108 protein-coding genes, 10 tRNA genes, 3 rRNA genes, 2 riboswitches and 1 other annotated feature (2 of these 124 running past the window's edge) are annotated in these 115343 nt (G+C 46.7%); of the genes, 27 read left to right on the top strand and 94 right to left on the bottom strand.

Annotated features, from left to right (window positions below; genetic code table 11):
* Positions 1-471, bottom strand: partial view of an EamA family transporter RarD gene (gene rarD, locus AMICO_RS01665; protein ID WP_013047736.1) — the 5' portion only. Its footprint begins 435 nt before the window's first position; the window shows 471 of its 906 coding nt (coding positions 1-471); the start codon lies at positions 469-471; its stop codon lies beyond the left edge, outside the window.
* A gap of 66 nt (positions 472-537) precedes the next feature.
* On the opposite strand from rarD, the gene AMICO_RS01660 reads away from it, so the two are divergent.
* The 3 genes from AMICO_RS01660 to AMICO_RS01650 are packed head-to-tail and all read left to right on the top strand — an operon-like array spanning position 538 to position 3462.
* Positions 538-1848 (top strand): B12-binding domain-containing radical SAM protein, encoded by a 1311-nt coding sequence (locus tag AMICO_RS01660; protein WP_013047735.1) that lies wholly within the window; start codon positions 538-540, stop codon positions 1846-1848.
* Positions 1841-3115, top strand: coding sequence for a DUF1576 domain-containing protein (locus AMICO_RS01655; RefSeq protein WP_013047734.1), 1275 nt, complete (start codon positions 1841-1843; stop codon positions 3113-3115). Before AMICO_RS01660 ends, AMICO_RS01655 begins: the two co-directional genes overlap by 8 nt.
* Positions 3112-3462 (top strand): hypothetical protein, encoded by a 351-nt coding sequence (locus tag AMICO_RS01650; RefSeq protein WP_013047733.1) that lies wholly within the window; start codon positions 3112-3114, stop codon positions 3460-3462. Before AMICO_RS01655 ends, AMICO_RS01650 begins: the two co-directional genes overlap by 4 nt.
* A 15-nt stretch (positions 3463-3477) precedes the next feature.
* On the opposite strand, the gene mprF is transcribed toward AMICO_RS01650, so the two are convergent.
* The 3 genes from mprF to AMICO_RS09765 are packed head-to-tail and all read right to left on the bottom strand — an operon-like array spanning position 3478 to position 6663.
* Positions 3478-6066, bottom strand: a complete 2589-nt coding sequence (mprF, locus tag AMICO_RS01645) for a bifunctional lysylphosphatidylglycerol flippase/synthetase MprF (RefSeq protein WP_013047732.1) — start codon at positions 6064-6066, stop codon at positions 3478-3480.
* Positions 6063-6353, bottom strand: a complete 291-nt coding sequence (locus AMICO_RS09770; RefSeq protein WP_052292782.1) for a class I SAM-dependent methyltransferase — start codon at positions 6351-6353, stop codon at positions 6063-6065. The genes mprF and AMICO_RS09770 overlap by 4 nt, the downstream gene beginning before the upstream one ends.
* Complete coding sequence (locus AMICO_RS09765; RefSeq protein WP_052292781.1) at positions 6316-6663, bottom strand: methyltransferase domain-containing protein; 348 nt, start codon at positions 6661-6663, stop codon at positions 6316-6318. Before AMICO_RS09765 ends, AMICO_RS09770 begins: the two co-directional genes overlap by 38 nt.
* Positions 6664-6829: 166 nt before the next feature.
* Between AMICO_RS09765 and AMICO_RS01635 the strand changes: the two genes are divergently transcribed.
* Positions 6830-7024, top strand: a complete 195-nt coding sequence (locus tag AMICO_RS01635) for a YwbE family protein (RefSeq protein ID WP_013047731.1) — start codon at positions 6830-6832, stop codon at positions 7022-7024.
* A 323-nt stretch (positions 7025-7347) separates the two neighbouring features.
* Here AMICO_RS01635 and AMICO_RS01630 read toward each other — a convergent pair.
* The 19 genes from AMICO_RS01630 to AMICO_RS01540 form a co-directional block, all read right to left on the bottom strand.
* Positions 7348-7423: transfer RNA gene (locus tag AMICO_RS01630), tRNA-Asn, on the bottom strand.
* Between the two features lie 22 nt (positions 7424-7445).
* Positions 7446-7519: transfer RNA gene (locus AMICO_RS01625), tRNA-Cys, on the bottom strand.
* A gap of 16 nt (positions 7520-7535) precedes the next feature.
* Positions 7536-7610 (bottom strand) — tRNA-Gly (locus tag AMICO_RS01620).
* A gap of 15 nt (positions 7611-7625) precedes the next feature.
* Positions 7626-7701 (bottom strand) — tRNA-Phe (locus tag AMICO_RS01615).
* Positions 7702-7716: 15 nt separating this feature from the next.
* A tRNA-Asp gene (locus AMICO_RS01610) sits at positions 7717-7793 on the bottom strand.
* A 41-nt stretch (positions 7794-7834) separates the two neighbouring features.
* Positions 7835-7909: transfer RNA gene (locus tag AMICO_RS01605), tRNA-Val, on the bottom strand.
* Between the two features lie 53 nt (positions 7910-7962).
* Positions 7963-8805 (bottom strand): amidohydrolase family protein, encoded by an 843-nt coding sequence (locus AMICO_RS01600; RefSeq protein WP_013047730.1) that lies wholly within the window; start codon positions 8803-8805, stop codon positions 7963-7965.
* Positions 8802-9491 (bottom strand): deoxyribonuclease V, encoded by a 690-nt coding sequence (gene nfi, locus AMICO_RS01595; RefSeq protein ID WP_013047729.1) that lies wholly within the window; start codon positions 9489-9491, stop codon positions 8802-8804. The genes AMICO_RS01600 and nfi overlap by 4 nt, the downstream gene beginning before the upstream one ends.
* 75 nt (positions 9492-9566) lie before the next feature.
* A complete protein-coding gene (gene rplL, locus AMICO_RS01590; protein WP_013047728.1) occupies positions 9567-9947 on the bottom strand; it encodes a 50S ribosomal protein L7/L12 in 381 nt (126 codons plus the stop codon).
* A gap of 73 nt (positions 9948-10020) precedes the next feature.
* A complete protein-coding gene (gene rplJ / locus AMICO_RS01585; RefSeq protein ID WP_013047727.1) occupies positions 10021-10551 on the bottom strand; it encodes a 50S ribosomal protein L10 in 531 nt (176 codons plus the stop codon).
* A gap of 9 nt (positions 10552-10560) precedes the next feature.
* Positions 10561-10724: a sequence feature (ribosomal protein L10 leader region), on the bottom strand.
* A gap of 17 nt (positions 10725-10741) precedes the next feature.
* Complete coding sequence (rplA, locus tag AMICO_RS01580; protein ID WP_013047726.1) at positions 10742-11452, bottom strand: 50S ribosomal protein L1; 711 nt, start codon at positions 11450-11452, stop codon at positions 10742-10744.
* Positions 11453-11526: 74 nt separating this feature from the next.
* The gene (gene rplK / locus AMICO_RS01575) at positions 11527-11952 is read right to left on the bottom strand and encodes a 50S ribosomal protein L11 (RefSeq protein WP_013047725.1); all 426 of its coding nucleotides are present in this window, start codon (positions 11950-11952) and stop codon (positions 11527-11529) included.
* A gap of 86 nt (positions 11953-12038) precedes the next feature.
* On the bottom strand, positions 12039-12581 hold the full coding sequence (gene nusG, locus AMICO_RS01570) for a transcription termination/antitermination protein NusG (protein ID WP_041459305.1): 543 nt from the start codon (positions 12579-12581) through the stop codon (positions 12039-12041).
* 83 nt (positions 12582-12664) lie between these two features.
* Positions 12665-12847, bottom strand: coding sequence for a preprotein translocase subunit SecE (gene secE / locus AMICO_RS01565; RefSeq protein ID WP_013047723.1), 183 nt, complete (start codon positions 12845-12847; stop codon positions 12665-12667).
* Between the two features lie 32 nt (positions 12848-12879).
* A tRNA-Trp gene (locus AMICO_RS01560) sits at positions 12880-12955 on the bottom strand.
* A gap of 21 nt (positions 12956-12976) precedes the next feature.
* Positions 12977-13126, bottom strand: a complete 150-nt coding sequence (gene rpmG, locus AMICO_RS01555; RefSeq protein ID WP_013047722.1) for a 50S ribosomal protein L33 — start codon at positions 13124-13126, stop codon at positions 12977-12979.
* 20 nt (positions 13127-13146) lie between these two features.
* Positions 13147-14349, bottom strand: coding sequence for an elongation factor Tu (gene tuf / locus AMICO_RS01550; protein WP_013047721.1), 1203 nt, complete (start codon positions 14347-14349; stop codon positions 13147-13149).
* Between the two features lie 280 nt (positions 14350-14629).
* Positions 14630-15895 carry a hypothetical protein gene (locus tag AMICO_RS01545; RefSeq protein WP_013047720.1) on the bottom strand — a complete coding sequence of 422 codons (1266 nt, stop codon included), beginning with the start codon at positions 15893-15895 and terminating at the stop codon, positions 14630-14632.
* A gap of 16 nt (positions 15896-15911) precedes the next feature.
* Entirely contained in the window at positions 15912-16346 is a 435-nt protein-coding gene (locus AMICO_RS01540) for a hypothetical protein (protein ID WP_013047719.1), read from the bottom strand.
* 144 nt (positions 16347-16490) lie between these two features.
* On the opposite strand from AMICO_RS01540, the gene AMICO_RS01535 reads away from it, so the two are divergent.
* Positions 16491-17924, top strand: a complete 1434-nt coding sequence (locus AMICO_RS01535; RefSeq protein WP_013047718.1) for a response regulator transcription factor — start codon at positions 16491-16493, stop codon at positions 17922-17924.
* Positions 17925-17957: 33 nt separating this feature from the next.
* Here the strand turns inward: AMICO_RS01535 and AMICO_RS01530 are convergent, their stop codons facing one another.
* Positions 17958-18347 (bottom strand): nucleotidyl transferase AbiEii/AbiGii toxin family protein, encoded by a 390-nt coding sequence (locus AMICO_RS01530; protein WP_013047717.1) that lies wholly within the window; start codon positions 18345-18347, stop codon positions 17958-17960.
* Between the two features lie 151 nt (positions 18348-18498).
* Here AMICO_RS01530 and AMICO_RS01525 point away from each other — a divergent pair, with 151 nt between their 5' ends.
* Positions 18499-18693: a hypothetical protein gene (locus AMICO_RS01525; RefSeq protein WP_148211307.1), complete on the top strand. Its 195-nt coding sequence runs from the start codon at positions 18499-18501 to the stop codon at positions 18691-18693.
* Positions 18694-19340: 647 nt separating this feature from the next.
* Here AMICO_RS01525 and AMICO_RS01520 read toward each other — a convergent pair.
* The 22 genes from AMICO_RS01520 to AMICO_RS01415 form a co-directional block, all read right to left on the bottom strand.
* Positions 19341-19416, bottom strand: a tRNA-Thr gene (locus AMICO_RS01520).
* Between the two features lie 16 nt (positions 19417-19432).
* A tRNA-Tyr gene (locus AMICO_RS01515) sits at positions 19433-19518 on the bottom strand.
* Positions 19519-19533: 15 nt separating this feature from the next.
* Positions 19534-19609, bottom strand: a tRNA-Thr gene (locus AMICO_RS01510).
* A gap of 66 nt (positions 19610-19675) precedes the next feature.
* Positions 19676-19975 (bottom strand): PG0541 family transporter-associated protein, encoded by a 300-nt coding sequence (locus AMICO_RS01505; RefSeq protein WP_013047716.1) that lies wholly within the window; start codon positions 19973-19975, stop codon positions 19676-19678.
* Positions 19976-19980: 5 nt separating this feature from the next.
* Positions 19981-23085: an efflux RND transporter permease subunit gene (locus AMICO_RS01500; protein ID WP_013047715.1), complete on the bottom strand. Its 3105-nt coding sequence runs from the start codon at positions 23083-23085 to the stop codon at positions 19981-19983.
* The gene (locus AMICO_RS01495; RefSeq protein WP_013047714.1) at positions 23082-24173 is read right to left on the bottom strand and encodes an efflux RND transporter periplasmic adaptor subunit; all 1092 of its coding nucleotides are present in this window, start codon (positions 24171-24173) and stop codon (positions 23082-23084) included. The genes AMICO_RS01500 and AMICO_RS01495 overlap by 4 nt, the downstream gene beginning before the upstream one ends.
* An 18-nt stretch (positions 24174-24191) precedes the next feature.
* Positions 24192-25523 (bottom strand): TolC family protein, encoded by a 1332-nt coding sequence (locus tag AMICO_RS01490; protein WP_013047713.1) that lies wholly within the window; start codon positions 25521-25523, stop codon positions 24192-24194.
* Positions 25513-26121, bottom strand: a complete 609-nt coding sequence (locus AMICO_RS09760) for a TetR/AcrR family transcriptional regulator (protein ID WP_013047712.1) — start codon at positions 26119-26121, stop codon at positions 25513-25515. The genes AMICO_RS01490 and AMICO_RS09760 overlap by 11 nt, the downstream gene beginning before the upstream one ends.
* Before the next feature lie 118 nt (positions 26122-26239).
* Positions 26240-27592, bottom strand: coding sequence for a magnesium transporter (mgtE, locus tag AMICO_RS01480; protein WP_013047711.1), 1353 nt, complete (start codon positions 27590-27592; stop codon positions 26240-26242).
* A 268-nt stretch (positions 27593-27860) separates the two neighbouring features.
* On the bottom strand, positions 27861-28256 hold the full coding sequence (rpsI, locus tag AMICO_RS01475) for a 30S ribosomal protein S9 (RefSeq protein ID WP_013047710.1): 396 nt from the start codon (positions 28254-28256) through the stop codon (positions 27861-27863).
* A 21-nt stretch (positions 28257-28277) separates the two neighbouring features.
* Positions 28278-28709, bottom strand: a complete 432-nt coding sequence (rplM, locus tag AMICO_RS01470; RefSeq protein ID WP_013047709.1) for a 50S ribosomal protein L13 — start codon at positions 28707-28709, stop codon at positions 28278-28280.
* 159 nt (positions 28710-28868) lie between these two features.
* Positions 28869-29912 (bottom strand): nicotinate phosphoribosyltransferase, encoded by a 1044-nt coding sequence (locus AMICO_RS01465; RefSeq protein ID WP_013047708.1) that lies wholly within the window; start codon positions 29910-29912, stop codon positions 28869-28871.
* A gap of 12 nt (positions 29913-29924) precedes the next feature.
* Entirely contained in the window at positions 29925-30149 is a 225-nt protein-coding gene (gene secG, locus AMICO_RS01460) for a preprotein translocase subunit SecG (RefSeq protein ID WP_013047707.1), read from the bottom strand.
* A 63-nt stretch (positions 30150-30212) separates the two neighbouring features.
* Positions 30213-30803, bottom strand: coding sequence for an RdgB/HAM1 family non-canonical purine NTP pyrophosphatase (gene rdgB / locus AMICO_RS01455; RefSeq protein ID WP_013047706.1), 591 nt, complete (start codon positions 30801-30803; stop codon positions 30213-30215).
* Complete coding sequence (gene rph / locus AMICO_RS01450) at positions 30766-31548, bottom strand: ribonuclease PH (RefSeq protein ID WP_013047705.1); 783 nt, start codon at positions 31546-31548, stop codon at positions 30766-30768. The genes rdgB and rph overlap by 38 nt, the downstream gene beginning before the upstream one ends.
* An 18-nt stretch (positions 31549-31566) precedes the next feature.
* A complete protein-coding gene (locus AMICO_RS01445) occupies positions 31567-32292 on the bottom strand; it encodes a GerMN domain-containing protein (protein ID WP_041459301.1) in 726 nt (241 codons plus the stop codon).
* Between the two features lie 47 nt (positions 32293-32339).
* Complete coding sequence (locus AMICO_RS01440) at positions 32340-34022, bottom strand: N-acetylmuramoyl-L-alanine amidase family protein (protein ID WP_013047703.1); 1683 nt, start codon at positions 34020-34022, stop codon at positions 32340-32342.
* On the bottom strand, positions 34000-35358 hold the full coding sequence (locus tag AMICO_RS01435; RefSeq protein WP_013047702.1) for a TldD/PmbA family protein: 1359 nt from the start codon (positions 35356-35358) through the stop codon (positions 34000-34002). The genes AMICO_RS01440 and AMICO_RS01435 overlap by 23 nt, the downstream gene beginning before the upstream one ends.
* Entirely contained in the window at positions 35355-36395 is a 1041-nt protein-coding gene (gene ltaE / locus AMICO_RS01430) for a low-specificity L-threonine aldolase (protein ID WP_013047701.1), read from the bottom strand. The genes AMICO_RS01435 and ltaE overlap by 4 nt, the downstream gene beginning before the upstream one ends.
* 63 nt (positions 36396-36458) lie before the next feature.
* Positions 36459-37286 carry a PHP domain-containing protein gene (locus tag AMICO_RS01425; protein ID WP_013047700.1) on the bottom strand — a complete coding sequence of 276 codons (828 nt, stop codon included), beginning with the start codon at positions 37284-37286 and terminating at the stop codon, positions 36459-36461.
* A gap of 25 nt (positions 37287-37311) precedes the next feature.
* Positions 37312-37830: a YfcE family phosphodiesterase gene (locus AMICO_RS01420; protein ID WP_013047699.1), complete on the bottom strand. Its 519-nt coding sequence runs from the start codon at positions 37828-37830 to the stop codon at positions 37312-37314.
* A 6-nt stretch (positions 37831-37836) separates the two neighbouring features.
* On the bottom strand, positions 37837-38880 hold the full coding sequence (locus AMICO_RS01415) for a homoserine dehydrogenase (RefSeq protein WP_013047698.1): 1044 nt from the start codon (positions 38878-38880) through the stop codon (positions 37837-37839).
* 155 nt (positions 38881-39035) lie between these two features.
* Here AMICO_RS01415 and AMICO_RS01410 point away from each other — a divergent pair, with 155 nt between their 5' ends.
* Both AMICO_RS01410 and AMICO_RS01405 read left to right on the top strand, forming a co-directional pair.
* Complete coding sequence (locus AMICO_RS01410; protein WP_013047697.1) at positions 39036-39404, top strand: hypothetical protein; 369 nt, start codon at positions 39036-39038, stop codon at positions 39402-39404.
* A 21-nt stretch (positions 39405-39425) separates the two neighbouring features.
* Positions 39426-40187, top strand: a complete 762-nt coding sequence (locus tag AMICO_RS01405) for a beta/alpha barrel domain-containing protein (protein WP_013047696.1) — start codon at positions 39426-39428, stop codon at positions 40185-40187.
* A gap of 94 nt (positions 40188-40281) precedes the next feature.
* Here the strand turns inward: AMICO_RS01405 and rrf are convergent.
* The 3 genes from rrf to AMICO_RS01390 all read right to left on the bottom strand — a co-directional run bounded on the left by rrf (position 40282) and on the right by AMICO_RS01390 (position 45091).
* Positions 40282-40397: ribosomal RNA gene (gene rrf, locus AMICO_RS01400) — 5S ribosomal RNA — on the bottom strand.
* 62 nt (positions 40398-40459) lie between these two features.
* Positions 40460-43438, bottom strand: a 23S ribosomal RNA gene (locus AMICO_RS01395).
* Between the two features lie 121 nt (positions 43439-43559).
* Positions 43560-45091 (bottom strand): 16S ribosomal RNA (locus AMICO_RS01390).
* Together the 16S, 23S and 5S rRNA genes form the textbook arrangement of a ribosomal RNA operon.
* A gap of 359 nt (positions 45092-45450) precedes the next feature.
* Between AMICO_RS01390 and AMICO_RS01385 the strand changes: the two genes are divergently transcribed.
* Positions 45451-45990 (top strand): nitroreductase family protein, encoded by a 540-nt coding sequence (locus AMICO_RS01385; protein WP_013047695.1) that lies wholly within the window; start codon positions 45451-45453, stop codon positions 45988-45990.
* Between the two features lie 133 nt (positions 45991-46123).
* Here AMICO_RS01385 and AMICO_RS01380 read toward each other — a convergent pair whose 3' ends face one another.
* From AMICO_RS01380 to AMICO_RS01355, 6 genes are all read right to left on the bottom strand, one after another.
* Entirely contained in the window at positions 46124-46519 is a 396-nt protein-coding gene (locus AMICO_RS01380) for a rhodanese-like domain-containing protein (RefSeq protein ID WP_013047694.1), read from the bottom strand.
* Positions 46520-46672: 153 nt separating this feature from the next.
* Entirely contained in the window at positions 46673-47422 is a 750-nt protein-coding gene (gene phoU / locus AMICO_RS01375) for a phosphate signaling complex protein PhoU (protein ID WP_041459300.1), read from the bottom strand.
* Positions 47355-49022, bottom strand: coding sequence for a Na/Pi cotransporter family protein (locus AMICO_RS01370; RefSeq protein WP_013047692.1), 1668 nt, complete (start codon positions 49020-49022; stop codon positions 47355-47357). The genes phoU and AMICO_RS01370 overlap by 68 nt, the downstream gene beginning before the upstream one ends.
* 26 nt (positions 49023-49048) lie before the next feature.
* Positions 49049-50008 carry a Ppx/GppA phosphatase family protein gene (locus AMICO_RS01365; RefSeq protein WP_013047691.1) on the bottom strand — a complete coding sequence of 320 codons (960 nt, stop codon included), beginning with the start codon at positions 50006-50008 and terminating at the stop codon, positions 49049-49051.
* Positions 50009-50105: 97 nt separating this feature from the next.
* Positions 50106-51545 carry a proline--tRNA ligase gene (gene proS / locus AMICO_RS01360; RefSeq protein WP_013047690.1) on the bottom strand — a complete coding sequence of 480 codons (1440 nt, stop codon included), beginning with the start codon at positions 51543-51545 and terminating at the stop codon, positions 50106-50108.
* Between the two features lie 43 nt (positions 51546-51588).
* Positions 51589-53679 carry a patatin-like phospholipase family protein gene (locus tag AMICO_RS01355; RefSeq protein ID WP_013047689.1) on the bottom strand — a complete coding sequence of 697 codons (2091 nt, stop codon included), beginning with the start codon at positions 53677-53679 and terminating at the stop codon, positions 51589-51591.
* A gap of 197 nt (positions 53680-53876) precedes the next feature.
* On the opposite strand from AMICO_RS01355, the gene AMICO_RS01350 reads away from it, so the two are divergent.
* Positions 53877-55163, top strand: a complete 1287-nt coding sequence (locus AMICO_RS01350) for a dicarboxylate/amino acid:cation symporter (RefSeq protein ID WP_013047688.1) — start codon at positions 53877-53879, stop codon at positions 55161-55163.
* Positions 55164-55216: 53 nt separating this feature from the next.
* Here AMICO_RS01350 and AMICO_RS01345 read toward each other — a convergent pair whose 3' ends face one another.
* Genes AMICO_RS01345 through AMICO_RS01335 form a run of 3 tightly spaced genes read right to left on the bottom strand, consistent with a single transcriptional unit; the run spans position 55217 to position 57956 of the window.
* A complete protein-coding gene (locus AMICO_RS01345; RefSeq protein WP_148211305.1) occupies positions 55217-56611 on the bottom strand; it encodes a chloride channel protein in 1395 nt (464 codons plus the stop codon).
* Complete coding sequence (locus AMICO_RS01340; protein WP_013047686.1) at positions 56608-57072, bottom strand: RuvC family protein; 465 nt, start codon at positions 57070-57072, stop codon at positions 56608-56610. The genes AMICO_RS01345 and AMICO_RS01340 overlap by 4 nt, the downstream gene beginning before the upstream one ends.
* Positions 57069-57956 (bottom strand): lysophospholipid acyltransferase family protein, encoded by an 888-nt coding sequence (locus AMICO_RS01335; protein WP_013047685.1) that lies wholly within the window; start codon positions 57954-57956, stop codon positions 57069-57071. Before AMICO_RS01335 ends, AMICO_RS01340 begins: the two co-directional genes overlap by 4 nt.
* 111 nt (positions 57957-58067) lie before the next feature.
* Here AMICO_RS01335 and AMICO_RS01330 point away from each other — a divergent pair, with 111 nt between their 5' ends.
* The gene (locus AMICO_RS01330) at positions 58068-58874 is read left to right on the top strand and encodes a universal stress protein (protein ID WP_013047684.1); all 807 of its coding nucleotides are present in this window, start codon (positions 58068-58070) and stop codon (positions 58872-58874) included.
* Here AMICO_RS01330 and sfsA read toward each other — a convergent pair.
* The 8 genes from sfsA to AMICO_RS01290 form a co-directional block, all read right to left on the bottom strand.
* The gene (gene sfsA, locus AMICO_RS01325) at positions 58864-59967 is read right to left on the bottom strand and encodes a DNA/RNA nuclease SfsA (RefSeq protein ID WP_013047683.1); all 1104 of its coding nucleotides are present in this window, start codon (positions 59965-59967) and stop codon (positions 58864-58866) included. The two genes, AMICO_RS01330 and sfsA, sit on opposite strands and share 11 nt — an antisense overlap.
* Before the next feature lie 24 nt (positions 59968-59991).
* The gene (locus AMICO_RS01320) at positions 59992-60483 is read right to left on the bottom strand and encodes an AbrB family transcriptional regulator (RefSeq protein WP_013047682.1); all 492 of its coding nucleotides are present in this window, start codon (positions 60481-60483) and stop codon (positions 59992-59994) included.
* A gap of 71 nt (positions 60484-60554) precedes the next feature.
* Complete coding sequence (locus tag AMICO_RS01315) at positions 60555-61676, bottom strand: sodium ion-translocating decarboxylase subunit beta (RefSeq protein WP_013047681.1); 1122 nt, start codon at positions 61674-61676, stop codon at positions 60555-60557.
* A 22-nt stretch (positions 61677-61698) separates the two neighbouring features.
* Positions 61699-62103, bottom strand: a complete 405-nt coding sequence (locus AMICO_RS10410) for a biotin/lipoyl-containing protein (protein WP_013047680.1) — start codon at positions 62101-62103, stop codon at positions 61699-61701.
* 77 nt (positions 62104-62180) lie between these two features.
* Positions 62181-62588, bottom strand: a complete 408-nt coding sequence (locus AMICO_RS01305) for an OadG family transporter subunit (RefSeq protein WP_013047679.1) — start codon at positions 62586-62588, stop codon at positions 62181-62183.
* Between the two features lie 18 nt (positions 62589-62606).
* On the bottom strand, positions 62607-64166 hold the full coding sequence (locus AMICO_RS01300) for an acyl-CoA carboxylase subunit beta (protein WP_013047678.1): 1560 nt from the start codon (positions 64164-64166) through the stop codon (positions 62607-62609).
* Between the two features lie 15 nt (positions 64167-64181).
* Positions 64182-64583, bottom strand: a complete 402-nt coding sequence (gene mce, locus AMICO_RS01295) for a methylmalonyl-CoA epimerase (protein ID WP_013047677.1) — start codon at positions 64581-64583, stop codon at positions 64182-64184.
* Between the two features lie 266 nt (positions 64584-64849).
* Positions 64850-65308: a universal stress protein gene (locus AMICO_RS01290; protein ID WP_013047676.1), complete on the bottom strand. Its 459-nt coding sequence runs from the start codon at positions 65306-65308 to the stop codon at positions 64850-64852.
* Between the two features lie 89 nt (positions 65309-65397).
* Between AMICO_RS01290 and AMICO_RS09755 the strand changes: the two genes are divergently transcribed.
* The gene (locus AMICO_RS09755; protein WP_013047675.1) at positions 65398-66078 is read left to right on the top strand and encodes a prepilin peptidase; all 681 of its coding nucleotides are present in this window, start codon (positions 65398-65400) and stop codon (positions 66076-66078) included.
* Here AMICO_RS09755 and AMICO_RS01280 read toward each other — a convergent pair.
* Positions 66075-66890 carry an alpha/beta hydrolase gene (locus AMICO_RS01280; protein WP_013047674.1) on the bottom strand — a complete coding sequence of 272 codons (816 nt, stop codon included), beginning with the start codon at positions 66888-66890 and terminating at the stop codon, positions 66075-66077. The two genes, AMICO_RS09755 and AMICO_RS01280, sit on opposite strands and share 4 nt — an antisense overlap.
* A 113-nt stretch (positions 66891-67003) precedes the next feature.
* Positions 67004-67112: riboswitch (TPP riboswitch) on the top strand.
* Between the two features lie 54 nt (positions 67113-67166).
* On the opposite strand from AMICO_RS01280, the gene thiT reads away from it, so the two are divergent.
* The 5 genes from thiT to thiW are packed head-to-tail and all read left to right on the top strand — an operon-like array spanning position 67167 to position 70655.
* Entirely contained in the window at positions 67167-67670 is a 504-nt protein-coding gene (thiT, locus tag AMICO_RS01275) for an energy-coupled thiamine transporter ThiT (protein ID WP_013047673.1), read from the top strand.
* 26 nt (positions 67671-67696) lie between these two features.
* The gene (locus AMICO_RS01270) at positions 67697-68434 is read left to right on the top strand and encodes an ABC transporter ATP-binding protein (RefSeq protein ID WP_013047672.1); all 738 of its coding nucleotides are present in this window, start codon (positions 67697-67699) and stop codon (positions 68432-68434) included.
* Positions 68431-69177 carry an ABC transporter permease gene (locus AMICO_RS01265; RefSeq protein ID WP_013047671.1) on the top strand — a complete coding sequence of 249 codons (747 nt, stop codon included), beginning with the start codon at positions 68431-68433 and terminating at the stop codon, positions 69175-69177. Before AMICO_RS01270 ends, AMICO_RS01265 begins: the two co-directional genes overlap by 4 nt.
* A 28-nt stretch (positions 69178-69205) precedes the next feature.
* Entirely contained in the window at positions 69206-70150 is a 945-nt protein-coding gene (locus AMICO_RS01260) for an ABC transporter substrate-binding protein (protein WP_013047670.1), read from the top strand.
* The gene (thiW, locus tag AMICO_RS01255; protein WP_013047669.1) at positions 70125-70655 is read left to right on the top strand and encodes an energy coupling factor transporter S component ThiW; all 531 of its coding nucleotides are present in this window, start codon (positions 70125-70127) and stop codon (positions 70653-70655) included. The genes AMICO_RS01260 and thiW overlap by 26 nt, the downstream gene beginning before the upstream one ends.
* 62 nt (positions 70656-70717) lie before the next feature.
* Here the strand turns inward: thiW and thiE are convergent, their stop codons facing one another.
* The 10 genes from thiE to AMICO_RS10280 form a co-directional block, all read right to left on the bottom strand.
* The gene (gene thiE / locus AMICO_RS01250) at positions 70718-71341 is read right to left on the bottom strand and encodes a thiamine phosphate synthase (RefSeq protein ID WP_013047668.1); all 624 of its coding nucleotides are present in this window, start codon (positions 71339-71341) and stop codon (positions 70718-70720) included.
* The gene (thiM, locus tag AMICO_RS01245; RefSeq protein WP_013047667.1) at positions 71338-72192 is read right to left on the bottom strand and encodes a hydroxyethylthiazole kinase; all 855 of its coding nucleotides are present in this window, start codon (positions 72190-72192) and stop codon (positions 71338-71340) included. Before thiM ends, thiE begins: the two co-directional genes overlap by 4 nt.
* The gene (gene thiD / locus AMICO_RS01240; RefSeq protein WP_013047666.1) at positions 72167-73012 is read right to left on the bottom strand and encodes a bifunctional hydroxymethylpyrimidine kinase/phosphomethylpyrimidine kinase; all 846 of its coding nucleotides are present in this window, start codon (positions 73010-73012) and stop codon (positions 72167-72169) included. Before thiD ends, thiM begins: the two co-directional genes overlap by 26 nt.
* Before the next feature lie 52 nt (positions 73013-73064).
* Positions 73065-73171: riboswitch (TPP riboswitch) on the bottom strand.
* A gap of 21 nt (positions 73172-73192) precedes the next feature.
* Positions 73193-73927, bottom strand: coding sequence for a CDP-diacylglycerol--serine O-phosphatidyltransferase (pssA, locus tag AMICO_RS01235; protein WP_013047665.1), 735 nt, complete (start codon positions 73925-73927; stop codon positions 73193-73195).
* Positions 73908-74543 (bottom strand): phosphatidylserine decarboxylase family protein, encoded by a 636-nt coding sequence (locus AMICO_RS01230; RefSeq protein ID WP_013047664.1) that lies wholly within the window; start codon positions 74541-74543, stop codon positions 73908-73910. Before AMICO_RS01230 ends, pssA begins: the two co-directional genes overlap by 20 nt.
* Positions 74543-76996: a DNA gyrase subunit A gene (gyrA, locus tag AMICO_RS01225; protein WP_013047663.1), complete on the bottom strand. Its 2454-nt coding sequence runs from the start codon at positions 76994-76996 to the stop codon at positions 74543-74545. The genes AMICO_RS01230 and gyrA overlap by 1 nt, the downstream gene beginning before the upstream one ends.
* A gap of 150 nt (positions 76997-77146) precedes the next feature.
* Positions 77147-77674, bottom strand: a complete 528-nt coding sequence (locus tag AMICO_RS01220) for a nitroreductase family protein (RefSeq protein WP_013047662.1) — start codon at positions 77672-77674, stop codon at positions 77147-77149.
* Between the two features lie 56 nt (positions 77675-77730).
* On the bottom strand, positions 77731-78258 hold the full coding sequence (locus AMICO_RS01215; RefSeq protein ID WP_013047661.1) for a nitroreductase family protein: 528 nt from the start codon (positions 78256-78258) through the stop codon (positions 77731-77733).
* Entirely contained in the window at positions 78239-79780 is a 1542-nt protein-coding gene (locus tag AMICO_RS01210; protein WP_013047660.1) for an alpha,alpha-trehalose-phosphate synthase (UDP-forming), read from the bottom strand. The genes AMICO_RS01215 and AMICO_RS01210 overlap by 20 nt, the downstream gene beginning before the upstream one ends.
* A gap of 54 nt (positions 79781-79834) precedes the next feature.
* A complete protein-coding gene (locus AMICO_RS10280; protein WP_013047659.1) occupies positions 79835-81772 on the bottom strand; it encodes a DUF5752 family protein in 1938 nt (645 codons plus the stop codon).
* A gap of 111 nt (positions 81773-81883) precedes the next feature.
* Between AMICO_RS10280 and AMICO_RS01200 the strand changes: the two genes are divergently transcribed.
* Complete coding sequence (locus AMICO_RS01200; protein ID WP_013047658.1) at positions 81884-82402, top strand: type 1 glutamine amidotransferase domain-containing protein; 519 nt, start codon at positions 81884-81886, stop codon at positions 82400-82402.
* Between the two features lie 75 nt (positions 82403-82477).
* On the opposite strand, the gene AMICO_RS01195 is transcribed toward AMICO_RS01200, so the two are convergent.
* Both AMICO_RS01195 and gpt read right to left on the bottom strand, forming a co-directional pair.
* Positions 82478-82954 carry a hypothetical protein gene (locus AMICO_RS01195; protein WP_013047657.1) on the bottom strand — a complete coding sequence of 159 codons (477 nt, stop codon included), beginning with the start codon at positions 82952-82954 and terminating at the stop codon, positions 82478-82480.
* Between the two features lie 50 nt (positions 82955-83004).
* Positions 83005-83484 carry a xanthine phosphoribosyltransferase gene (gpt, locus tag AMICO_RS01190; protein WP_013047656.1) on the bottom strand — a complete coding sequence of 160 codons (480 nt, stop codon included), beginning with the start codon at positions 83482-83484 and terminating at the stop codon, positions 83005-83007.
* A gap of 198 nt (positions 83485-83682) precedes the next feature.
* Here gpt and AMICO_RS01185 point away from each other — a divergent pair, with 198 nt between their 5' ends.
* From AMICO_RS01185 to AMICO_RS01165, 5 genes are read left to right on the top strand one after another with little or no spacing between them, the layout of a single operon-like run.
* Positions 83683-84765 carry a BMP family ABC transporter substrate-binding protein gene (locus AMICO_RS01185; RefSeq protein ID WP_013047655.1) on the top strand — a complete coding sequence of 361 codons (1083 nt, stop codon included), beginning with the start codon at positions 83683-83685 and terminating at the stop codon, positions 84763-84765.
* Positions 84766-84825: 60 nt separating this feature from the next.
* Positions 84826-86400: an ABC transporter ATP-binding protein gene (locus AMICO_RS01180; protein ID WP_244392417.1), complete on the top strand. Its 1575-nt coding sequence runs from the start codon at positions 84826-84828 to the stop codon at positions 86398-86400.
* The gene (locus tag AMICO_RS01175) at positions 86397-87467 is read left to right on the top strand and encodes an ABC transporter permease (RefSeq protein ID WP_013047653.1); all 1071 of its coding nucleotides are present in this window, start codon (positions 86397-86399) and stop codon (positions 87465-87467) included. The genes AMICO_RS01180 and AMICO_RS01175 overlap by 4 nt, the downstream gene beginning before the upstream one ends.
* 1 nt (position 87468) lies before the next feature.
* Positions 87469-88398, top strand: a complete 930-nt coding sequence (locus AMICO_RS01170; RefSeq protein WP_013047652.1) for an ABC transporter permease — start codon at positions 87469-87471, stop codon at positions 88396-88398.
* A 48-nt stretch (positions 88399-88446) separates the two neighbouring features.
* Positions 88447-89154, top strand: a complete 708-nt coding sequence (locus AMICO_RS01165) for a DUF554 domain-containing protein (protein WP_013047651.1) — start codon at positions 88447-88449, stop codon at positions 89152-89154.
* A gap of 118 nt (positions 89155-89272) precedes the next feature.
* On the opposite strand, the gene AMICO_RS01160 is transcribed toward AMICO_RS01165, so the two are convergent.
* From AMICO_RS01160 to glgB, 4 genes are read right to left on the bottom strand one after another with little or no spacing between them, the layout of a single operon-like run.
* Positions 89273-90529 carry a glutamate-5-semialdehyde dehydrogenase gene (locus AMICO_RS01160; protein WP_013047650.1) on the bottom strand — a complete coding sequence of 419 codons (1257 nt, stop codon included), beginning with the start codon at positions 90527-90529 and terminating at the stop codon, positions 89273-89275.
* 16 nt (positions 90530-90545) lie between these two features.
* Entirely contained in the window at positions 90546-91673 is a 1128-nt protein-coding gene (gene proB / locus AMICO_RS01155) for a glutamate 5-kinase (RefSeq protein ID WP_244392415.1), read from the bottom strand.
* A gap of 31 nt (positions 91674-91704) precedes the next feature.
* The gene (locus AMICO_RS01150) at positions 91705-94098 is read right to left on the bottom strand and encodes a DUF3536 domain-containing protein (protein WP_013047648.1); all 2394 of its coding nucleotides are present in this window, start codon (positions 94096-94098) and stop codon (positions 91705-91707) included.
* Between the two features lie 4 nt (positions 94099-94102).
* Positions 94103-96004, bottom strand: a complete 1902-nt coding sequence (glgB, locus tag AMICO_RS01145) for a 1,4-alpha-glucan branching protein GlgB (RefSeq protein WP_013047647.1) — start codon at positions 96002-96004, stop codon at positions 94103-94105.
* Positions 96005-96113: 109 nt separating this feature from the next.
* On the opposite strand from glgB, the gene malQ reads away from it, so the two are divergent.
* Genes malQ through AMICO_RS01130 form a run of 3 tightly spaced genes read left to right on the top strand, consistent with a single transcriptional unit; the run spans position 96114 to position 100846 of the window.
* Positions 96114-97607, top strand: a complete 1494-nt coding sequence (gene malQ, locus AMICO_RS01140; protein WP_013047646.1) for a 4-alpha-glucanotransferase — start codon at positions 96114-96116, stop codon at positions 97605-97607.
* A gap of 19 nt (positions 97608-97626) precedes the next feature.
* Positions 97627-99360, top strand: a complete 1734-nt coding sequence (gene glgP, locus AMICO_RS01135; protein ID WP_013047645.1) for an alpha-glucan family phosphorylase — start codon at positions 97627-97629, stop codon at positions 99358-99360.
* A 34-nt stretch (positions 99361-99394) separates the two neighbouring features.
* Positions 99395-100846: a glycogen synthase gene (locus AMICO_RS01130; RefSeq protein ID WP_013047644.1), complete on the top strand. Its 1452-nt coding sequence runs from the start codon at positions 99395-99397 to the stop codon at positions 100844-100846.
* 45 nt (positions 100847-100891) lie between these two features.
* On the opposite strand, the gene AMICO_RS01125 is transcribed toward AMICO_RS01130, so the two are convergent.
* The 5 genes from AMICO_RS01125 to AMICO_RS01105 form a co-directional block, all read right to left on the bottom strand.
* Positions 100892-104266 carry an AsmA family protein gene (locus tag AMICO_RS01125; RefSeq protein WP_013047643.1) on the bottom strand — a complete coding sequence of 1125 codons (3375 nt, stop codon included), beginning with the start codon at positions 104264-104266 and terminating at the stop codon, positions 100892-100894.
* 33 nt (positions 104267-104299) lie between these two features.
* Entirely contained in the window at positions 104300-105145 is an 846-nt protein-coding gene (gene dapF, locus AMICO_RS01120; RefSeq protein WP_013047642.1) for a diaminopimelate epimerase, read from the bottom strand.
* A 94-nt stretch (positions 105146-105239) separates the two neighbouring features.
* Complete coding sequence (locus AMICO_RS01115; RefSeq protein WP_013047641.1) at positions 105240-106898, bottom strand: Na+/H+ antiporter NhaC family protein; 1659 nt, start codon at positions 106896-106898, stop codon at positions 105240-105242.
* Between the two features lie 41 nt (positions 106899-106939).
* Complete coding sequence (lysA, locus tag AMICO_RS01110) at positions 106940-108232, bottom strand: diaminopimelate decarboxylase (RefSeq protein ID WP_013047640.1); 1293 nt, start codon at positions 108230-108232, stop codon at positions 106940-106942.
* A 338-nt stretch (positions 108233-108570) separates the two neighbouring features.
* Positions 108571-109701 carry an aminotransferase-like domain-containing protein gene (locus tag AMICO_RS01105; protein ID WP_169302786.1) on the bottom strand — a complete coding sequence of 377 codons (1131 nt, stop codon included), beginning with the start codon at positions 109699-109701 and terminating at the stop codon, positions 108571-108573.
* A 186-nt stretch (positions 109702-109887) separates the two neighbouring features.
* Between AMICO_RS01105 and AMICO_RS01100 the strand changes: the two genes are divergently transcribed.
* Positions 109888-110640 carry a transporter substrate-binding domain-containing protein gene (locus tag AMICO_RS01100; protein ID WP_013047638.1) on the top strand — a complete coding sequence of 251 codons (753 nt, stop codon included), beginning with the start codon at positions 109888-109890 and terminating at the stop codon, positions 110638-110640.
* Between the two features lie 51 nt (positions 110641-110691).
* On the opposite strand, the gene AMICO_RS01095 is transcribed toward AMICO_RS01100, so the two are convergent.
* The 6 genes in view from AMICO_RS01095 to AMICO_RS01070 are tightly spaced (at most 7 nt apart) and all read right to left on the bottom strand, a layout consistent with a single transcriptional unit that may run on beyond the window.
* Entirely contained in the window at positions 110692-111960 is a 1269-nt protein-coding gene (locus tag AMICO_RS01095; protein WP_013047637.1) for a nickel-dependent lactate racemase family protein, read from the bottom strand.
* The gene (locus AMICO_RS01090; RefSeq protein WP_013047636.1) at positions 111957-112592 is read right to left on the bottom strand and encodes a response regulator; all 636 of its coding nucleotides are present in this window, start codon (positions 112590-112592) and stop codon (positions 111957-111959) included. Before AMICO_RS01090 ends, AMICO_RS01095 begins: the two co-directional genes overlap by 4 nt.
* Positions 112589-113677, bottom strand: a complete 1089-nt coding sequence (pgsW, locus tag AMICO_RS01085; RefSeq protein ID WP_013047635.1) for a poly-gamma-glutamate system protein — start codon at positions 113675-113677, stop codon at positions 112589-112591. The genes AMICO_RS01090 and pgsW overlap by 4 nt, the downstream gene beginning before the upstream one ends.
* Positions 113678-113684: 7 nt before the next feature.
* Positions 113685-114128 (bottom strand): poly-gamma-glutamate biosynthesis protein PgsC/CapC, encoded by a 444-nt coding sequence (locus AMICO_RS01080; protein ID WP_013047634.1) that lies wholly within the window; start codon positions 114126-114128, stop codon positions 113685-113687.
* A complete protein-coding gene (locus AMICO_RS01075; protein ID WP_013047633.1) occupies positions 114121-115158 on the bottom strand; it encodes a Mur ligase family protein in 1038 nt (345 codons plus the stop codon). The genes AMICO_RS01080 and AMICO_RS01075 overlap by 8 nt, the downstream gene beginning before the upstream one ends.
* Positions 115116-115343 carry the final stretch of a manganese efflux pump MntP gene (locus AMICO_RS01070; protein ID WP_013047632.1) on the bottom strand. The gene runs 327 nt beyond the window's last position, so the window shows 228 of its 555 coding nt (coding positions 328-555); its start codon lies beyond the right edge, outside the window; the stop codon is at positions 115116-115118. The genes AMICO_RS01075 and AMICO_RS01070 overlap by 43 nt, the downstream gene beginning before the upstream one ends.

The raw sequence follows: 115343 nt of genomic DNA, 5'->3' as shown, positions 1-115343 counted from the left end.
AATGCTAAGGGCCGCAAAGGGGACCCTGCCTACTAAAATAACCTGATACAAGATAGCTAGACCAGCGAGAACAATAGCACTCCACTGTAAAGTGCTCAGCTTCTCCCGTAGAAAAAGAACAGCAAACAACACGCTTACAAGGGGGTTGATAAAATAACCCAGACTTGTTTCGATCACCTTCCCCGAATTGACTGCCCAGATATAAATAAACCAGTTCACCCCTATGGCAAGGCCACTCAACAACAGGAGCCCCAGTGTCTTTCGTGTTTTTATGGCTTTAACGACGCTTCCCCAGCGACGTTGAACAGTCAAAACCATGGCGACAAATAACAAAGACCAAACGATCCTGTGACATAGAATCTGGAGGGGCTGTAAGTTATCCAGCTGTTTCCAGTAGGCAGGAAGCAACCCCCACGCGCCAAAAGCCGCGAGCGCTGCCAAAAACCCCTTTTCAAATTCTGTTTTTCCCATATCTTTTCACTCCCTGGCCAGACTATTCTCTCGACTCTTTAACAAATCTGCTATACTGTGCTTGAAATGAGTGATTACAGTCTGTACTTAAAAAGTCTTCATAACAAAACTATTCTAGGGATTAACCCTCCTGTTTTTGACTTCGCCTATTTCGATTTTTGGGCTAAGCCATTAGGTCTTTTGTACATTTTAGAAACCCTCCGAGAACAAAAAAACTCTGTCTATCTTATCGATTGCATCTATGAAGGACGAGAAACGCCAAAGACCTTTGGCCGTTACAAGCCTTTGCGACGCAAGGTTGAAAAACCGGCTTGCTATAGTCATATCCCCAGAAAATATTACCACTTTGGAATGGAAGAAGAAGATTTCCTGGAAAGGCTTAAAAAAACTCCCACACCTGATGTTATTCTGCTTACTTCGGGGATGACCTACTGGTATCCCGGAATCCAGTGGTGCCTTGACCGTGTCAAAAGAATATTTCCACACACTCCCGTGCTGCTAGGAGGCTTTTATGCCCAGCTCTGCCCGGAGCATGCCCGAACCATCGGAGCCAATGGAGTTCAAACCGCCCCCCTCTGTCTGGAAAGCCCCTATCCTGCTCTAGATTTATACAACCAGCCAGAATATGGAGTCATTATGACTTCCTGGGGATGCCCTTTACACTGTCAATATTGCGCTTCCAAACTGCTTTGGCCCTGCTTCCGACAAAGAGAGGTAGAAGAGATTATACACGAAATATCTTTTCAGGAAAGGATTCCTACTGTTCGTGATATGGCCTTTTATGACGATGCGCTTCTTATCAATAAAGAATTCCATTTTTATCCGCTGTGTGGAAGATTGCGGAAATCTTTTTCACACCTTCGTTTTCACACGCCTAACGGATTACATGTTAGAGAAATTGATGAGAAATGTGCCAGGGTTTTATTTGATACTGGTTTTAAAACAATACGACTGAGCCTGGAAAGCACTGACCCCATCATACAAAAAGCAAGTTCAGAAAAAGTTTCAGAACACCAATACGTCAAAGCTGTAACCCATCTTCTAAGGGCAGGATATTCCCAAGAAGACATTGAAACATATATTCTCATTGGCCTGCCTGGGCAGCGCTTCGAAAGTGTAAAAAATGCCATTGAATTTGTTCATTCCCTTGGCGCTGTAGCAAAAACGGCAGAATACTCCCCTATCCCCGGTACTATGATGTTTGAGGCAAGCGCTCAAAAGCACCCCCAGTTAACAACTGAACCTCTTCTTCAAAACAACACCGCTTATTGTGGCTACATATCAAAAGAAATTTCTCCGGAAGAGCTTCAGATATTAAAAAATATGGCTCACCATATACACAACCCTCTAGAGACAGGAGGAAAAAACATTGTTTAAGTTCGCAAAGAAAAAACAACCCCTAATGCAAATGAGGTATGGTCCTTATATTGGACTTTGCGCTTTCTGTTTTCTATTCATCATTTTTCCTTTTATCATATCTTCTCCTAGAGAGATTTTTAGCGGCCTTTGGTCTATTATTTTAGACCCTGATTACCTCATTAGTGATTATGTTGGCGTTGGCGGCCTGGGCGCCGCTTTCTTCAATAGCGGCTTATTGACCTTATCAATGACAGGGATACTCTTTTTATCTGGCACCCAGATAACGGGCATTTCTATTTCTGCTCTCCTCACTGTTGCCGGATTTGCCCTCTTCGGGAAAAACATATTAAATGTCTGGCCCATTCTTGCTGGCGTCTATCTTTTTGCCAAATATAGAAAAGAGCCTTTCTCAAGGTACATTTATATAGCGCTTTTTGGGACAGCCCTTTCCCCCCTCGTCAGCTTGATGCTCTTTGGAAATCTCCTCCCCTTTGGGCCTTTCAACCTCTTTGCGGGCATTCTCGTTGGTCTCTCTATTGGCATGATACTTCCCCCCCTATCTACGGCATTTCTTCGTTTCCATCAGGGATATAGCCTCTATAACGTAGGTTTTGTAACTGGAACCATTGGCACCGTATACGTTTCTCTCTTGAAGTCTTTCGGACTTCTTGTAGAATCTCGAATGATATGGACCACAGGCAACAACCTGCTTTTAGCGATTTTTCTTTACATATCTTTCGCAGCTCTTGTGCTTTTCTCCCTTTTTCTACCGCGTTGGAACAAATTTAAGTGGATTATGGGGTATAGTGGAAGAGCCGTTTCGGATTTCGTCATTTTGGAAGGATGGGGAGCTACCCTTTTCAACATGGGCATTATGGGCGTGATCACCACATCATACATCCTTTTTATTGGCGGGGATCTCAACGGCCCGACCATCGGCGGGATTCTTACTGTTGTTGGCTTTAGCGCTTTTGGTAAGCACCCGCGAAACATAATCCCAGTAATTCTTGGCATCATGTTAGGAGCAATAACAAAACGTTGGGGCCTTGCGGAACCTTCAATACAACTTGCAGCCCTCTTTGGAACCACCCTTGCTCCAATAAGTGGTGAATTCGGATGGAAATACGGCCTTATTGCCGGATTTGTCCATTCATCTGTTGTCTTAAATGTGGGAATGCTCCATTCGGGGTTTAATCTTTATAATAACGGTTTTTCAGGAGGCTTAGTTGCTGCTTTTCTGCTCCCTTTAATCGAAACTTTTGCCAGAGGAGGGAATAATAGATGAAACATGAGCGGATACGAGTGACAAAAATGGCTGGAGAATTGATTAACGATTTTCTTACCTTTCTCAAATGTAACAAGATAAGCCTGGTCATACAGGAAGATCCCGATGCCTTTCGTATCGAAATCTCAGGGACATATAATCATCTCACTGATGAGCGACTCGAACGGCTAAAAAATTTACTTTGTCAGCCTCGCAATTACGAATTGGAAGAAATGTATTGGAGTCTGTCGGGAGAAAGCGATACCGATGCCGAGCTTCACCTGGTAGGCATCATGACTGACGAAGTAACAATCGAAAGGGATGAAGAAAATAGGCGGCTGACTATCCATCTGGTCCGAAAGAAGTAGCACCGGCAAAACGAGTTATTTCGGCAACTTTATTCCGCCGTTATTCCTGACTGCATGTTTGCCGATCAACAGAGTCAGATCTACCAACACCGCTGGTAGACTCAACCCTGCTGATGTAGCCAGATACTTTGGCTCCCAAACAGGGTCGAATTTTTCTTTGAATTGGCGGAGTCCTTTAAAGTTGTAGAAATGCTCACCATGACGGTAGAGCTGTGTTCCCAATCGATGCCATAGCGGCGCTAGGGTACGATCTTCTAAACCGGAGAATGGCGCACCTCCGAGATTGAACCACTGATATTGCTTTTCTTTACCCCAAAGCAGTAGTTGCGTGATAAGAAAGTCCATTGTGCCGGGCGGAGCATCGGGCAGATGACGAATTAGATCGGGAGAAAGCTCTTCGTCACCACCTAACCAGAGATTAGCGAAGGCTACGATTTTGCCTTCGTGCCGTACTGCAGCGATCGAGAGCCGTGACAAGTAGTCTTCATTAAAGAAACCAAGAGAAAACCCCTTCTCTTGTCCATGCTTAAGGGTAAGCCAGGCATCAGAGATGGTTTTAAGGTAAGGAATAAGCAGAGCAACTTGTTCAGCGGGCACTACTTCAAAACTGCAACCAGCTTTAACGGCTCGATTGACATCTTGACGTAACGATTTGCGTTTACTGCCTTCTAAAGAGAAATCTTTAAGAGGCACACGTGCTTCTTCTCCAAGATTGACAAGGAACAAGCCCATGTCCACGTACAGAGGAAGATTAGCCCCATCAACCTGGTAAAACACACAACGCATACCGTATCGATCACATAGTTCTCGAAACTGCCATGCTAGTTCTTCCTGTTGCCTATCGGCAGCCACTGGATCACCCATTGCAATTAAGCTTCCGCCCTGCACACCATACATGATAAAACCGTTTCGCTGGGGATTGAACAGCAACTGCTTATCGCCCAACAGTGCCAGGTGTGCATAGGTATGGGGGAAACCACCCGCAATACGCTGTGCTATATCCAGCTCGTACTTACCCGGCCACAACGGCACAATGCGTGTTGGTCGCAACAGCCACACGACAGAAAACGCCAGTACCACCAATACACTAGCCAGAGCGGCACGCAGAAAACGCGGCACATCGCCAGTCAACGAAACTTGCCACCATAATTCGTTACGATAGGGAACATGTCTAAACGCAAAGAGTCCGAGAGCAATCGACGCTCCCACTGCCAATCCTACTGCCGCTAGCCAAGAAGAACTGGTGCGAGGCTCTAGCAGCCTCGCACGCCTGTAGAAGCAACTTCTGCAGGGCAACAAGGCCATCAGCACTATACCCTGCGTCAGGGCAACTTCCCAATGCAACCCACGCAGCAGAGATAGCACCATTCCAGCACCAAGTAGTGTTATCCCTAGGCCATAGGCCACATTAATCCTGCGATAGAGTGCTATCGCAAGGAATAACAGCAGCGTCCCTACCACACTGCCCAATAAGTGTGAAATTTCAATTGCCGTAAGGGGTAACCAATCGTGCAAAAGATGCAGTCGCGTGTAACTCGTTGGCAAAACTCCAGCGAAAAGCATTGACAGCCCCGCGACAAACACCAGCACTGCCATCGCCAATGGCACAACTGGCCTTGCGAATCGCTGGTATACGCTATAGGCCATCCCCAATGACCGACGGTGCCGTAACAACTCTAATCCCCCCAAAGATAGCCCGGCGATGGCTAGCGGCAGTAAGTAGTAGATTGCCCTGAACAAAACGAGGGCTCTAAGTATAGCCTGATGCTCTACCTGCGCACTAAGCATCACTAACAGTACCGTCTCAAACACACCTAGTCCGCCGGGAACATTGCTGACTATGCCAGCAAATTGTGCCAGCAGAAACACCGCAAGAAACGTGATAAACGGTACATCAGTGATATAGATCAGCAATACATAGAGAACCAGCGCTACCAAAAACCAGTCTAACGAACCGATAAGTATTTGTATCACAGCCAACCTGATCGACGGCAATTGAAACGACCATCTCCAAATGTGGATAATCTTTCTCCACCATAGGCACATCCCAAGGTATCCCGCTACCAGTGCCATAAGAGCAAACCCCCAAAGGGAGATAGAATCAACAAACAGCGGCAGATTAACATTGGAGGGAATGGGGTGTATGAGGAGAACGGAGCCGGTAAGTGTCGCCAACCCCAACCAGACACAGCTGCTCGAAAAGAGGATAAGTGAAAGAATTTGTTTGTTTGAGAGTCCCCAAGCACCATATATACGAACCCTCACAGTTCCGGCCCCTAGAAGGGTGCCAAGATTGTTGTTGAATGCATAGCCAAGAAATGAAGTGAAGCTTATCTGCATAAACCCCAGCCGATGATCAAGATAACGAAGTCCAAGATCATCGTAGCCGATCATCAGTATATAGCTCAGGGCAGTCAGTACAACTGCCCCAACCAAATGCCAGCGCCCTATCCGCCGCAATTGTATAAATACATCGTGAAGGCGCACGCCCTCCAATTCGTGGGCTATTACAACTAACGCCGCTACAAAGATAATTCCTTTAAACACCGAGGCCACGAAACGTAACCAGCTCAATCTTCTAACTTGGCTCTTTTTCTTGTTCATTGTTCACTCGGTTCGGGCATCAAATCGTACCGCCTCCAAAGAGTAAAGGTCTGTTCAGGCAGGAGGAAATCAAAGGACTCGGAAAGCTCGTATCCGGCCATTTCCATGGTTTTCTGAATGGTCTCAAGTGGAGTGAAGTGCTTAAATAAATTTACAAAACCAATGCCTCGCGCTGGCGCATGATCAATAATCGCAACAATTCCATTAGGTTTAAGCGTCCTTTTAATAATGCGAAAATAATGCTCCGGATCAGGCAAATGATGAAAAACATCCCTTGCGAAAATCAAGTCTAAAGCCCCCCTCGGGTAAAGGGACATCATCGTTTTCCACCAGAACGGTTATAACGTTGTCCACCCCAGTTTTTTCTGCCTGGCGTTTTACGAACTCTAAATACTCAAGCTTGGTATCAACAGTATATACAACCCCTCTTTTACCAACCCTCTTCGCGAAGGCGAGGGTAAAAAATCCTCCCCCGGAGCCTATATCAGCTATTTTCTCTCCTTCATAGAGACGAAGGCTTTCAATGATTCGCACGGCTCCTCTTTTAGGCGAAGAGGCTTCCCGGTTAAGCATCTTAAGAAAAAGATTTGTTAACATTTGATCCTCCTGAGCCGAAATATGAGATTATTGTGATTATACAATAACTTCATTTACCGCTTTCTTTTATAAAATCAAACCGCCGTTAACTTGGCAATTTGACCTCTTAACAAAAAATGTCATAATCTGTGAGTTCAGTAAATCATAAACAACAGGAGGAATTAAAATGTCCGGAACCATACGCAAAGACATAAAAGTCGGTCTTAGAGTAAACATCGTACAGAAGCAACACCAGAAAACAGGACAGTTGACAGAAGGAATAGTCAAAGACCTGCTGACGAAAAGCCCCACCCATCCCCACGGCATAAAGGTGCGCCTGGAAAGCGGCATCATCGGAAGGGTTCAGGAGATATTGGAATAGCTTGCTGCAAGAATGGATTATTACTGCTGGAGGGGCAGGAATACTGCGTAGTAGACAAGCAACAACCCCGATAAAACACCAAAGGCTATGCCTACATTAACAAGATGCTCTTCTTAAATCAATATCAACTTGCATTTGACATTGACATAATAACATTGAGTCCTGGCACAAAGTTTGCAATAAGGACATAAGATAAGAGAGCTGAGAAATTAACCATAAACACTTCTTCCCCTGTTCTCTTATGGCGTAATCCGCGAATCGGTAGGAATTAACTATAGTAACAAAAGAGCCACTTCGGATATCCGAAGTGGCTCTTTTAAAACTGGCTCCTCGGGCAGGACTCGAACCTGCAACCTAGTGGTTAACAGCCACCCGCTCTGCCGATTGAGCTACCGAGGAACGTTAAACTTTTTTATCATAGTGGAGGCGGCACCCGGATTCGAACCGGGGATAAAGGATTTGCAGTCCTCTGCCTTACCACTTGGCTATGCCGCCATTATAGAACTTTCAATGGAGCGGAAGACGGGATTTGAACCCGCGACCCCAACCTTGGCAAGGTTGTGCTCTACCCCTGAGCTACTTCCGCGTAACTTAACCGAGATGGTGGCGGGACCCAGAATTGAACTGGGGACACGCGGATTTTCAGTCCGCTGCTCTACCGACTGAGCTATCCCGCCCTGTCCCTATTAAAATGGCGGGGCCGACGAGACTCGAACTCGCGACCTTCGGCGTGACAGGCCGACGCTCTAACCGACTGAGCTACGACCCCACCATAAATCTATCAAAATACAAAAACGATTTATTGCTGATTGGTGGGCGGAACAGGGTTCGAACCTGTGACCCCTTGCGTGTAAGGCAAGTGTTCTTCCGCTGAACTATCCGCCCCGTTCGCCACTCGACCAACGCGAAGGATAGTATATCGTCCATTCTTGCACTCGTCAACCCCTTGGCACAAGGAATTTTTCAACATTATGTCCAAGAAGATCGCTTATGTCTTTTCCCATTTCAAGAACACCCTTTATAGCCCTTTCATACCTTCCAAAAGACAATATAGGGAAGTCTGACCCGTAAAACAATTTTTCTAGCACGTCAGCGCTCTTCATGGCCTGAAGAATGTGGGGGGTGTATAACCACGGTAAAGCTGCCGTGTCGTATCTTGCATTTCTCAAGTAACGTTTCATTTCGGGCATTAACTCGTAAAGCCATAAACCTCCTCCAAAATGAGCAAAAACAACCTTCGCTTCCGGGTGATTCATACAAAACTGAGCCCCTTCTCTGGGACCCACATTTCCCTTGCCAGGATAATCATGACCTACAGGTTCTGCGGTATGGAATAATAAAACCATACCCGCCTCTTGTGTCGTTCCTACCAAACGCCATGTCTGACGAACATCGTCTATGTCAAAACCCTGCCCCCCGGGGAAAAGTTCTCCCACCCCAATAAGACCCTCTTCCGCACAGCGCGCTATTTCTTCATCAGCTCCCAGACTCAGAGGAGGAACTACAGCGAGGCCCTGAAAGCGGTTTGGATGCTTCTTTACGGCCTCTATAACATAATTGTTACAATGTCTGCATAACCCAAGGTCCTTAAAGGCAAAACCAAATATCCACGACTTCTCAATGCCATCCTTGTCCATTTGTTCTATTACATCTTCATAGGTGGCCCACTTGTGAATCTTGCCATGACAAAGTAACTTAAAATAACCCTCTCGTTCAGATATCTTTTCAAAATCTCTTATCACATCTGGTGGATATACATGAACATGGGTATCAATAATCATGCCTCTACACCTCTTTCAACAAACTTCCGACGAACTTCTGTCACATAGCAGTGAGCTGCTCGCGTTGGCTCTGGAAGCCTGTAACGAACACATGCTTTTAAAACAAGCAGAGCAGCCTTCTCTATAGAAATCCTATGCCCCGGGCTTATAAAAAGGGGCTTTACAGCTCTTCTTGAGCGCAATACAACTCCAACTTGCTCGCTATTGAAATAAAGAGGGGAAACACTGCCTTTTTCAATTGCTGGCTCCTCATACTCCCCAACAAGGCGGCTTTTTGCTACACCAATAGTAACAGAGTTTGTAAGAACTCCAAAGTGAGACGCTAAGCCTATTTTTCGAGGGTGGGCTATACCCGCCCCATCAAACATCCAGAGGTCTGGAGCAGATTGAAGTTTATTTAATGCTTCAATGAGAACAGGAAGTTCGCGATAGGAAAGAAGTCCGGTTAAATAGGGAAATGAAACGGGACATATGGCATGAACAAACTCTATGGGCTGAAATGTTTCCCACTCCATTGTTACAATCCCTACAATAGCCCAAGCTTCCTTTCCCCTTCTGCTGTAAGCAACATCTACACCGGCTACTATCTTAAGAAGAATCTCTTCATCTTCTATACAAACGTTTTGCGCTAATTTACGTTGCTCCGCTATGGCAGCCTTATAGGATTGCGGTATTTTAAACTCCAAAAAAACCCCTCCCCCATGAACAAAAAAGGCTGCCCTTTTTGGGACAGCCCTTTGTTGTTTATACGCGGCTCAAGGCTACTTAACTTCGACTTCTGCTCCAGCTTCTTCAAGTTTGGCCTTAATTTCGTCGGCCTCTTCTTTGCTGACTGCTTCTTTGACAGGTTTGGGAGCATTGTCAACAAGCTCTTTGGCTTCTTTCAGGCCAAGTCCGGTAAGTTCGCGAACAACTTTAATGGTTGCGATTTTGTTGGAACCGGGGCCCTTAAGAACCACGTCAAACTCTGTCTTCTCTTCTTCAGCTGCAACTGCTGCGCCTGCGCCGGGCATCATCATGGGCATAGCCATGGCAGGAGCGGAAGCAGAAACCCCAAATTTGTCCTCAAGAGCCTTCACAAGTTCAGAAAGCTCAAGTACTGTCATACCTTCAATAGCCTGGATAATTTCTTCGTGAGTCATTTCTATTGTTCCTCCTTAAATTAAAACTTTTGTCAAGTTTAGGTTTTCCCAAATCTTTCGGGTTATGCTGCTGCTAGGCAGCCTGCTCTTTTTTCTCCTTGATCTGAGAGAGGCATGTGGCAAGCCCTCTGATGGAACCGGAAAGCACGGTAACCAGTCCTGACAGAGGAGCAGCAATGGTACTGACCACCTGAGCAATAAGAACTTCCCTGGAAGGAAGATCCGCCAAAGCACCAACCTGTGCCGCATCAAGTATGCTGGTACCCATTATGCCACCCTTCATAACAAAGGCCTTATTAGACTTATCTCTTGAAAATTCCGCAAAAACCTTCGCCACTGCAACTGGATCATCATATACAACTGTATAAACATTCGGCCCTGCCATAATATCCTCAGGAACAGGCATATCTTTTTCCTGAAGGGCTATTTTAAACAGCGTGTTTTTAGCAACTTTCATCTCGCCGCCAGCCTGACGTACTTTAGCGCGGAGCTCTGTAATTTTCGCTACGGTGAGCCCTCGATATTCAGCTACAAAAACAGCTTCACTTTTATCAAGCATTTCTTTCAATTCATTAACTCGCTCATACTTTACATTTGCAGGCATGAGTTCACCTCCTCCCAAAAAAAATCTCCCAACCATCAAGGCCGGGAGATAAGTACACAAAGAAAGCAGCTTATACGGCTACTCTATGGGTCTTTCTCCAAACCTCGGTGGGTGATATGAATTCATTAGGCGTTAAACGCGCCCACTGTCTCTGGTTTGTCAGGTGCTTATTGTAGCATATTTTGTTTTTTTATGCTTCTGCTACTTCTTTAGAAGCTGCAACAGGATCTATCTTTATTCCTACACCCATTGTTGGCGCAATGTAAAAGCTTCTTACGTAGGTTCCCTTTGCCGATGCTGGACGTGCTTTCAAAATCGCTCGATAAAGGACCTTCAGATTTTCAAAAAGTTTTTCAGCTTCAAAACTTTTCTTTCCTACCATGTTGTGAATGATAGCAGTTTTATCAACGCGGAATTCTACACGACCCGCTTTGATTTCCTTTATAGCGTCAGCCACATCAAAGGTGACGGTGCCCGCTTTTGCGCTTGGCATAAGTCCTCGGGGACCAAGGATCTTTCCAAGGCGTCCTACGCTCTTCATCATATCTGGGGTCGCGATAACCGCATCAAAATCGAGCCAGCCAGTGCTTATTTTCTGAATCAGGTCATCTCCGCCGACGATGTCCGCACCTGCGTCCTCTGCTTCTTTTACCTTTTCCCCTACGGCCAAGACCAGAACTCTCTTCGTGATTCCCGTACCATGGGGAAGTACGATGGTTCCACGAACTTGCTGGTCCGCATGGCGGGGATCAACGCCGAGACGGATGTGAACTTCCAGACTCTCATCGAACTTCGCTGTAGCAACTTCCTTGTAAAGGTCTACTGCTTCACGAAGCCCATAAAGCTTTGTGCTGTCTACCTTCGCCGCTATCTCACTGTATCTTTTACTTTTCTTTGCCATGACAAATTCCCTCCTTGTGGTCATAACGGGCTTTGCAGACCCTGCCACTGAATAACCCTGAGAGCTCTACTAAATTAATCGACGATATCAATACCCATGGAACGAGCCGTACCTTCAATCATGCGCATGGCTGCTTCCACGTCGTTAGCATTCAAATCTTCTTTTTTAAGCTCTGCTATTTCTCTTACCTTTTCACGGCTTACTTTACCCACCTTAACCTTGTTAGGCTCACCTGAAGCCCTGTCAAGACCAGCAGCTTTTTTCAAGAGAACACTTGCTGGAGGTGTCTTAAGGATAAAGGTGAAACTCCGGTCAGCATATACTGTCAATACTGCAGGAATAATCATCCCCGCCTGATCTGATGTTTTGGCGTTAAACTGCTTGCAAAATTCCATAATGTTCACGCCATGCTGACCAAGTGCTGGTCCTACAGGAGGCGCAGGAGTAGCCTTTCCGGCGGGCAGCTGCAACTTGATCTGCGCAATAACTTTTTTTGCCATTACTACTTATCTCCTCTCATCACGGCAAAGCACTCCCCTCTCCCACTATGAGGAAGAGGAGTGCCCGCTTTTAGATTCATTTATCTCTAGAGCTTATCAAGCTCCGTATAGTCTGTTTCCACTACAGTTTCACGGCCAAAAACTGTAATTGTAAACTTGACCTTTCCCTTCTCTGGAACGATTTCAACAACAGGACCAACCTGACCTTCAAAGGGGCCGCTTTTAACTTTAACAATATCCCCAGGTTTTAGATTCATCTCAATCTTGGGCTTCGCATGGTCCTTGCCGATTTTGCTCATAATTTCTTTTATTTCTTTTTCGGAAAGAGGAATGGGATGATTTCCTGCCCCTACAAAACCTGTTACACCGGGAGTGTGACGCACAACATACCAGGACTGATCATTCAGCTTCATCTCTACAAGCACGTAGCTTGGGTAAAGCTTACGGGTGACTTTTTTGCTTTTGCCATCTTTGACAAAAACACGTTCCTCCACAGGCACTAAAACACTAAATATCTCTTCTTCCATGCCCATAGTGGCGATCCTCTGTTCAAGATTCGCCTTCACTCTATTTTCGTACCCTGCATATGTCTGTACTATATACCAGCGCCGTTCGCTGCTACTCTCCATCACACAAAGGGGGTCTCTTTTGGCCCCCTCACCTCCCCACGCAATCTATTTAACCCCATCAAATAATCCATGCAGAACAAAGCCTAACTAATGATCTTCGTAAAGATACCGGTCAAAGCCAGGTCAACAATACCAAGATATGCGGCAACGAAAAGTGTAAAAGCAATTACCACAAGGGTAGAGTACCACACTTGTTTTTTTCCTGGCCATGTCACTTTTTTAAGTTCGGCTTTTGCTTCACGCACGAAGCTGAGGATCTTATCCATACCTCGGCCTCCTATCTTTAGGCAAAAAAAAATGGCAGGCCCGGCAGGACTCGAACCTGCAACCCCCGGTTTTGGAGACCAGTGCTCTGCCAATTGAGCTACGGACCTGCGAGCAGTGAGTATTTTACACTACTTAGTTTCTTTATGCAAGGTGTGTTTATCGCACCATTTGCAGTATTTGCTGAGTTCCAGTTTTTTGGCCTGCTTTTTCTTATTGACTGTTGTTGAGTAGTTTCTTCTCTTACATTCAGTGCACTGCAGACCCACTATATCTGCCATAATACTTCCCCTCTTCCAGTTTACCCAAGAATCTCGGTGACAACGCCAGCACCCACTGTGTGACCACCTTCACGGACTGCGAAACGAAGTCCCGCTTCCATGGCGATAGGTACAATAAGGTCAACCTCAAAGGTCGCGTTGTCTCCCGGCATAACCATTTCTACACCTTCCGGAAGCTTGATGCCTCCTGTTACGTCTGTGGTACGGAAGTAGAACTGAGGCTTGTAGCCCGCAAAGAACGGGGTGTGTCGGCCGCCTTCCTCTTTCTTCAGTACGTATACCTCTGCCTTGAACTTCGTGTGAGGCGTTATGGAACCCGGCTTAGCCAATACCTGGCCGCGCTCTACATCCTCTTTGTCTATGCCGCGAAGAAGAATGCCCACGTTGTCGCCGGCAATGGCTTCGTCAAGAATCTTCCTGAACATCTCAAGGGATGTGGCCACTGTCTTGGTCGTATCCGCCTTCATGCCCACGATCTCCACTTCTTCTCCTGACTTGATCATGCCCCGCTCTACTCGGCCCGTTACAACTGTGCCACGGCCTGTGATGGTGAACACGTCTTCGATAGGCATAAGGAAAGGCTTGTCTGTTTCCCGCTGAGGCGCTGGAATATAGCTGTCACAGGCGGCCATGAGCTCCCAGATGCATTTGCTCACAGGGTCGTTCTCTTCTCCTGTTCCCTCTTCCAATACCTTCAAAGCTGAACCGCGAATGATGGGGACATCGTCTCCGGGGAAATCGTATTTGCTCAGAAGCTCGCGGATCTCCATCTCTACAAGATCAAGAAGCTCATCATCGTCTACCTGGTCTGTCTTGTTCATAAAAACGACTACGGCCGGCACGTTGACCTGCCGGGCCAAAAGAACGTGCTCGCGGGTCTGGGGCATGGGACCGTCTGCCGCGGATACAACAAGAATAGCCCCGTCCATCTGCGCGGCACCTGTAATCATGTTCTTAATGTAGTCTGCGTGACCTGGGCAGTCTATATGGGCATAGTGACGGTTCTCTGTCTGATACTCTACGTGAGAAATGTTGATCGTAATGCCTCTCTCACGCTCTTCTGGCGCCTTGTCGATCATGTCGTACGCCTCAAAATTCGACCAACCCTTCGTCGACAAACACTTCGTGATCGCTGCTGTAAGTGTCGTCTTACCGTGGTCAATGTGTCCTATGGTGCCCACGTTAAGATGGGGCTTCGCTCTTTCAAATTTCTCTTTTGCCATTTTTTCTCAGGCCTCCCTGCATATATAGAATCTTCGCCCTTCCAGGCTCTGTATTCCTTCGTTAAAAAAACCCCTATTTACTGAAGAGATTTTATCATATGAATCAAAAATATCCATATCCGCCCATAGGAAAAGACCCAGAAGTACATCCCTTCCAAATCTACCTTCAACAACATGGCAGATCCTTCTGAACTTCCGGCTTGTTTTTATTCAATGAGAGTAAAAAGACCCGGCATTATGCCGGGTCTTACAAAAACCTGCTAAATTATAACCGAATTCATCAAAAGCTGCCACTGCAACCTCCACCGCAACCGCCGCCACTTCCGCCTCCGCTATCGTTGCCGCCGCCGCTTCCGCCTTCTTTCATAACACTGTCAAGTTCTCTGTTTATTTCGTTTGCCTTCTCATCATTTCTATTTTCTTCTTCTCCCCAGAAGCCCATAGCATCTGATACTGAGGAAAGCCCGCCCTGCACAAATTCGGCTGTGCTTGATGACTGGGCAAGACCCGGGAGACCTACCGTAATATTGACCGCTGACACAGCGTTACCCAAATTTTCCAATTTTTCTCTTTCACCCGCATCTATGCCGGAACTCGTGTCATCCTTAACAGCTTTGACAAAGTCATCTGTAGCACCAATGATACTAATGGTTCCGCCAAGAATACCCACGCCAAGGCCAGCCACCCCTACGATCGCCGCGCCAGTAGCAGTAACTGGCAATGACCCAATAGCGATAACCCCCAAAGCGGCTCCGCCAATAGTACCAGCCACAGTGGCCCCCAATTTTGCGCCAGAAGCCAGGACTTGAGCGCCATAGCTGCTCTTAAAAGCCTCCCAAGCGCCTGTTGTTTCCACAAGCGACCTCTGATCAATGGCAAGCTGGGCTGTGCCAGACGCAACTCCCACATTGGTCATAGTGTTCTCAAGCCTGTTCATAACATCCATAGGAGCCAAATTTGCACTCATCGGTACTCCTTGTGAACTTGCCCATGCTGGCGTTCCATAAAGGGAGGCCAAAGCCTCAGCAAATATCGAACGCTCTTCTTCATCCATCTGCAACATTGCTAATTTAGCATATCGTATATTTCGAGAATAACGATTGGCACTGGACTCTAGAGCTTTTAAATTCTGCGTTATCTGGAATCGCAGATTTTTGAGTTGCTGCGAAGAGGGTTCTTGTCTCTCTTTCCCCTTCCTGATGTAGTACCGAAGGCTTAGCTCCGCGCGAATAAAGGCTTCTCGAAAGTTTTCATGTTCCTTGGCCATGGCTTTTACATAGATTGCGGGGATTCCACAGGAAGCCACCAATTCGCCATTTTTTTGTGGAGACTGCGGCGCGGGAGCCAAAGCTTGTGCCGGAGCCGCAGGAGGAGGTACCGGTGCCGCAGGCGCAATGGTTACTGGCACACTAGCTCCTGGAATATCGCCTATTTTCTGTTCATATCTTGATCTGAGGGCCGCATCAGCAACACCAACTATCCCTTGAAGACAAACTATAACGGTAAGGACAGCGCTCAGCCTCTTTATTATTTTTGTATTCTTCATTTCCTCTTCCTCCCCCCTATTTGTTTTTTAGTTCTTCGGGTAGCTTGTTTGCAATCAGGGCGGCAAGAGTTCCTTGTTTTACGGGAAGCCATGCCTTGCTGCCTTCACGATATATTCCGTCTCCGTTAGGGCTATGGACAATAGACACTTTTATCTGATATTTTCCTGTTTTCGTATTGAGGACAAAAAAGTCCATGCCATACTCTATGGGCTTTTTACGATATTTCGATGGCATATTTTTCAACACCCACGCTTTGCCTTTTTCAGAATAAACACTTTTGACCCAGCAAGAGATCTCATCCTTATTTTTATTAAGAGTTCCCTTGTGAAGATACATATCAAACCCATCATCCTTATAAATCCAGACAAACTTCTCTTCCGCCCCACAAGCACTTCCCGCAAAAAAGAGCACTAGCAGCAGAAGCCCAAAAACACAGAATTTTCTTCTCATTCCTTTACCTCCCTCCATGAATTCCTCTGGAAGTTAACATATGAACCACATCGGATAAAGGATGAATTTTCTCACCCCTCCATGAAAATCCTGTTACAATAAGGCTTGAGACCATATACCTAATAAGGTTGGTGAAAAGGAAAAATGAAAACACCTTACGACAAAGATAAATATTTCCTTTTTTTGATTATAGTTGGACTGGGGCTCACGACTGCCTGGAGCTGGGGGACATTTCAGGAGGGACACCTTTTTATACAGTTTCCTCAGCTTCTTTCCATATCACCAGAACATGCTTTTTTCTTTTTCCCTTTATTCAATGCTATCTTTTTTACCCTGATGGCAAAATATACCTTCTTTTTCAATGGCAATAAATTCTTTAAACAGCTTTTACTCTTTAGTGTTTTTTCTCTCTTTCTTTTGCTGCCTCGAACCCCTTCCCACTTAAGTATATGGATGGACTTTGCAAGCATCTCGATTGCAAGCGCAGCCCTTGCTCTTTTTGATGGGGGCTGGATGTGGCTTGGAACAAATCTCTCTCCCCAAAAAGCAGTTCTTGTTTTTTCGGCAGCCAACATGCTCGCCTCTCTTATTATGGCAGTTCACCCCTGGTTCCCGCCTTCATTTTTGCTGCTTATAACAGGAGCATTTCCCCTGGTTTCTGCACTTTTTTGGGGAAAAAGCTTTAATTTCTCTTTCTCTTCTTCAGAGCCCCCCCACCTGCGGCCTCAGACATCCTTTAAGGGTAAATGGCTTGCCCCCCTGCATTTTGGGCTGGCAATACGGATCTTTCTTTTCTTTTTGGCCTGCAGCATCTTTCATCATCATATTTTGAGCAGTTCTGGAACAGAAACCATTTCTCATTTCTTTTTCTCAGAACTTATGTACGGGGCAGGAGCTTTAACGGCAGCGCTATTGGTTTATAAGATTCCAAAAATAAAATTGCGGCACATTTATATCTTGGCCCAAATACTTATTGGAACCGGATTCCTTCTGATCTCACCTTTTTATGGCTTCTCTGGCTGGATCAGCATACTTCCCATAACACTCCTCCAGTTCGGATTTGGGTGTTTTGGTGCTTATGCCTGGGCGACTTTAGTTGGTTTGGCTTCACGAGCTCCTAAAGAACATGCCCTCTCTGTCGCAAGTAAGGGCCTCGCTCTTATCGCCGGATCTGTCTTTATAGGTCAGAATCTTATTTTTCTCTTGAACCGCGTCTCAGGAACATGGAACATTCCAAATAACCAGCTCCTGTGGGTCGCCGGTGTAATTTCACTCCTGCTGGCAGGACTTTTCTTTCACGATAATCCCGAAACTTTTGCAAACGAAAATCTTGATAAACAGGAGAAACATGGCCTCGCTCCTCTTTCTCAAACTGAAAGACACCATTTGTTACTTTTGCCCTATGATCTCACGAAGCAGGAAACAAAAATTGCCCTGCTGCTGGCAGAGAACCTCAACAATAGCGAGATCTGCGATAGCCTGAATATCTCTGAAAACACTTTAAAAACCCATTTGAGAAACATTTATCGCAAGACAAAGGCCTCTGGAAGAGAAGACGTGCAGAGAATCTTTTCGTAAAGGAACCTCTCTCCTAGATAAAAACACAAAAAATCATCCTCGGTGGACATACATCTGATCGCCATCCTCCGAATAAACCTTGATGCATATTCCTGTCTGCACCCACGGTTGGGAATAAAATTCTTTAAAGTTAAAATTATCTGCGATCATTGAACGCTGCCAAATTTTTTCTTCGACGTTCCAGCGATAACCACTAGCTTTAAGCTGATCACGCCGCGCCTCAAGCATCTCGCCCCGCGAAGTTTCTAAACAGAAGTCCAAATCAATATCTACAGACAACCGAGGGCATTCGAATATCACCAGGTTGATAGCCGTCCCGCCCTTAAATCCGAGGCTTTTATAAAGAAAGGGGTCTTTCTCTATGAAATGCAGGACGCGCGTGAGACGGCATACCTTCTCAAGGGTGTTTGCAACGAAGCCCATCTTTTTATATAAAAACCCTTTGCCGGATTTCCTATATTCCTTGAGGTATGAAACCAGTTTTTGTGCGCTCAGCCAGCGGGGGAGAATGGCCTCTATGCAGTTTAAAACCTCCTCGAGGCCCGCAATCTTATGTATATCATCAATGCTGTCGATGACAGTACGCTCAGCGAATCATCCCGTCGTATTTTGTTTCAACCCCGATATCGAGGCGCGACGGTATGTAACGGTAGGTGATGCCGTTGTATGTGAACTCGGAAAACTTTTTGTTGCCGGAGATCGCGACGTACAGTTCGTAAAAGACCTGGTTTGTCATCCCGGTGAAACTGAAAGGCCGAATGATGGGTGACGCAGGCCTCTGGAACGATATGGCTGGCAATCACGAAACGGTCCGCTAGAGGCTCGCCTGTCTCCATGCTGATGGAAACGAAGAGGTTCCGCCGGACACTTTCAATGTACCCTTTCTTTTTATAGTTGTTCAAAAGGGATTTTGCGGTCTCTTTATTCCCTGTCAATTTTTCACATCCTGCCGTGTGAAACATTTCATATCGACGAGCTTCTCATAATACTTCATCGTAATTTCCCCTTAAAAACAAAGTGCTTAACACATTTTAATATCTAATTAAGCGAAAAGAGGCCAATATTTCAACCCTTTCTCGCCAAAACAGATATAAACGTATAGTGTTTTCGTATTATTTTGTGAATATATGCTATTAAATTCCCCCTTGTAAGATAGGCAAAACTTTCTTGGTTGAGCATCAATCCACTTATCTAAATCTTCTTTTACGTATCGCCGGGCTTTTCCTACACAAATATGTGGTGGTGGGGCCCCAAACGATTTTTTATCTGGCCGGTCATGCGGATAGTAGGAAGGTTGCCTGCTGGTGGGGAGTTTAAACAAGACAATTTGGCAGGAAAGTTAAATTGTGCAAACAGTCATATGACATACAAATAGAAAAAGGGTCCCGAAAATAACCGGGGACCCTTTGCTAACACTGGAGCCGACTTCCGGACTCGAACCGGAGACCCCATCCTTACCATGGATGTGCTCTACCTGCTGAGCTAAGTCGGCTTTCATAATATATAAATGGTGGTGGGAGTAGGGTTCGAACCTACGTAGGCGAACGCCAGCAGATTTACAGTCTGCAGCCTTTGACCACTCGGCCATCCCACCACGTTGTCAATTTACTGGAGCCGGCACCCAGACTCGAACTGGGGACCTGCTGATTACAAGTCAGCTGCTCTACCAACTGAGCTACACCGGCTCGCCGCTGGTATATTATAGCGGGAGAAAAGAATCTGTCAACACCAGTCATCAACAGAGCATTATTTTACATTACTTTTTTTGCTTCTGCAATAAAAGCTTTTATCCCTGCCTGCTTTATATACGGTTCTTCTTCTAGGTGTTCGAGTTTCTCTTTTAAGACCAAAACATCTTCATCATCACAAAAGACCATAAAAGCCCAGTCTTTGCCGGGATATATTGCATCATCCCAATGGGTTTTCCCACTCTCGTTATCACGGAACAAAACATTTTTCCAAACAAAATATCCCGTGATTCCGTTTTTATTGAGAACATCCATGAGGTCTTCCGCGACACTTTCATTACAAAAAATCCAGAACATCTTCATGCTGCCTAAACCTCCTCTGCCTCAGCGAAACGCTTTTTACGACGAAGCTTTTCTTCAAACAAGCTGTAAATTACAGGTACAATTACTAACGTTACTATGGTAGAAACGAGCAATCCTCCCATTACAGAAATTGCAAGCGGACGCCAGAGTTCTGCTCCCTGGTCCTGGCTAATAGCCATTGGCAACATGCCAAAAAATGTGGTGAGTGTCGTCATTAAAACAGGGCGTAAACGACGTTCCCCTGCCTCAAGAAGAGACTCTCTCAATTTTAAGCCTCGAGCTCTGAGAAGGTTGATATAGTCTACAAGTACAATGGCGTTATTGACCACAATCCCGACCAGCATAATGACCCCGAGCAGTGCTTGTAACGAAAGATACATCCCCGTCAGAAGATAGGCGAAAGCCACGCCAGTAAGGGCAAAGGGGATGCTGAACATGATGACAAAGGGATCGAGGTAAGCTTCATATTGCCCTGCCATAACCATATAGACCAAAAGGACCCCCAACAAAACTAAATATCCCATTTGACGAAAAGCCTTGTCTTTTTCTTCCACCTCTCCACCAAAATCGATGCGAATATCTTGAGGGATATCCATTTTTTCGATAGTTGCTCTTGCATCTTGCGTCAGCTGGCCTAACGATCTCCCATGAACATTTGCTTCAACGACTACATAGCGCTGTTTATTTTTGCGCTGTATTTCCGGTGGACCTACTGTGTCATTTAGTTGTGCTACTGTAGAAAGGCGAATAAGCTCCCCATTTACATTCGGAACCATCAGACGATTTAAAACCTCGCGAGAGTTTCGTTCATCAGTGTTCAACCGAACTCGAATGGGATAATCATCATCACCTTCCCAATAACTTTCGCCTGTTTCATATCCGTAATAATACGTCCTCAGAGTCTGTGCAACAGATGCCGTACTTACACCTGTCAAAGCCGCCTTTTCTCTATCAACCTGTACCCATACTTCTGGGCGATTTTGTTTTTGGCTCAACGTCACATCAACAGCTCCTGGTATCTTCATGAGGCTATTCTTGATCGTATTTGCCGTTTCTATAACATGATCAAGGTTGTCTCCATATACTTCTATATTCAAGGGTTTCGACCCAAGCAACATAGCTTTAATAGGAGACGTGACCACAACTGTCATTTTTTCAATGCCAGGTTTTGTTTGTAGCCAATTACGCAATTCATTGGCTACTTCAAAAGCACTGCGCTCTCTTTTCTTTTTCTCTACAAGCTTAAGCCCCACAGTTCCCACGTTAGGACCAGCTTCTTGCCCGACAGCTACTGCATAGCCCTTCTCATCCCGGCCATCATAAGCAAATATATTTGTTGCCTCCGGTACTGTTTTTTCAGCATATGCCATTATTTCTTTAAGAAGTTCTTCAGTTTTTTCAATCCTGATTCCTTCTGAGAGTGTAAAGGTAATGGAGATATCTCCCGTATCCGGTTCCGGTGTCAGTTCAGTACCTATGAAACGAAATCCAGTTAAAGTAAGAACCAAAAGCAATATAGCTGCGGCAATAACTTTTTTCCTGTTAAAAAGGCTCCATGAAAGGATGTTCTTGTAACTTTGTTCAAGCCATACGAGGAGTCGTTCCGTATATTGGTGCATTTTTAAGCGATCTTCTTCGCGCTTGAAAAACCGGCTTCCCATCATTGGAACAAAGGTAAGACTGACAAAGAGCGATGCCATAACGGCTACAACCATCACAATAGTCAATGCTGAAAAGAAAACACCCACAAGCCCTGAAATAAAAGCTAACGGGAGCAACACAACAGCCGTGGTAAGCGTCGAAGCGAAAAGGGCAGACTGTACTTCCTGTGCACCAAGGATACTTGCCACATTCCGTCGCTCTCCAAGTTCTAAGTGGTAAACAATCTGATCAGTAGCGACAATGGAATTATCCACAACCATGCCACTTGCTACGGCTAGAGCCGAAAGGGTGAAAATATTGATAGTATAATCGAGCCATCCCATAATTATAAAAGTAATGACAAGAGAGAAGGGGATTGCTCCGCAAATAATAAGCGAGGCTGGAAGTCGTTTTAAAAAGGCCCATGTCACAAGGAACACCAAAAGTATTCCCATAAAAAGAGAGAAACTTAAATTGCGTACAGAATCTTGAATAAAATCAGCGGCGTCAAGCCCCACATGATACTCTACGTCGCCTGGGAACTCTCGATTCTTCATATCCTCCATCTTCTTAAGAACAGCTTGGCTCACTTCCACTGTATTGGCGTCACTGTTTTTGAGAACAATGAGAATTACTGACTGCTTTCCCGCATGATATCCTTGAATGTCAGGATCTTTAAAACTATCGGAAATAGTCGCCACATCAGAAAGATATATAGGACGGTTTTTCGATACACCTACAATTACTTTGTGCATATCTTCTACACTTTGAAATCTGCCAGGAACACGTAGATAATATTCAATTTGCCCATCCTTCAGAGATCCTGAAGGAATGTTAATATTCTCTCGTTCAAGCACTTGCACTACTGCTTGTGGAGCAAGTCCATATGCTTCAATTTTATCTATATTGAGTTGTACTTGTATCTCCCGTCGATCTCCGCCATAGATTAGAACTTGTCCTACACCAGAAATACGGGAAATTGTTTCAGAAATAGTTTTATTTGCATAATGGTAAAGGCCAGGCAAGGATTCGTCTGCCGTTAGAGACATTACAAGAACAGGAACCGTTCCTGAAGTTATTCTCAGTAAGATGGGCTCCTCTGCATCGCTAGGTAAATCTCGCTTAGCGAAGTTCACCGCGTCTCGAACATCTCCGATTTTGACATCTAAGTCTTCTCCCCAGTCAAACTTCACAGAGACAACGGATATGTTATCTTGGGACTTTGAAAGGATAGTATCCACCCCTTCAATCATGGCTATGTGATTTTCTACTATTTTGGAAACCCGCTGCTCTACATCGCTTGCAGAGGCTCCTGGCCATGAAGTCAAAATATTAATAACTGGAGGTTCTATTTCAGGCAATAAATCTACTTTTAAAGACGTAAAAACAATACCCCCAAGCAACATGACCACGAGAAAAATCATAAGGGTGGTTACTCGCCTTTTGACTGAAAACTCTGGCAAATTCATCGCTGAACCACCTCAATTGGCGCTCCCTCAGAAAGTTTTTCCGAACGGGTAACAATAATGTTATCGGAAGGAGATATTCCTTCGATTACCTCAACAGCATCTGGACCTTCCCCTCCCAGAGTAATGTGTTTAGTTTTAGCAGTTCCTTCTTTTGTAGATATATAACAAATAGGCATGCCGGTGCCCGGCATTTTTACAACAGCTTCCAAAGGAATACCAAGACCTTCATGTGTTCCAACTTGAATTTCTACTCGAGCATACATTCCAGGTTTCATAAGGGAAAGAGCATCAACAGCAACCTCAACTTTTCCTGTTCGGGTAAGAGGGTCCAAAACAGGAGAAATTCTAGACACTTTCGCTTTAAAAGAACGTCCAGGGAAAGCATCCAGTGAAATTTGTGTCTCTTGACCTCTTTTTACCTTAGAGTAGAGTTTCTCTGGAACTACTCCTACGGCTTTAACCTGCTCCTGCTTAGCTATCACAAAGGCAGGATAAGAGGAGGTAGTGTCTCCAGCATCAACATTTCGAGCTATAATAGTGCCGGAAATCGGGGCCTCTATTCGATGATATCCCATCGTTATCTTAAGCTGTTCCAGAACTGCCCTCACCTCAGCCACTTGCTTGACAGAGGTTTTATACTCTCCTTCTACATGATCGTACTGTTGGCGACTGATAACTTCTTCTTTATAGAGCTGAGAAAATCTTCGGTAATCGTTTGACGCGGTCTGTTTATAAACCTCAGCCTTGGCAAGGCTTGCCTGAGCCTGATTTATCTGCTGCTTTATAAGGCTTGTATCAAGAATGGCGAGAACATCTCCCTGCTGTACTTTATCGCCCTCATGAACTAGGACTTGAAGAACTGTCTTACCTGGAACCTTACTTATAACAGCAGCTTCTTCTTCTGGTTCAAGAGTAGCCACAAAACGAACAGTATCCACGAAAGTTCTCTGCGCTGGAGAAACTACTTCTACTTTTATCCGTTCTATTTCACCTACAGTGCTTTCTATTTGATGTTGCTGATAGGCTCTAAAACCTATGAGGGCAATAAAGATAATAACCACACTAAAGAGCATCAAACTCTTTTTCACTCAAAATCACTCCCGTTCCTATTCTTCAGCTGTACTTAGAGGAAGGCCTACTGCGTATAAAAGTTCTGTTTTAGATATGTGCGTATCATAAATTGCGTCAACAAGCTGAGTTCGAGCATTGGTGAGAGCTACACGAGCATCAAGAACATCTATATTTGTGCCTACCTGGGAACTATACCGTTTTAAAGCCATACGATAGTCTTCTTCGGCACTTTGCACCTGATCCGCAGCGACAGATATCCGTTGCGAAGCAGATTCCAGGTTAAGTTTCGCGACAGAAACTTCCAAGTTAATCTGTTTTTTAAGGTCTTCTGTCCTGAAAAGGAACTCATTTGCTGTCGCCTTCGCTTCTTGGCCCTTGGCCTGACTCGCTCCACCATCGTAAAATCTCCAAAGTGCTGTAAGTGAGATTTTCCAGTCATCTTTTTCGCTTGGGAAAAAAGTGTTATCAGCAACATAGCTCTCAGCCTGCAAAATCACCTGCGGTTTGCTTTGTGCTGCCGCCGCCTTAGAAAGAGATAGAGATGCTTGAACAGCATGGTCTAAAGCTTGAAGCTCTGGCCTGATTTCTAGGGCAAGAGTAAAAGGATCCTCAATTATAGGAACATCGGGTCGAGACTGATCTGGATCCGGCAAAGCATATTGAGAATGCAAAGAGACCCCTACAGCTCGTTCTAAGGCACTCCAGGCCACATCTACTCCATTGGCAGCCTTTATTCTGTTTAGCTCGGCTTCCGACACATCTACACGAATTCGCAAAACCTCATTTTTAGCTACAACACCATGATGATAAAAAGACTCCACTTGCTTCAGGTGTTCTTTTGTGAGATCTAATACATCTTCCGCTACAGCAAGTTTTGCTCGAGCTCGCTGAAGATTGTAATAACTCGCTAATACATTGCTTTCCACAGTCTGTGATACCCTGGTTTCTTGTGCTTTTGCCCCCTCTAAAGCCAATTTCTGACTCCGCACAGAGTTTTCTACAGCGCCGCTACTATAGAGAAGGTAGTCAAGAGATAGTGCTGCACGATAGGTTTTTTCAAACCCCGCTATAGCCTCTCCCCCCGTAGGAATTACAGGATACCTTGGCTCCTCACCTAATTGTTGGTACGTTAAAGACGCTGCCAATTGGGGTTTTTGTGCTGATTTGGAACCTAAGTACCTGGCTTGCGCCTGATTTACTCGCTCTGCCTCTGCCGCCAGGATTGGATTGTTTTCCTCTGCAAGCTCCAATACTAGCGCCTCTGTGAGAGATTCTCTTTCCTGAGCCAATAAAATTTGCTTTTTCGAAAAGAGGCAAGCGAATAGTGCTATTATCGCAATCACATAAAAATATTTTCTATGGCGCATATGGTGCCCCTCCTTTAAGGACTCGTGTTACTAAAAATTTCCAAGAACGTTTAGCTTCATCGACAGAGAGGGTTGTTCCTACGTTAGAGACTAATCCCGCAATAAAGTTCTCGAAAATTTGAATCAGTTCTTTAAGAGAAAGTCCTCCCGCTCCATATTTCAGGGAGGGATACATCCTCATAAGAATAGACTCAAATTCTTCCACAAAGGATAGACTAATAAGACGATTCAAATCCTGAATTTCTTTATTGCCCCTAATAGACTCCAAGGCCATATGGACGCTGAACATTCGCCACAACCGGTCTTTCATCACTGCATCAATAAGTTGCTCTCCTCGAGCAATGAAAAGCCCCTCTCGTTCTTCAGGCTTTTCTGGCTGTTCTGGAACCATAATATGACGGATACGCTCTACCTCTTCTTTTATAACCGCTCTATAAAGATCGAGCTTCCCCGGGAAATGCCAATATAATGCCCCTTTACTCAAACCCGCTTCTTTTACAAGGGCGTCAATACTTGTTCCATAGAACCCTTTTTCGGCAAAGTGCTCGCGGGCTATAGAAATAATAAGAGCTTTTGTATCTTGTCCGCTGTCTTTCACTTCCTCACCTCCCGACCGTTCGGTATGTGGATATCATAGGCCATACTGATCGGTCTGTCAAATGGAAGACATAAAAAGCGGGTTACCCTAAAGGATAACCCGTGCCAACTAGAGTCTTTTAAGAAAGGGATAAGATGTTTCGAGCTATTTCAAAATAAACGATGAGCCCAAATACGTCTACGATAGTTGTAATAAAGGGACCAGACATTATTGCCGGATCTATATGAAGCATTTGTGCAATGAAAGGTAATAAAGTTCCAGCCATGTTCCCAAGAAGAACTACGGCGATGATGGCAAAAGCAACTGTCAAGGCCACTCCATATCCTGTATGAAGCATATAGGCTCTTCCAAGACCAAAAATGGCTAGAGCTCCCCCCAGCAATATCCCGGTAAGAATCTCCCTGAAAATCACCTTGCCAATATCTTCCCACTCTATATCGCCGAGGGTCAAGCCGCGGATGACAAGAGTTGAGGCTTGGGTGCCGGCATTGCCCCCGGTTCCTATAAGTAGAGGAATAAAGAAGGTGAGTGCTACGACACTCTGGAGAGCGAAGGAATACCTCTTTAATACTACTGAAGTTACCGCCTCTGTTAAAATACAGATAAAAAGCCACATGAAACGTTTTCTTGCTAACGTAAATACACTCGCATCAAGATAGCTTTCTTCTACCGGCTGGATACCTGCCATTCGTTCGAAGTCTTCCGTTGCCTCTTCCTCGATGATGTCAAGAACGTCGTCAAAGGTTATTATGCCAACAAGCCGCTTCTCGGTATCTACGATAGGAATGGCCTGCAAGTCATATTTCGACATGACCTGAGCCACTTCTTCCTGGTCTGTAGTCGTTGTAGCGTAGACAGGATCATCCATAACAGCCCCCACCAAGGTGTGAGGTTCTGCCATAATAAGGGTTTCCAGATCGACAACGCCTTTTAGGTAGCGTTGTGTGTCAACAACAAAACAAGTGTAGATGGTTTCTTTGCTGCGCGCATTCCTCCGAATTCGACCAACAGCCTCTTCTGTTGTCATTTCCTCTTTCAAATCTATATATTCCGGGGTCATTATTCTCCCCGCAGAGCTTGGGGAATAATTCAGCAGCATGTTTGCTACTTTGCGTTCATCTGGGGAAAGGCGCAATAGAAGTTTTTTCACGGTTTTCGCGGGCAGTTCATCGAAAAGAGCTGTTCTGTCGTCATCTGACATTTCTTCCATAATTTCTGAAACTTCACTATCAGAGAAATGGGCCAGCATTTCTTCTATCTCTGTGCTGTCCATAAACTCAAACACTTCTATGGCCAGGTCTTTTGCTAAAAGCCTGAAGAGAAAAACCCGTTCAACAGGAGGTTTTTCACCCATTATTTCAGCAATGTCAGCAGGCTCCATAGTGCTTAGCAGCTCTTTCAAACTTTTAAACTTTTTAGCCTGGAAAAGCTTATCGATGCTTTCGAGAAATTTGTGGTGCAAATCATTCATCGGCATCTCCCCCCTTTGTTACAGTTTTTTTAAAGGGTGAGAATCAGTTCACACCCGACGGGCGTCGGGCGTTATCGAACCTGCCATGAGGAGTGAAAACGTACTCGACGCCAGTTAGTTCATTAAAATTTTAATGTAGTTACACGATAAAGGGACTAAACCGCTATCCATGTGTCGCTCCTTTTAGAAAAGAAAGCTGCTTTAATTAAGATAGCATACGGGGCTTTTTAACAAAACGCCCCGTATGTATTGTGTTTTTTGTAAAAAACTAACGTTTGGAGAACTGACGAAGCCCACGAGCACCTTTCTGACCGAATTTCTTTCTTTCGACCATGCGAGGATCCCGAGTAAGCAACCCAGCTTTTTTAAGAGCGGGGCGCAGTTCCGGATTCAGTTTTAAAAGGGCTCTTGCTATACCAAGGCGAACTGCTCCAGCTTGCCCGGTAAGACCGCCCCCATTGGCACGGACAAAGACATTCACTCTACCCTCAATACCCGCAACTTTTAAAGGGGCAAGGGCCTGAGACTGCCAGACCTCGCGAGGGAAATAATCTTCAACCGTTCTTTCGTTGATTTCTATAGATCCATCACCCGGGCAAACTCTTACTCGAGCAATAGCATTTTTACGTCTTCCTGTTCCCCAAAAATAGGAAGGAGTTGGCATTCTTGTTCCTCCTTTCTCAAATTAGATATCAAGAGCTACAGGCTGCTGAGCTGAGTGCGGATGATGATCCCCTGCATATACCTTAAGTTTCCTCTGGAAGTTAAGGCGTGATTTGGGAAGCATTCCCTTCACGACGAGCTCCATAAGCCGCTCTGGTTTTTTTGCAATCATTTCACCGTAGGTCTGGCTCTTAATACCGCCAGGGTGCCCCGTATGGTGATACCTTCTGGTGTTCATTAATTTATTCCCCGTTAATTTCACCTTCTCTGCGTTAATAACGATGACAAAGTCTCCACAATCAACGTGAGGGGTGTAGGTTGCTTTATGTTTTCCCATGAGAATTCTGGCTACCTTTACAGCAAGACGTCCCATAGGTTTATCGGTAGCATCTACTACATACCACTCGCGAACAACTTTTTCACGAGTAGCCATGTAGGTACGATTGCTTGCCATGTTCATTTCCTCCTTTAACTTCAAGTAAATTTATAGAGAAAAGTTCAAAGAACGCCGACTCTTGCGGAAGCTGCATTCTTTTAGCCGCATCAGGGAATGGTGGCGGCATTCCCGCTAAAAAACACATCTTCTTCACAAAAAGGCATTCGTAGAACCAGCTTATTTTACACGTTTTAGCCTCGGGTTTTCAATAATCCCTGGCAATCTTCCTCTTTTTGCTATAGGAATTCCATCTACAACCTTCAAGTCCATGGTCATATCTCGTGGAGTTCCATGGGCAATATAACTTCCTACGCCAAAAGAATCAACCCCTGCTTCAGAAAGAACTCTAATTCGTTCGGGGTTAAGGCCACCGGAAGCAATAATCTTTACATGGGAAAAGCCTGCAATATCTAAACGATAACGAACCTCTCTAACCAGTTCAGCAGTAACTCCCCCACGTTCTCCAGGAGTGTCAAGACGAACTCCATAAAGACGATTTCCGAGTGCTTGCGCTACTCGCAAAGACTCTTCCGCTTCATCCTTAAAAGTATCAATAAGGACAATTCTAGGCTCTCCTTCAGGAATTTCTTCATCATAGAACCTAGCCAGTTCAACTGTATCTCCAACAATAAGGACGGCAGCGTGGGGAACGGTCCCCATAGGATTGTGGCCAGCCAGTTTCGCGCCAAGCATGCAGCTCGCGCCGGAGCATCCGCCGGCTTCCATTGCAACACGCTCCATAACAGGCGCAATAGCAGGATGGACATGTCTCGCCCCAAAACAAAGGACAGGCTTGCCATCAGCTGCCTCTACGCACTGCCGAGCAGCTGTGGCCCAACCGCTTGAACTAGCCAAAAAACCAAGTAAGACGGTTTCATACAACCCAAATTCAGAATAAGGCCCGCTTATTCTCATAACGACTTCTTTAGGAGTAAAAGTGTCTCCTTCGTTTAAAGAATAAACTGAAACATTTTTATGTCTCAAAATTTGCATTGCCTCGGTCAAACCGGCATAAACGCCATTACCTCGAGCAAAGAATTCTGCAACCACAGGCGTATTAATCTTTCCGGCCCGGCGCAACACATCTCTCGTTTTCAAAAAATACACATCGGTAGTGAGGCCGCTCATGATTTCCTCGTGAGTGGCACTGTACAAACGGTCCATATCAACCGTAATAGAGGAGATATCCTCCAGGGAATCAAGATTCCCGTTTTTTACCATATCCATTCTCCTTTATTTTGACATCATTACGAGGACAAGAGACGTTAGCATGAAAAGACTGGTCAGAACAACCGTTATTTTCGTTAAGCCACTCAATCGCTGCCACTGGCTTCCACCCATGTCAGCTTGCGTTCCACCGCCAAAGATACCCGAAAAGCCGCCTTCTTTACGTTGCTGAAGAAGTACTATGCCAATCAATGCAATACTTAAAACCATATGCACGACGCCAATGAACATTTTCACCTTCTACACCCCCTACACACTATACGACACTGAAAATACAGACAGTAGATTATTTTATCATATTTGTTGATGAATAATATGTATTAATTGATAAGAAGCTATAGCCCTATGGGATATTCGAGCTTTTATTTTATCAGGAAGGTCTGCAAAAGGACGTTCGTACCCATGGGGAATAAAAAGCGGATCGTATCCAAAACCGCCTCTACCGCTCCTCTCGTGAGCAATCCTTCCCCAGCACTCACCTTCTGTAATCAAAACCAGTCCATTCTCTGGAAGGCAAAGAGCGAAGGATGCCACGTATTTGGCTACCCTATCCTCAATTCCTTCGAGGGATTTTAAGAGCCATTCATTCCTCCCATCTGTAGAGGGGGCTACCCGTGCGGAAAAGATACCTGGCTTCCAGCCTAAGGCACGCACTTCGAGACCGCTATCATCTGCTAAAGCAGGTATCCCTGTCTTTTTTGCCCACGTCACAGCTTTGATATAGGCATTCCCCATATAGGTTTGTGCTGTTTCTTCTACATCAATGGCCTGGCACTCAGGGCCAAAGATAAGATGTATCTGGAGAGGAGCAAGTAGTTCCGCAACCTCTTCGTACTTGTTTCGATTACTACTTGCAAAAACTACAGATTTTCCCGACGCAAGCATGTCGTTCCTCCTCGCTAATCTGAAGAACCTCAGCTTGACTGAACATTATAGTTTGAATTCCATCTTCAGCCAGATCGAGCATAGCGTCGAATTCATCCCTGGCAAAAGTCCCCCGCTCCCCTGTGCCCTGTATTTCAATAAGCTGTTTGTCCCCGTTCATCACCACATTGCAGTCTACATCAGCGCAGCTGTCTTCTTCGTAACAAAGATCAAGAAGAAGGCTTCCTTCTATTTTCCCTACACTGACGGCGGCCACAAAAGACTTTACCGGAATTTTCTCTATCACGTCCTGGGCTTTCAGGCACCGCATAGCGTCGAATAGGGCTACAAAGGCTCCGGATATGGCTGCTGTACGCGTTCCACCATCTGCCTGGATAACATCGCAGTCAAGCCATATGGTTCTCTCTCCCAGAAGAGAAAGATCCGCGGAGGCTCGAAGAGAGCGGCCAATAAGGCGCTGTATCTCATGACTTCTCCCGCTAATCGCTCCTTTTGAGGTCATCCGTGATGTCCTCTCTGCTGTAGCACGAGGCAACATAGCGTATTCTGCGCTTATCCACCCCTGGCCAGACCCCCTCAGAAAAGGAGGAACCCTGTCTTCCACAGACGCCGTGCAAATGACTTTCGTATCACCAAAGCAGGCTAACACTGCCCCTTCGGCATAACAGGTAAAGTGACGCTGGAAGCTGATGGGACGTATTTCATTGAACTTTCTGCCGTCACTTCGAAGAAGAGTGTCTTCCATCACCACAGTCCTTTCTCTTTATGAACGCAGTTCCCAGGGAACTGAAAGATTTACAGGCGCGCCGCTCTGAGGAATCTTTCCTTCAACAAGGAAACGTACCTTTGAAACCGGGGAAAAATTTTCTTTCAGAGTCCGAACAACACCTGTAATGAGCAAGGTGCTAGTTTCTTCTCCAAGAGCATTCAGTGCAGACATGAATCCTCCGCTTATATCAACGTAAGCTGTATCACCGTTCCTGAATATATGGAGGATGTTGACCCCGCGCAAAGAATCTCCGCACTCTTCAAAGAGTTTGAGAATGAGTCGTTCCATGTCATCTTCCATAAGGCTGGAAAGAACGACAATGTCCTTTCGCACCACATCGCCGTTCATGGGAATATATAGAGGGAAGGTGACCTTTCTTCCAGCATTTGTTTCTGAAGCTACGAGCTCAGAAAGCTCTTGCTGATTTTGAACAATTTCCTCCTGGCGGACAAGATTTTTTTTATTTAAAACTTTAAGTGTAAATGATGTTCCCCAATACCCCACCCCGAAAAATAAAAACAAAAGGGCCACCCATGCGATGGCACGGAGGGCAAGAGGGGCTTTTTTTGAAGACTGCTTATCGGCATAACGTCTTCCTCTTCTTGAACGAGGTTTGGGTTTATGTATGGTTTTTGACTCTTCTACCTGTTCGTCGATCTCCTTACGAATTGTTAAATCATCTTCAAAATCATCAATGAAATCATCTTCTCTACGAACCATTTCGTATAGCGCAAATGCGCCACACACCTCCTTTCGCTCTCACCATTCTATCTGCCATTAAAATACGTTTCTACACCCTGTGCAATGGCTTCTGCAAACTGTTTCTGAAAAGATGGCGTCGCAAGTTTTTTTGCCTCGCTACGCTCTGTTAAAAAACCTGTTTCTATAAGAACTGCCGGCATAGTGGCCCCTCGCAACACAAAGAAAGGAGCCTGGGCAACCCGCCTCATATTTATTTTCTGCTTTTGCCCGGACTTGAATAAATGCTCCGCGACTTCTGTACTATCGCTAATTTTCGCATTTTGTTGCATATTCCCAAGAATATTTAAAAGCATTTTAGTCTTTTTATCCACCTGGGCTGAACTTTCGCTTCCATTATCCCCTGTCAACTCACGGTTTTCTATCAATGCGAGCTCCATTGCATCTTTATCAGTGGGCAATGCCATAATATAGATTTCTGTCCCATTGGCATGTCTTCCTTTAGGAAGGGCGTTGGCATGGATGCTGATAAACATGTCAGCTTCCCATTTGTTGGCTAAATCCGTACGTTCCCCTAACTTGAGATATACATCCGTATCACGAGTGAGACGAACTCTGAACCCTCGTTTCTTGACACATTCAGCCAGCTGTCTCGCATATTGCAGATTCAAATCTTTTTCGCGGTAGCCATTCGCCACAGCTCCAGGATCTTTTCCCCCATGACCAGCATCTATTACTACAAGAGGCGCGGATTTCCGAGGAACAACCTTTGCAGGAACAAAAACTGGCTCCTTCGGTTCTGAGGCTTGCTCTGCCACTGGTTTTGGGGCTGGTTTCAAATTTGACACTGCCACTGGCGCAGGCAAGACTTCATTCTTTGGGTTGTAAATATCGACCACGAGCCGAGCAGGGTTAGGAAGGGTGAAAACCTTTAATTCTCCTCCCTTTATAGAGCTCAGCGTAATAATATATTTTCCTTCAGAAGACGCAGTTTCTATTAGGACGTCAGTAGGGAAGGGTGAAAGGGTTTCTGTCTTAGAAAGACTGCCTTCCGTAAAGGCTATCGATACATTTTGCCCCGTTTGACTTGATTGAGGCTCTGTCTCCCCCTGGTAATCGAAAACTGCCCTTATTTTGTCGTCATACCGTCCCCATCTCAGCGCTTTCAGTTCACAAGGCCTCATTCCGCCTGAGGAAACCAAAGAGGCAGGTGTGGAAGATGGCACGACGGGGATACTTGCAGGCAAAATGGCTGCTTCTGCCTCATCCTGCTTTTTCTCAGGGTTTTTCACATTCTTATTCAGAGAAGAAGCCTCTACTGCATCTCCAGCCCAGGATAAAGAAGCGGCGGACCCTGCAGCCTGATAAAGAGCCTGGAGTATTTTAATGGCGGAACGAGAATCCAGCCACCAGTTTCCTCCTTCAAAGACAGGTGCTGATGCCATCGGTACTAGTTGAACATCTAGCCAGACGGCCGTCGCTTTATTAACAAGCTGCAGTTTGTTGTTCTTATAAAAAATTAGCAGGGTATCATCTTTGTGTTCGAGTTTCAATTGCAGAAGACGCCCCATGACACCAATAGAAACCATGGTCATTCGTCCATTATCCCTAACAGGAACTCCGCCGAGGATTCTGCCATCGAGGGCAAGATTCCAGGCCGAATCAGCCATCACTGGAGTGACAGATAAGAAAAGACATAATATGAGAAGAAAAGAAAATATGAATTTTTTATAACCCGGCCGCTGTAACATTATCGATCACCATAGTGCACCCTCCAGTATCGCCAAAAAAGGAAAGGTCGTTGCCTATAAAGACAATGCGGTTGAGCAAGTCGAGCAAATTACCAGCTATGGTCATTCCCGCAACGGGTTGGGCAAATAAACCTCCAGAAAGGCTAACACCTTTTATGCCGAGAGAAAAATCGCCGCTCACAGGATTTACGGTGTGAAGGCCAAGAAACTCCGTTATATAAATTCCACTTTGAACAGAAACAAAGATTTCTTCACTGGAAATATTTCCTGGCTCCATATAAAAATTTGAAATATCCACATCCGGGAGGGAGGAAATACTTCTTGCGGCATTTCCAGTAGACTCTACACCGTCTTTTTGAGCATGTTTAAGGTTGTAGAGGTACCCTTCTACAATGCCCTCTTTCATTAATACGGTTCTTTGACTGGGAACACCCTCTCCATCAAAGGGCACAGTCCCGAGTTTTCTAGGCATCAGCCCATCATCTACAAGAGATAGAAGAGGACTCGCCACCTTTTTACCTAACTTCCCTTTGTAGAGGGATCGATTCTTATGTACATTCGACGCACAAAAAAGCTCACCTATCACAGAGAGAAGAGAAGCGGAAACTTCTGGAGAAAGGACTAATGTATAACGCTTCGTTTGAATGGGACGACCGCCTAAAGTACAGGCTGTTTGTGTTACCGCTTTTTCAACAATACGTTGAAGAGAGATATCTTCCAGGAATCGGAAGTCTTCTCCGTATCCCCCCATCTCCATATTTACCCCATCACTCATGACAAGGCTCAGGCCTGCTGCTACGCCGCTTCCATCATACCAACCTTTTACTCCGGTAGATGCCATGTAAAAGGTTGCCCCTTCCCCATCATTCCATGACGCACTCCGCACAGAGAGAACCCTCGAATCCTTTTTTTTTGCGAGATGGGTCATTTCTGCACACCATTCCTGACGCTGTTCCGGAAGGATAGCGGAAATTTTTTCATCTTTAAGCTCGAGGTTTTTAGCATAAGAAGACTTCCCATTATAAAGTACAGTCCATGGGTCAGGTTCAAGATTAGCGCAATTATGCCAACTCCATTCCACAAGCTGCTGTAAAGAAGATCTGTTGAATGTGTTAATATGGGCCACTCCCTGACGCCCGTCTCTATCAAGTGTACGTATTCCTACGCCCACGGAAAAACCCGAATTGTTCTGTTCTGGCTTTTCATCCCTTAAAGAAAGACTGTGACTTGATCCAAAGTAAAAAAGGATGTCAGCTCCACAGGCTCCTTTTTCAAGAGCTTCTTTTATTGCTAATTCAGCATAACTTTCTACTTCATCACGGTCTGGAACGATCATTCTGGTTTCTTTACCTCTTCTACTATGATTTCTGCGGCTTTCACTGCCTGCTCCTTCGACACATCAAGATGGGTAACAAGACGTACACGGCGTTCTCCCATGGCTGTGAAATAAACTCCCCGACGGGCACAGCTATCTATAAGCGTGGATGCAGTGGGGCCATTTTCGGGAATAGAAAAGAATACCATATTCGTTTGTCTGCCCTTCTCCTCAACGGCCAAACCGCCATCCTGAAGAATATAGGCTATGCGTTTCGCATTCTCATGATCTTCAATCATTCTATCGATATTATGATCTAAAGCATAGAGTCCCGCTGCGGCAATGACCCCTGCCTGACGCATTCCTCCTCCAACTCGTTTTCTCCAATGCCGGGCGCGGTCTATAAAATCAGATGAGGCACAGATAACACTTCCTACGGGAGCCCCTAACCCCTTGGAAAGACAGAGCTGAACCGAATCTACACGGGATGTATAGACAGAGATGTCTGCTCCCCAGGCTAACGCCGCGTTAAAAAGTCTTGCTCCGTCAAGGTGAACAGGCAAACCCATATCTTTTGCCTTTTCTACTGTTTCTGCGAACCTTTCTGGAGAAACAGCAATGCCTCCGCACTTATTGTGGGTATTTTCAAGGCAAAGAAGCCTGGCGGGAGCATAGTGGACATTTTTAGGAAGACACTTTTCACCAATTGATTCTGGAGAAGGGATTCCTGACGAATCGTCCACAAGCATAGGGAAAAGCCCGCCAAGAGCGGAAAGGCCCCCCCCTTCGTAATTGTTAATGTGAGAATAGGTTCCGATAATTACTCCGTCTCCCCGATTACAATGTGAGAGGAGAGAAACAAGATTACCCATGGTTCCGGAAACTGCAAACAAAGCGGCTTCTTTCCCTGTTATTTCTGCAGCTTTCTCTTCCAGCCGCAGAACGGTCGGATCCTCGCTATAAACGTCATCTCCTACTTCTGCCTCATACATTGCCCGACGCATTTCCTCGCTGGGTTTTGTAACGGTATCGCTTTTAAGGTCGATGGGAAAGTACATCTAAGTTCTCCTCCTTAACGTCAATCTGTGTCTTTTAACCTTATTACGTATAATACCATCAATCTATAGGGATATACCTAAACGCGCCCATGGTAGAAAGTCAAACTTTACCCGTATCCCCATAGAAACTCCAGGTCTATTGGTTCCGTGGAAGTCAGATCCCGCAGTAGGGAAAAGGCCCATTTCTTTAGCAATGCGCAAATATTGAAACACCTGCTGAGGAGCGTGACTGGGAGCCAGGCATTCCATCCCCCACAAACCGAGCTCTTTTAATGAACTCAAAATATCAACAAGCTCTCCATAATCATCTGTTGTCTGAACCGGATGGGCAAGAACGGCAACACCCCCTGCCTGATGAATTGTTTCAATGCACTGCTGGGGAGAGAGCCGGTAGCGGGGAACATAGGCAGGTGCCTCTCGCCCGAGGTATCGCTCAAAAGCGGCTCCCATGCTCTGCACATATCCTTTTCTGATAAGGACCCTGGCTATATGGGGACGTGCTATGACCTCTCCCTGGGCCTCAGCCTGCACTTCTTCTATGGAGATGGACAAACCCAGCCGCTGAAGCTTTTGGCAAATTTTGTAGTTTCGCTCATCCCGACCTTCCCGCAAATGCTTCATATGTTTCTGAAAAAGAGGAGAATCCACATCGATTCGATACCCCAGAATATGCATAACACTATGGAAATCCGCAGAAAGTTCAACTCCAGCCACACCACGGACTTCTCTTCGTGCGCATGTCTTTAAGAAGGCTTTTACTCCCTCTGTTGTGTCGTGGTCAGTCAAACTAGCCACAGATAGTCCCTGGCTTTTTGCTTTGAAAGCAAGGGCCCGGGGTGTAATAGTTCCGTCAGAGCATGTGCTGTGAAGATGTAGATCGATGAAAATCATGCTTCTACCCCCTCTGCTTATCTATCTACCAAATTTCATAGTGTAAAAGTTCACCATCCAGCGTGATGATCTGTATTATACTTTCTTCTATCAACGCGACGCTTGCCGGGTCACGCCCTCTTGGCAAGGATGCGCCCCCAGGGTTTAGAAACCATGTTCTCCCTTCCCTGACAAGGGAACCTACATGGGTATGGCCCGTTATCACTAGGTCTGCACGGGATCGCAAAGCCAACTCCCTGACCTGAGAAAAGTGAGAGCCATGGCTCAAAAGTATGAGCTTCCCGTGCCACCAGATCATTACATAAGGAGAAAGGATGGGCCAGTTAAGACTTTCCTGGTCCTTTGGAAAATCACTATTCCCCTTAGCAATGAGAACAGGTACGGAAGAAATATTTATGAGATCCGCAAGGCCTGTATCAATACCGCTTTTCAATACATCCCCTGCATGAAGGATAGCTTCCACGTCCCCCCATATCTTCAACGCTTTTTCCCAGGCATCGGCATGTCCATGAGTATCGGCTATGACACCAAGTCTCTGTGACACTAAGCTTCACCTCCTCATAGAATTAGCAATGGAAAGAACATCCTGCAAAAGGGCAAAAGCAGCGAAGCGGCTTCCTGCTCCTGCTCCTTCAATGCAAATCTCTCCCATGGTGTCTGTGCAGAGAACAGCACCGTTGGTTACCCCATAAAGAGTTACGAGAGGATGGTTTGCAGGTAACGCTGTAGGAGCTACTTCGATCTTAAAGGAATTTTGCTTCCTTTCTATTTTTGAGAGAAGGCGGACAACGCCACCCTTTATTCTTGTCATATTTAGCATTTCGGGAGTTACTTCGCGGATTCCCCTTACTTCTATCATATCTTTTGTAAGTCTGGGAGCTCCCATAATGGCCTGAGCGACTATCATCGCTTTATAGGCAGAATCCCAGCCGTCAATATCCACACTGGGATCGGGCTCCGCATATCCCCGCCGTTGGGCATCAAGCAAAGCATCGTCAAGGGTGCTCCCCTGACGCATCAATTCAAGTATGTAGTTGCACGTGCCGTTTAATACTCCTTCAAAGGAAAGAACTTCCGTAGCGGGCAAACCGTGGCGAAAAAGAGAAAATAGGGGGGTCCCACACATGACCGTTCCCTCGAATAGGAACTTCGCCCCTCTTTCACGGGCGAGACTTGATAATGAATGGTACCAGAGAAAGACTGGGGACTTGTTACACGTAACGACAGACTTTCCCCGAGAAAGGGCTTTCTCCATATAGGTGCGCGCCGGCTCCCCCGTTTCCAGGCTGGAAAAGGTTGTGTCTACAAGAATGTGATAGTCACCGTTATTCAGCAAATCTTCCAGGGTGGGGGATATGTAGAGGCCATTGCTTCTGAGGCAATCTATACGTCCTGTTTCTTCTTCAGCCCTGAAAACAGATGGCATATGCAACCCCTCTTCTGAATAGAGGTTGCCCCTTCTCTGGGTCGAAATTCCCTTTATCTGAATGGTGCATCCATATTCTGAAAAAATCTTGTCACCCTTCCTCTCTAGAAGAGAACAAAATTCCCTCCCCACATTCCCGAAACCTAGAAGAAGAACTGAGATCTTCATGCATACTCCTCCAACGCGTAATAAATAATGCCCTCTAGTCTGGATATTGCTTTATTCTATCACTTCAGAACAAAAAGCCTTCGCCTTATCCTCTTCATGTTGTATTATTGTAGTGAGTTAACCAGATTTTTTATTAATTGAAGGGAGCACTATTCATGAGCGAAGAAGTTTCTCAAGCAACTCTTTTAAAAGAGCTGAAAAAACTTATCGAATCATCATCCCTCGCGACCGCCCGGTTAATAGAAGCTGTTTCCCTTAATTCACAGCTTGCTTCTTCAACAACTCCTGAAATGCGGGAACTTTTTACACAATGGCTGAACTGTGTATCCGGAGAGGTCATGAACTCTATAGAAGAAAAAGGGATTATCTGTTTGGAAGACATTTCAAAAAACATAGGAATTTCAGAAACTACTACCCTTTCCTTGCTCTTATACTTGCAGCGTCAAGGGGCCATCATAGTGAAAGAAGTTACCATAAAGAAAGGTAGGGGAGAAAACCAGGAATTGTGTCACTGTCTTCGTTAATAAATATAATGAGGTGATGATATGGCTACTGATTTGCAACTATTATCAGAAAAGGCTCACCGAAGAGCAGCTCTTGCGGAAGCAGGGCTGGGAAAGTCGCTGCCCTTTCATATCCTCTCTGAAAAAATGTGCTACCTTTCTTATTATGATATTTTTTATGAAAAGCAGTTTGAAAAGAGTTATCGGCTTTGTATTGAGAACAACATCCACACTTTTTTTATTCCACCTGTACTATTGCCCTTCGTTCTTGATTACTTTGCAGGAACGAAGCTAAGGATAGGGACTATTATTGATTACCCCTATTCGGGGCTTCCGCCTTCTATTAAAGGGGATCTCATTCGCTGGGCAGAGGATAATGGCGTAGAGGAAATTATTGTTACCCTTCGTGCAGATGTTATGCATGAAAACAAGGGACGTGAAAAAGTGCGCCAGGCCCTCCTCTCCTATGGTAAGTGCCTTGGCTCAAATATTCCCCTTTACTTCGCCTTCGATGGGCATTTTCTATCTGAAGGTCAAATTATCACCTTTGTCAGATATTCGGAGATGGCAGGCGTTTCAGGGGTAATTTGCCTGAACCTCCGGCGGCGGCTCAATATTCTGAGGGATGTGGCAGTAGTACGTTCAGCCACGCCTAATTCAATGTCTGTCGGTGTTTTAGGAAACATTAAAACATGGCAGGAAGTTGAAACACTAAGTGCCGCAGGCGCAGACATCACGGTCACCATGTGCGACCTTGAAGATTTCCGCTACCCCCTTGGTTTTCGGAAGAGTGATCAGGTCTGATTTTTGCGTTGTCTTTATGGAATTTATTGAATATCCGGGGTTTTCGAAGGCGATTTGGAGTGTTTTAAGGTGTTTTGAAGGCATAAAAAAAGATCCCTGGCGGCGACCTACTCTCCCACAGATAGCCTCTGCAGTACCATGGGCGCTGGAGGGCTTAACGTCCGGGTTCGGCATGGAACCGGGTGTGGCCCCTCCGCTGTGACCACCAGAGATCTCAAATCTACTCTTTCGCACAACAACACAGAAATGAGGGAAGAAATTCAAGGGAAAATGAGAATAAGGCCTCGGCGTATTAGTACCGGTCAGCTCAAAGCCTCTCAGCTCGTACACTTCCGGCCTATCAATCCTGTCATCTTCAGGACGCCTTACTTCCCTATCGGAATGGGGTATCTCATCTTGGAGGCGGCTTCCCGCTTAGATGCCTTCAGCGGTTATCCGACCCGAACATAGCTACCCGGCTTATGCAGCGGGCGCTACAACCGGTACACCAGAGGTTCGTCCACTTCGGTCCTCTCGTACTAGAAGCAGATCTCCTCAAATACCCTACGCCTATGGTGGATAGGGACCGAACTGTCTCACGACGTTCTAAACCCAGCTCACGTACCGCTTTAATGGGCGAACAGACCAACCCTTGGGACCTGCTTCAGCCCCAGGATGCGACGAGCCGACATCGAGGTGCCAAACCCTGCCGTCGATAGGAACTCTCGGGCAGGATCAGCCTGTTATCCCCGGGGTAGCTTTTATCCGTTGAGCGACGGCCCTTCCACTCGGTACCGCCGGATCACTAAGACCAACTTTCGTTCCTGTTCGAAACGTCTCTCTCACAGTCAAGCCACCTTATACCTTTGCGCTCTCTATGGGCGGTTTCCATACGCCCTGAGGTGACCTTTGCGCGCCTCCGTTACTCTTTAGGAGGCGACCGCCCCAGTCAAACTGCCCACCTGACACTGTCCTGCCAGCCGATTCAGACTAAACAGTTAGAACTTCAGCATGTCAAGGGTGGTATCCCAACAGCGGCTCCCGCAAAGCTGACGCCCTGCGTTCTATGCCTCCCACCTATCCTGTACATGACAGACCAAAATCCAATATCAGGCTACAGTAAAGCTCCACGGGGTCTTTCCGTCCCACCACAGGTAACTGGCGTCTTTACCAGTACCACAATTTCACCGGGTCCCTCGTTGAGACAGTGCTCAGATCGTTACACCATTCGTGCAGGTCGGAACTTACCCGACAAGGAATTTCGCTACCTTAGGACCGTTATAGTTACGGCCGCCGTTTACTGGGGCTTCATTTCAAAGCGTCGCTTGCGCTAACCTCTCCATTTAACCTTCCAGCACCGGGCAGGTGTCAGTCCCTATACTTCGGCTTACGCCTTATGCAGAGACCTGTGTTTTTAGTAAACAGTCGCCTGAGCCTGGTTTCTGCGACCACCCTTAGCTCCATATGATTTACACTTCACCAGAGTGGCACCCCTTCTCCCTAGGTTACGGGGTCAACTTGCAGAGTTCCTTAACGAGGGTTTTCCCGCTCACCTGAGCCTTCTCAGCTAGCCCACCTGCGTCGGTTTCGGGTACGGGCAGCCTATACCTCCCTAGAGGCTTTTCTCGACAGCCGAGCTTCAATGACTTCGATCCCGTGGGATCTCCCCATCAGACCTCAGAAATAGCGCCTCGGATTTGCCTGAAGCGCCTTCCTACATCCTTGGACCGGGTATTCCATCACCCGGAGCACCTAGCTTTCTGTGTCACCCCTTCAGTTATAACGGCATAGGCCGGGGCAGGAATGTCTACCTGCTGTCCATCGACTACGCTCTTCAGCCTCGTCTTAGGTCCCGCCTAACCCTGGGAGGATGAACCTTCCCCAGGAAACCTTGGGCTTTCGGTGAGTACGTTTCTCACGCACTTCGCGTTACTCATGCCGACATTCTCACTTCCATACAGTCCACGCGACCTCGCGGTTCGGCTTCACCCCGTATGGAACGCTCCCCTACCGATATATACTCATTCGCACATATCCCGCAGCTTCGGCAGTATGCTTAGCCCCCTACATTTTCGGCGCAAAAGTCCTCGACCAGTGAGCTGTTACGCACTCTTTAAAGGGTGGCTGCTTCTAAGCCAACCTCCTGGCTGTCCAGGCACTCTCACATCCTTGCCACACTTAGCATACACTTAGGGACCTTAGCTGACGGTCTGGGCTGTTTCCCTCACGACCACGGACCTTCTCACCCGTAGTCTCACTCCCGCAATACAGATATGGTATTCGAAGTTTGGTTGAATTTGGTAGGACCCCAGTCCCCCGCATCCATCCAGAGCTCTACCCCCATATCTGAACTCGCAAGGCTGCACCTCAATGCATATCGGGGAGAACCAGCTATCACCGCACTCGATTAGCTTTTCACTCCGATCCACAGCTCATCCAAATCTTTTTCAACAGATACTGGTTCGGTCCTCCATCCGGCTTCACCCGGACTTCAACCTGGCCATGGATAGATCGTACGGCTTCGGGTCTATTAAACGAAACTAACGCCCTATTAAGACTCGGTTTCCCTACGGCTACAGTGCTAACGCACCTTAACCTCGCTACGTCTAATAACTCGTCGGCTCATTTTACAAAAGGCACACCGTCACGCTCATAACATCGCTGCCACTCGCGCTCCGATTGCTTGTAGGCACACGGGTTCAGGTCTATTTCACTCCCCGCCAGGGGTGCTTTTCACCTTTCCCTCTCGGTACTGATTCTCTATCGGTCACCAGCAGTATTTAGCCTTGGATGATGGTCCACCCTGATTCAACCGGAATTCCACGTGCTCCGGCCTACTCGGGAGATCCTCTCAGAGGTCGTTACCTGTCGCCTACTGGGCTATCACCTTCTATGGCCTGCTTTCCCAACACAGTTCGGCTAGATAACAACTTTGTAACTCCAACGTCAGCCTGCGGGCTGACATGAGGATTCCCACAACCCCGACAACACAACGACCGCAGCCTTACATGCCATCGGTTTAGGCTATTCCCCTTTCGCTCACCACTACTCAGGGAATCTCTTCGATTTCTCTTCCTCCGGCTACTGAGATGTTTCACTTCGCCGGGTTCCATCCACTTATGGACGCCTGGATTCCTCCAGGCAGGTTGCCCCATTCGGACATCTGCGGGTCAAAGGCCGCTTGCGCCTATCCGCAGCTTTTCGCAGCTTGCCACGTCCTTCGTCGGCTGCTGGTGCCAAGGCATTCACCGTATGCCCTTTATACCTTATTCTACTTACTTTCCCTCGATTACTTCCCTCTATTCCTATGTCAAGGTGCAAAAGCGAAACAGGCAAGACGAAAATTTCTGCCAATCTTACGGCTCCTCATATAAGGCGCCTTTGTCTCCTTAGAAAGGAGGTGATCCAGCCGCACCTTCCGGTACGGCTACCTTGTTACGACTTCACCCCCCTCACCAGACACACCTTAGACGGATCCTTCCTCGAAAGGTTAAGCCTCCGGCTTCGGGTGCACCCAACTCGGGTGGTGTGACGGGCGGTGTGTACAAGGCCCGGGAACGTATTCACCGCGGCTTGGCTGATCCGCGATTACTAGCGATTCCTCCTTCATGCAGTCGAGTTGCAGACTGCAATCCGAACTGAGACCGACTTTGTGGGATCCGCATACCTTCGCAGGCTAGCTTCCCGCTGTATCGGCCATTGTAGCACGTGTGTCGCCCTAGGCATAAGGGCCATGATGACTTGACGTCATCCCCACCTTCCTCCAGCTTGTCGCTGGCAGTCCATCCAGAGTCCCCGACTTCACTCGATGGTAACTGGATGCAGGGGTTGCGCTCGTTGCGGGACTTAACCCAACATCTCACGACACGAGCTGACGACAGCCATGCAGCACCTGTGTACGCTCCTTGCCCGAAGGCTAGGTCCTTCTCCTTTCAGATCCGTACCACGTACATGTCAAACCTAGGTAAGGTTCTTCGGTTTGCATCGAATTAAACCACGTGCTCCACCGCTTGTGCGGGCCCCCGTCAATTCCTTTGAGTTTCAATCTTGCGACCGTACTCCCCAGGCGGAATGCTTATCGCGTTAACTCCGGCACGGATGCCTCTCGACACCCACACCTAGCATTCATCGTTTACGGCCAGGACTACCGGGGTATCTAATCCCGTTCGCTCCCCTGGCTTTCGCGCCTCAGCGTCAGTTGCTGGCCAGTAAGCCGCCTTCGCCACTGGTGTTCTTCCCGATATCTACGCATTTCACCGCTACACCGGGAATTCCGCCTACCTCTCCAGCACTCTAGATACCCAGTTTCAACCGCATCCATGAGTTGAGCCCATGACTTTAACAGCTGACTTAAATATCCGCCTGCGCGCCCTTTACGCCCAGTAATTCCGGACAACGCTCGTCCCCTACGTATTACCGCGGCTGCTGGCACGTAGTTAGCCGGGACTTCCTCGTATGGTACCGTCACTTCCTTCTTCCCATACAACAGAGGTTTACGACCCAAAGGCCTTCTTCCCTCACGCGGCGTCGCTGGGTCAGGCTTCCGCCCATTGCCCAATATTCCCCACTGCTGCCTCCCGTAGGAGTCTGGACCGTATCTCAGTTCCAGTGTGGCCGGTCGCCCTCTCAGGCCGGCTACCCGTCATCGCCTTGGTGAGCACTTACCTCACCAACTAGCTGATAGGACATGAGCCACTCCTTCAGCGGATCGCTCCTTTCACCTCTCGGCATATGGGGTATTAGCAGCCGTTTCCAACTGTTGTCCCCCTCTGAAGGGCAGGTTCTCATGCATTACTCACCCGTCCGCTACTAAACAAATATATCCACCACTCCGAAAAGTCGCTTCAATATCCGTCCCGTTCAACTTGCATGTGTTAAGCACGCCGCCAGCGTTCGTCCTGAGCCAGGATCAAACTCTCCATAAATTTCTTAAATTGACTGGCTTCTCGTTTTCGTCTCGCCTATTCACTTTACAAGGTGCTCTGTTGCTTTCGCTCCGCCTTTCGAGCGGCGCGAAGGGTATGATATCATTTTTTCAGAAGATGTCAACTCTCAAAAAAAGAAAAAGAAAAAACTTAAATACATCTCTATCCCTTGTAAATACTGGCTTTCCCTTAAGAAAAAGAATAATTGGCCTCGCCAACATCCCTTTTTCGAAATATTACATACACTTTTGGGCCTCCAAATCAGACATGTTGCCCTTTGGCTATTGACCCTTTTAACAAACAAACACTAAAATTAAAGTTGTTATCCTAATCATTCGCAAAAGCTGGGAGGGAGATTTTTGGATTTTGCAGATCTTATTCGAAAAAGGTACAGCATGAGGGATTACAGTTCACAGCCTGTTCCACAATCAGTAATTGATACATGCCTGGAGGCTGCCAGATTGGCACCCTCTGCCTGCAATTCTCAGCCATGGTCTTTTATTGTAGCCCACACCCCTGAAAAAGTCGCTTCTTTAGCGCAGGCAGCCTTTAATGGCATCTATGCAATGAATTCTTTTGCTGCGAAAGCCCCTGTGCTTATCGTTGTTATTACCGAACGATCCCGCTATAGCTCTGCCCTGGGAGGGCTTTTCCGTGGGGTTCAGTTTAGTCTCATGGATATAGCTATAGCATGTGAACACTTCTGTCTTCAGGCTACAGACCTTGGGCTTGGGACATGCATGCTCGGCTGGATCAATGAAAGAGGGATAAAAAAAGAACTCGGCCTTCCTGAATCAGTGAAAATTGACATTATGATCAGCATGGGATATCCGAAAGACATACGTTTTTTGCCACCTAAAACACGAAAATCCATAGATGACATACGACGCTTTCTCTAACTCTGAAATGAATGCTAATGATTTTACTAATACCGCTCAACAGATCTGACAACAACTCTGTGCCCATCTACTGAGCGGTATTGAAGTAACATCCTTTATATCCTTCCCCAACGGAGAAGGGCTGTTAAATGCCTCAAGAATCACAAACTTCTGGCTGATTATCGCAGCATCGGGCTTCAATAGGCATATGCGCCAGGTCACACTTCATTCCGCCCTTAAGAGAACAGGCATTGAACCCCAGTATTCTCATAAGGGATACGACCTGACCTGCAGATTGGCCTGAATAACAGCAAACCACCACTTTTTTATCTTTGGGAATTTCTTTTAGATGGTCTCCTACTTCACTCCAGAAAATGTTTACCGCACCTTCCAGGTGTTCCTCCTCATAATCTTCAGGCTTTCTGATGTCAAGGATGTAAACATTTTCTTTTCTCATAAGCTCTCCCAACTGGTCGCAGCTAATGAGATTATTGCATCCTTTTTTCAGATCCTCAAAATAACGGGCCACAACTTCTGATATCGTCTTCAAAAATAAAACCTCCCTCTTGAGCACACATAAGAATGATAATCAATATCAATAATACAAAAGGAGTGTCGAATTGTCAATTAATAATGTAAAATTAAAAATTTTTGCATAAGATTAACTCTCTTTTATTCTATCTGCCATAGATATATATAATAATCAGTCATTTCTCCCCATTTCAGCTAAACGCTGTTTTGCTTCCATTATCTGCTTAAGACGCTTTCCCGTAATAATGAAATAGGATTTTTCAGCTACGTTGGAGGCATGATCACCAACCCGTTCGAGATGACGTCCTATCCACATAAGTGCAGCAGCACATTGTGCCGTTACTTTATCGCCCTTCGGCTTTTGAGCGATTATTTGTATAAGCTCTTCAAAAATGTTGTAATAAAGGACGTCCAGTTCCTGATCCTTCAGGTAAACTTCCTCCGCAAGAGCAGGATCATTTGTTTCAAAAGCATTGAGAGCATTTCGTAACATTTCGATAGAGATATTCCTCATCTTAGGGATGTCAATAAGGGGCTTTAACAAAGGATGCTGATTGAGGAAAAGGGCCCGTTCAGCGATATTGACAGCTTCGTCCCCAATTCGTTCAAGGTCTGTTATAATTTTTGCCACAGTAAAAACGAATCGTAAATTCTCACGTACCGGCTGCCGCATGGCAATTGAGCCGAGACATTCCTGATCGATTTCCACTTCTAGCCTGTCTATTACATCATCATTTTCAACAACATGTCGAGCAAGAGCATTGTCCCTTTCTACAAGAGCTTCTATCGCTTTGTAAACAGCGTCAACAGCCTCTTCTCCCATGTTATGGACCATGGAGAGAATTCTCTTTTTATCACTCGAGTAGAGTATCATTTCCGGTGTCAGTTCCATAGTTTCCTTTTTCTTCTTCCCAAAGACCATCTCCCTCATCTCCTCTTTTTCTAAATCGACCTCCGCGGGCAACTTCAAGGGAAGCTGTTACAATAACTCGCAATGTTGCTAGAAGACTCCAAAGAAGCACATCTTGACGACAGTTGAAAAGCCGTCCCCGAAATACCATAATTTGCCTGAGCAACTGATCGTGGGACCTAAATTTTTTTGAGAGTTCCGTTGCTTTTTGAACACTGGCGGCATCATCAAGAGCAAAAGCGCGCAAACTAAAACGAACAATATCTGTAGCAACAAGAAGATAGTCTTGCCATTCTTCTTGTCGAAGTTCACTTGATAATCGCTGTTCTATCCCTTCGTTCCAAAGGGTGTAGAGTTTTCCCGTGGCAACTTCCACAATATCGGCCATAGAAATAAGGGAATAGGAAATTGCCGAATACTTTTCCATTTCCGCGGCATTGTCGATTGGCGCCGGTATAGCAAACATATAGTCGGAACACTGCTCAAGAAGAGATGGAATACCCTTTTGCAGCTTGTAGATCTGTTCTCTGTAACCCGGTGCAAAAAAAAGCATGTAAATAAATGTTTCAATATAATTTGCCATTCTTGTGATTTCTTTTTCCAACAAAGGAACAGCGAGTGGGGGAAAGTCTGTTAACGACTCATCAAGATAGATGGCCTCCCCAGGATCCTTAGCAACTTCTTTGGAAAACCAGTTTCCACTCATCACTGCGGCCCGCCGTACAAGGGGCAGAAAAACGATAACATTGATAACACTCAATCCCACCTGGTATGCTGCCAATTTCATCTCTGGATCAGGGATGGAAATAGCTACTGCTTTAAATAAAAATGGTGCGAGTGCCAACCCTGCCACGACGCCTAAACAGCGATAGGCAAGGGAAAGCCACGCAAGCCTTCGAGCATTGACCCTGGTGCCCATGCTGAAAAAGAGAACAATAATGGGAGTTCCGAGACGGGCCCCCAGAACCAAGGGGTAAAAGGCTTCCGCAGAAGCTACACCAGAAGAGATAAGGGCTATCCCAATAGCTATTATTGCTGATGAACCCTGAGTAAGGGACGATAAGAGAAAAGCGACAACGGCAAGAAGGGCTGGTCTTGTAACAATATGAGCTATAAAAGTTCCGAACTCTGGTTTTTCTATAAGAGGAGAAAAACCCACTTTTAAAAGAAGCATGCCTGTGAGAACAAAGGCCAGGCTCTTCATAATAGCGCCTATTTTTCTAATTTTATCCGAACGCCCATGGGAAAGAAAAAAGCCCAAGGCCAGAAAAAAAGGTGCAAAGGCAATGATATCAAGGGCTAAAAGGGGAGCAACGAGAGTTGAACCCACGCCCGCCCCCATCATAACTAGAATAGCACCTTCGTAAGGGAGAGCATGAATATCTACGAGCCCCACGGCAAAGGCTGTAGCCGCTGTTCCACTTTGGGCTACGGCCGAAAGTAAGACTCCCAGGGTGAAAGCCGATGAGTTCTTCTCTCCCATAGTGGTCAGAAGTTCTTTTCCTCGACTGCCAAGGTGTTTTCTGAATGCTTTATTGCTTTCTTCCAGTCCATGAAGGAGTATGACAATACCAGCAAGCATCAAGGCATAGGAAGCCAGGGTGGAACGCATGCTTAAATCATCTCTTTTCTAACAATTCAAGGGAGGAGCAGAGGCTCATCTCTTCCAGAGCTTTCTTCAAAGTAGTGTATGGCCACTCCGTGCCTCAGTCCTCTGTCGCTTACTACAAATGATTCTTCATTGGCCAAACCCAAAATTTCGTCCGCAATACATGCTCCCGCAAGGATAATATCCGCGCGCCCAGGAGACAGTCCCTTAATTTTGCATCGATCAGCTATGGTTCTAGAGGCATATTGAAGAATTTGTTCGTTTACATCCCTTTTCGTGAGGGTCATTCCGTGAACTCTATTACCACTATATGCCTCCAGTTCAAGGTGAACTGAAGCTAATGTCGTAATAGTGCCGCCTATTCCAAGAAGAGGGCCCAGTTTGAACACAGGGGGCACTTGCTCTAGTTGCTCTTTAATGATAGATCTGGTTCGTTGCAACAACTCATCAGAAACAGGGGAAATCTGTAAATAGCGCTCTGTTAATGGCACCGAACCCAGAGCAATGCTGCATTTATCGAGGACCTCTCTCCCCTTCCCCCTGACAAACTCTGTGCTGCCTCCGCCAATATCGAAAAGAGTCACTTCCTGTAATGGTGAAAAACCAAAGAGTCCTGAAAGAGCCCCTAAAAAAGCCAACTCCCCTTCCTCTTCACCTGACAAAACAGAGAGTGTAAAGCCTGTTTTCTTTGCGAGGCGGTCTATAAACACTTCCCTGTTTTGTGCAATGCGCAAAGCCATGGTGCCTACAATGATAACCCCTTCGACTTCTAGAGCTTTTGCCTGATGTATCATTGTTTCGACCATGAAAATATTTCTTTCCATGGGGACATTCTGAAGGACTCCATTCTTTGTGAGCCCTTCACTTAAACGGGTGATCTCTGTCCGCTCAAATAAAGTAGAGATTTTCTGATGAGCTTTCTCCGCGACAAAAAGTTTTACCGAATTAGACCCCACATCTATTACAGCAAGCCTTTCCTTTTTGTCCATTCTCTCGCACCCCCCTCATCAGAATCCAAAAGCGGGTCCCCATACAGCAGGATCCCGCTTTCAGGCAAGTTTTCTCAATACCTACATAAACAAGAAACTAATATGCTTTGGCAAAGATCGTTTTTCTTGCATGTGGTTTGCCTGTCAGAAAACAGGTCCCTGTACAAGTATCATTCAATGGCATACACCGCGGTGTCGCTCCAGTCTCTTCTCTTATTTTCTTTTCTTCTTCCGGCGTGCCAGCAAAATATGTTTCTACAAATCCGCCTTTCTCTTCAACAATAACCTTTAGCTCTTCCAGGGTAGAAGCCGAGAATGTGTTGGCAATCCTGAAGTCAAGAGCCCTCGTATAGAGATTCTTGTGAATATCCTCAAGAAGGGCCTTGACCCTCAACGGAACATTCTCGAATGGAATATCCTCTTTACTTCCCGTATCTCTCCGCACGGCCCTGACAGTTCCAGCGGCCAGGTCTTTTTCTCCAAGCTCGAGACGCAAAGGAACTCCTTTCTGAAGGTGATAAAAGAACCGATCACCAGGACGCATATGGAACTGCTTGTCTACGAAGGTAAAGCGTCCGCCAAGCATCTGGTCTAATTTGTCAGAAAACTCTAGGGCTCTTGGAAGCAGCTGCTCTTCCATTACCGAATCATTCGTACTGATAGGGAGGATCGCCACTTGCACGGGAGCCACTCTCGGAGGAAGAATAAGGCCGTCATTATCAGAGTGTGTCATGATAAGAGCTCCTATAAGACGAGTAGAAACCCCCCAGCTAGTTGTCCACGCATACTCCTGTTCGCCTTTCTGGTTCTGAAACTGGATATCGAAGGCCCGGGAGAAATTCTGACCAAGGAAATGGCTCGTTCCTGCCTGCAAAGCCTTTTTATCGCTCATCATGGCTTCACAGGTATAGGTGTTCACTGCCCCCGGGAAACGTTCCCCTGCTGTCTTTTCCCCTACAATTACAGGGATAGCCAGAATTTCAGTCATAATACGCCTATAGACCTCTAACATCTTAAGAGTTTCTTCCATAGCCTCTTCCTCTGTGGCGTGGGCGGTGTGCCCTTCCTGCCAAAGAAACTCAGATGTTCGCAAAAAAAGACGGGGGCGCTTCTCCCAACGCATTACATTGGCCCACTGATTGATGAGAATTGGCAAGTCTCGCCATGATTGAATCCACTTGCTGTACATATGGCCTATTACCGTTTCTGACGTAGGCCTTACAACGAGAGGTTCCTCCAAAAGCTCTCCTCCCGCATGTGTTACAACGGCGCACTCCGGAGAAAACCCTTCCACATGTTCTGCTTCCTTCTCCAAAAAGGAATTAGGGATTAAAACAGGGAAATAGGCATTCACATGTCCCGTTTCCTTAAAAGCATCGTCAAAATGTTTCTGTATGGATTCCCACAGGGAATATCCCGTGGGGCGAATCACCATACACCCTCTTACTGGGGCATAATCAGCAAGCTCAGCAACCTTAATGATGTCGAGATACCACTGAGAATAATCTGTCTCTTTCGGTGTTATGTTACGTGCCATGGTTTTCGTCTACCTCCGTAATAGAAAACCATTTTGGGGAGCACTATGGTAAGGGATGATGCCCCCAAATAGGTTTCCCAATAAAAAATCCCACTTTGAAATCATTCCTGTCATTATACAGGAACATCAGGCGCCCATCGAAAAAACGCCCTGGGGCAGAAAGGGAAATGCCTGTTTCCCAAACACTATCTGCTCTTTCTCCCCTGTCGTCGTAAGCCCATCCGGCCCCGCCAAAAAATTCGGCAGAGAGGTTTCCCCACCAGCTTCGTAAAAAAATCCGGCGTAAAGCAAGATTGAACCACGCCATTCTTTCTGCTTCTATGGGGTAGTTTGCATAACTATAAAGTTCTTCCGCTGCACCCAAATACACTGCGTGACTAGCCTCTGTCACATCTCCTTCAGCATATCCGCCCCTGAGATAGAGCCGCCAGTTCTCTGAAAGAGACATGGCATGAAAAACATTGACCCTGTAAAGGAGTTCATCATAATCAGGCCACCATAAAGCAATCTTTACAGAACTGCCTCTCGTAGGATCCAATAGATCGTCAAGAGTATTATATGCCACATAAAATGTAGGACCTAGTGCATTCTCATCCATTCCACCTGAATGTACATTTTCAAAACCCAGTCCGGCGCCCCCCTGCATTTTCCCAAGAGTAAAATGCCTTACGACCCCCGCACTATATCTCTCCCAGCTTTTTTCTGAGGAATTACCAGGAGTAACCTCCCACTTCTGACCAGACAGATGAAGTTCCCATGCCCTTGAAACCTCTGGTGATGAGAGATAACCCAAATCAGCTGCCCATTGCTTCCCCACTTTTAAATTAAGTTTTATAGAATCTCCTTCATTGTAAATATCACGGTAGATACTATTGATAAATAACCAGCGATAGGGATGAAGGTTTGTCGTATACCCCCCTATTCGAAATTCAGACAAGGGACGGCGTTGAGCGGTGAAAATAATGGCAGTACCGGCATCTTTCTCTTCAAGGCGATAATCCACCGCAAGAACATCGATGCGCTTTGAGATCTCTTTGCTGGCTTTCATCACATTCAATGTGTTCACTGGTTTCCCTATCCATGATCGGTACTTTTCCCTGAAATCTCTACATTCTGTATCAGGAAGCCCCTCAAGACATACATCTGTGACAATTTCGGGGCTCTCTTTTTTGTGGTAAAGAGGCAAAGGGGCACCTTCGGATAATTGTTGAATTTCCTTAAGATGGGCCATCGCCACCTCCCGTCCAGCCTCAATCACTTCTTCAGACCTTGATGCATCAAAAAGCGGCATTTTCCCCACGTCAGGAACCAGCAAAAGATCAGCGTCCCTCTCTTCTGTTTCTACGTTCTGCTGAGTCAGAACAGTTATGGATTGGTCTATAACATCTACGACCGTCCGCAGATCCTCCCTCGACTTCAGAGTCTTCGTTACATTTACGGCAATAATAGGATAGCCTGGAAAAAGTTCCTTCGCCGTTTTAACCGGCAAATTTGAAACCAGCCCCCCATCGACTAGAAGGCGTCCTCCAACTGCCCATGGTTCAAAAAGGCCTGGAATTGCCATAGAAGCACGCATTGCGGAAGCCAGGCTCCCATTTGTCAACACAACCTTCTTTCCTGTTTCCAGGTCAGTAGCCACAGCCGCAAAGGGAATGGGCAGTTCATTAAAATGAACAATCTGGACTCTTGAAGCCATTTGAGCAAATTTCTCTAAAAGCTTTACTCCCGAAAACCCTCCAAGAGAACCGCTGGCGCCTCTTCCATGGATAATCGATATCCAGGGAACCGCATCTCCCTCTCGCTCACCAAGAGGTAAAAACATGGGAGAAGCCCGTTCAGAAAGAAGACTCCCTAAATCTATATTATTAACAGCTTCTTCAAGTTCAATCCCTTTGTACCCGCTAGATGCGAGGCCCCCAATAATTGCCCCCATGCTTGTTCCTACTATTCCTGCTACAGGAATGTTGTATTCTTCAAGCACTTGAAGAACCCCAATATGAGCAAGCCCTTTGGTTCCTCCCCCAGACAGGGCAAGGACTATTCCTCCATGAGAAGCTGCTGCCCAAGCTGATCCGTTCCCCCAAAAACAGACTAAAAGAACAAGTCCGGCCCATAAACGTCGAAAATTAAGCATCTGGCAGCCTCCTTTTGTGTAATATGATAGGGTTATTTATGAATTTTAACTTACACTGTTCCACTAAACAACTCTTTTAAACACATCCGTTCTTGTGCTGTCTATTAAAAGAGGGTACAATTTGGATAATTATTAACAGTGCGGTGTATGAGCTTTTTAAAAGAACCACTCAATAACCATGGGAGGTGCAAAGGGGAATGGAAAACGAGAAAAAGGGGATGTTTGACTGGTATTTCAAAAGCAATTTATTAATTCGGATTCTTATTGGACTCGTACTTGGCGCAATTGTAGGATTGGTGGCTGGCAACTCCATACTTTGGGTCAGGCCCTTGGGTGACATCTTCGTCAGACTTCTGAAAATGATCGTTACGCCTATTATTTTAACCACCCTTGTTGTGGGTTCCGCGAGCATAAGTCCGGCAGAGCTTGGTAAGGTCGGCGTCAAAATTGTCATTTACTACCTTTTCACTTCTGCAGTTGCCGTTGCAATCGGTCTTCTTATGGGAAATGTATTTCGACCGGGACTAGGACTTGACCTTGGCTCTATAGGGGAAGCAGCGGGAAAGGCGTTAGAGAAACCGTCCCTCGCAAATACTTTCCTCAATATTATCCCAACAAACCCCTTCGCTTCTCTTTCTGGAGGCGACGTACTCCCAATAATTTTCTTTGCTATCCTGTTCGGTCTTGGCATCAGCTATCTTAAGATAAGCAAAGATTCACGAATTCGCGAAGCGGGAGAACTTCTGTTTAAGTTCTTTGACGGTGCTGCCGAAGCAATGTATAAGATCGTCGGCTGGGTCTTACAGTATGCCCCTATAGGAGTCTTCGCTCTTATCTCCGTGGTCTTTGCCCAGCAGGGAGCTAAGGCCATTGGGCCATTATGGGGCGTAACTCTGGCTTGCTTCCTCGGCTATATCCTTCATCTTATTGTTGTTTACGGTGGGGCTCTCTCTTTGTACAAATTAAGTTTTTCTACCTTTTTGAAAGGCTCAAAGGAAGCCATGATTACCGCTTTTGTAACGAGAAGCAGCGGTGGAACCCTTCCAATAACAATGCGTAATGCCGATGAGAATCTAGGAATCGCAAAGAACGTATACTCTTTCACCCTACCATTAGGCGCCACTATCAACATGGATGGAACCGCTATCTACCAAGGCGTCTGCGCTCTCTTCATAGGCTTTGCCGTAGGACTGCCCCTTAACTTTAGTCAGCAAATCACAGTTATTCTCACTGCTGTTCTAGCCTCAATTGGAACGGCGGGAGTACCTGGTGCCGGGGCTATAATGCTGCTTCTTGTTCTGGATTCCATCGGCCTGCCTATAGAACAAGGATCCCCTGTAGCCGCGGCCTATGCCATGATATTAGGCATTGACGCCATTCTTGATATGGGGCGTACCTGCCTGAATGTTACTGGGGATATGGTGGGATCAGCTATAGTTGCAAAGAGTGAAAACTTGCTCGATCTTTCGAAGTGGGGGAAGTGACAGATACAGTAAAGAGAAGTTAATCAATAAAAGCTGCCTGGAAAAGGCAGCTTTTATTGTTTCCTCGCAATTTTACGTTGCTTCCTCCAGAGCCTGTAATTTCGAACAACAAGGCGCACCATGGGAAGCTTCAGCAACATCGGATCGAATTCATATTCACCAACACGCCGATATTCATCACAAATATCAAGGAGTGGAGATTTAGGACATTTCACAATCTGATCTGGATAAATGCTCCTATATCCAGAAACCACGAAGGCGATTACAGAAGCAATAGCAGCGAGACTTGCCACTCGCGATCCAAAAAGCTCTGCTGCCAAGATAGTCGCTGCTATGGGTGTGTTAGCTGCTCCTGCTAGAACAGCAACAAAGCCAATACAGCTAAAAAGTACTGGGTCAAGGCTAAAGATAGAAGCAAAAGTCGCACCTGATGCCGCTCCTATAAAGAGCGTGGGCGTTACCACTCCTCCACTTCCTCCAGCTCCTTTGGTCAAACCTGTAAATAGTGACTTCCAAAAAAATGCCAATTTGGGAATCTCTTGACCGGTTATAGCGTCTGTTATAGTCTGAGACCCTAACCCGACGTACCTTGGCCCCACAACAGATGATAAGAGCACCAAAAAAAGTCCCCCGCAGAAAGCGCTAAAAAGTGGATGAAAGGCCAGTTTTCTGTATCCTCTTCGTGCCAGATGAAGAACCTCTATAAAAAGTAGCGCTACAAGACCGAAAAAGACCCCCGCAAGAACTACCCATAAAAGGACATGAGGGCCTGTCATTTTAGGAATATACAAAAGAGGCTGATATATATATGCCATGCCAAGGTTTAAAGAAACCTGATAGCTTACCATCCCGCTGACTATGCATGGCAAAAGAACATCATAAAATACCTGTCCCACATATAAAACTTCAAGGCCAAAGACAGCACCAGCTACAGGAGCTCCAAAAACTGAAGCCATACCAGCAGAAACACCACAAACAACCAGTTTTCTTCGATCTATATCATTTAAACGAAAACCTGTGGCAAAAACATTAGATACTGCTGAGCCTATCTGAGCACTCGGACCTTCCTGTCCAAGAGAACCACCAGTGGAAATGGTGATTACAGCAGCTATAACTTTGACAATAACAGTATAAACGTCGATCCTTCCCTGGTGATGATGGACAGCCTCTACAACACTCTCTGTACCTTGAGTGCTGTCTGCAACCTTTAGATACCGAACCATGGAAACGCTTGCAAGAAGTCCCAAAGGGAGCAAAAGTATTCTCCAAGGCGGCAAACTTCCCACTCCTTTGGAGCATTTTTCAAGGGCCAGCATAAAAGTAGAAACGGCTGTCCCCACAAAAACACCTATAACGACAGCCAGCACAAGCCATTTAAATACGCTATAAAAAAGAGCGAACTCTTCTTTGAAGAGTCTCGACCATTCACCCTCCCTCAACAAACTCACTCCTTGACCTGCCCTCTGGTTTTAGAGGCAAGATAACGACGAATAATAACAAAAGCAGCCAGATCATCCACATCTCTATTGGGAACCCTTAAAGACTTTGGTATAAACTTCCATACCCCTTGAGGCGGGTGCAAACGCCAATAAACTTTCCGGGCTTCCAGAGTCGTACCATACTCTTCAACCACTTGAGCATCAAGTCCTCTTTCTTTTAGAAAAAGCAGCACTTCTTTACATGTGGTTCCATTACCTACAACAATGGTAAGCTCGCTTTCACTTAAAAGAGGCTCTTTTTCTCTTTCTTTAAGCCACGGAAGCAAATTATGCCATTGCTTTTGCATAAAAACTTCCCAAAAAGATGACAACTCTTCTTTATTCACAATTCCTGAAAAAAGCAAGGCTCCTTTGCTATCTGCGAAAGCCCAGCCTATTTTATCTTTTCCGGGATCGATGCCGAGTATCATGAGGAGTGCCCTAATGTAGAGGCCCAACGGGGGTAAAGCCAGAGCCACTGATCGGGATATTGAGATATCCACGAACTTATAAAATTGTTGCAACTGGCTACAGCTTCCCACATGTTTTCGCCAAACTTTTCTGAAGATTCATCCTCAAAAGGAGGGAGAATATAAAGATCGTGGTGGATGTGATCAGGCCTTCTTATCATCACAATGGGCAACATTGGGCTTCCATATTTAAGACTCATTTTTATCGGCCCATAGGGGGTACTGGCAGGGAGACCGAGAAAGGGCGCAACTATCCCCTTATCCCGAGCATCCTGATCTATCAGAACACCTAAAATTTCCCCTTTCTTAAGACAGGTCATGGCGGCTTTTAAACTAAATCCCTTGCTTATTGTTAAAACACCGCAGTCACGCCTGTAATCAATGATCAGATCGGTAATCCTTTCATCCCGCTGCTCGGCTCCTATGGCGTTCACTGGGTAACCCTTTCTTACGAGAGAAGCCGCGGCCATCTCCCAATTGCCTATATGGCCTGTAATAAAGATTACTCCCCTGCCTTTTTCATAGGCTCGTCGAAGATGTTCCTCTCCATGGATAGTTACGAGAGAGTCGAGGGTATGAATGTTTTTGGGAAGACATGTAAATTCAGCTACAGACCGTCCCATATTGGCATAAGAACCTTTCACTATCTTTCTTGCCGTTGTTACTCCCACACCCAAGGCTCTGACGCATCGGCGTTCTGCGCTATCAACCCTTCTTTTGCTGAAAGCCCACAAAACGACACCTAAGAAACCGCCGAAAGAAACCGCCAAAGAATGGGGCAAAGCATTAAAGGTTTTCTGTGCGTATTTTATTATTTTCCACGTTGTATCTTTACTTAAACCCACAAATACATCCTCCCAAAAATCTCTGGTTTTCATCTCTTAATCTATGTGTAACTATGATCATATTGCGTTATACTTATTGAAAGGGAAAATTCTTCAGGAGGTGAGAGTAATTTGTTACGGCGAATTCTTTTCCCCATGGATATGTCTCCATTTTCAAAGGAAGCGCTTTTGTGGCTTTCAAAAAGAGCGTTACAGCGCCAATCAGATCTTCTTGTTGTGCATGTAGTGAGCCCTGCCGCAGGCCTCAACACTCCTCATCTCGTACAAGAAACAGAAGTAGCCCTCAATGAATTTTGTCAGAAAAATCTTCCCGAAGAGCTTTTTTATAAAGTTATTGTCGCTACTGGGGATCCACTCGAGATCATCCCTGAATATGCGAGCAAAGAAAAATGCACTTTCGCTGTAATCCCGATTCAGGAGGCCGAAGAAATCGCTCCCCTAGTGAAACAACTTGCCATCCCTCAGCTTATCCTTCGGTCAAGGAATGGGCATTTCCCAGAGGGGGATATATACAATAATATCACTGTTGCCGTAGACCTTTCTCCCGAACGCACTGACATGATGCTAAGTGAACTTAGAGACATCTTACAGCAAGTGGATACCGTCCCGTCTATAACCCTTGTCCATGGCATACCCCTCGAAGATGCGGAAGATTCCCAAACCCTTCTTAATGCGGCTGAAGGAGCCCTTGAAATTGTAGCACAAGAAGTAAGTACCTGGAACCCAAACACATCCATCCACATTGTAAGCGGACAACCTGAAATAGAACTGACCCAATGGATAGAAGAAACTGCGCCAAGCCTTCTCGTTGTCGGCCTTTCTACACACAGAGAGATGTGGCAATTAATTCTTGGAACTACCGCAGAAGCACTGATTGAGGGAACGACTTGCCCCGTGCTTGTTTTTCCTACTGCCTGACAAATAAATTGGAAGGTATCATAGGTTCAAGACGATCAATACGAGTATGTATCAAAAATTGAACAAATGAACGGCGTTTCAAAGGGTTATCCTTAAAAATAAAGACCGTCTGATCCCTTGCTGTTTCCACTCTATCACAAAGCATGGAAAGTTGTTTTTTTACCATTCCTTCTATGTTTTGCTGGGTGCGTATTGTTATAGTGCGAGAGGAAGCCCCGCCTTTAGCATAAGACCGCTGCAATGTCCTGATCTTAGAAGGTTCACTGCTAGAAGAAACAAAAATATGATAAAAACCCTCTTCAGCAAAAGTATTAATGTAAAGGTCAATAGTATTCTCTCCAGCTTCTTGTGCCACAACGTTCCATGGGGTGGGAATTTCCCGCACCTCCCCACTAAAAGAAAAATCACTGCTCCAGGCAACTTTTAATGCTTTGACTGCCAGTTTTTTAGAATCACTTGTTTCAATTTGGCTATGGTAAAGTTTTGTAGCAAATTCATAGTCAATATGAAAATCTGGAATAAAAAACTCCGGATCTCCTGATTGCACAATAAAAAGAATTCCTGCTGCCATCTCTTTTCTGTTTATTTCGCATAATTCTTGAAGATGTTTCACTGCCCTTAAAGAAGGAGCGTCAGGGAACATCGCTATTTTACGTCCAAAAAGAGTACATGATTTAACTTCTATCAACATTTGATCCGTTCCATCTGAAACGAGGAGGTCAAAACGGCTGTTACCCCGGGAAACCTCCCTTTTAACAACCCTGAAATTCTCCAATCCCGGGACGAGCCCTCCATCAAAAAGCCATGCCGCTACGTCATTTGTTTTATGGGTATGCAACATCACTGGACCATGTTCCGTCATAGCTCCAATAACAGTGAATTCCGTTTTTCGCGAGGGGTTGACGTGAGGATCTTTATGTAAATAAATAAGCGTGTCCGGCAGCAACACCTCCCATAAACGACCTGGGTTGGGTAAAAAGGCCTGAACTTTCTGATCGCCATGAAGACATTCCACCAAAAAGCGATTGGGCCTTGCAAGAAAGGTTGCTTCCAGAAGGGGCTGTTTTCCTGCTATCCTGAACATTTCGGACATGCGACTTCCTCCTCAAGACTAAACTCAGCTCATCTTTTCCAATAAAAGAGCAATAAAAGGGATAGCTATAAGTACTATTGAAACACGAATAACATGGAAAACAAGGGCTAAGGAAGCATTTGCGCCAGACTCCACCGCGGCTAAACCTAACCCCGAGAGTCCTCCAGGAGCCATGGAAAACACCGCTGTCATTAAATCCATTTTGCATAATTTGGAAACAAAACAAGCCATAAAAACACTGAATACAAGAATCACAAGACTATAAATAATTGCTACCGGGATAAAACGGGGAATCTGTCGAACAGAAGCCACGTCAGCCTGGGCGACAATAACAAATGCTACTAATAATTGAGAGCAAAAAGAAAGGTAGGGGAGACGAAGAGTCTCCAGTCCCATAAAGCTCTTTGCAAACAGCCCTCCCAACATACCCCCCACGAGAGCCCCTGACGGGATTTTCAAAGTATATCCAACAACCCCTCCTATTAGAACCGCGACGCAAAGATTGATATTTGCCATTCTTATACTCCACCGCCTCTTTCAAAAACGGGGGCTTTAAAAGCCCCCGTGAAATTATTCCACATATAATTTTAGCTCAACAGTGTAAGCATGACGGCTGCAGCCACAGCAGTTCCGATGACGCCGGCCACATTAGGTCCCATGGCATGCATGAGGAGGAAGTTGCCGGGGTGTTCTTTTTGGCACATGCGCTGCACCACCCTGGCGGCCATGGGGACCGCCGACACTCCCGCCGCCCCGATCATGGGGTTGATCTTTCCCCCGCTTATCACTTTCATGGCCTGACCCAGCACGACGCCTCCGGCGGTGCTGAAGACGAAGGCCACGAGGCCGAGGACGATGATCTTGATGGTTCCCATGGTGAGGAAATATTCCGCGCTCATGGTGGCTCCCACCGACAGGCCGAGGAAGATGGTGGTGGCGTTCAGGATTTCGTTCTGAGCCGCCTGGTTCAACCGTTCTGTCACCCCGCACTCCCGAAGGAGGTTCCCGAACATGAGGGTTCCGATCAGGGGCACCGACGAGGGAAGAAGCAGCCCTGCCGACACGGTGCACACGATGGGGAAGAGCACCCGTTCAAGCTTGGAGACGGGGCGGAGCTGATCCATCCGGATACCCCGGTCCGCCTTGGTGGTGAGCAGACGGATCACCGGCGGCTGGATCAGGGGGACCAGGGACATGTAGCTGTAGGCGGCCACCGCCACAGCCCCCAGGATCTGGGGGGCCAGCTTCACGGTGAGGTAGATGCTTGTGGGGCCGTCGGCACCGCCTATGATGGCGATGGACGCCGCCTCCTTCACGTTGAAGCCGAGAAGCAGCGCGCCGAACAGGGCGATGAAGACACCCAGCTGGGCCGCCGCTCCCAGAAGGAAGGTGATGGGGTTGGCCAGAAGGGGCGCGAAGTCTGTCAGCGCGCCTATACCCATGAAGATGATCACGGGGTAGATCTCATGTTCTGTTCCGAAAAAGACATAACGCAAAAAGCCTCCCTCGTCCATGATACCCGAAAGGGGCAGGTTGACCAGCAGGCATCCAAATCCGATGGGAACCAGCAGCAGGGGTTCAAATCCCTTCACGATGGCCAGGTAGAGCATGATGAAGGCCACCAGCAGCATGACCATGTTCCCCCACGTAAGGCCCGCGAAACCTGAGGAGCGAAGGATCATTCCTAATGAGTTTGCATAAATTTCCATGTTCGCCCGTACCTCCTTCGGCTTAGCCGAGGACTACCAGGGCGTCTCCGGAGTTGACGCTGTCTCCTTCCCGCGCCCGGACCTCTTTCACTGTGCCGGCGGACGGAGCGGATATCTCATTCTCCATCTTCATGGCTTCGAGGATGAGGAGAACGTCTCCGGCGTTCACCGCCGTTCCAACGCTTACGCTGACCCGAAGGATCTTGCCCGGCATGGGGGCCGCGATGACGGTGCCGCCCTCTGCCGACGGAGCCGGCGCCGCTGCCACGGGGGCTGGTGCCGGAGCCGGGGCCACTGGGGCAGGGGCTGCTGGTGCCGCCGACGGAGCTGGTGCCGCCACCGATACAGGGGCTGAAGCCCCGCCAAGGTCTTCCACTGTTACGTCGTAGCTTGTTCCATCCACTGTCACTCTATATCTTTTGCTCATTTATCTTCCCCTCCACCTTGCTGTGATGTCATGATTCATTTCTCGTCTCTATCTATTCTATAGGCTCCCCCTGGTCCCTAACGGCTGGACCAGTTCGTGTTGTTCAGGCTTTCGAGGCCTTCCATGATAGCGCTCGATCTCCAGAGGCTCAAAACGGGCCGGCGATGCGGGCCCGACGCGGGACGAATCTCGGTGATCCGGCAGGGCTGCCCCGTGGCCTCCAGAAGAGCCGCGGCGATGGCCGCCACGATCTTTCCCTTATCCCCTGTCTCCGCGCCTGTCACTGCCGGCGCCGCGGGGGCTTTCTCACGGGGTGCCGGAGGCTGGGACGGCGGTGACGCCTTCTTGACACCCCCAAAATACTTGATGGCGTAGATGATAGCCGTCAAGCCCCCAAGAACCATAAAAACCGCTGAAAAGGCAATGAAGCACAGGGTCAACGGCCCGCTGAAACCCGTTTCAAAATAGGTGTGCAGATTGGTCACGTCTATCGCCCCTCCCATCTAATGAGGCATGACGCCGTGTTTGCGGCGGGGACGAAGCTCCCGCTTGTTCGCCGTACCCTGAAGGGCAAGGTAGATCTCACGGCGGGTTTCCTCTGGCAATATGACCCGGTCCACAAAGCCGCGCTCTGCCGCCACGTAAGGGTTGGCGAAGGCTTCTCGGTATTCCTCGATCTTTTTGTTCCGTTCGCTCATCTGGTCTTCGGCCTTTTCTATCTCTTTCCGGAAGACGATGTTGGCCGCTCCCTCAGCCCCCATGACGGCAATCTCCGCCTGGGGCCACGCCAAAACCATGTCCGCCCCAAGGGCCTTGGAGCACATGCCAAGGTAGGCGCCGCCGTAGGCTTTACGAAGAACCACCGTGACCATGGGAACGGTGGCCTCGCTGTAGGCGTAAAGAAGCTTGGCGCCGTGGCGGATGATGCCGCCCCATTCCTGCTCGGTGCCAGGAAGATATCCGGGAACGTCTACAAAGGTGAGCAGAGGGATGTTGAAGGCGTCGCAGTGCCGTATGAAACGGCTCGCCTTGTCAGAGGCGTTGATGTCAAGACACCCCGCAAGGGTCGAGGCCTGGTTGGCGATGATGCCCACTACCTGTCCTCCAACCCGACCGTAGCCGGTGACCATGTTCATGGCCCAGAGGGCCTGGACTTCAAAAAAGTCGCCGTCGTCTACAACCTTGCCGATAACGTCGTGAACACGGTAACCCTTGTTGGGGTTGGTGGGAACAACGTTCCTAAGTTCTGGCACCAGCCGGAGCGGGTCGTCTGACGGTTCCTTCCACGGAGCGTCGTCTACGTTGTTGCTCGGAAGGTAGCTCAGAAGCTTGCGAACCTGGACAAAGCATTCTTCCTCGCTCCGGGCCGTGAAGTGGGCGTTGCCGCTCTTGGTGTTATGAGCCTGAGAACCACCAAGGGCTTCGCTGGTCACTTCCTCTCCCGTGACTGCCTTGATGACCGCCGGACCCGTGATGTGCATGATGCCCGTCTTCTCAACCATGAAAATATAGTCCGTGAGAGCCGGGCTGTACACCGCTCCCCCGGCGGTGGGGCCCATGATGACGGAGAGCTGAGGCACCACTCCGCTGGCAATGGTGTTCCGGAAAAAAATGTCGCCGTACCCGTTGAGAGCGTCTACCGCCTCCTGAATGCGGGCGCCGCCGCTGTCATTGATACCAACCACTGGAGAGCCGTTCTTCATGGCAAGGTCCATGACCTTGCAGATCTTGCCCGCGTGCATCTCGCCAAGACTCCCGCCAAGAACTGTGAAATCCTGGCTGAAAACGTATACACGCCTCCCGTCTATCTCACCAAAACCTGTGACCACACCGTCGCCGGGAAAAGAGGTCTCTCCAAGACCAAATCGCCCGCACCGGTGAACCACCTGCTCGTCAAGCTCTACAAAGGTCCCCTCGTCAAGAAGCCCGGCTATACGATCACGTGCGGTACCCTTGCCTTTGCCTCGCTGCTTCTCTATCGACTTGGGACCACCGCCTTCGCGGGCCTGCGCACGCTTGCGCTCAAGATCCGCGCATAGCTCGTCAATGCTTCGGTTCGTCATGTCTCAACTGCCCCCTTACCGCTCTGAGAGTTCTAATAAAACTCCACCCGTTGATTTCGGATGGACAAAAGCAATTTTTGCGCCCCCGGCACCATATCGCGGCGTTTCGTCAATGAGGCGAACCCCTTTCTCTTTCAACTCGGAAAGGGCTTTTTCAAGATTTTCCACGCGCAGTGATATGTGGTGTAGGCCCTCTCCCTTTTTTTCAATAAATTTTGCAATAGGACTGTCATCTCCTGTTGCCTCTAAAAGCTCTATTTCTGTATCTTTAACGGGAAGGAAAGCCGTTTTGACTTTTTGCTCCTCTACCTCCTCCACTCCTGTGCACGCTATCCCGAGGGCAACCTCCCAAACTTTCAATGACTCCTCAATACTTTTCACCGCAATGCCAATGTGGTCAATTCTAGTAACTTTCATGCACTAATCCCCCTTAAGAGTTTGATATTCATGGGAAAATTCATATCTTTTTCTAGTCAAGTCTCAGAATTCAACGATACTAATCTTAACAAAGAAAATAAGATTTTTCATATGAAACTCACTCTCATACACTAAAGAAGAAGATAATGCCATTAGGGGCACTGCATTACTTACCAATGGGCGATAAAAGCCAAACTATTTGAACAAATAAAAGCCCCTCGGGTAGTTTCCCCCAAGGGGCCCTGTCTGCTTTTTTAAAAGTCGTTTTATAAAATATCCAGTCCAGGCCGATAGATAAGCACAGAACAATGAGCATAACGGGCTACGTTTGCAGCGGTACTACCCACCACGAGCCTCTCTATAGTGCTCTGCCCCCGGTATCCAATAACAATAAGGTTATATTCCCCTTCCCTTGCGTAATCAATAATCACATCTGAAGGGCTTCCCTCTTTTACGATCATGTCGTATTTTACATTGGCGAGTTCCGGCATACGCTCTTTGGCTTTTTTGAAATAATATTCTAATTTTTTCCGAGCTATTTCGGATATCTCCATATCAATTTCCGGCGGAAGCCAGGGCTCATATCCTTTCCAAAGCGTAGGATGGGGCATCACGTGAATAAAAGATGCATGGACTCCTAGCCGCAGGGCCAGAGAACACCCGTAGGCAAAAACCTCCTCTGAAACTTTACTCAAATCTACGGCAACAAGAATTTTCTTCAGCACGATTCTTCCCCCCTTAAACTTTGTAGTGGTACTATTATAAAGGATAACTCAGGATTATTTTCAATACTCGAAATAGTTTGAGGGGGAAAATGAAAAAAATACTATTGATACCTCTTTGTATCTTATTCTTTATTTTAGGGGCTCTCATTGAAAAATTCGCAAGGAACTTGACCCGGGATCTTTGTCTTTCTGAAACTTCGCGGTTTCGAAGTTTCTTCTCTCGGCCGTGGATTCCCGGAGCGTTCTTCGTGGTCTCAGGTCTTTTGCTCTTTTATGTATGGGGGGTTTCCTTTTCTTTCTTTATGGCCTTTTTACTTACAGTGGGACTGTTTTTTTCAGCTCTCACCGACTTATACAGCGGTTATATTTTCGATGCCGTTCCCGCTGTAATGGGTGTAGGCAGCTTTATTTTCCGATGGGCAGCTGGAACATCCCCTCTTCTTGATGGGATAATGGGAGCTCTCGCGGGCATTGTCATTATGGCTTTTGTTCGCTGGATCAGTAGGGGCGGTATGGGGATAGGCGATATCAAACTGATAGGCGGCATGGGATTGGGTCTGGGACTCCCCCTTACGCTCTATGGACTCTATATTGGGATACTTGTTGGCGGCATAGTCGCTGGCTGGCTTCTTCTTACTTGTCGTGTCCATAGAAAACAACCTATACCCTTTGGTCCATTTATTGCCCTTGGAGGGATCATAGCTCTTGCCACTGCACCCTTTTTAGGAACCTATTTTAATATAGTCCTTGTCTGGCCATGGGGGTGTTAATTTCTATTGTCAAAAAATGGCCCTAAATAAGAGACCATTCTCTTCAGTGGTTCTATAGAGGGTAATCCATATAATCTTCTGAATGCATGATCCGCCCCTGGAATAATAATAAATTGCTTCTCAGGAATATCCGCCGCGTCAAAAAGACGACGGCATGCCTCTTCGCTGAAAGTGTTGTCATTTTCACCATAAAAACTTACAAACCATCCTGTTTTTATGGAACGTACAGATTTGTAAAGAAGAGCGTTATCTCCTATGGTATCGAGGATGGGTAGTCTCAATGTAGTTGAAACATCATCTTTATCAATACTGTCCCCGCTCCCTGAAACAATGATCCCAGAAGGGGATACGGAGAAAACAGGCTGGGGGAAGCCGCCTTCCCGAAGCTTTGTCTGATAGCCGCCACCGGCGATCATAAGAGAATGAATACCGCCCAGGGAAAAACCCCATAAATAAATCTCTTCAGTTGGATGGCGCTTTTCAATCTCACTCAAGGCAACACATACGTCATATAGATCCATCCCATAGGTTTTCCCCTGAAAAGCTGTCCGAGCCCAGCGATCCCTGTCCTCTTTGAAAGAATCGCGATCCCGCCGCAAACGACTTGTTTCAGTTAAATAGACCGTAAGGCCTAAGGGAAGCAACATCCTCGCAAGGACTGCATATTTATTCCCCTCATGGACAGAGGCGCATCCATGAACTCCATGGAAGAGGACGATCACCTTACCCACACTGTCCTTAGGGGAAAGGCGACTGACAAAAACCTTTTCATCGCCATAGGCGCCTTTAAGTGTAAAAACCTCTTTTTCCATTAGAAGCCCTCCTGCCTGATTGACGAAAAAAACGACTTCTTTTTTAAATATATTACTCTTTTCCCATGATTTGACAAACGACGTTAAATAGAGCAAAATAATATTAATAAATTACAGCGTACTGGGGGAGTCGGCGAAAACCGGCTGAGAGGAGACTAGTGGTCTCGACCCCTGGAACCTGATCCGGGTCATGCCGGCGAAGGGAAGTCAGACAAAATCTTCTAAAAGAAATTTCTCTCCTTCCTCCGGCAGTCCCTCATATAAGGAGGATTTTTTATGCGCAACAAAACCCGAGTTCTTGTTGAAGGTGCCCTAGCGGTAGCCATGACTGTTGCTTTTTCCTATATAAGGCTCTGGCGAATGCCCCAGGGGGGGTCTGTTACCCTGGAAAATGTGCCGTTGCTTATTTTCGCCCTTCGACATGGACTTAAATATGGTGTTGGTGCCGGATTTGTGGCTGGGATTATACAACTTACACTGGGCGGATACGTAGTGCATCCCGTACAGGCACTTCTTGATTACCCCCTCGCCTTTGCCGCTCTAGGCCTTGCCGCATTCGTTCGAAAACCTCTTTGGGGAGGCCTTACCCTCGGAACCATCTCTCGCCTCTTCTGTCACGTACTTTCAGGAGTCATATTTTTTGGAAGTTACGCTCCTGAAGGAACAAACGTCTGGCTCTACTCCATCATATACAACGGAAGCTACATGGTGCCCAACCTGATTCTGGGCATTTTTGTTACTTACCTGGTCTGGGGAAGACTGAGTCGTATCGGGCAATGATATAGTCCTGTCGATCAGAAACCGAAATGCTTCGTCTCAGCCACCTTGGGAAAAAATACAATGGTCTACCTGTAATCGACCAGTTCGACCTGGATATAGAAAAAGGTTCTTTCTCTGTACTTATTGGACCTTCAGGATGTGGAAAATCCACTCTTTTTGATCTTCTGACAGGAACTATAGAGAGAGAATATGGCACTATGGAATGGATTGGTGAAGCTGTACCCCACCTAGGCCAGATTGCTGCCTATATGCAACAGAAAGACTTACTGTTGCCCTGGCTCTCGCTGATGCAAAACGCTATGCTTCCCCAGGTCTTCTCAAAGGAGAAGCATCTCAGAAAAAACAAGAAAGCAAAGGGGCTATTTGAACGTTTTGGTCTTAATGGGTTTGAGGATTATCTTCCCGGGGCGGTTTCAGGGGGTATGAAGCAACGATGCGCACTCATCCGTACTCTTATGTTCGAGCGGGAAATTGTATTGCTCGATGAGCCTCTCTCCGCTCTTGATGCCATTACAAGAAGAAGCCTGCAATCATTACTGCTTTCACTTCAGAAAGATTTTAAGAAAACTGTATTGATGATCACCCACGACATTGACGAAGCGCTCTACCTCGCTGACACTGTACTTGTGCTTACTCAGGCTCCCATGAAAATCAGGGATAGAATTACCCTCCCATCAGAGAAGCCCCGTAACCTCGATTCATCAGAATATATAGCCATAAAAAAACGGATCCTTTCTGAACTGGAAGAGGAAATGCAATTATGAGCTTCGTTAAAAGAACCGTCGTTTCTACAGGACTTCTCCTCCTGCTTTTCCTTTTATGGGAAGGGGCATGTCGTCTTGCCAATATTCCTATTTTCATTCTTCCTGCTCCCTCCAGAGTTCTATTTGTTGCTGTGACCCAGGCCCCTTTGCTGGCATATCATGCAGCTATGACAGGCATTGAAATAATATTGGGAATCTTTTTTTCTATTACGGCCGCCATTCCACTAGCAGTGGTAATGTTTGTTTATCCTTCTGTGGAACAGGCTTTTTCCCCTCTTCTTGTGGCATCACAGGCCATTCCAGTTTTTGCATTAGCTCCTCTGCTTATCGTCTGGTTTGGCTATGGCATCTGGAGCAAGGTCTTCATGGCTGCCATTATTATCTTTTTTCCCATAGTCGTGAATCTGCTTGAAGGGTTAAAAAGTTGCGACAGCGATTATAGAAAGCTCTTTCACCTTATGGGTGCCCCTTTTTTCCAATCCTTCCGTTATCTTTACTGGCCATGGGCCCTTCCCTACTTTTTAGCGGGACTGAAGGTAGGGGTATCGGTAGCCACCATTGGAGCTGTCATTGGGGAATGGGTAGGGGCCCAAAGGGGCCTTGGGTATCTTATGATCCAATCAAATGCAAGACTTCGAGTAGATCTTGTTTTCGCTTCCATCCTGTGGCTCACTGCCATAGGAATATTCTTATGGATCTTGGTGGGTGCAATAGAGAAAAGAACACTCACATGGACTAGATAAAAAACTCTTTAAAGGAAGGTGTGCGCTATTGAAGAAGATTGTCGTTATCCTTTGTCTCGCTCTATCCATTTTCTGTTTCTCAGCTAATTCTCTTTTTGCTGTTGACAAACTGTCCCTTATGCTCGACTGGTTCCCCAATATAGATCATTTGCCACTCTTTGTCGCCAAAGAGAAGGGAATATTTGAACGTCACGGGCTGGAATTATCCATTCTCAGTCCTTCTGAAACGGCAGACCCCCTGAAACTTGCTGCTTCTTCTCACATTGATCTTGCAATTGCCTATGAGCCCCAGACAATTATTGCCGCATCCTCTGGCATTGAAATCAAAGGGGTAGGCCGCCTCATAGGACATCCTCTTACCACATTGCTTTTTATCGGGGGAAAGAACATTGAAAAACCTTCAGACCTCGAAGGGAAAAAGATAGGATACACTGTTCCTGGCATGATGGACCTTCTTACCGACGGGTTCGCAAAAGAAAACGGCTTTCAAAAATACGAGCTTATCAATGTGGGATTCACTATAATCCCCTCTCTAACCACAGGAAAAGTTGATGCTATTATGGGGCCCTACAAAAATTATGAGGTAGTGGAACTTGAGCAGCATGGCTACACTCCCGGATATTTCGAACTGGAGAAATACGGAATCCCAGACTACGACGAACTTGTATTTGTAACAGGAGCCACAACCCTCAAAGATAAAGAACGCCTCATCAGGCGGTTTAGAAAAGCTATACAAGAGGCTATCGAAATGACACGAAAAACACCTGAAGAAGCACTGGAAGTCTATTTAAAAGCAGTTCCTGAAGCTCCGAGGGAACTGGAGACGGCAGCCTTTGCGCGAACTCTCGACCTTTACGCCCATACTCAGGACTTTAGCGTGGAAAAGTGGCAAAAATTCGCAGATTTTGCTGCCTCAATTGGAATGATAGACAAGGAGGTTCTTGTTCATGCCATTCTCTGGAACGGAAAATAACGCCTCTATTTCATCATCACGATTACATATAAAAAAGCTGACCGTTGCCGGACTCCTTGCTGGGGCAGGAGTTCTCCTTTCGGGAATATACATCCCTGTGGGGCCGACAAAATGTTTCCCCTTCCAACATACTATTAATGTTTTGGCAGGGATCTTACTGGGACCATGGTGGGGAGCATCTATTGCTTTTGTTACAAGTTTTATTCGAAATATGATGGGAACTGGAAGTCTTTTCGCCTTTCCAGGCAGTATTCCTGGAGTTTTGATGGTGGGGTTTGCCTACCGCCTCTTCAAAAAAGACTGGGCAGCCCTGGTGGAGCCGCTGGGAACTGGCCCTATAGGCGCCACCCTTTCTGCCCTTGTAATTGGGCCGGCCATAGGAAAAACCCCTGCGCTGGGAGCTTTGCAGTTCGCCTTTCTTGCTAGCAGCATCCCTGGCGCTCTTCTGGGTTTCGCCCTTGTCATTATGACAAAGCGAATGGGCATTTTAAAAGACCTTTCATAAATTACACGGGCTGGAGGAGTATCTCCAGCCCGTGTTTTACCCTAAAATATATTCTCCGGAGATCACGAAATCAGGCTCAAGAAATGACGAGCCGCCTTCTTTATATGAGGAGCGCCCACAATAGCAGAAATAACGGCAACCCCATTAACACCAGTCTTCATTGCTTCAGCAACATTTTCCTCATTAATACCCCCGATAGCCACTGCAGGAATAGGAACGGCTTCCATTATTTCACGAATCCTGGAGAGCCCCACAACATGGGCATCCTCTTTGCTGCCAGTGGGAAAAGCAGCCCCTATCCCTATATATGAAGCTCCGGACTTTAAAGCTATTCGTGCCTGGTCGACAGTGTGTGCAGAAACTCCAACAATAAAACCCCTTGGTAAAAAAGGTCTGACCGCTTCAAGGGGCAAGTCCTTTTGTCCGAGATGGACGCCATCTGCTTGAGCAGCCAGTGCCACATCGAGACGATCATTAATGATAAGTGGAACGTTGTAATCATAACAAAGTCTTTTCATGGCCAGGGCTGTTTCCAAAAGCTCACGGCCGCCAGATTGCTTGTCTCTCAACTGAATGACAGTCGCTCCTCCTTTAAGAACTTCTTCCGTCTGTTCCAGAAGAGTTCGGGGGGCTCCTATCTGACGATCAGGAATTACATAAAGCTTTAACATATGACGTATGTTCATTCCCGCCACTCCTCTTTTCTATTCAAACGCTCTTCATATCCGTAAAAATCACTTTTTACAAGAGAGGATACCTCATCGATAAAAACATTTCCGAAGGTTCCAGGGCCATAGACATTTTCCCTACCGGCTGCTTTTTCAGAAGCAAGGGATACTGCGACGAGAGCTGTTATAGCAGCAAGCCCATAATCAGCTGTTACAGCCGAGCAGGCAGCAATCAGGCTACCTACGGCGCATCCGCTCGCTGTAATGGCTGGAAGAAGAGGGCTTCCCCCTCCCAAGACCAGGAAGAAACATGACGGGGGCACCGGTATCGCTACTGAGTCTTCTTTTCCTGTCGCCACAGCCACCACTCCATAACTGGACACGATGTTTGAAAGGGCCTTCTCAAGATCTTTGCAATTGTAGCCATCAACCCCTTGAACTGTCCCTTCCTCTCCTCCTAAAAGCCCCATCTCTCCTCTATTTCCTTTTACTGTGGTAACTGCTTCGCTGCGGAGAATTTCTTCGACTAAAGAGATCCGCAAAGGGGATGCCCCATAGCCGACTGGGTCCAGTACAAGGGGCTTTTTTTCTTTCCTTATTACAGGAAGAATCTCTTTTATTGATCTTATACTTTCATCAGAGGGCGTCCCTGTATTTATGAGAATGCTGTCTGCCCTGCTTGCAAGAAAAGAAGCCTCTTCCGCATTAATGGACATTAGGGGTGAGGCCCCCGCCGCAAGACTGATATTAGCCTGAAAGTTCGCAGCTACCATATTGGTCAACTGGTAGACAAGGGGGCGATAATGCCTTATATCTTCCCAGACCTCTGCTATCTGAATATCCTTATATCTCATTGTCTCCAGATTCATATTCTTTTACCCACTCTGGTGTTACAGCATGGCCTAAAGGACCATATCCATGGCCTGGCTTAAAGCTATGAAGCAGGCCCATCCGCAAATACTGGCGGCCATAGGAAACAGCCTCCTCCAAATCACGGCCGGCTGAAAGTTCTGCTGCAATGGCTGCGCTAAGAGTGCATCCTGTTCCATGGGTATTCTCCGTATCCACCCTTGGATCTTCAAAAATGGTTATTTTCCCTTCACAATAGAGTACATCTACAACTTTTTCTTTTGATTTCTCTACATCCATATGGCCGCCTTTTACTAAAACTGCTTTTGGTCCAAGGCCAGAGATCAATCTGGCGGCGTTCTTCATGTCTTCCAGAGATTGAACTTCAACTCCACTTAGCTTTTCTGCCTCCGGCATATTGGGCGTCACCAGAAGTGCAAGGGGCAACAGCTGTTCTTTCAAAGCCTGAACTGCTGATTCGGAAATAAGGCTTACTCCACTCTGCGAGATCATTACGGGATCAACCACAAGATTTGACAACTGGTAATTTTTCAAGGCTTCACACACCACATGAATGGTTTCCGGCCTGCTTAACATTCCGGTTTTTGCTGCGTCAACTCGAAAATCAGAGAGTACTGCATCAAGTTGGGCTGTGATGCTCTTCGGAGGAATATCGTGAATATCTTTAACTGTCAAACTATTCTGCGCTGTTACAGCTGTAATAACGGACATTCCAAAAATGTGGAGGGCGGCAAAAGTCTTAAGATCTGCCTGTATACCTGCACCTCCGCCAGAATCACTCCCGGCAATAGTCAATGCGTTTCCTCGATATAGTGCCACAATGTGCACCTCCTCAAAAATAATAGGAGAAGTCCCCCTTGTTTCGGCGAACTTCTCCTATACAAAAACTCCCAGCGCCAGCATTATCCGGATCTGGTGATAAGGGTCGAAAGCGCGCCGGCTTCCCTCTCAGCTAAAGCAGCTCCCCTGAGTACCTATTAGTATTATTTGGTATTTTTTTTAAACACCCTCATTAAGGGTATCTTCGTCTTCCTCTAAGGAAAGCCATTTCCCCCAATCAAAACGGAGCAAACCGCTGATGACATAAATAGAGATGGCTGCAAGAGGCGCTGTTCCATGCAATACGATAATCAGCCCCACAGTAACCATACAGAGGAATAAGAATTTCTTCTTATTCGTGTTTCCTTTGCGAAGTCCCTTTAAGTTCCCATAGGGGACACTAGAAATCATAAGGGCGCCCGTGCCAACAGAGAAGAATGCCGCGAGAGCAGCGGGAACAGATATACCTCCAATTACGAAGGACGCAAGAAAGAGTCCTCCGGCAGGAATAGGCAGCCCCTGGAAAGGACCAGGAACGTGAACAATATTGAACCTAGCCAGGCGCAGGGCACCGCACAATGCGAAGAAACATACGGCGAGAGCGCCAGTTACTCCGGCAAAACCCTGCAAATAATTTGCATATACAAGAATGGCTGGAGCCACGCCGAAGCTTACCACATCGGCAAGACTGTCATATTCCAGTCCAAACTGAGTTCCGCCTCCAAGACTTCGAGCAACTTTGCCGTCCATAAAATCAAAAAAGACCGCAAAAAAGATTAACCAGGCAGCGGGAAGAAAACGCCCATGAAAAGTGAGGATCAGCGATAGCATGCCGCACAGCAAATTTCCACTTGTTACCATGTTAGGAGCTATCTCTCGAAAGGAGAGATGCCTTTTACCTATTTTTTTTCTCATGACTCGCCGTCACTCCCAAAACAGATTTACCAGCCTTCACTTTCTGATCGATGGTTACAGAGCACTTTACACTCAAAGGCAGGTAGACGTCAACTTTAGACCCTAATTTTATCATCCCAAAACGCTGACCGCGACAGAGCCTGTCCCCCTTTTTAAGACGGCAGACAATCCGCCTCGCTAAAAACCCAGCGATCTGCACCAGAAGAATCCGGCCATGAGCTGTTTCAAGCCCTACGAGCATTCTCTCATTCTCTTCAGAAGCCTTCGGGGCAAAAGCCATCCACTTTTTACCTGGCACATACTCCAGATAATCTACTATCCCATCGTAGGGAACTCTATTCACGTGCACGTCAAAGGGGGACATGAATATGCCAACCTTTATCGCTTCTCCCACATATGAACAGCTTGCCTTTTCTATCTCTACCACTTTGCCATCTGCAGGAGAAACCCAAACCTCAGGATCCACTGGCAATTCTCGTTCAGGATCTCGAAAGAACCAAACTACAATAGCAAGAAAGACACTCATGATAGCTGCCATCCAGGGGGAGATGAACATGCTCCCTCCTGTTAAAAAAGCAACAAAAATAATAAGAGGCCAGCCGTCACGAGCGATCATTAATCGTCTTCTCCATCTTCAGTGCTTACAACGCTTGCAGTAGCAACGGTGTCCCCCTCGTCAAGCCTCATCATTATGCTGCCCATTGCCGTTCTTCCTAAGACCGGGGATTCCGATACAGCCAGACGAATCATACGTCCGCGACTTGTTATCGCTACGATTTCATCCCCTTCCGCAACGCTCCAGCAACCTACGATCAAACCTGTCCTATCGCTGAGGTTCATGACAATAACTCCACTACCGCCACGATGGCGAAGAGAAAACTCATCGTATTTCGTCCGTTTCCCAAATCCATTTTCGCTCAGCAACAGAGGCCAGCGACCATTTGCCACCACATCGCACCCTATAACATAATCATTTTTCCGAAGGCGAATCCCCCTTACACCTCTCGCTGTTCGCCCCATGGGGCGGAATTCCGATTCATGGGTACGTAGGGCCTGTCCCTGGGCCGTTACTATAAGCAAATGGTCGTCCCCTGAAGTCAGCACTATCTGGGAAATTTCGTCTCCTTCGTCAAGGCCCATGACTCTGCGTCCTGCACGGGTTAAATTTTCAAGCTCAGACAGATCAAGTCGTTTCGCGGTTCCCCTCAGGGTAATAAAGAAAGCATATTTAGCTCCGTCTACCGCCCGCCCATGCATGGTCACAACCCGCTCCCCTTCTTCTAGGGCCACAAAGCGGTTTATGAGTTTGCCTCGTCCAGTCTTCGATTCGGGGATCACATAGCCTTTAAGGGCAAGAACCCGCCCCTTCGATGTGAAGAGATAGATATCCCTATGGGTGCTTGTCACCGCTACCAGTGCAACCTCGTCTTCTTCCTGAAGGGCTGTGCCTTTTCTTCCTTTGCCTCCCCTTCCCTGCAGCGTATATTCCTGAAGATCCTTTCGCCTTAAATAACCATCTCTGGATAATACAACCACAATGTCGCTTTCTGGAATGAGGTCTTCAATAGAAACATCCTCAACGGCATCAATGATTTCAGTTTTCCTTTCATTTCCAAAACGTCTTTTTACTTCAAGCAATTCTTCTTTGATAACGGAATCAAGGACTTTAGGATTTCCGAGAATTGTCTGGTAACGCTCGATGTCAGAAAGAAGTTGAGCCAGTTCAGCTTCAAGTTTTTCTCTTTCAAGGCCTGTTAGACGCTGCAAGCGCATTTCTAGAATGGCTTGAGCCTGCGCTTCGGAAAAGTCCAATTTCGAAATAAGCCCTTCTTTGGCCTCTTCAGTTGTTGCAGATCCTCTAATCAGGGCAATAACTTCATCAATGATGTCAAGGGCTTTTACAAGACCTTCCACTATATGAGCCCTGGCCTCAGCTTTTTCCAGACGGAACTGGGTTCTTCTTCTGACCACGCTTCGTCTGTGATTGAGGAAAATATTGAGCATTTCCTCAATAGAAAGTTCTTTGGGATACCCGTCAATCAGCGCTAGATTAATGACACCAAAAGTACTCTGGAGCTGAGTCCGGCGATAAAGCTGTCTCAAAACCAAATTGGGGTCTGTATCACGGTTCACCTCTATAACAATCCGAAGGCCTTCTCGATCAGATTCGTCTCGTAAATCCATAACCCCGTCAATAGTTTTGTCCTGGACATTCTTAGCTATGGTTTCTATAAGATTGGTCTTGTTCACCATGTAAGGGATTTCGGTGATAACGATGAACGTCTTTCCTCTTTTTCCCTCTTCTATGTGGGTTCTTCCCCGCATAGTGATCTTGCCACGCCCTGTGCGATAGGCATCTATTATGCCATCCCGGCCAAGAATAAGACCTCCCGTTGGAAAATCAGGACCAGGCATACGAAACAGAATTTCACCTATATCAACCTGCTCCGGCTCTGTATCGATAAGGTAGCAAAGGGCATCCACAACCTCCACAAGGTTATGAGGAGGAATATTTGTAGCCATTCCAACAGCAATACCGGAACTACCGTTGATAAGAAGGTTGGGCAACATCGCCGGCAGACAAAGGGGCTCCTGAAGGGACTCATCAAAGTTTGGCCCCCAATCTACAGTGTCCTGATCTATGTCAGCCAGCATGAGCTCGCCGATCTCATAAAGCCGAGCCTCAGTGTAACGCATTGCGGCTGCCGGGTCTCCGTCAATAGAACCGAAGTTCCCCTGGCCATCGACGAGAGGGTAGCGCATACTAAAGTCCTGAGCCATACGAACCATAGTGTCATAAATAGCCGAGTCTCCGTGAGGGTGGTATTTACCCATGGTTTCACCAACCACACGGGCCGACTTTTTATATGCCGTATTATGACGAAGGCCAAGCTCCATCATGGCATAGAGTATCCTTCTTTGTACTGGTTTTAGCCCGTCACGGGCATCTGGGAGAGCTCGCCCCACTATAACGCTCATAGCATAGTCTAGATAACTATGTTTTATCTCCTCCACCAAAGGGAGAGGAACTACTTTGCCAAAAAGGGGCTCGCCTTTTTTCTCTTCCATATAGATCCTACCTCCAGAATAAATTCCAAAAAGACAATTTAAATACGTGACAAACTATAGTATTTTAACACGTTCAAAGAAACATTACCTAAAAAAGGGAGAGGGGCTTTAAAGCCACCCTCTCCCTATCAAGCCTGCAATTTTACTATTTTACCATCTCTCTTTGTGGAGGGCTTTGTCGTTTATCCCTTTATGGGGGGCCTTTTCTTCTGCTGGATATCCAAGGGCCGCTATACCTGTCACCTTAATGTGGTCTGGAACCTCCAGGATTGGGCAAACCCGTTCTTCTCTGGGATGACGGCCCATGACCTTCAGCCAGACTCCCTCGATACCAAAGGCCCGTGCACCTAGAAGGATGTTTTCAAGAGCCGCCGCTGCATCTTCCATCCATGCCAGATCTTCTTTTGGATAGAATGATGTGTCTGCACATACGGCAATGGCAAGAGGAGCCTGAGCCAACATTTTTCCTGAATCATGGGCCGCCGCTAGCCTATTAAGAATATTTCTCTCCTGAATAACAATAAAATGGCATGGACGCTGGTTATGGGCACTTGGAGCCGCAAAAGCGCACTCAAGCAAAATATCTATAATTTCCTTTTCTACAGGAGCTGTTGTAAATTTTCGAATGCTTCTTCGTCCGAGGATAGCCTTAATTACCGGATGTTCACGCTTGTCCATCACCTTTCGCCTCTTTCATTGTTAAATTTTTTTACTTTTTCTTTTTTGTGTCCACCCTACCATCTGTTAAGATGCAGGGTCCCTTCGTCGATTCCCTTGTGGGGCTCTTTTTTCTCTTTTCCATATCCAATAGCCGCTATGCCCAATACTGCTATATGCTCTGGAATCGAGATGATTTTACGAACTGCCTCTTCGCACCCTTCGGCATGGCGAACGCCTAACCATACTCCATCAAGACCGATAGCATGAGCAGCTATAAGAATATTTTGCATTGCGGCAGAACAGTCTTCTTCCCAATAACGACGGGCAAAGTCGCTTTTCTCAGGGTTGCCGCACACAACAATTCCAAGGGGAGCTTCAAAAAGCATTTTGCCATAAGGATGGTCTTCCCCGAGACGATTGAGAAGGTCTCTATCAGTAACAACTATAAAGTGGCAAGGGCGGCTATTTGCTGCACTGGGAGCCGCTGATCCACATTCAACCAGAAGCTCTATCTTCTCTTTTTCTACTGCTTTTTCTTCAAAACGCCGAATGCTTCTCCTTCCTAAAATAGCCCGAATTGCCTCATTCTCTTTTAACGCCATCGTTTTCACCGCCTTTTTTGTCTTTAAATACAAAAACCTTTTTTCTTAAGCCCGGCCAAAACTCTGGAAGTTCTGCTTCAGGAAAATCCTTAAGCTCTTTTCCCGCCGCTGCCCGCAGAAAATTATTGACCCACCAGTAAACGTCTCGTTCTCTAATAGACTTGCACATCCGCCTCATGCGATTCTTTTTTTCTTCTTCTTTCATAAAAATCGAGTAATAAAGAGCATCTGCCGTCGCTTCCACATCGTAAGGATTAATAAGGATAGCCCCGCTCCTGAGCTGATAGGCCGCTCCTGCAAATTCGCTCAAAATCAAAACTCCCTTATAATCTGTCTGACAAGCGCAGTATTCTTTGCACACAAGATTCATGCCATCTTTGAGAGAACTTACAAAACCCGCGTCAGCAGCCCGATACATAGCTACTAATTCCTTTTGATCCACTGTACCATAGCGGTAAAGTATGGGCACCCAAGCAGTGGTTGAGAATCGGCCATTTATTTCACTGATAAGTTTCTGAATTTCATCTCGCAGAGCACCGTATTCCGCCACCCCTTCCCGACTGGGAATGATCAGTTGAAAAAGAGATATCTTTCCCTGGAGATGGGGGTATTTTTCGAGAGCTCTGGCAAAAGCTCTCAATTTTTCTGGGATTCCCTTTGTGTAATCAAGGCGATCGATGCCAAGGACAAGAAAGTCGGCTGTAATATCCTTACGGATCTCTCGAGAGCGAAGGGCCGCCTCTTTCGCTGAAGCCATCGAACGAAATCTTTTATAATCAATGCTGATGGGCAAACTTCCTATCTGTATAGTGTGCCCCTTTATTTCCAGCTCTACAATAGCTCCACGTCCTACAACCCTACAGGCAGGGTAAAAAGACCTGGCGCAATCTATAAAATTTCTTCTATCTCGATGAGTTTGGAAGCAGAGAAAAGAAAACCGTAGCAACTCATCAATAATTTGTTTCCTCCACGGAAGTTTAATAAAAAGGTCTGGTGACGGGAAGGGGATATGAAGAAAAAACACACAATGGCGCTTAACGCCCAGACGCTCAAGGCTGCCCGCCAGCAGTATAAGCTGGTAATCATTGACCCATATGATATCTTTTTCCGTTGAATGCTTTGCGATAACAGCTGCAAACTTATCGCTAACCCTTACATATGCCTCCCAGTATTGGGGCTGAAAACGGCAAAGAGCCTCTAAATCATGAAAAAGAGGCCAAATAATAGAATTTGAGAATCCATAGTAATAGTTGTCAATTTCACCATTTTCCAGCAAGATCGGCACTATGCGAAAACCCGTTTCTTCTGATATGGGCCCCAGGATCTTACGCAACCCGCTTAGGTTGATCCTCCCTCTTGTGCCAGGCCATCCAATCCACATGCCGCCACGGTCTTTCAGTACAGGGGAAAGAGCCGTAACAAGCCCTCCCGCTCCCGGTTCCACACTCCACTTCTGTTTTCTCTTTTTAAGGATAATGGGCAGACGGTTCGAAACAACGATCATGCGCTCTTTATCTGCCACTCTTCTCCCTTCCTCTCTACAATCAGATTGTTGCTAGGCTCTTGTAAAGAAAAATTATAGTTTTTGTGACATCTGTGCCTCCAGATCCTCACCACCATTTTGAGAGAGATTGATCATAAGAGCAAGAACTGTACGCAAATGAGTTGTGATAAGGAAGTTCTCTCGCACATATTTATGGGCATTCTGTCCCATCCGTTTCCGTTGCCGCCCCCAAGCTAAAAGATATCTCAATCTCAATGCCGCCCCTTCCGGGGTCTGAACCCTGAATCCGTTAAAACGGTTAATGATCTGAAGACGGATACCACCTACATCGCCTCCGATTACAGGCTTGTATTTCCACATTCCCTCAGTCACTGTAAGACCGAAACCTTCTTTGGTTGATTTCTGCATTATTATGTCTGCGGCAGACTGTAACCCATTGATCGTTCTGTGAGCATTAGAAGGAAGCTCGATGACGTGGATATCAGGATCGTCAGAAGCAGCATTTTTGACCTGCTCTAAAATCGCGGCACCTTCCGGGTCATCGGCGGCACCCCCTCCTGCAAGGACAATCTGCATGTCCGCATGTTTCCTCGCCATCCTGTAACTTTTTATCACACCAATAGGATCTTTAAAAACATCGAACCGGGACACCTGCACTACAAGAGGCCGTTCTCTATCTAAATTGAAACGAAGACACGTCTCATCGATCTCTCTTTCCGAAAGAACAATGTTTTTCTCGCTAAGAGGGTCTATGCTCGGTGGGATAAGGTATTGGGGGTGAGGTAAACGCTGAGTAAAATCAGCAAGAGAAAAGATGGACGCATCATATTCTGAAACAAAGCGGCGAAGCATCCTCCATATGTTACGATTTGGCACACTCGCATCAATATGACACCGCCAAATCCACTTTCCCTTTCTGTTAGGACAGAGTGAAAGAAGGGGGGCTGGTTGAGGATCATGAATAAACACAAAATCTGCCTCCTCAAGAAGAGGTCTCAATCTCTCCGCATTAAGCCTGTTCGTTTCCATATAAACTTCATGATAGGATTCTGTAAAAGGGAGGTCTTTGCCTTGTAAAGCGTTATGAATCGACTTCGTTGCTGTATAAAAAGCCTCCGAACCAACTATAACTTCCCAGTGAGTTTCAATACCTAGTTCATTCATTAGGGGAATCATGCATCGTAGAATTTCTGCCACTCCTCCACCTTCACGAGTTGAGTTGACATGAACAACCTTTTTCCCTTGCAAGAAGGTTGCAAAACGATATAAGCTGCTTATAACCTGTTCTCCAGCTAAGACTCCGTAATTCTGTAAAAGCTGTGTCATAAAAGACTCTCCCCCCCCCAAAACAAAAGCGATTTCTAAAATATGGACAAGTCTTTCCCGGAGATCAGTAAGAGAGTGTAAATATGGATCCAAATTTGTCAGTTCCTCTCTTGCTTCCGCAGTTTCTTCGCCAAAAAAACCCAGCCACTTCGAATAATCGTCTTGCCTGTCTTCACGATTGCGCCGTTTTGCTTCTATGAAATGAAAAAAAATACTGCCTCGGCTTGAAGATGCTATAGCCCGAGGGAGTGTTCGAGGGGAGTCTGCTGATAGAGCTGTTTCTACAACAATGAGATGAGCCCGAGTAAAGTGGAAAGTCCTATCGGCCTCCTTCCAACTGATGAAATACTCTCTAGAAAGTGTTTCATCGAGGAGGTCGAGAAGTTCCTCCCTGATATCCTCGATATCGTTCCTGTGATTAAGATCCAGGGCGCTTAATCTCTCAGAAAGTGCGTCTTCATGAAGATAAACCTTTGCCCAGGACGCAAAATCATTAACATACTCAGACTCTGGAAACTGAGGGGAAAGAAGGCGACCCCAGAAATGATAGTACAGACAGCTTGGAGCAACCTCTTCAATCCCTTCACGAAGCTCTCTAAGGTTCCTGGCCTGAATCCCTGTGCTAATAGGCAGAAGGGTGCACTCCTTGAATCTAAAGGTCTCTCTACTTTGATAACTAGACATAGCAACAGCTCCCATAAGGCAACGCTGATTTTTCGATTTTTCGGTATAATATAACAATATAAATATGTGGTAAAAATTGTAGCATAGATGGAAAGGAAGGGAGCGTTGAATATGACCGGAAGAGAAATAATTATTCTTGTAGAAGAGAATTTCCACGATCTGGAATTCTGGTACCCCTATTATCGCCTTATTGAAGATGGTTACGAACCTATAGTTGTTGCCCCAGTTGCTCCTCGTCACTATACAGGGAAGTTCGGTACCATAGTTGAGGCGGCCTACACTCCCCAAAGTCTTTCGGAGAATCTGCCCCGCGGAGTGGTTATCCCCGGGGGATGGGCGCCAGATAAGTTGAGAATGTCTGGTGAAATCGTTTCTCTCGTTGCCCAGATCTATAGGTCAAATGGAGTCGTAGCAAGCATCTGTCATGGAGGCAGCCTTCTTGTTTCAGCTGGCATATTAAAGGGTAAACAGGTTACATCCTTCGCCAGTATTAAAGACGATATGGAATTGGCCGGAGCAATATGGGTTGATGAACCTGTGGTTACATCGGAAAAACTAATAACAAGCAGAAAACCGTCAGACCTTCCCTTTTTCACGAAAGCTCTTCTTGAGGCTCTGCAAAAAAAGTAACAGCCCAGAAAAAAGGGCAGGGTACAAAAGACGTCCCCTGCCCTCATGTTCAGTTGTTTTTTCAGGGAGGCTGCCTTATAGTTCAACCCCCACAAGGCGTATCAGCCAGGAATACATACTTCCCATAAGATGGGGATTGAAGGCAAAGATCACAAAAGCCCCCATAGCCATAATGGAATGCAGTATGGAAAGAAAGCCGTTATACTCTTCTTTTCTTGCTATAACACCCAAAGCCCCTTCACATATGATGAAGGCTGTAAGATAGTAAATCCATCCCCTTGTTTCAGGGAGCCTCGCAAAGCGCATGGTTCGAAGAACCGAATAAGCTGACCACGCGGCAAGGGCATACATCTGAGAGAACAGCATCACTATTTTTACGAGAAAAGATGTTCCTCGAACGTGGAAACTGCTGGCGCTATGAGCCTCCTTGCTTTCTAACCCCTTCAGCAAACCATAAACAGAAGAAATTCGTGGAAGAATATATCGGGCATAGGAACTTGACAGTACCCAGGCCCAGAGAGCGAACGGCAGTGCGAACTTTATATAAAGCACAGGTTACCCCACCTCCCTCGACATCTGCTACTGTTCATTATTCTACATCATTATTCCTTACGGTCCACCAGAGGCGTGGAATATGCCGTCTCAGAATCCCACGGGAAGAGGATCCACGTATCCTGACTGACCTGGGTTATGTACGTATCAACAAAGGGACTTCCCTCAGGTTTGGCATAAACCGTCGCAAAATAAGCCTTTGGAAGCATCTTCCTCACAACTCGTGCAGTTTTCCCAGTATCGACGAGATCATCGATAATGAGACAGTTTTCACCGTCTCCGTTAATCCCTTTTAAAATATTCGCCTCTCCCTGGGTACGAATAGTATAACTTGAAATACAGACTGTATCCACGAGACGGATATTCAACTCTCTCGCTATAATAGCAGCAGGGATAAGCCCTCCTCGCGCAATTCCAATTATCTTCTCCCACTTCCTGGGAAGAAGCTGCCATGCCAAAGCTTTACAGTCTCGATGAAGCTGGTCCCAGGAAACAGGATAGGTTTTGTGATAACGATCTTCGCTGCCCATTGATTCATAGCCTCCCTGAATAGAGTAAAAAATGATAAACTTTATATTACATGTTTTTATGTTTTAATGGTATTGTTTTAGTTTTTTATTTCCCCTTCCTAACTTTCCTTTTATTGTAAAATCAGTATAATTGTTAAGTTGAAATCTTTATTTTGAAAAATATTTTATCTAAAAGAACGCTTAAGGAGGACATCTACAATGAAAAGAAGTTTAATCGTCTTGTTCGTCGCGCTCAGTGTCGCTCTTTGCGGAACAGCTTTCGCCATGGAAGCTATCCCGGCAGAAAAGATCAATTGCGGCTTTGTATATATTGGTCCCGTGGGCGATGGAGGGTGGACCTATATGCATGACCAGGGACGTCTCGAGATGGAGTCCGCTTTCCCCGGGCTCAAATCGAGTTATGTTGAGTCTGTCCCAGAAGGACCAGACTCAGCTCGCGTTATGGAAACCTTTGTCCGCAACGGATCAAAAGTCATCTTCGCTACATCCTTTGGCTACATGGACTTTGTACAAGATGTGGCAAAACGCTATCCTGACGTGGTCTTTATGCACTGCTCCGGCTATAAAAGAGCAGACAACGTGGGCATCTACTTCGGAAGAATGTACCAGGCACGATATCTTTCCGGTCTCGTTGCCGGGAAAATGACAAAAAATAACGTCATCGGCTTTGTAGCTGCTCATCCAATTCCTGAAGTTATCCGTGGTATCAATGCTTTTACCCAGGGAGTGAGGAAAGCCAACCCTGAGGCCGAAGTCAAAGTCGTTTGGCTTTTCTCATGGTTCGATCCAGGCAAAGAAAAAGAAGCGACTAAAGCTCTCATCGATTCTGGAGCGGATGTCATCTCCATGCATGCAGACAGCGGTGCCGCCCCACAGACTGCAGAAGAAGCCGGAGTCTATGTCGTCGGTTATAATAACGACATGAGCCAGTATGCTCCTACAAAACACCTCACCGCCCCCATCTGGGACTGGGGAATTGTCTATAAACGTGTTATAGAGCAAGTCACCATGGGAACATGGAAATCTGAGGATATTTGGTGGGGATTAAAAGAAGGGATGGTCGGTTTATCTAAGTATGGAAAAGATGTTCCGGAAGAAGTGAAAAAGCTTGTTGAAGAGGAGAAAACAAGAATTATTTCTGGCGAATGGGATGTTTTTGATGGCCCTATTAAAGATCAAAGCGGTACAATAAAGGTTGAAGCTGGGCAATCGCTTTCAGATGGAGACAAGCTCTCTATGAACTGGTTTGTAGAAGGTGTGAAAGGGGACATTCCTAAATAAGCACCCAGAGAAAAGACCAGGAGGGCGCTTTTGCGCCCTTTTTTTTTGAAAAAGATCGCAATGAAAGGAAACGTTGCTATGGAAAAAGCAAAAACAGCATCGCCACTTGTACAGATGCAGGAAATCACAAAAGAGTTTGCCGGCATCGTCGCAAACCATAACATAGATTTTGATGTTAACCGCGGAGAAGTCCATGCCCTCCTTGGTGAAAACGGCGCAGGGAAATCGACGCTCATGAACATCTTATATGGTTTATATAACCCGGACAGAGGGCACATACTGATAGATGGGAAGAAAGTTTCCTTCTCTTCACCGAAAGATGCCATTGCTGCTGGTATAGGAATGGTTCATCAGCATTTTATGCTGATTCCAAGCCAAACCGTCTGGGAAAATATGATCCTTGGCCTAGAGGGTCTGCCGCAGCTTCTTCCCAAAAAAGAAATACATCAGCAGATCATTGACATTTCCAGGCAATATGGACTGGAAGTTGATCCGGATGCCAAAATATGGCAGCTTTCAATCGGAGAACAGCAACGTGTAGCTATTTTACAAATGCTCTATCGAAAAGCCCAGGTTTTGATTCTTGATGAACCTACTGCTGTACTAACTCCTCAGGAGGCACTTCGCCTTTTCAGCACCATTCAGCAAATGACAGCAGAAGGTCACGGCATTGTCTTTATTTCTCATAAACTTGACGAAGTTCTCTCACTATCAGATCGCATCAGCATTCTTCGAAAAGGAGAGAAGACCGGAACTGTACAAACAGCCGCCACATCAAAGGAACAGCTTGCAGAACTCATGATGGGGAGAAAGGTTTCATTTACTGTTGCCAGAAAAAGCTCTGCCCCCGGAAAACAGATTCTCCAGTCTAAAAAAATAACAGTTTTAGGTGACAGAGGCATTCCGGTGGTAAAGGACCTTTCCATAGATGTTCGGGAACGGGAAATCCTGGGGCTTGCGGGCATTGCCGGAAATGGACAGCAGGAACTCTGCGAAGCCCTGGCAGGACTTCGCCCTCTAAAGGAAGGGCGCATTATGATTGATGACGAAGAATTGACCCACCAACCCCCAAAACAATTCATCGCCAGGGGCGTTCGCTATATACCCGCAGATCGGAAAGGGACTGGTCTCGTACCAAATATGGATATTAAAGAGAACTCTATACTAAAAAAATATTGGAACAAACCCGTAGCCAGAGGGCCAATGATCGACTGGAAAGCCGTTTTTTCCCACGCCATCAACCTCGTAAAAAAATATAGTGTCAGCACACCGTCCATCGAAACCCCAGTAAAGAACCTTTCAGGGGGCAATCTGCAAAAGCTGATGCTGGGAAGAGAGCTTTGCGATGCTCCTAAAGCACTTATAGCCGTTCACCCAACCTGGGGCCTCGATGTGGCAGCAACTCAGTTTGTGCGAGAACAGCTTCTTCTGGAACGTGACCGTGGAGCTGCTGTTTTTCTTGTTTCGGAAGATTTAGAAGAACTGCTTTCTTTAAGCGATAGACTCGCTGTTATATTCAAGGGAGAAATTATGGGCATTCTCGACCATCCAGAAGAAGCAACGCCTGAAATGCTGGGCCTCATGATGGCAGGGACCCCCCTCTCATCTATAAAGGAAGGGGCTATAGCGAGATGAAATACTTAAAAGTGGAGAGGCGTCTTATCACACCAGCCTGGTTTACCGTGGCTATTCCTCTTTTTGCCATTATACTGGCCCTTGTTACAGGTGCTGTCTTTTTATACTTTATGGGGGTTTCACCTCTTCAGACATACACATCTATGTTTAAAGCCTCTTTCGGGGATACTTACGGCCTCACCGAAACAATTGTCAAAGCAATCCCCCTGGCCATGGCTGGCATTGCAGTAACCCTTTCTTTCAAAATGCTAATATGGAACATTGGCGCAGAAGGCCAAATACTCATGGGTGCTCTGGCAACAGCGGCCGCTGTACGCTATTTTTTTGTTGACCAGCCTTTCATAATGTTCTGGATCATGTTTGCCGCGGCAGCCACTGCTGGCGGAATATGGGCCGCCTTCGCCGGATATCTCAAGGCCAGGTGGAATGTAAACGAGATCATCACGACTCTTATGCTGAACTATATCGTTCTCAATATGGTCGATTACTTCGTCTATGGTCCGTGGAGGGATCCGGCAAGCCTGGGCTTCCCCATGACAGCCCCCTTTCCCAATGCAGCCCGCCTTCCTCTTCTTGGCGACACCCGCATTCACACAGGGCTTTTTTTGGCAATTTTTCTAGCCTTCTTCTTCTGGGCCCTTCTTAAATGGACACGGTGGGGCTATGAGATCCGAGTCATCGGGGAAAATCCCAAGGCCGCAACTTTTGCGGGAATGAACTACTTGCGCAACGCAGTAATGGTCATGTTTGTTTCCGGGGCAATAGCCGGTCTTGCCGGCATGTGCGAAATAGCGGGACTCCAGGGACGCCTTCAGCATGGCAGCTCTGCTGGATACGGTTATACCGCCATTATTGTAGCCTGGCTGGCGCGCCTTAATCCCCTTACTGTTCTCTTTGTCGCTTTTCTTATTGGAGCTTTGTTTGTGGGCGGAGATACGCTGCAAATTGTAATGCGCCTCCCCCTTTCAAGCATTTTAGTACTCCAGGGGCTGCTCCTCTTTTTTGTGTTAGGCGGAGAGTTCTTTAGACGATACCGAATTCGAATTATCTGGAGAGGGGACAACTGACATGGAAATGCTCATACCTATCCTTGCAGCAGCCGTACGAAGTGGCACTCCCATCCTCTACGCAACCCTTGGAGAGATCATTACAGAAAAAGCTGGTATTCTAAATCTGGGACTTGAAGGGATCATGCTTGTGGGAGCCTATACTGGTTTTGCCGCCACCTATAAAACTGGCAACCCCTGGATCGGTGTCATTGCCGCTTTTCTTATCGGGGGCCTAATGGCCGCGATCCATGCCTTTATAACCATTACATTAAAAGGCAACCAGGTGGTAAGCGGTCTCGCCCTAACAATGTTCGGGACAGGGGCCAGTTCCCTCCTGGGGCGGTCTTATATTGGCTTTACCATTAAGGGGCTTGACAAAATCCCCCTGCCGATACTCTCGGATATACCTGTCATAGGGCCTGTTCTTTTTAATAACGACGCCCTTATTTATGTATCTTTTGTGCTCGTACTTCTGCTTTATATGTTCTTCTCGCGAACTCGAAACGGGCTGTATCTCAGAGCTGTAGGGGACAATCCCCGGGCAGCGGATGCCATGGGGATAAACGTAGACCGCACCCGTTATATATATACCCTCATTGGCGGAGGGATTGTTGCTGTTGGAGGGGCATACATGTCCATTGCCTATACAAAAATGTGGGCGGAGCTCATGACAGCGGGCCGAGGCTGGATTTCTGTAGCCCTTGTTATTTTTGCCATCTGGAACCCCTTCCGTGCAGCCTTCGGAGCTTACCTTTTTGGAGGAGTAGAAGCTTTTCAGCTTCGTCTGCAAGCCGCTGGCACAAGCATCCCGACTCCTCTTCTCATGATGTTGCCCTATATAATGACGATTCTAGTTCTCTTTTTTATCTCTGTAAGCCAGGGAAAAGGAATTCTTTTTGGAGCTCCAGCCTCCCTCGGACAACCCTTCTTTCGGGAAGAGAGAGATTAGAAGATTAAACATAAGCTATTTTCAACTTTTCAACGAGGGGGAATCTCTGTGAATTTTTTTATTGGTAACATTCCTGCATCTGGAAGTATTGTCAACTGTCTGGCTGTCATCGTTGGAAGTACCCTAGGACTTTTATTCAGGTCCAGGCTTCCTCAACGCTATATAAATATGGCTTTTCAGGTCCTTGGCCTATTCACTCTTTTTCTTGGATTTCTCATGGCACAGAAAACCGCAAATTTTCTCATTCTCGTTTTTAGCATGGTTGGGGGAGGAATGATCGGGGAAGCCCTTGACCTCGATGGCCGTTTTAGCCGCTTCTCAGAAAAGGTGAGCCAGAGATTCAAGACGAGCGGTCAGAGCTTCGCTGAAGGATTTCTTACTTCCACTCTCCTCTTCTGCATAGGCTCAATGGCCATACTCGGAGCAATAGAAGAGGGGTTGGGGCTTTACCCCAACCTCCTCATAACCAAATCTCTGCTCGACGGCGTATCTTCCCTTGCCCTCGCCACTTCCCTTGGGGGAGGAGTATTGCTTTCCGCCTTTTCCGTTCTTTTTTACCAGGGAGGACTTACTCTTCTTGCCAGCTCTCTACAGCCAATTCTGTCCGAAAGCGTTATTAACGAAATATCGGCGGCGGGAGGGCTTATGCTTATTGCCCTAGGTCTTTCACTTCTTGAGATCAAGCGCTTTAAAGTGACCAACATGCTCCCGGCTCTTGTTATTGCAGCGATTCTCGGGAGTTTCTTTGTTCATTAATAAAGAAACCAACGCGGCCAGAGCTGGGCAGGGCCATAAAAGGCTTTTTCGCAACAGGAGGAATATGCCCAGTTCTAGTTGCCATAATCATAATGCCGCCATTCTTCGTAATTTTTAATTATTCCCTGATCTGTCCGTTTCCATAAATAATAAATTTAGTTGACGTCAGCTGCTCAACGCCCATTGGGCCTCTGGCATGAAGTTTTTGTGTGCTAATGCCGATTTCCGCACCAAACCCAAAGACTCCACCGTCAGTAAAACGAGTTGACGCATTCACGTAGACTGCCGCGGAATCCACCCCGTTGAGAAATTTCTGAGCATTGCTGTAGCTCTCTGTTAGGATGGCGTCACTATGACCAGTGCTGTAGGCAGCTATATGATTTATAGCTTCATCGAGGCTCTCCGCTATTTTAACAGCCAAAATAAGATCGCTGTATTCTGTAGCCCAGTCTTCATCTGTAGCTGGAAGGGCTTGAGCATCAAGGGCACACACAGTTTTATCCCCTCGTATCTCCACTCCTTTTTCGTGAAGAGCCGCCATTGCCTGAGGAATGAATTGAGAGGCTATGTTGGAGTGGACCAACAGGGTTTCCACTGAATTACAGGTGGATGGACGCTGGGTTTTAGCATTCAGAATAATAGGAACAGCCTTTTCCATATCGGCTGTTTCGTCTACGAAAATATGGCAATTCCCCATGCCCGTCATAATAAAGGGAACTGTCGCATTTTCCTGAACAGCTTTTTTAAGACCTTTGCCCCCTCTTGGAATGAGAACATCGAGATAGTCATTCATTTTCATCAGGGCCATTGTTGCTTCCCTGTCAGGGTTATCGATAATATTGATTGCCCCTTCCGGAACACCTGCTCCTGTCGCGCCTTCGGAGATCACTTGGGCAATGACTCTGTTCGAGTGGAGGGCCTCTTTTCCTCCGCGAAGGATAACACTGTTCCCTGCCTTAAGGCAAAGACCGGCAGCATCTGCGGTAACATTGGGGCGGGATTCGTAAATGATGCCAATAACACCAAGGGGAACCCTGACACGACCTATACGAATTCCACCCTGTCCTGACCACATTCCCAACACTTCTCCCACTGGGTCGCGGAAGGCCGCTATTTCCTCAAGACCGACAGCCATAGCCTCAACTCGTTTTTCATTAAGGGTGAGACGTTCAAGAAGGGCATAGGATAGCCCAGCCTGACGCCCCTCTTCCAGATCTTTTTCATTAGCTTCCAATATTTCTTTGCAGTGATCACGAAGAGCTCTGGCCATGGCATAAAGGGCCTTGTTTTTCTGCTCTGAAGAAGCTACAGCCAAAAAACGAGATGCTTTTTTGGCCTGGATACCCATCTGCCGCACTTTTTCTTTTATGTTCATTCCTTCTATTCCTCCTCTATACCAGGGCTAAATTATTACGATGGACAACTTCATCATAGTCAGTACTTCCCAAAAGCTTTTCTATTTCATCAGTATGATGGCCGGCAATGATCCCTATCTCGTCTGAAGAAAAATTCACCATTCCACGAGCTATCTCAACCTCGTCTTGATCCACAATTGAAACAACCTCGCCACGGGAGAACTTTCCCTCCACCTTCACGATACCTGACGGCAGAAGGCTTTTGCCCCTTTTTCGAATAGCCTCTGCCGCCCCATCATCGATGACAATTCGGCCGTGAGGAGAGCTGCCAAAGGCAATCCACTGTTTTCTTGCCTGAACGGGCGACCCAGAGGGGACAAAGAGTGTCCCAAGCTCTTCACCATCAAGAAGACGACGTAAAATATTGGGCTCCTTGTTGTTGGCAATGATCATAGGAATACCAGAAGTCATAACGATACGTGCTGCTGCAAGTTTTGTGAACATCCCACCGCTGGAGAGTTTGCTCCCCTTGGTGCGTGAGCGGGCGAGGAGATCCTTAGACACTTCTTCCACCAAAGGGAGAAGTCTTGCTTCAGGATTAATTCTAGGATCGTCACTAAAAAGACCGTCAATATCAGAGAGGATGATCAAAAGATCCGCATCGATAAGACAGGCAAGCATTGCTGAAAGTGTATCGTTATCTCCAAACTTTATTTCATCGACTGCCACTGTATCATTCTCGTTGATTATAGGAATGACCCCAAAATCAAAAAGGGTCGACAACGTATGACGGGCATGAAGATACCGAAGGCGATTTGAAAAAACATCCCTGGTCAGCAAGACCTGAGCAACAGTCTTCCCATATTCTGAAAAGAACTTTTCATACATGTGGACAAGCCGGCCCTGTCCAATGGCGGCGAGAGCCTGCTTTTCCGGGAGGGTCTTGGGCCTGTCAGGAAAATTAATTTTGCCAACACCAGCTCCAACGGCCCCTGAGCTGATGAGACACACTTCACGACCGCTGCTTTGCAGATCCGCAATCTCCCGCGCCAGGGTCTCCATACGAAGCAGATTCAGTTTTCCTGTGGAGTGGGTAACAGTGCTTGTCCCTACCTTTATAACAACACGTTTACATAACTTCAAACGCTCTCTCCTCACCATCATTATTCACCTTCCAATACTCGTGCTATCTAACTTACTTATGCAACCCAAGCCTCATATTGAGGAGGTTGCCTATATGTTTGAAAACAGGGTGTTCAAGTATGTTGGGGTCAGAGATTGAAGCATAGATATTCTGAGCCTTCCAGAGGTTTACATCCCAATGATGACGCCGTACGAATCCCAGCATCTTCTCGATTCGTACCAGGTATCCTTGTTGCAAATTCCTCTCAGCCTGCTCTGATAGAAAAGCCATTTCTTTCTCTATCCTGCCGCGGAGATGGTGCTGAAGCTCACCTATATTGATCTCTACCTGCCAGGCAAAAGCCTGGTCAAGACGTTTTTCTACCTGCTCCAGATCTGGTTCGGCTTCCCAGATGATTCTTCGCAAATCCCCGTTCAGGACAACTTCCGCCGCCCCTGATAATGCTTCGGGCAGCGGCATGCGGATAAGACCCATAAAGGTAAGGAGGTCGTCGTAATCACGCACAACGCTTTTCAGGTAATTTTCAATGCGGGCCACATCTCTCTCCATGACAAAATGCATGATCTGACGTTGTCCGTCTTTAAAAAGGTGGCGAAGAGAATAGGTCCTATGGCCAAAGAGTTCTACGAAAACACTTTCGATCTTTTGAGGAAAATGAGTTTGAATAGACCGTTCCCATGTTGATATCTCTTCCTGGTCAGAAGCAGCCCTCACTCCGCAGAGAACTTTGTGGTCCCCTCTATGACAGGCGGAAAAGAAAACGCGCTTATCTTCCCCTGTCAAAACATGAGAAAGAGAGGCTTCTCCCATAACAAGGTTTTCTCTGCCTTCTTCAAGAAATAACGATCGTTCAGGTTTTATCCGGTAGTTGCAAAGGGAAAAAGATTCACTCTCTGTCACCTTTTCCTGAAAAAGAGCCTGTACAGCATAATGGCCTCCAACCCTCAAAAAGTCAACATGGGAAGGGGCCACGAAAAAATCAAAGATCCTGCCCCCGTTTTTGAATTCCTCGATGTTGCTCGGTGCCCTTTCAAGGAGGTCAATAAAATCGTCTTTGATTTTTTCTCCTGACAATTCTTCCAGACTGGTCAAGGCATGGTACGCATATAAAAGAATTTGAAGGGCCTCCAGCCCGGATATCTCATCGAAGAACCAGCCACAGCTAGTATACATAAACATGGCGCTTCTCTCCATCTCAAGGAGCTTCAAAGCCCTCACTTTTTCTTCAGTGGACAAATTCCGGAGAGAAGATGACCTAAGAAACTCATGGCGTCCCGTCGTGGAATCATAGAAAAAGCACTGTACGTAAAGATCCCTTGTTTTCCAGGGATCAGAAAAAAGGAAAGCCCCTTCCTTTTCATAAAAACCATCAATCTTTTCTCGCAGCCAGTCCAGGGCAGCCCGCAAAGGCTGACGCCATTTTTGATTCCAGCCGGGATGGAGACCGCTATGGCAGCCGCAATCCTCATACCATCGCTTAACGCCGTGGACGCAACTCCACGACGTGTTTTGCCGAATCCGCACTTCCCGTCGGGGCGGAAATTTTTCAAGGTATTCTCCGTAGACTGTAAGCCTTGCATTCTCCCCGTGTTCTATATGATCAAGACACCAGGCTAAAGCCATATCGCCATATTTATGGTGATGTCCAAAGGTTTCTCCATCTGTTGCGACATGGGCGAGAGGGTTTTCTTCACTGTTTTTCTCTATGGACAAAAGCAGCCGCTGAGCCAAAAGGGCTCCGTTCTTCAGGAGAGGGCCAAAAGCTATGTCCTTGGCCAAAAGGTCATCGTAGAAAAAGATTGCCAAACTTCGCCCTGAAGGGAGGTTGCAAAGATAAGGATAACACGTCTCCATAGGCCTCTGGTCCGTTTCATGCCACCAGGACTCGCTGATCATTTTCCATGCTTTCGCCTGGTGGGGGGCCAATATGGTGAAGCGAAGGCCTTCTGAAGCCAGCACTTCTAACGTTTCTATATCCACTGCGGTTTCTGGGAGCCACATCCCTTCAGGGAATCTGCCAAAACGGCTGGAAAAATCCTGAAGTCCCCAAAGGACCTGGGTAATTTTATCCCTCTTCGATGCCAGGGGCATAATCATATGGTTGTAGACTTGGGCCAAAGCCGGTCCGTGATTTGAAAATCGTTCCTTCCCCCGATGGTCGGCTTCAAGCAATCCATCATATGTTTCAGGAGCGTGCCTTTCCATCCACTGCAAAAGTGTTGGCCCTACATTAAAGCTCATTCGCTCATAATTCGAGATGATTTTGACAATCTTTCCATCTTCGCCAAGAATTCTCGCCGCCATATTTGGAGCATAGCACTCCGCTGTAATCCGTTCATTCCAATCATGCCAGGGAGCTGCTGATTCCTGAAGCTCCACATCTCCAAGCCACGGATTTTCCCTTGGCGGCTGATAAAAATGACCGTGCACACAAACGTATTTCATTGTCCTATCCCTCTTTTCTGAAAAAAAGGGCGCCAAAAGACGGAAGGGTCAACGACAGACAGCAGGGCTGACGCTGCAAAGGTTCCTCCATCGCTTCTTTCCCTCCCATATTCCCTTCTCCCATTCCTCCATATATTTCTCCGTCACTATTAAGCAATTCGCGCCAATAGCCCGCTTCAGGAACACCGACAAGGTAGTTGTGGCGAACTACAGGGGTAAAGTTGAAAATAGCCAGCACCTTCCCCTCTTCTCCATCTCTTCGAATAAAACCCAAAACACTTGCTTTACTGTCTGAGCAATCAATCCATTGAAACCCTTCTGATGAAAAATCTTTTTCATGAAGAGCCTTCTCCTCGAAATATACTCTATTTATATCCCGGACCCACAGCTGCATTCCACTATGAAAAGGGTCTTTAAGAAGATTCCAGTGAAGAGACTCCTCGTGATTCCATTCCGCCCTCTGAGCAATGTCACTTCCCATAAACAAGAGTTTTTTTCCTGGATGGGCGTACATAAAGCCTAGAAGCAAACGAAGCTGTGCAAATTTCTGCCATAGAGTCCCTGGCATTTTCTCAAGCAATGATCTTTTCCCATACACCACCTCGTCATGAGAAAAAGGCAAGACATAGTTCTCAGAAAAAGCGTACATAAGACTAAAAGTAAGATCGTTATGATGATACTGACGGTACAATGGATCAAGTTCCATGTATTTCAATATATCGTGCATCCAGCCCATATTCCACTTCATCCCAAATCCCAGTCCGCCCACGTAGGAGGGGCGGGTAACAAGCGGCCATGCAGAGGATTCCTCCGCTATTGTAACGATATGGGGGAAACAGAGATGTGCCGCTTCGTTGAGGCGCCTGAGAAAAGACACGGCCTCTATGTTTTCACGGCCTCCGTACCTGTTGGGTACCCACTCCCCCTCTTTTCTTGCATAATCAAGGTAGAGCATAGAGGCCACACCATCAAAGCGAAGGCCATCCACATGATAGTAGTCAAGCCAGAAAAGGGCGCTATTGATGAGAAACTCACGGACTTCCGTACGACCATAATTGAAGATATAGCTTCGCCATTCAGGATGTATCTTCTGGCGCGGATCAGCATGTTCGAATAAAGCCGTTCCATCTAAATAAGCAAGACCATGCTCATCTGAGGGGAAATGGGAGGGCACCCAATCAAGAAAAACAGCGATATCGGCCTGATGAAGAGTGTCGATAAGGAACATGAGATCCTGAGGAGAACCGTAACGGCTTGTAGGAGCAAAAAAACCTGTTATCTGATACCCCCAGGAGCCATAAAAAGGGTGCTCCATCAGAGGCATAATCTCTACGGCCGTAAATCCCATTTTTTTCACATAACAGGTCAACTGTTCTGCTATTTCCCGATAGGAAAGGAACTTTCCTTCTTTTCTCATCCAGGAACCTAAATGAACTTCGTATATAGAAAGAGGGTAAGAAAACCAATTCGTCTTCTTCCTTTTTTCTGCCCATAAATGATCGTTCCATTGATAATGAAGGGATGCAATAATAGATGCCGTGCCTGGAAGTTCCTCCCAGGCGAAAGCAAAGGGATCTCCTTTATCAAAAGCTTCCCCTCTCTTTGAAACAACACGGTATTTATAACGGTCCCCTATAAAAGCGGACGAAACAAATCCTTCCCAAATACCGCTTTCATCAGGCCGGCAAGACAACGGGGCTGCCTCAGGATTCCACAGATTAAAATCACCGATAACAGAAACCTGGGATGCGTTAGGAGCCCAGAGAGCAAAGTAAACCCCTTGTGTTTCGCCACTGCATAACGGGTGAGCACCCATTTTTTCGTACAATTTGAGATGGGTTCCTTCTTTAAAGAGGTACGTGTCAAGGTCTGAAAAAAGAGACGGACAAACTTTAAAGTTCTTCATAACACGCCTCCCTTGCAAGGTGAATAGAAATAATTTCTTCAATTATAACAATCTCGACCTTCTGTGGTGTAGAATGTCCATACCAGAAAATAAAAAAGGAGGGGAAGAGATGATCAGACAAAGCGGAATTTTACTGCCGGTTTTTTCTCTTCCTTCCCCATGGGCTATTGGTGACATTGGAGCAAGGGCCAGAAATTTTGTTGACTGGCTTGCAGCTGCCGGACAAAACTGTTGGCAAATGCTTCCATTGACGTGTACTAAAGAAATTCTCGGAAACTCGCCTTATGACAGCATTTCTGCCTTCGCATGCTCCCCCCTTCTCATCAGCATTGAAGATTTAGCAGAAGAAGAACTCATAAGCAACAAGGAAATCTCCTCCCTTAACAGAGTTTCTTCTGGGAGAGTTGATTATTCTGCCGCTAAAAAAATCAAGATGCCCCTTCTAAAAAAGGCCTTTCAACGTTTTATGAGTAGAACAAATACAGACCCTCTCTATCGTTTTTGGGAAGGACAGTCATGGTGGCTTGATGATTTTTCTCTTTTTTCAGCTATAAGCTGCCGCATGGGTGACGATAGGTGGAACACGTGGCCCTCATCCCTTAAGATTAGGGATAAAGTCGCTCTTGACACTGTTAGAACAGAAGAAAAAGATCATATTCTCTTTACCGTCTTTATTCAATATGAAGCCTTTACTCAGATTCAGCGGTTGCGGAAACATAGCCTGGATCGTGGAATACAGCTCATCGGCGACCTTCCCATTTATGTCAGCTATGAAAGTGCTGATGTGTGGAGTCACCCTGAAATGTTTCAACTAGACAGAGATCTGACACCCAAGGCTGTTGCGGGCGTCCCCCCTGATTATTTTAGTTCTACCGGACAACGGTGGGGAAACCCCCTCTACCGATGGGATTATGCCAAAGGAATGGAATTTCACTGGTGGCTCAAAAGGATCGCTCACTCCCTGCAATTATATGACATGACACGTCTTGATCATTTTCGAGGTTTTCTGGAGTATTGGGCAATTCCTTATACAGAAAAGACCGCTATTTATGGAAGATGGGAGGAAGGCCCTGGCGATTCCTTTTTCTCAGCCCTTGAAAAAAACTTTCCTTCAATGCCTTTTCTCGCAGAGAATCTTGGTATTATTACGCCAGATATAACCCGCGCCATGAAGAAATACGATCTTCCCGGCATGCTCGTTCTACTTTTCGCCTTTGATGAATCAATGCCCCGCAATCCTTACATTTTACATAACCACGAGCCTCGCAACATTGTTTATACTGGAACCCATGATAACAACACTGTACGGGGATGGTTCGACGATGAAGGGTCTCCCCAGGATAAGGAAAGGGTAAGCCGCTATATGAACATGCCTTTTACCCGAGATAATGCCGCGACCGTCCTGACCAGAATGGCCCTTATGTCAGTGGCAGAACGAGCCGTAATACCTCTTCAGGACTATCTCAACATTGGAGGCGAGGGGCGGATCAACAAACCTTCCACATTAGAAGGGAACTGGCAATGGATGGCTGAAGAAAAGGCGCTTACTGAAGATCTTGCTTCATCTCTTCATTCTCTTATGAAAACTTATGGAAGATTATGAAGGAAGAAGGTGATTTACCATGCTATTTCACCCCCAGAGCAGCTTAGGGAGGTCACTTCAAGACCTTCTAGAACAAGATCCCTCTTTTCGTACCGTTGCTTATTTTTCTATGGAAGTGGGCATTAAAACTTCCATACCCACATATGCAGGGGGGCTGGGGATTCTGGCAGGTGATATCCTTAAAAGCGCTGCTGATCTGGGTGTTCCCATGATCGGAACCACTCTCCTCTATAGAAAGGGGTATTTTGAACAGGAGTTTAACAAAGAAAAGTGGCAAATAGAGAAACCTGCCCTATGGCAACCAGAACAGGAACTCACCCTTCTTCCCAACAAAGTTTCTGTCGCTATCAAAAACAGGGATGTGCATATACGGACATGGGTCTATGAACTTTCAGGTCTTTCAGGATATTCCATTCCCATTTACTTTCTAGACACAGACATAGAGTCCAACCACCCCGAAGATCGTCAGCTCTCCTGGTATCTCTACGGAGGGGATAACCTCTATCGCCTTTGCCAGGAAATTGTCCTTGGAGTTGGAGGCCTTCGAATGCTCAGAGACCTGGGATATAACAATATTGAAACTTTTCATCTCAACGAAGGCCATGCTGGTTTTCTTACGCTGGAGCTAATGAGGGAGATGGGGTACTACGATCCTGAAAAAGTGAGAGAACATGTGGTGTTTACCACCCATACTCCTGTCGCAGCTGGGCACGATTTTTTTAAATACGACCTCATAGAAAAGATCATGTCCTCCGATGCTTTGGCAACACTGAAACGAATGATTCCTTCTGAAGGGGTTTCCATGACTGAACTTGGACTTCGATACAGCCGCTTTGTAAATGGTGTTTCTAAAAAACATGCCGAAGTGAGCCGTAAACTTTTCAGCGCGCCTACTATTCAAAGCGTCACTAATGGAATTCACCCTACCACATGGGTCAGCCCAGGGATGAGAAAACTTCTATCCCGGCATATCCCCGGCTGGGAAAATGATCCAGCTCGTCTTATTCAGGCTCTCTCCCTCCCCTCTGAAGATCTATGGGCTGTACATCAGGCCTCAAAGATGAGACTCTTTGCCTACATTCTGGAAGAAACGGGAGTTCCGCTGCAATCTGATGTCCTGACCATAGGTTTTGCCAGACGGGCAGCTACTTACAAACGAGCGGACCTTATTTTCTCGAATCTTAAGAAACTTATAGAAATTGGAGGGGGCAAAATACAACTTGTGTTTTCAGGAAAAGCCCATCCTAAAGATGATGGTGGGAAAGCCCTCATTCAAAAAATCATTAATACATCAGATAAAATCAAAGACTCTATACCCATGGTATACCTAGAAAACCAGACCATGGAACTTGGCCGGCTTATTACCCAAGGGGTAGATGTCTGGCTTAACACCCCTCTCAGGCCGCGAGAAGCGTCGGGAACGAGCGGAATGAAATGCACTATCAATGGCGTAATGAATTTTTCTGTGCTTGATGGTTGGTGGATTGAAGGATGGATTGAAGATGTAACAGGGTGGGCTATCGGCCCCACTCCCAGCGATACCGATCTTCATTCCTACGATGAATCAAAAGATGCCCTTGACCTTTACGAAAAACTTGAGAAAAAAATAATCCCCGCCTACTACAACGACAAGGGACACTGGCATACTATGATGAAAAACGCCATTGCTATGAATGGAAGTTACTTTCATACTCATCGAGTTGTAGCAGAATATTGCGAAAAGGCTTATGGAGTCAAATTTCGTGGGATATAACCATCTTCCATAGGATGAAGGAGGTGTCTTCCACATGAAAGTGTTGCATGTTGCCAGTGAAGTAGCTCCCCTATCTAAAGTCGGAGGCCTGGGAGATGTAGCCGGTTCTTTGCCCAAAGCCCTCCGCAAGCTTGGTATCGATGCCAGGATCGTAACTCCAGCCTGGCCTGGAGTTCTTGATAAGGCGAATGAACTGGGAGGAAATCTGGTTCGTCTTCCTCCTCTTTTGCATATTTCCCTCCAATGGCACGTTATGAGCAGCAAGATATGGAAGACAATTATTGATGATGTTCCTATCTATATTTTAGAAAACAGTGATCTCTTCGAGAACCTGCCCATATACCCAGAAGAACTCACAGGTGAAAGCGCTCTGCCCTTCGCATTTTTTTCTCTTTCAGCCCTGGACCTGGAGCAAAAGAACCGATGGGCCCCAGATATTATTCATTGTCACGACTGGCCTTCCGCACTGGTCCCAATCAGTCTGAAGTGGCATAGATTCTATAGGGATAAAAATCCTCGCCCAATGACGTTTTTTACAATCCACAATGTAGCTCATCAGGGCATCTTTCCTTTTCATGTTCTTGATGAGTGGGGCATCGACACGCGGTCCTTTACTATCGACGGGCTGGAATTTTACGGCCATGTAAATCTTCTAAAAGGGGCTCTTATAACGTCAAACTGTATCACAACCGTTAGTTCCAGATATGGGAAAGAAATACTGACCCCGGAGATGGGGTATGGTCTTGATGGCGTTCTCCGAAAGGAAAAAAGCAAGCTTCACTGCGTTCTGAACGGCCTTGACCCAGGCTGGTCTCCCGTCCACGATCCTTATATTCCCTTTCCCTTTTCAGCAGAGAACTTAGAAGGGAAGAAACACTGCCGCTCCGTGCTTCTACAACATTTAGGATGGAAAGATAACATGGCTCCCATTTTTCTTTCCATAAGCCGACTGACTATGCAGAAGGGTTACGATATTCTGCTGCCAGCCCTTGATGCTTTGCGGGAAATAGGGGTCCGCTGCCTCTTCATTGGAAGTGGCAATCCAATTTTTACATCAGCTCTTTACGAAGCAGCAGATCGCCACCCAGACAATTTTGCCTTTAAACATGGGTTCCATGAAGAGTTTTCCCATCTTGCCTATGCAGGATCAGATATGCTCATTATGCCATCCCTTTTTGAACCCTGCGGCTTAACACAGCTCATCGCTCTCCAATACGGGACGGTACCTGTTGTAAGAGAAACAGGAGGACTGGCTGATACCGTACGAGATGCTGATGACCACCCTGATGGTTATGGCTTTACCTTTATACCCTATACTACAGAAGCTCTTTTGAAAGGAGTGCGAAGGGCCCTCAACGCCTATCGTGACCCTTTTCGTTGGGATGGCATCATAAAACGTGGAATGTCCAAGGATTTCTCCTGGAAAGTTTCTTCACAACACTATCAGGATCTCTACCATAGAACCCTTGAAAACAAGAGACGGTAGAAAATTCTACCGTCTCTTGTCATGCTATATATTCAAGATCATTTCTTATTCTTTTTTCAATATATTTTTCAGGCCTTCTTGAATAACGCCTTCCAGTAAGTTTTCAGGCTTTTTCTGAGTTTCACCTGTCGCTTCCTTGGGAGGAGCCGTCGCTTCTTCCACCGCTGTCGGCGCAGTGCCTGAAGGAGTTGTCTGTTGTATGGCCTGAGGTGCCGGTGCTATTTTAACATTGGAAACAGACGGCTTCTCAATGGTTCCACCCAAGTTGAAAGACACATCCCTGAAATCAGCCTTTTCCAGGCCGGATTTTGCCCCGGTAAGGGCCCCTTTAAGGATGTCTTCAAGGGATGTGGCAGTTCCTGCCCCAAGGGCTCCAGCCACTCCCCCGAAGAGGGCATTCAATACCTGGATATTGACATTGCCCTGACACTGAAGGGCCAATGTAGTATCGAATCCTATCGGGCCAGAGGCCTTAAGGATTTTGTACAGGGAATCTTCCGGAAATGCAGTAGCCTTCCCATTTTCTAGAATAACTCGCTTTGTTTCAAGTCTAAAGGGAGCCTCCACAGATGCAAAACGAATGGAAGACTGTCCATAAAGAGATGCCGCTGTTTTAACTGCCTTGAAATCTGTTACAGCCCCTTCACCCACATGCAACTCCCCCTTGCCACTAAAGGCAAGCCCCTTCGTCATAGTGCCTGTAAGGGAGAGATTGCCTTTTGCCTTGCCCACGATGTGCCCCTCAAGCCCTCCTGCAGCATCCTGAAGCAAAGGATCAATATCCACGTTCTCTACAGTAATATTCTGGCTAAAGGCTCCTTTGGCAAGGTTCATGTCCCCTTTCCCCGCCACAGTCCCTCCGTAGAAGCTGGCATGAGCATTGGCAATAGAGAGATTCATTCCCTGTAAGGTAAAGGGATAGGAAATGTTTGTCATCTTAAGACCAGCGATAGAAAGAGATGAAGCTGTTACGGCGCCCTTCCCCTCACTAGCTGATCCTGCGATAGTTCCATCGAAGTTAACATCAAAAGCTCCCGATGGCTTAAATTTAGCCGCTTCAGGAAGCCCCGCTGTCAGAGAAGCAACATCAAGCCCTTTCCCCGTCAGAGATAAGATTGCTTCTGGGGCTTCTTTTTTCAGGTTGAAGGAACCTGATGTTGTAATAGTCCCTCCGCCAGCTGATGCTGTGAATTTCTTCAGAGCCATCCTCTCCATATTCCCTTCCAAAGCTCCACTTAGATTTGAGAAGGTGAATCCTGAAAATACTGCCTTAGGAGAAGAAAAGTCTGCTGCAATTGAGGGATTGTCAGATTTACCCTTTACTGAAACTTTCCCGCTAAGGGAACCACCAAGGCTATAGGGCAATTTTCCTGCTTTGGCAATGGCGGCAAGGTCTCCCTCTTTCATTTCAAAGGAAAGATCGAGATCTGCTGAAGCCTCGGGATGAAGCTTCACCGTTCCAGTTCCAGCAATCTCGCCTTTTCCAAGGCTTGCCCTCGCCTGGGAAAGGGTCACAACATCCTTTGTGGCATCGATACGCGCCGTTAGATTCTCCGCCCCAACACCGGCGAATCCAGCAGTTGCGGCTTTCAGGGCAAGGTTCACTTCTTTGGGCACACCTTCCTTAAGAGCAAGGTCGGTGCTCAGCGAGAGGTTTGCCACATGGCCCTGCTCCATAAAGTTCAGGCGAGGAGATTGAATGGAGAGCTTTATCTCAGGAGCAGCTGTAGTGCCTTCTACCTGTGCAACTGCAGTAATGCTGCCGCGCAATTCATAGCTCTTAAGATCAGGAAAGAAGGATTCAAAATTTTCAGGGTTCACACCCGCCGCCTGGAAAGAAAGATCTAATGAGGGGGCAGCCTTCGATACACCTGCTATGGTTCCTCTCCCTGTAATAGGGATATTTCTCCATCTACCCCGGGCAGAAGATAGGGTAACCCTGTCTTTGTGGAAGACAAAGGCTGTATTAAGATCGTTAAGAGCCTCTTCTCCATAGGCCATACGATCTGACCAAACGGTTCCGTCAACACGCGGATCGGCCATAGATCCCTTCACTCCTATATCAGCGCTGACAGAACCTTTAGGGGTAATCTTCGGCGGCTTGGGCAAAGAGGCTATAATTTTCCCCACATCAATGCTCCGCGCTTTGAGAAGAACGTTAAGGCGAGGGGCCCGCTGCAACTGGTCGACAGAACCGCTGAGGGCGAGAGAGCCGCCTTCAAGAGATGAACTCCCCTGTATGGTGGCGCCACTTCCCTTAAAGACCACATGAGCGACTGTGTTTTTGAGCTGCTGACCATAAGCCTCGACCTGATCGGCTTTCAAATCTATATTCCCAGAAAGGGTGGCAAGAGTTCCTTTCACCGCTACTGAAAAAGAATCGACCCTTCCTTTTACTGAAGCCAAAGCAGGAACTGTACCTTTAAGCTCCTCCAGGGACGCATCCTTTCCCTCCATAAGTATATCCATAGATGGGACTTTTCCCGGAGCAAAAGCGAATGCTGCCCGACCGCTAAGGGGTAGAGCTAGGGCCTTTGCTTTTAAATTTTCAAGGCTCAGTCTAAAAGCTCCGTACTTCCAGTCGCTGTCAATAGCCTGAACCGGGTAGCCCGCTAAAGAAGTTCCGGAAAAAGAAAGGCGTCCTTCCAGAACTGGATCATTCCATAGGCCCCCAATAGAAATTGTGCTGGAGAAGAGGCCTTTATAGCCGTCCACAGGCAATTGAGGCCAAAACTGGACAACCTGCCCCACATCCAGCTTCTCCATTTCTCCCTTCAAAGAAAGACTGGGTAGAATCGCTCCTTTAGCGCTAATCCTGCCGTCACCAACTTTAAGATCCAGACCTTTCAACTCGAGATCGTCTTTACCCTTCCTAAGATTGATAGGTCCTTTAATGGGGACATTGTTCATCGCAATGTCAAGATCAGCTTTTACACTATCGGCTTTAAGGACCAGGTCTGTTTTCGCAATAGACGCTTCCCCCCAGGGAGTTCGGACCTTCCCATTCCTAATGGTTACTGCCTCAACAGGAATCTCGCCTCCCTCTCCTTTCAAATCAAGGGCTGCGATTTCCCTGGCAAGTTTTTCACCATCTGCTTCTATGCCGTCGATGGTCACCTGGGAAAGGCGGGGGTTCCCAGAAAAAACCGACATGAGATTTACTTTCACACCAAGGGCGCCAGCAGAAAGCAATACGTCTTCTTTCTTTTTAAGGGAGATATCAGAGAGTCGATACCCCCGTATAGGATTTCCTGTCACACCCTGGATCGTCAGATCAGCCCCAAGCACCTCGGCAACAGCTTTGGCAGCCTCCCGTCTTACTATATCTCCACCTACATTCATACTTCCTATAATAAGAAGCAACCCTACGATACCAATAGCTATAAAAAGCGCGAGGGTCATTTTTCTGCTTCGTTTCATTCATTACACCTCCCTCGAAGAAGTACAAAACATTCACTCTATATCCTTTGGCAAGGCTTCGTCATAAAGCCTCCCCTCTGCAATCATGACGGTCTTCCCTGTTAGATAGGTTTTGCAGATACTTCGCGTTTCATTAAATGAAACGGTAACCCAATTATCCCCCCCTGGGTTTTGTACTTGTATAGGAGCTGCCATTTCCCAAACTATGGATGCAGCTATGGCAGATGCCGTCGACCCTGTACCGCATGAAAGGGTCAAATCTTCCACCCCCCGCTCGTAGGTCACAACTTTGAGAGTCCTTTCCCCTGATCTTTGAACAAAATTTACGTTTGTTCCTTTGGGAAAACGATGGGTATCATATCGAACAGTTCTCCCAATATCCCGTAACGAGTCATGGGAAAAGTCTTCAAGGTTATCAACAAACAATACACAGTGGGGCACTCCCACTACAAGGTAAACGAAAGGGAATGTTTCTCCTTCTACTTTCAGGCTTTGTCCCCAAAAACCCTGAGATAGATTGGTTTCGCCCATATCAAGCTCCACAAAAGGAGCAGTCACCACCCCGTGAATAGGTCCCGCCAGGGTTTCAAAGGACATTTTTTCCCCTGCTATTTTCTTTTCCCATGCATAGCGAGCAATACAACGAGCTCCATTGCCGCACATTTCTCCTTCGGAACCATCATTATTAAAAAGCCGCATTGTAAAATTTTCCCGCTCAGACATTTCTACGACGAGCAGTCCGTCCGCGCCTACAGACTGGCGGCGTTCACAGATGCTCGCCGCTAATCTGGAAAGATCGGGGGATGTCATGCTCCCCTCCCTGTTGTCAATAACAATAAAATCATTGCCATTCCCCTGAATTTTAGTAAATTCTAACATAATCTACACCTCGTATTTGCATTAATAATGGCAGGAGTGTAACACCCCTGCCATTATTGTACCGTACCTTTCAATCGTTAGCGTCAGTAAAAAATCAGGCTCTCACTTCTATTGGTTGAGAAACAAAGTAAAAGAGGAGGCATGTAGTAATAGCACCAAGAATAAGGGAGAAAAGCACTGGAAGGCCGAAACCAATAAAAACATAGCCCGCCACAGCTCCTGCAGCGGCTACAAAGGCGTAAGGCATCTGCGAATTAACGTGGTCTACGTGATCAGCGCCGCTGAACATGGAGCTCATGATAGTCGTATCGGATATCGGACTGCAATGGTCTCCCCAAACGGCTCCCGCAAAAACGGCCCCGATGGTGGGCAAGAGTATTTCGATAAATCCCGCATCATGAACCGCAGTAACATTATAGACAAGAGGAATAACTATGGGCATAAGAACTCCCATGGTTCCATAGGATGTTCCTGTGCAGAAAGAAATTATTGCCCCTGTAAAGAATGTAAGCAAGGGAATCCACGCTGGCGAGAGGACATTCCCAGCTATCCTGACAATATACTGTGCGGTTCCCACTTCTTTTATAGCTGCCCCTATGGCCCAGGCAAAGATTAGAATCAGGGTGCCGAAGAATATCGAGTTCATACCCTGCATGAACCCAGCAAAGAGGCGATTCCAAGTAGCAAGCTTCTGAGCCCTGAAGAAGACAAGAGTGAGAAATACCGAACCGAAAGACCCCAACACCAAAGCCTGAGAGCTATCCCCTTCTCCAATAGCCGTGGCTAAAGAAACACTAGGCCATCCTCCCGTAACTACAAGCATAAGGAAGATCAACCCCACCATAAATCCGAGAGGAACTAAAAAGTTAATGACACGTCTCGGCGTTTCCTCACTGGGCTCAAAATTCGCATGGCTTGTAACAATGAGGGGTTTCGCTCCTTCTCGCAGCACCTTGCCCGTTTGTCTGGCCCTTCGTTCCGCATGGAGCATGGGGCCCATATCCCGCTGAGAAAAAATCACAAAGGTTAAAAGCACCAGGGCAATAATATTATAGAAAACGTAGGGAATAGACCGCAGATAGGCAAGATAGGGTGAATAGCCTATTTCAAGGGCATTGAACTGAGTGCCAATTTGTCCCACCATATAGGCAACCCACGAAGAAATACCGGCAATACAGGCAATGGGCGCTGAAGTAGAGTCGACAATATATGAAAGTTTTTCTTTAGAAATGCGGTAACGATCGGTTATGGGGCTCATGGTCGTGCCCACCACGAGGCTATTTACGTAGTCTTCAAAGAAAATAATGAAACCTGCCAGTTCTGTAACGAGCATTGCACCTCTGACGCTCTGAATCTTTTTAGTGATCCAACGGACTATGGCCTCAATCCCTCCGCCGATCTGCATAATACCTACCAGACCGCCCATGACAAGGCTTGTGAGAACTATCCGTGCCCCCCAGGGATCTCCCAGGTTATCTGCCACCAGCCCTACTGCCTTTCCAAATCCTAAGATGGGATTCCACCCTGCTACCATGGTCCCGGCAAACCATGCTCCAATAAAGAGCGAAGGAATAACCTCCTTCGTAAAGATGCAGAGCCCTATGGCAATGAGCGGCGGCAACAGAGAGAGAATGCCGAAATCTGGTTTGGCCTCTCCTTCAGTCGCCCAGGCTATTCCTGTCATAACCAGCAGACTTAATGCCGCCATTATAGTCAGGTTCAGAATCTTTTTACCGCTGCGTCTTCCATACATGACCATACCTCCCCTTGCAAATGATAAACATCACTTAAAAATTATCGCAAGTGATCTGGAATCACTTCCCCTGAAAGAAGGTCTTCATAGTCTTGACGGTTCACTATCACATAGGCGTTGCCCTCTCTAACAAGGACAACCGCTGGTCTAGGCAAACGGTTATAATTGTTTGCCATTGAGAAGTTGTAGGCGCCCGTGTTGAAAACGGCAAGGATATCATCACGGGTTATTTGATCTGTAACCATGACATCTTTCATCAACACGTCTCCAGACTCACAGCATTTCCCCACTATTGTCACTTTCTTCCCCGCAAGCTCATCTGCTCTATTTGCGACAACTCCCCAATATTTCGCTCCGTAAAGGGCAGGCCTTGGATTATCTGTCATTCCCCCGTCAACGCTTACATAGGTCATAACTCCTGGAATTTCCTTGATGCTTCCAACCTTGTAAAGAGTAATGCCCGCCTCGGAAACAATCCACCTGCCCGGCTCAATAATAATTGCGGGGACAGGAATACCAGCTTGTTCGCATCCCGCTATCACTCGTTCCATGATACCCTCGGTAAAATATTTCAACGGCTTGCGTTCTTCTCCCTCATGCTCAGGAACACCATAGCCCCCCCCCACATTCAACTCTTCCGTGACAAATCCAAGATCGCTGGAAAACAAAACCATTTCTTTTATCAAAGCATCTACAGCTAGACAATGGGAACGGTTGCTTTGCAGCTGAGAGCCCACATGAAAGTGAAAACCCTTCAGAACAAGATTTTCTGAGCCCTTAATGCGTTGTATCGTCCGGCTTATTGATTCACCGGCAAGAGGAAATCCAAACTTCGAGGCTGTATGCCCTGTGGCCATATATTGATGGGTCGCAGCATCAACCCCTGGCGCCACACGAAGAAGAAGCGTTGCTCTCTTTCCTCTGCGTCTGGCCGCATCTTCAATAATGTCCAATTCGGATTCGCTATCTGCTACGATTCTCCCCACGCCAGTTTCCAATGCCAGCTGCAGCTCTTCCAGAGTCTTGTTATTACCGTGAAAAATTGTTTTTTCCATAGGAAATCCCGCTCTATAGGCGGTGTAGATCTCCCCGCCAGAGACCACATCAAGCCCCAGCCCCTCACTGGCGATAATGCGGACCATTGCCATGGTGAGGAATGCCTTGCTGGCATAAACTGCTCTTGTGTTGGGATACTTGCAAAGAAAATCTTTTTTTACCTCACGGCACCGTTCTCGTACTGCTGTTTCAGAAAGCACATAGAGCGGTGTGCCGTAGTTTTGCGCCAGCTGGACTGTGTCGCAGCCATCCCAAAATAAATGTTTCGATGAACCCATCCTGCTTCCTCCTCTAAATACAAAAAAGCCCGCCCCCGAAGGGGCGAGCTTTAAAACTCGCGGTACCACCCTGCTTGGATACTTTTATATCCCACTCTGGCCTTATAACGGAAGCCACCCGGGAAACGTACTCCGGAAACAGATCCTTTCCGCCCCAGCTCAGCAGGTTTTAAGCTTCTCAGCCGCGATAAGAACGTTTTACAGTCTGTTGAACGTTCCTCCCTGATATCACGATGCGCTGATTCCGCACCCTGCTTCATCGCCTTTTCAATTAATAATTGCGTAGTATTATAGCGAACACCCTTTAGAACGTCAACATAATGTCTGAATTGATTATTTTAACAGAATTCTCTAAAAGCTTTTGCCAGCCTTTCCATCCCCTTATTCGTTTCCTCCCTGTCAACCTTGGCAAAAGAAAAACGAACAAAGTTCTGTCCTTTCTGAGGAAGAGCAAAAAAGATTTCCCCTGGAATAAGGGCTACACCAAAATTTTTTGCCGCAAAGCGCGCAAAATCTGTGCCATTCAACCCATCCCGGCTTCCCCAGAAAAAGAAACCTCCCTTGGGGGTGGGAAAAGAAAAGCCCAAGGGTGCCAAGTGCTTTGAAATGGCTTCTGCCATAGCATCCCTTCGCTCTCTATACTCATGGCGAAGGTGGCTGAGATGAGCTTCAAAATTACGCCGTGACACTACATAGAAGATCATCCTCTGCAAAAGGGCTGATACTCCCAGCTCAAAGGTCAGGCGAAGTTGTACTGCCTTTTCCATAATGATGGGGGGCAAAACCATCCATCCACAACGGAGCCCCGGCGCTATAATCTTAGAGAAGCTTCCTAGATAAAGAACCGGCTCTTCTTTAGCCAAGCTAAAATATGTTTTTGCCGGCTTCTCATCAAACCATAACTGTCTGTAAGGTTCATCTTCCACCAACACAACGTTGTATTTTTTTAAGAGAGACAATATCTCTTTTTTTCTCGCCAGAGAAGTGCTGTGCCCCGATGGGTTTTGAAAGGTAGGGATGGTGTAGAAAAAAGCTACTTTTTCTTTCGCTAAAGCTGCTTCAAGCTCAGAAACGACAGGCCCTTCTTCATCCATTGAAACAGTGACAAACCGAACCCCTTCTTTTCCGAAGGTCAACATGGCTTCCGGGTAGGAAGGGTTTTCAACAACCACCACATCCCCGTCCTTCAAGAAAAGCTGGGAGATGATGTTTAGTCCTTCCTGAGAGCCTGTGGTGAGGAGAATACGTTCCGATCCAGGAACTGAAGATGCGAGGCCTTCCTCTACCATCCAGTTCGAAATCCACTGGCGAAGCATGGAGTCCCCTTCTGTATAAGGATAAGCAAGAACCGAGGTATCCTTCATGGCCTCTTCGAAGCCATGAGTTATCTCTTCTATGGGATAGAGGTCTTCAGATGGCTGGCCTGCCGCAAAGGATATTGCACCAGGGCGGGAAGCATAAACCATCATTTCCTGTATCCCTGAGGGTTGCAATCTGTGAGCGCGAGCATTTAAAAGAGATTCCCAAAACATTACCATCACCTCAATACAGATTTTCTTGACATGTAAGGCTTTTCTGCTACCATACTCCCTATAAACTCTGAAACATAATTTTACGATTATATAAACTACTGTTTAGAACGGAGGTCTTTAAAAATGAAAAAAATTACTGGTTTCCTGTTGCTTCTTTGCCTTTTTATGGCTCTTTCTTCGTCTGCCTACGCTGGCGCGCTGGACAAAGGCACAATAATCGTCGGTACAGAAAGTACCTATCCACCTTATGAGTTTCGTGACGAAAAAAACAACCTTCAGGGTTTCGACATTGAACTTATGAACACCATTGCCGAAAAGCTCGGCAAAGAACTTGAATGGGTCGACATGCCCTTTGACAGCCTTATCCCGGCCCTATTGGCCCAGAAGATTGACATTGTCGCCGCGGGGATGAGCGCTACTCCAGAACGAGCGAAACGAGTCGCTTTCTCTACTCCCTATGAAGTATCGATGAGTGCTTTCATTGTCAAAAAAGACAATATAGCGTTAAAATCGCTGGATGACATGAAAAGCAAGACTATCGCCGTTCAGCTTGGCACTGTTCAAGAGACTTTCTCACGCACGGTAGAAGGCGCAAAAGTCAAGACCTTCCAAAAATTCGATGACTGCGTACGAGAAGTCATGCTGGGACGGGCAGATGCTTCTCTTATGGATATTCCTGTGGCCAAGAAATTCCTTGAACAAAAAGACTTTGACGGCAAAATAGCCGTCGCTTTCGAGCAAGAAATTACTGGGGCAGGCAAAGCTCTCGCCATGAATCTCGAAGAAAAAGCATTTGCTGAGGCGATAAGCAGCGTACTTGATGAAATGCAAAAATCCGGGGAGCTGGAAACGCTGCGCAACAAATGGTTTAAATAAAAGAGCATCACAAAAAGAATGACATATAAGAAAAAACAGAAGAGAGAGACATTATATGGTGTTTCTCTCTTTTGCTTTTATGGTTACGCAATTTCCTGCAGGCACACATAAAACAGGCCCTGGTGGAATCTGTTTTTCCAGCCATTGTAAAGCTTTGGAGCCATCAGCAAAAATTTTTCCGGGGAAGACCATATCGGTACGATCAGTCACGAGGGCAGCAGGATGACTTTTCAAGTCGCTTGCCATCTTTGTCGCGATATATGCCGGGATAGTGAAATCATCTTGCAGTTTCCCAAGGGCTGCTTCCGGCTGTTCTATAGCGAGTCTGAAATCTTCTCCAAAGCTTCCCGGGCCCGCACCGTCCTCAAGTTCTGCAAAAAGGAGCAATCCACCCTTTGGTTCAAGGGCATGAAGGACTGCCGATATGGACTTTGTTGCCTGGTACAGGTCAATATCATAGGGGTATCCGCCACAGGATACTGCTACTAACGAAGCCTTCTCTGAAACCCATAGGGTCTGAAGCTCCTGAGCCCAAACTGTACCCTGAAGCCACGCCCTTACAGGATCTCCTGCTGTATAGCAATAAGGATTCCCCTTGCCGTCAGGGATAACATTGAGCAGAAATCCTTTTCTTTCAGCAAGAACAAGGGATTGGTATTCGGCCATATCCTCTGCCACAGGATTTCCTTTTAAATAACCACATCCTACGGCAGGATCAAAATTGCTGCCTTTAAGAGAAAGGGCATGGTTATGCTGAATAGCCTCGCTGCCGGACGCCCCGGGAAGAATGGATTTGCGTCCTCCGCTGAAGCCGGCAAGATCGTGATAGGCAATACCGCCCGCGGAGACAATCAAATCTGCCCTTGCCACTGCCTTATGAAGGATGACAGGCGTTCCACGAGATGTAATCTCTTTAGTTCTAACCCCTTCCGCGCTATTGTGGCAAAGAATTGAATCCCCCCTTAAGGGAATATCTTCAAGAAGCATTTTGATCTCCTTAGCAGTGGGCAATCGATGCTGTCCCCCGCCAATGACCCATTTCACAGACATACGGCCGCCTTCTCGAATTTCCCGCCTCAATGCCTGCGCCATGAGGGGCACATTTTGCCAAGCCCGCGTGGCATCAGGCAAAATTACAACGATATCTGAAACTTCCCTGGCCAAAAAACGTAATAATGGACTCTCACAGGGGGCAGCGAGGGCGTCTTCTGGCCTGTTGGGCAATGGCGTTTCTTTTGATGTTTCTGCTATTGTAACCCGCCTATCCAGGAAAAGATCGATTGTTCTGCGGCCAGAAGCAAAGGTGCAGCAAAAAGTCATGGGGTCTTAAGTCCTCCCTTCCACTCATAAAAAGTCTTTGGACGCCCTGGACGACCGTCAAGGGCAGCGGACAAGCGCACTACCATACCTCGGGAGGCAAGAAAATCAAGATATCTATGAGCTGTCACATAGGCTAAACCTGTTTTAGCGGCTACTTCATCGCAATCCATAGCTCCCTGATGCCGTTTAATACAATAGATAACTTCTCTCATGGTATCCACGCTAATACCTTTTTTACGAACATCCCAATTGAGCTGCTCTCTGTAATTTGCTAGTTTTTCATGGAGACGCAGACGGGCTCTGAAATCTAGAAGCTGCAATGGCTTAACCACAAAATCATCAGCTCCGGCTAAAAAAAGCCTTGACGCCGTATCTTCTCTTTCGTTCTCCGCCAAAGCTATGAGAACGATCTTTTCAGAAATATTCCTTGCCTTCTGGACAAGCTGATAGCCACTCACTACAGGCATCCATACATCTACAAGCAAAATATCGATCTCGTCATCACGCACCCATCCAAGCACTTCTTCAGGGTCAACTGTTGCAAGAAAGCGCCATTCCTCGGCCTCTGCCATTTTTTCAAGCTGATAGAGCACTTTACGATCATCATCAATAACTCCTATATGCAATGTCACGGCTTCGATCCTCCCCCGCCGCAACAGAACATCCAGCGTTTATGGGACAAGAGAATCCACCCTGAAAGAAAGATGCCCGCCACAGAAGAAATTAAACTCTTTCTCGATGATATTGCCTTTGAAGGGTTTGCATTGTAGGGGATACCATATCTGAGACTTAGATCATGAATATTAAGGAGATGGAAAACCGAGTAACCTGCAGAGAGAGCCTGTCCAATGACTCCGTCTCCTGAAACCATATCCGCTGATGGGAAATGAAGCCCGCCTGGGAGGGCCAGAATACTCTCATCTTCTCCCATATTAGCGTGGGAACCGCCTATGCTCATAACAAGTCTGGGAGAAAACTTTTGTACTATTTCCATCTTTTTACTGATCATCCCTTCGAGAGTCCCCTCTCTCAAAAGGGGAACCCCTTCTCCTTTGGCCATGTCTATCATTAAAGCAACCCCTTCAGGGGCAATTCCCCCGCCATTTTCATCGTCTCCGCCAAGGGTGTAATAGTCGGCTTTCGTATGTAATAAACCTCTCTCTCTCAATTGTTCAGCCAAAACCGGCCATGGTGCGCCTGGAACATTCGCCCCCCATGTAGAGGACCCTAGCGAAAGGATAAGAAGAACCTTAAGGTGTCTGTACTCCGCCGCCTTTAACGTGTTGAGCAATAAACCGGGAAAAGAAGAAGAGGATAGAATAGCCACGGAATCGCCCTCTTTTAGTCCCATAGCATCGAACTCTCTGAGTATAGCGACAGACCAGCTAGGATGACAGGCTGTACGTTTTGCCTCAAGACTTCCGAGAGTCGTAGTAAGGGGGCTCCATTCCAGACCGATGAGCCCAAGCTTCCATGGATCGGCATCAATACCTGAGCTGTCACCCCTCTCCTCTCTCCATTCCCAGAGAAAAATCTCCGCCTGCCGTACATCATCCCATAACCGGCCTTCTTCAGCTGAAAACCCCCTTTGTCTCGGAATTAACCACAAACAAAAGAGGACTATAGCGAGAAAGACAAGACGAAATCTGCCTTTCCGCACAAATTCACGTTGTTTCTTCTGATATTCTATCAATGAAGTTATATGTTTTTCTTCCATTTGCTATCTACCTTCCAACAAAATGCCCCAAAAAAACCAGTACCTCAAGAGACATCACTGTAAGCAAACTTACAATAACTGTTCCAGTCAAGGTTTCAACCAGTCCCTGACGTTGCATATCAGCCGCCACAAGACCTGGAAGAACCCACCCAAGCCAAAGGGAGCTCACAGGAAAAAAAAGGTCAAGCATAAACTTGCAGCCCAGGGCCAAAAGCATAGCCAGCGCTATACGCTGGCGGCCATAGATACCCGTTACACGAACAACTCCTTCAAGAACGAAGGAAAGCACAACCGCAGAGGCCAGCGCCATTGCAATAGACGATGGGCTCCCTATTTGAAGGGCAATAAATCCTGGGGTAATAATTCCGCCGCAGGAACGGCCAGTGCGGTTATAAAAAAACATTCCCAAGACTATACCAAGACCAATGGTCCCTAATTGAACGCTATGCATGGTTACCTCCCTTTAAAGCATAGTCGATAAGAAATGCAAGAGGCATACCTGCTACATTTCCGCACCCGAAAACTTTTTTTTCTCTCTTGAGCAATTCTTCCACATCTGCTATGGAAGAGATGGAAATATATTTTATTCCCTTACGGGGATAAAGGGGCCTTGCACCCATAAAGAGCACTCTTTTCCATCCTGGCTGACGAAGCCATGGAAGAAAGGCCTTCAGCCGTTCAGGTCTGTCACGACGAGAGTTGAAAAGTATGGTGGTTTCCTCCATTTTCCATTCCAGACTGGCAAATAGCAACTTAGTCGTCGCAAGGTCATTGGCAGAAAAAGCCGCAGCTAATTCGGAATCCCCAAGAGGAATAACCTGAAAATCCGCAACATCAGAAACAAGAGAGGAAGCAGCATCTTCGCCCTTTTTGCTATCAAGGCCCATGAAGTTCAGTATCTCTCTCACTACCGCCATATTCTCTTCTCTCCATACAGAATACCCTTTGGAGGAAAGAGGGGCAACGTGGACCTTACATTGTTTTTTCTCTAACCCATCAAGCAGGGCAAGAGACGATGCAGTAGTTTCAGGAATAAAAACAGTAGAACGTTGAGGTATTCCCCTCATAATGGCCCCTAATGCCCCCTCTTCACCAGGCCCCCAGGCATCCTGATGATCCGGGCGTACATTAGTGATAACAAATATGGGATCTTTGAGCCACTTGGAAGGGAGTTCCTGGAGGTCTGGCGCCACAGCACTATTTTCAAGTACCACAGCCTCTGCATCAACAGGTATGACACGAAGCCACCATTTCATTTCTTCCACATGCCCTCCGGCACTTCTTAGAATTGGTTTCTCTCCCCCAGGAGACAATTCCCTTGGGATAACGCCTGTTATTCTGGCCCAGGTTTTTATCCCACAAGCAGAAAGGGCATAGAAGAGCAACCTGACCACACTGCTCTTTCCCCGGCTTCCCGTTACAACTATCTGCAATTGTTTCATATAATGGACACAAGAAGGATTTTCAACCCTATAAAACATAAGACAACTCCACCTGCAATTTCAACATACTTTCCAAGGAATCGGCCTGCCTGGAATCCCAGACATACGCCTGCAGCAGAAAGACACGCCGTAATGATACCGGCAGGAACAGCTAAAAACATGACTGAACCTTTCAGCGCAGCCACCCCAATGCCCGCAGCCAGCGCATCAATAGAAGTCGCGAC

Source organism: Aminobacterium colombiense DSM 12261, assembly GCF_000025885.1.
Classification (GTDB): Bacteria; Synergistota; Synergistia; order Synergistales; family Aminobacteriaceae; genus Aminobacterium; species Aminobacterium colombiense.
This window is presented reverse-complemented; position numbering and strand designations above follow the sequence as displayed.

What these genes read in the sequence shown, in the direction of transcription:
- thiT (WP_013047673.1), top strand. Translation starts at nt 67,167, where the DNA reads ATGCGCAACAAAACCCGAGTTCTTGTTGAAGGTGCCCTAGCGGTAGCC.
- glgP (WP_013047645.1), top strand. Translation starts at nt 97,627, where the DNA reads ATGCTATTTCACCCCCAGAGCAGCTTAGGGAGGTCACTTCAAGACCTT.
- AMICO_RS01340 (WP_013047686.1), bottom strand. Translation starts at nt 57,072, where the DNA reads ATGATACTCGGCATCGATCCCGGAAAAGATAAAATAGGCTGGGCTTTC.
- rplM (WP_013047709.1), bottom strand. Translation starts at nt 28,709, where the DNA reads ATGGCAAGCAATCGTACCTACATGGCTACTCGTGAAAAAGTTGTTCGC.
- AMICO_RS01660 (WP_013047735.1), top strand. Translation starts at nt 538, where the DNA reads ATGAGTGATTACAGTCTGTACTTAAAAAGTCTTCATAACAAAACTATT.
- lysA (WP_013047640.1), bottom strand. Translation starts at nt 108,232, where the DNA reads ATGGGTTCATCGAAACATTTATTTTGGGATGGCTGCGACACAGTCCAG.
- sfsA (WP_013047683.1), bottom strand. Translation starts at nt 59,967, where the DNA reads ATGTCCGAAATGTTCAGGATAGCAGGAAAACAGCCCCTTCTGGAAGCA.
- AMICO_RS01125 (WP_013047643.1), bottom strand. Translation starts at nt 104,266, where the DNA reads ATGAAACGAAGCAGAAAAATGACCCTCGCGCTTTTTATAGCTATTGGT.
- AMICO_RS01505 (WP_013047716.1), bottom strand. Translation starts at nt 19,975, where the DNA reads ATGAAGATGTTCTGGATTTTTTGTAATGAAAGTGTCGCGGAAGACCTC.
- AMICO_RS01370 (WP_013047692.1), bottom strand. Translation starts at nt 49,022, where the DNA reads ATGCGTTCCACCCTGGCTTCCTATGCCTTGATGCTTGCTGGTATTGTC.
- thiM (WP_013047667.1), bottom strand. Translation starts at nt 72,192, where the DNA reads ATGAATCTGGAGACAATGAGATATAAGGATATTCAGATAGCAGAGGTC.
- AMICO_RS01320 (WP_013047682.1), bottom strand. Translation starts at nt 60,483, where the DNA reads ATGGCAAATATCAATCTTTGCGTCGCGGTTCTAATAGGAGGGGTTGTT.
- AMICO_RS01200 (WP_013047658.1), top strand. Translation starts at nt 81,884, where the DNA reads ATGACCGGAAGAGAAATAATTATTCTTGTAGAAGAGAATTTCCACGAT.
- AMICO_RS01230 (WP_013047664.1), bottom strand. Translation starts at nt 74,543, where the DNA reads ATGATCGCTCGTGACGGCTGGCCTCTTATTATTTTTGTTGCTTTTTTA.
- AMICO_RS10280 (WP_013047659.1), bottom strand. Translation starts at nt 81,772, where the DNA reads ATGTCTAGTTATCAAAGTAGAGAGACCTTTAGATTCAAGGAGTGCACC.
- AMICO_RS01100 (WP_013047638.1), top strand. Translation starts at nt 109,888, where the DNA reads ATGAAAAAAATTACTGGTTTCCTGTTGCTTCTTTGCCTTTTTATGGCT.
- AMICO_RS01600 (WP_013047730.1), bottom strand. Translation starts at nt 8,805, where the DNA reads ATGATTATTGATACCCATGTTCATGTATATCCACCAGATGTGATAAGA.
- AMICO_RS01315 (WP_013047681.1), bottom strand. Translation starts at nt 61,676, where the DNA reads ATGGAAATTTATGCAAACTCATTAGGAATGATCCTTCGCTCCTCAGGT.
- AMICO_RS01180 (WP_244392417.1), top strand. Translation starts at nt 84,826, where the DNA reads ATGAAAGGAAACGTTGCTATGGAAAAAGCAAAAACAGCATCGCCACTT.
- tuf (WP_013047721.1), bottom strand. Translation starts at nt 14,349, where the DNA reads ATGGCAAAAGAGAAATTTGAAAGAGCGAAGCCCCATCTTAACGTGGGC.
- AMICO_RS09765 (WP_052292781.1), bottom strand. Translation starts at nt 6,663, where the DNA reads ATGTTAACAAATCTTTTTCTTAAGATGCTTAACCGGGAAGCCTCTTCG.
- rph (WP_013047705.1), bottom strand. Translation starts at nt 31,548, where the DNA reads ATGGAAGACACTCTTCTTCGAAGTGACGGCAGAAAGTTCAATGAAATA.
- AMICO_RS01490 (WP_013047713.1), bottom strand. Translation starts at nt 25,523, where the DNA reads ATGCGCCATAGAAAATATTTTTATGTGATTGCGATAATAGCACTATTC.
- rdgB (WP_013047706.1), bottom strand. Translation starts at nt 30,803, where the DNA reads ATGCTTGCGTCGGGAAAATCTGTAGTTTTTGCAAGTAGTAATCGAAAC.
- AMICO_RS10410 (WP_013047680.1), bottom strand. Translation starts at nt 62,103, where the DNA reads ATGAGCAAAAGATATAGAGTGACAGTGGATGGAACAAGCTACGACGTA.
- mprF (WP_013047732.1), bottom strand. Translation starts at nt 6,066, where the DNA reads ATGAACAAGAAAAAGAGCCAAGTTAGAAGATTGAGCTGGTTACGTTTC.
- AMICO_RS01280 (WP_013047674.1), bottom strand. Translation starts at nt 66,890, where the DNA reads ATGGAAAAAGAGGTTTTTACACTTAAAGGCGCCTATGGCGATGAAAAG.
- AMICO_RS01500 (WP_013047715.1), bottom strand. Translation starts at nt 23,085, where the DNA reads ATGAATTTGCCAGAGTTTTCAGTCAAAAGGCGAGTAACCACCCTTATG.
- thiE (WP_013047668.1), bottom strand. Translation starts at nt 71,341, where the DNA reads ATGAACATACGTCATATGTTAAAGCTTTATGTAATTCCTGATCGTCAG.
- rplK (WP_013047725.1), bottom strand. Translation starts at nt 11,952, where the DNA reads ATGGCAAAAAAAGTTATTGCGCAGATCAAGTTGCAGCTGCCCGCCGGA.
- gyrA (WP_013047663.1), bottom strand. Translation starts at nt 76,996, where the DNA reads ATGGAAGAGAAAAAAGGCGAGCCCCTTTTTGGCAAAGTAGTTCCTCTC.
- rplJ (WP_013047727.1), bottom strand. Translation starts at nt 10,551, where the DNA reads ATGCCTGCAAATGTAAAGTATGAGCGAGTTAATGAATTGAAAGAAATG.
- AMICO_RS01170 (WP_013047652.1), top strand. Translation starts at nt 87,469, where the DNA reads ATGGAAATGCTCATACCTATCCTTGCAGCAGCCGTACGAAGTGGCACT.
- AMICO_RS01150 (WP_013047648.1), bottom strand. Translation starts at nt 94,098, where the DNA reads ATGAAATACGTTTGTGTGCACGGTCATTTTTATCAGCCGCCAAGGGAA.
- AMICO_RS01365 (WP_013047691.1), bottom strand. Translation starts at nt 50,008, where the DNA reads ATGGACAAAAAGGAAAGGCTTGCTGTAATAGATGTGGGGTCTAATTCG.
- proB (WP_244392415.1), bottom strand. Translation starts at nt 91,673, where the DNA reads ATGATGGTGAGGAGAGAGCGTTTGAAGTTATGTAAACGTGTTGTTATA.
- AMICO_RS01440 (WP_013047703.1), bottom strand. Translation starts at nt 34,022, where the DNA reads ATGTTACAGCGGCCGGGTTATAAAAAATTCATATTTTCTTTTCTTCTC.
- pssA (WP_013047665.1), bottom strand. Translation starts at nt 73,927, where the DNA reads ATGAGAAAAAAAATAGGTAAAAGGCATCTCTCCTTTCGAGAGATAGCT.
- AMICO_RS01080 (WP_013047634.1), bottom strand. Translation starts at nt 114,128, where the DNA reads ATGCATAGCGTTCAATTAGGGACCATTGGTCTTGGTATAGTCTTGGGA.
- AMICO_RS01635 (WP_013047731.1), top strand. Translation starts at nt 6,830, where the DNA reads ATGTCCGGAACCATACGCAAAGACATAAAAGTCGGTCTTAGAGTAAAC.
- AMICO_RS01095 (WP_013047637.1), bottom strand. Translation starts at nt 111,960, where the DNA reads ATGACTTTTTGCTGCACCTTTGCTTCTGGCCGCAGAACAATCGATCTT.
- ltaE (WP_013047701.1), bottom strand. Translation starts at nt 36,395, where the DNA reads ATGTACTTTCCCATCGACCTTAAAAGCGATACCGTTACAAAACCCAGC.
- pgsW (WP_013047635.1), bottom strand. Translation starts at nt 113,677, where the DNA reads ATGGAAGAAAAACATATAACTTCATTGATAGAATATCAGAAGAAACAA.
- AMICO_RS01405 (WP_013047696.1), top strand. Translation starts at nt 39,426, where the DNA reads ATGGCTACTGATTTGCAACTATTATCAGAAAAGGCTCACCGAAGAGCA.
- AMICO_RS01415 (WP_013047698.1), bottom strand. Translation starts at nt 38,880, where the DNA reads ATGAAGATCTCAGTTCTTCTTCTAGGTTTCGGGAATGTGGGGAGGGAA.
- AMICO_RS01300 (WP_013047678.1), bottom strand. Translation starts at nt 64,166, where the DNA reads ATGACGAACCGAAGCATTGACGAGCTATGCGCGGATCTTGAGCGCAAG.
- nusG (WP_041459305.1), bottom strand. Translation starts at nt 12,581, where the DNA reads ATGGAGAGTAGCAGCGAACGGCGCTGGTATATAGTACAGACATATGCA.
- rpmG (WP_013047722.1), bottom strand. Translation starts at nt 13,126, where the DNA reads ATGGCAGATATAGTGGGTCTGCAGTGCACTGAATGTAAGAGAAGAAAC.
- rpsI (WP_013047710.1), bottom strand. Translation starts at nt 28,256, where the DNA reads ATGCCAACTCCTTCCTATTTTTGGGGAACAGGAAGACGTAAAAATGCT.
- AMICO_RS01350 (WP_013047688.1), top strand. Translation starts at nt 53,877, where the DNA reads ATGGAAAACGAGAAAAAGGGGATGTTTGACTGGTATTTCAAAAGCAAT.
- AMICO_RS01130 (WP_013047644.1), top strand. Translation starts at nt 99,395, where the DNA reads ATGAAAGTGTTGCATGTTGCCAGTGAAGTAGCTCCCCTATCTAAAGTC.
- mce (WP_013047677.1), bottom strand. Translation starts at nt 64,583, where the DNA reads ATGAAAGTTACTAGAATTGACCACATTGGCATTGCGGTGAAAAGTATT.
- AMICO_RS01535 (WP_013047718.1), top strand. Translation starts at nt 16,491, where the DNA reads ATGAAAACACCTTACGACAAAGATAAATATTTCCTTTTTTTGATTATA.
- AMICO_RS01445 (WP_041459301.1), bottom strand. Translation starts at nt 32,292, where the DNA reads ATGGTTCGTAGAGAAGATGATTTCATTGATGATTTTGAAGATGATTTA.
- AMICO_RS01465 (WP_013047708.1), bottom strand. Translation starts at nt 29,912, where the DNA reads ATGGTAAAAAACGGGAATCTTGATTCCCTGGAGGATATCTCCTCTATT.
- rplL (WP_013047728.1), bottom strand. Translation starts at nt 9,947, where the DNA reads ATGACTCACGAAGAAATTATCCAGGCTATTGAAGGTATGACAGTACTT.
- AMICO_RS01265 (WP_013047671.1), top strand. Translation starts at nt 68,431, where the DNA reads ATGAGCTTCGTTAAAAGAACCGTCGTTTCTACAGGACTTCTCCTCCTG.
- AMICO_RS01435 (WP_013047702.1), bottom strand. Translation starts at nt 35,358, where the DNA reads ATGATCGTTCCAGACCGTGATGAAGTAGAAAGTTATGCTGAATTAGCA.
- AMICO_RS01160 (WP_013047650.1), bottom strand. Translation starts at nt 90,529, where the DNA reads ATGAACATAAAAGAAAAAGTGCGGCAGATGGGTATCCAGGCCAAAAAA.
- AMICO_RS01650 (WP_013047733.1), top strand. Translation starts at nt 3,112, where the DNA reads ATGAAACATGAGCGGATACGAGTGACAAAAATGGCTGGAGAATTGATT.
- AMICO_RS01270 (WP_013047672.1), top strand. Translation starts at nt 67,697, where the DNA reads ATGCTTCGTCTCAGCCACCTTGGGAAAAAATACAATGGTCTACCTGTA.
- AMICO_RS09755 (WP_013047675.1), top strand. Translation starts at nt 65,398, where the DNA reads ATGAAAAAAATACTATTGATACCTCTTTGTATCTTATTCTTTATTTTA.
- AMICO_RS01410 (WP_013047697.1), top strand. Translation starts at nt 39,036, where the DNA reads ATGAGCGAAGAAGTTTCTCAAGCAACTCTTTTAAAAGAGCTGAAAAAA.
- mgtE (WP_013047711.1), bottom strand. Translation starts at nt 27,592, where the DNA reads ATGAATGATTTGCACCACAAATTTCTCGAAAGCATCGATAAGCTTTTC.
- AMICO_RS01115 (WP_013047641.1), bottom strand. Translation starts at nt 106,898, where the DNA reads ATGTATGGAAGACGCAGCGGTAAAAAGATTCTGAACCTGACTATAATG.
- AMICO_RS01425 (WP_013047700.1), bottom strand. Translation starts at nt 37,286, where the DNA reads ATGATTTTCATCGATCTACATCTTCACAGCACATGCTCTGACGGAACT.
- dapF (WP_013047642.1), bottom strand. Translation starts at nt 105,145, where the DNA reads ATGTTAGAATTTACTAAAATTCAGGGGAATGGCAATGATTTTATTGTT.
- AMICO_RS01540 (WP_013047719.1), bottom strand. Translation starts at nt 16,346, where the DNA reads ATGAGAAGAAAATTCTGTGTTTTTGGGCTTCTGCTGCTAGTGCTCTTT.
- AMICO_RS01215 (WP_013047661.1), bottom strand. Translation starts at nt 78,258, where the DNA reads ATGGCGTTAAAAGAGAATGAGGCAATTCGGGCTATTTTAGGAAGGAGA.
- secE (WP_013047723.1), bottom strand. Translation starts at nt 12,847, where the DNA reads ATGGATAAGATCCTCAGCTTCGTGCGTGAAGCAAAAGCCGAACTTAAA.
- secG (WP_013047707.1), bottom strand. Translation starts at nt 30,149, where the DNA reads ATGTTCATTGGCGTCGTGCATATGGTTTTAAGTATTGCATTGATTGGC.
- AMICO_RS01545 (WP_013047720.1), bottom strand. Translation starts at nt 15,895, where the DNA reads ATGAAGAATACAAAAATAATAAAGAGGCTGAGCGCTGTCCTTACCGTT.
- AMICO_RS01185 (WP_013047655.1), top strand. Translation starts at nt 83,683, where the DNA reads ATGAAAAGAAGTTTAATCGTCTTGTTCGTCGCGCTCAGTGTCGCTCTT.
- AMICO_RS01220 (WP_013047662.1), bottom strand. Translation starts at nt 77,674, where the DNA reads ATGGACAAGCGTGAACATCCGGTAATTAAGGCTATCCTCGGACGAAGA.
- proS (WP_013047690.1), bottom strand. Translation starts at nt 51,545, where the DNA reads ATGGCACGTAACATAACACCGAAAGAGACAGATTATTCTCAGTGGTAT.
- phoU (WP_041459300.1), bottom strand. Translation starts at nt 47,422, where the DNA reads ATGGTCTTTGGGAAGAAGAAAAAGGAAACTATGGAACTGACACCGGAA.
- AMICO_RS01075 (WP_013047633.1), bottom strand. Translation starts at nt 115,158, where the DNA reads ATGTTTTATAGGGTTGAAAATCCTTCTTGTGTCCATTATATGAAACAA.
- glgB (WP_013047647.1), bottom strand. Translation starts at nt 96,004, where the DNA reads ATGAAGAACTTTAAAGTTTGTCCGTCTCTTTTTTCAGACCTTGACACG.
- AMICO_RS01175 (WP_013047653.1), top strand. Translation starts at nt 86,397, where the DNA reads ATGAAATACTTAAAAGTGGAGAGGCGTCTTATCACACCAGCCTGGTTT.
- AMICO_RS01525 (WP_148211307.1), top strand. Translation starts at nt 18,499, where the DNA reads ATGACAGTACGCTCAGCGAATCATCCCGTCGTATTTTGTTTCAACCCC.
- AMICO_RS01105 (WP_169302786.1), bottom strand. Translation starts at nt 109,701, where the DNA reads ATGATGGTTTATGCTTCCCGCCCTGGTGCAATATCCTTTGCGGCAGGC.
- malQ (WP_013047646.1), top strand. Translation starts at nt 96,114, where the DNA reads ATGATCAGACAAAGCGGAATTTTACTGCCGGTTTTTTCTCTTCCTTCC.
- gpt (WP_013047656.1), bottom strand. Translation starts at nt 83,484, where the DNA reads ATGGGCAGCGAAGATCGTTATCACAAAACCTATCCTGTTTCCTGGGAC.
- rplA (WP_013047726.1), bottom strand. Translation starts at nt 11,452, where the DNA reads ATGGCAAAGAAAAGTAAAAGATACAGTGAGATAGCGGCGAAGGTAGAC.
- AMICO_RS01355 (WP_013047689.1), bottom strand. Translation starts at nt 53,679, where the DNA reads ATGCTTAATTTTCGACGTTTATGGGCCGGACTTGTTCTTTTAGTCTGT.
- thiW (WP_013047669.1), top strand. Translation starts at nt 70,125, where the DNA reads ATGCCATTCTCTGGAACGGAAAATAACGCCTCTATTTCATCATCACGA.
- AMICO_RS01530 (WP_013047717.1), bottom strand. Translation starts at nt 18,347, where the DNA reads ATGGGCTTCGTTGCAAACACCCTTGAGAAGGTATGCCGTCTCACGCGC.